The 103069-nt window shown below is 51.9% G+C and carries 99 protein-coding genes and 1 tRNA gene; 67 read left to right on the top strand and 33 right to left on the bottom strand.

Annotated elements, in window-relative coordinates; translation table 11 throughout:
• The first annotated feature begins 135 nt into the window (after positions 1-135).
• Positions 136-212, top strand: a tRNA-Met gene (locus PsAD46_RS27500).
• 81 nt (positions 213-293) lie between these two features.
• Here PsAD46_RS27500 and soxR read toward each other — a convergent pair.
• The gene (gene soxR, locus PsAD46_RS27495) at positions 294-758 is read right to left on the bottom strand and encodes a redox-sensitive transcriptional activator SoxR (protein WP_063291440.1); all 465 of its coding nucleotides are present in this window, start codon (positions 756-758) and stop codon (positions 294-296) included.
• 86 nt (positions 759-844) lie between these two features.
• Between soxR and PsAD46_RS27490 the strand changes: the two genes are divergently transcribed.
• Positions 845-1228: a VOC family protein gene (locus PsAD46_RS27490; protein ID WP_063308359.1), complete on the top strand. Its 384-nt coding sequence runs from the start codon at positions 845-847 to the stop codon at positions 1226-1228.
• A 57-nt stretch (positions 1229-1285) separates the two neighbouring features.
• Here PsAD46_RS27490 and PsAD46_RS27485 read toward each other — a convergent pair whose 3' ends face one another.
• A complete protein-coding gene (locus PsAD46_RS27485) occupies positions 1286-2221 on the bottom strand; it encodes a phytanoyl-CoA dioxygenase family protein (RefSeq protein WP_063308358.1) in 936 nt (311 codons plus the stop codon).
• Between the two features lie 117 nt (positions 2222-2338).
• Here PsAD46_RS27485 and PsAD46_RS27480 point away from each other — a divergent pair, with 117 nt between their 5' ends.
• A complete protein-coding gene (locus PsAD46_RS27480) occupies positions 2339-3199 on the top strand; it encodes an AraC family transcriptional regulator (RefSeq protein WP_063290513.1) in 861 nt (286 codons plus the stop codon).
• Between the two features lie 8 nt (positions 3200-3207).
• Here PsAD46_RS27480 and PsAD46_RS27475 read toward each other — a convergent pair whose 3' ends face one another.
• From PsAD46_RS27475 to PsAD46_RS27460, 4 genes are read right to left on the bottom strand one after another with little or no spacing between them, the layout of a single operon-like run.
• Positions 3208-4731 carry an altronate dehydratase family protein gene (locus PsAD46_RS27475; RefSeq protein WP_063308357.1) on the bottom strand — a complete coding sequence of 508 codons (1524 nt, stop codon included), beginning with the start codon at positions 4729-4731 and terminating at the stop codon, positions 3208-3210.
• A 1-nt stretch (position 4732) separates the two neighbouring features.
• Entirely contained in the window at positions 4733-5578 is an 846-nt protein-coding gene (locus PsAD46_RS27470; RefSeq protein ID WP_063308356.1) for an amidohydrolase family protein, read from the bottom strand.
• The gene (locus tag PsAD46_RS27465; RefSeq protein ID WP_063308355.1) at positions 5571-6611 is read right to left on the bottom strand and encodes an aldo/keto reductase; all 1041 of its coding nucleotides are present in this window, start codon (positions 6609-6611) and stop codon (positions 5571-5573) included. The genes PsAD46_RS27470 and PsAD46_RS27465 overlap by 8 nt, the downstream gene beginning before the upstream one ends.
• A gap of 10 nt (positions 6612-6621) precedes the next feature.
• Complete coding sequence (locus tag PsAD46_RS27460; protein WP_063308354.1) at positions 6622-7419, bottom strand: IclR family transcriptional regulator; 798 nt, start codon at positions 7417-7419, stop codon at positions 6622-6624.
• A gap of 267 nt (positions 7420-7686) precedes the next feature.
• Between PsAD46_RS27460 and PsAD46_RS27455 the strand changes: the two genes are divergently transcribed.
• The 3 genes from PsAD46_RS27455 (at position 7687) to PsAD46_RS27445 (ending at position 9928) form a co-directional block, all read left to right on the top strand.
• On the top strand, positions 7687-8424 hold the full coding sequence (locus tag PsAD46_RS27455; protein WP_063291448.1) for an SDR family oxidoreductase: 738 nt from the start codon (positions 7687-7689) through the stop codon (positions 8422-8424).
• A 15-nt stretch (positions 8425-8439) separates the two neighbouring features.
• Positions 8440-9285, top strand: coding sequence for a fumarylacetoacetate hydrolase family protein (locus tag PsAD46_RS27450; protein WP_063308353.1), 846 nt, complete (start codon positions 8440-8442; stop codon positions 9283-9285).
• 109 nt (positions 9286-9394) lie between these two features.
• Complete coding sequence (locus tag PsAD46_RS27445; protein WP_063308363.1) at positions 9395-9928, top strand: methylated-DNA--[protein]-cysteine S-methyltransferase; 534 nt, start codon at positions 9395-9397, stop codon at positions 9926-9928.
• Positions 9929-9964: 36 nt separating this feature from the next.
• Here PsAD46_RS27445 and PsAD46_RS27440 read toward each other — a convergent pair whose 3' ends face one another.
• The 3 genes from PsAD46_RS27440 to PsAD46_RS27430 all read right to left on the bottom strand — a co-directional run bounded on the left by PsAD46_RS27440 (position 9965) and on the right by PsAD46_RS27430 (position 12474).
• A complete protein-coding gene (locus PsAD46_RS27440; RefSeq protein WP_063308352.1) occupies positions 9965-10351 on the bottom strand; it encodes a hypothetical protein in 387 nt (128 codons plus the stop codon).
• A 242-nt stretch (positions 10352-10593) separates the two neighbouring features.
• Positions 10594-11625, bottom strand: a complete 1032-nt coding sequence (locus PsAD46_RS27435) for a hypothetical protein (RefSeq protein ID WP_063308351.1) — start codon at positions 11623-11625, stop codon at positions 10594-10596.
• Positions 11626-11709: 84 nt separating this feature from the next.
• On the bottom strand, positions 11710-12474 hold the full coding sequence (locus PsAD46_RS27430; RefSeq protein WP_063308350.1) for a sugar phosphate isomerase/epimerase: 765 nt from the start codon (positions 12472-12474) through the stop codon (positions 11710-11712).
• Between the two features lie 779 nt (positions 12475-13253).
• Here PsAD46_RS27430 and PsAD46_RS27425 point away from each other — a divergent pair.
• The 9 genes from PsAD46_RS27425 to PsAD46_RS27385 all read left to right on the top strand — a co-directional run bounded on the left by PsAD46_RS27425 (position 13254) and on the right by PsAD46_RS27385 (position 22581).
• Positions 13254-14336, top strand: coding sequence for an ABC transporter ATP-binding protein (locus PsAD46_RS27425; protein WP_063308349.1), 1083 nt, complete (start codon positions 13254-13256; stop codon positions 14334-14336).
• Positions 14337-14346: 10 nt separating this feature from the next.
• A complete protein-coding gene (locus tag PsAD46_RS27420) occupies positions 14347-15426 on the top strand; it encodes an ABC transporter ATP-binding protein (protein WP_057465482.1) in 1080 nt (359 codons plus the stop codon).
• 3 nt (positions 15427-15429) lie between these two features.
• Positions 15430-16317 carry a sugar ABC transporter permease gene (locus PsAD46_RS27415; protein ID WP_063308348.1) on the top strand — a complete coding sequence of 296 codons (888 nt, stop codon included), beginning with the start codon at positions 15430-15432 and terminating at the stop codon, positions 16315-16317.
• Between the two features lie 149 nt (positions 16318-16466).
• Positions 16467-17219 (top strand): carbohydrate ABC transporter permease, encoded by a 753-nt coding sequence (locus PsAD46_RS27410; protein WP_244271793.1) that lies wholly within the window; start codon positions 16467-16469, stop codon positions 17217-17219.
• Positions 17220-17232: 13 nt separating this feature from the next.
• Positions 17233-17514 carry a DUF2160 family membrane protein gene (locus PsAD46_RS27405; protein WP_057465479.1) on the top strand — a complete coding sequence of 94 codons (282 nt, stop codon included), beginning with the start codon at positions 17233-17235 and terminating at the stop codon, positions 17512-17514.
• Between the two features lie 74 nt (positions 17515-17588).
• Positions 17589-19307: an ABC transporter substrate-binding protein gene (locus tag PsAD46_RS27400; RefSeq protein WP_063308347.1), complete on the top strand. Its 1719-nt coding sequence runs from the start codon at positions 17589-17591 to the stop codon at positions 19305-19307.
• Positions 19308-19531: 224 nt separating this feature from the next.
• Positions 19532-19918, top strand: coding sequence for a hypothetical protein (locus PsAD46_RS27395; protein ID WP_063308346.1), 387 nt, complete (start codon positions 19532-19534; stop codon positions 19916-19918).
• Between the two features lie 148 nt (positions 19919-20066).
• Positions 20067-22220, top strand: coding sequence for a 3-hydroxyacyl-CoA dehydrogenase NAD-binding domain-containing protein (locus PsAD46_RS27390; protein ID WP_063308345.1), 2154 nt, complete (start codon positions 20067-20069; stop codon positions 22218-22220).
• Positions 22221-22374: 154 nt separating this feature from the next.
• On the top strand, positions 22375-22581 hold the full coding sequence (locus PsAD46_RS27385; protein WP_152986835.1) for a hypothetical protein: 207 nt from the start codon (positions 22375-22377) through the stop codon (positions 22579-22581).
• Here PsAD46_RS27385 and PsAD46_RS27380 read toward each other — a convergent pair.
• Positions 22578-22799, bottom strand: coding sequence for a winged helix-turn-helix transcriptional regulator (locus PsAD46_RS27380; RefSeq protein ID WP_084404554.1), 222 nt, complete (start codon positions 22797-22799; stop codon positions 22578-22580). The genes PsAD46_RS27385 and PsAD46_RS27380 overlap by 4 nt on opposite strands.
• 33 nt (positions 22800-22832) lie before the next feature.
• Here PsAD46_RS27380 and PsAD46_RS27375 point away from each other — a divergent pair, with 33 nt between their 5' ends.
• A complete protein-coding gene (locus tag PsAD46_RS27375) occupies positions 22833-23690 on the top strand; it encodes an alpha/beta hydrolase (RefSeq protein ID WP_063308344.1) in 858 nt (285 codons plus the stop codon).
• 71 nt (positions 23691-23761) lie between these two features.
• On the opposite strand, the gene PsAD46_RS27370 is transcribed toward PsAD46_RS27375, so the two are convergent.
• From PsAD46_RS27370 to PsAD46_RS27360, 3 genes are all read right to left on the bottom strand, one after another.
• Positions 23762-24751, bottom strand: coding sequence for a hypothetical protein (locus PsAD46_RS27370; RefSeq protein ID WP_208982072.1), 990 nt, complete (start codon positions 24749-24751; stop codon positions 23762-23764).
• Positions 24752-24976: 225 nt separating this feature from the next.
• Complete coding sequence (locus PsAD46_RS27365) at positions 24977-27199, bottom strand: esterase-like activity of phytase family protein (protein ID WP_063308343.1); 2223 nt, start codon at positions 27197-27199, stop codon at positions 24977-24979.
• A 95-nt stretch (positions 27200-27294) separates the two neighbouring features.
• Complete coding sequence (locus tag PsAD46_RS27360; RefSeq protein WP_063291462.1) at positions 27295-28053, bottom strand: WYL domain-containing protein; 759 nt, start codon at positions 28051-28053, stop codon at positions 27295-27297.
• 69 nt (positions 28054-28122) lie between these two features.
• Here PsAD46_RS27360 and PsAD46_RS27355 point away from each other — a divergent pair, with 69 nt between their 5' ends.
• The 3 genes from PsAD46_RS27355 to PsAD46_RS27345 all read left to right on the top strand — a co-directional run bounded on the left by PsAD46_RS27355 (position 28123) and on the right by PsAD46_RS27345 (position 30535).
• Positions 28123-28455: a hypothetical protein gene (locus tag PsAD46_RS27355; RefSeq protein WP_063308342.1), complete on the top strand. Its 333-nt coding sequence runs from the start codon at positions 28123-28125 to the stop codon at positions 28453-28455.
• Positions 28448-29596, top strand: a complete 1149-nt coding sequence (locus PsAD46_RS27350; RefSeq protein WP_063308341.1) for a DNA alkylation repair protein — start codon at positions 28448-28450, stop codon at positions 29594-29596. The genes PsAD46_RS27355 and PsAD46_RS27350 overlap by 8 nt, the downstream gene beginning before the upstream one ends.
• Positions 29597-29677: 81 nt before the next feature.
• Positions 29678-30535 carry an ABC transporter six-transmembrane domain-containing protein gene (locus tag PsAD46_RS27345; RefSeq protein ID WP_063308340.1) on the top strand — a complete coding sequence of 286 codons (858 nt, stop codon included), beginning with the start codon at positions 29678-29680 and terminating at the stop codon, positions 30533-30535.
• 54 nt (positions 30536-30589) lie between these two features.
• Here the strand turns inward: PsAD46_RS27345 and PsAD46_RS27340 are convergent, their stop codons facing one another.
• Positions 30590-31357, bottom strand: coding sequence for a helix-turn-helix domain-containing protein (locus tag PsAD46_RS27340; RefSeq protein WP_208980871.1), 768 nt, complete (start codon positions 31355-31357; stop codon positions 30590-30592).
• Positions 31358-31630: 273 nt separating this feature from the next.
• Here PsAD46_RS27340 and PsAD46_RS27335 point away from each other — a divergent pair, with 273 nt between their 5' ends.
• From PsAD46_RS27335 to PsAD46_RS27310, 6 genes are all read left to right on the top strand, one after another.
• Entirely contained in the window at positions 31631-32704 is a 1074-nt protein-coding gene (locus PsAD46_RS27335; RefSeq protein ID WP_063290486.1) for a cytochrome c peroxidase, read from the top strand.
• A 12-nt stretch (positions 32705-32716) separates the two neighbouring features.
• On the top strand, positions 32717-33859 hold the full coding sequence (locus tag PsAD46_RS27330) for a cytochrome c peroxidase (protein WP_063290485.1): 1143 nt from the start codon (positions 32717-32719) through the stop codon (positions 33857-33859).
• A gap of 12 nt (positions 33860-33871) precedes the next feature.
• The gene (locus tag PsAD46_RS27325; RefSeq protein WP_193757822.1) at positions 33872-34468 is read left to right on the top strand and encodes an arsenate reductase (azurin) small subunit; all 597 of its coding nucleotides are present in this window, start codon (positions 33872-33874) and stop codon (positions 34466-34468) included.
• A gap of 10 nt (positions 34469-34478) precedes the next feature.
• Complete coding sequence (locus PsAD46_RS27320; protein WP_063290484.1) at positions 34479-37154, top strand: arsenate reductase (azurin) large subunit; 2676 nt, start codon at positions 34479-34481, stop codon at positions 37152-37154.
• A gap of 196 nt (positions 37155-37350) precedes the next feature.
• A complete protein-coding gene (locus PsAD46_RS27315) occupies positions 37351-39717 on the top strand; it encodes a HEAT repeat domain-containing protein (RefSeq protein WP_063291466.1) in 2367 nt (788 codons plus the stop codon).
• Between the two features lie 127 nt (positions 39718-39844).
• Positions 39845-40810: an aldo/keto reductase gene (locus PsAD46_RS27310; protein WP_063308339.1), complete on the top strand. Its 966-nt coding sequence runs from the start codon at positions 39845-39847 to the stop codon at positions 40808-40810.
• Positions 40811-40816: 6 nt separating this feature from the next.
• Here the strand turns inward: PsAD46_RS27310 and PsAD46_RS27305 are convergent, their stop codons facing one another.
• Positions 40817-41839 carry a LacI family DNA-binding transcriptional regulator gene (locus tag PsAD46_RS27305; RefSeq protein ID WP_084404552.1) on the bottom strand — a complete coding sequence of 341 codons (1023 nt, stop codon included), beginning with the start codon at positions 41837-41839 and terminating at the stop codon, positions 40817-40819.
• A 118-nt stretch (positions 41840-41957) separates the two neighbouring features.
• Positions 41958-42902, bottom strand: a complete 945-nt coding sequence (locus PsAD46_RS27300) for a 2-hydroxyacid dehydrogenase (protein WP_063308337.1) — start codon at positions 42900-42902, stop codon at positions 41958-41960.
• A gap of 550 nt (positions 42903-43452) precedes the next feature.
• Here PsAD46_RS27300 and PsAD46_RS27295 point away from each other — a divergent pair.
• A complete protein-coding gene (locus PsAD46_RS27295; RefSeq protein ID WP_063291470.1) occupies positions 43453-44145 on the top strand; it encodes a FadR/GntR family transcriptional regulator in 693 nt (230 codons plus the stop codon).
• 45 nt (positions 44146-44190) lie between these two features.
• On the opposite strand, the gene PsAD46_RS27290 is transcribed toward PsAD46_RS27295, so the two are convergent.
• The gene (locus PsAD46_RS27290; RefSeq protein ID WP_063308336.1) at positions 44191-45126 is read right to left on the bottom strand and encodes a sugar kinase; all 936 of its coding nucleotides are present in this window, start codon (positions 45124-45126) and stop codon (positions 44191-44193) included.
• A gap of 403 nt (positions 45127-45529) precedes the next feature.
• On the opposite strand from PsAD46_RS27290, the gene PsAD46_RS27285 reads away from it, so the two are divergent.
• Positions 45530-46573, top strand: a complete 1044-nt coding sequence (locus PsAD46_RS27285) for a P1 family peptidase (RefSeq protein ID WP_057465456.1) — start codon at positions 45530-45532, stop codon at positions 46571-46573.
• A complete protein-coding gene (locus PsAD46_RS27280; protein ID WP_063308335.1) occupies positions 46566-47519 on the top strand; it encodes an aminoglycoside phosphotransferase family protein in 954 nt (317 codons plus the stop codon). The genes PsAD46_RS27285 and PsAD46_RS27280 overlap by 8 nt, the downstream gene beginning before the upstream one ends.
• 32 nt (positions 47520-47551) lie before the next feature.
• On the opposite strand, the gene PsAD46_RS27275 is transcribed toward PsAD46_RS27280, so the two are convergent.
• Positions 47552-48928, bottom strand: a complete 1377-nt coding sequence (locus tag PsAD46_RS27275; protein WP_063308334.1) for a glutamate decarboxylase — start codon at positions 48926-48928, stop codon at positions 47552-47554.
• Between the two features lie 179 nt (positions 48929-49107).
• Here PsAD46_RS27275 and PsAD46_RS27270 point away from each other — a divergent pair, with 179 nt between their 5' ends.
• The 10 genes from PsAD46_RS27270 to PsAD46_RS27225 all read left to right on the top strand — a co-directional run bounded on the left by PsAD46_RS27270 (position 49108) and on the right by PsAD46_RS27225 (position 59532).
• Positions 49108-50217, top strand: coding sequence for an ATP-dependent RecD-like DNA helicase (locus tag PsAD46_RS27270; RefSeq protein ID WP_057465454.1), 1110 nt, complete (start codon positions 49108-49110; stop codon positions 50215-50217).
• A 46-nt stretch (positions 50218-50263) separates the two neighbouring features.
• Positions 50264-50713, top strand: coding sequence for a ribose 5-phosphate isomerase B (gene rpiB, locus PsAD46_RS27265; protein WP_063291474.1), 450 nt, complete (start codon positions 50264-50266; stop codon positions 50711-50713).
• 146 nt (positions 50714-50859) lie between these two features.
• Positions 50860-53313: a Tex family protein gene (locus PsAD46_RS27260; protein ID WP_063291475.1), complete on the top strand. Its 2454-nt coding sequence runs from the start codon at positions 50860-50862 to the stop codon at positions 53311-53313.
• 295 nt (positions 53314-53608) lie between these two features.
• Positions 53609-54490, top strand: coding sequence for a hypothetical protein (locus PsAD46_RS27255; RefSeq protein ID WP_063308333.1), 882 nt, complete (start codon positions 53609-53611; stop codon positions 54488-54490).
• Positions 54480-54863 (top strand): CesT family type III secretion system chaperone, encoded by a 384-nt coding sequence (locus tag PsAD46_RS27250; RefSeq protein WP_063291477.1) that lies wholly within the window; start codon positions 54480-54482, stop codon positions 54861-54863. The genes PsAD46_RS27255 and PsAD46_RS27250 overlap by 11 nt, the downstream gene beginning before the upstream one ends.
• A 164-nt stretch (positions 54864-55027) precedes the next feature.
• Positions 55028-56347: an amidase gene (locus PsAD46_RS27245; protein ID WP_208982071.1), complete on the top strand. Its 1320-nt coding sequence runs from the start codon at positions 55028-55030 to the stop codon at positions 56345-56347.
• 72 nt (positions 56348-56419) lie between these two features.
• Entirely contained in the window at positions 56420-56896 is a 477-nt protein-coding gene (locus PsAD46_RS27240) for a YaiI/YqxD family protein (protein ID WP_057465450.1), read from the top strand.
• A 121-nt stretch (positions 56897-57017) separates the two neighbouring features.
• Positions 57018-58085, top strand: coding sequence for a hypothetical protein (locus PsAD46_RS27235; RefSeq protein ID WP_063308331.1), 1068 nt, complete (start codon positions 57018-57020; stop codon positions 58083-58085).
• 154 nt (positions 58086-58239) lie between these two features.
• Complete coding sequence (locus PsAD46_RS27230; protein WP_063308330.1) at positions 58240-58641, top strand: hypothetical protein; 402 nt, start codon at positions 58240-58242, stop codon at positions 58639-58641.
• A gap of 564 nt (positions 58642-59205) precedes the next feature.
• A complete protein-coding gene (locus PsAD46_RS27225) occupies positions 59206-59532 on the top strand; it encodes a hypothetical protein (protein ID WP_063308329.1) in 327 nt (108 codons plus the stop codon).
• A gap of 136 nt (positions 59533-59668) precedes the next feature.
• Here the strand turns inward: PsAD46_RS27225 and PsAD46_RS27220 are convergent, their stop codons facing one another.
• Both PsAD46_RS27220 and PsAD46_RS27215 read right to left on the bottom strand, forming a co-directional pair.
• Positions 59669-60259, bottom strand: coding sequence for a GNAT family N-acetyltransferase (locus PsAD46_RS27220; protein WP_244273259.1), 591 nt, complete (start codon positions 60257-60259; stop codon positions 59669-59671).
• Positions 60256-60564 carry a DUF1778 domain-containing protein gene (locus tag PsAD46_RS27215; RefSeq protein ID WP_063308328.1) on the bottom strand — a complete coding sequence of 103 codons (309 nt, stop codon included), beginning with the start codon at positions 60562-60564 and terminating at the stop codon, positions 60256-60258. The genes PsAD46_RS27220 and PsAD46_RS27215 overlap by 4 nt, the downstream gene beginning before the upstream one ends.
• A 778-nt stretch (positions 60565-61342) precedes the next feature.
• Between PsAD46_RS27215 and PsAD46_RS27210 the strand changes: the two genes are divergently transcribed.
• Complete coding sequence (locus PsAD46_RS27210) at positions 61343-62014, top strand: hypothetical protein (RefSeq protein ID WP_063308327.1); 672 nt, start codon at positions 61343-61345, stop codon at positions 62012-62014.
• Positions 62015-62078: 64 nt separating this feature from the next.
• Here the strand turns inward: PsAD46_RS27210 and PsAD46_RS27205 are convergent, their stop codons facing one another.
• The gene (locus PsAD46_RS27205; protein WP_063304489.1) at positions 62079-63923 is read right to left on the bottom strand and encodes a DEAD/DEAH box helicase; all 1845 of its coding nucleotides are present in this window, start codon (positions 63921-63923) and stop codon (positions 62079-62081) included.
• Positions 63924-64359: 436 nt separating this feature from the next.
• Between PsAD46_RS27205 and PsAD46_RS27200 the strand changes: the two genes are divergently transcribed.
• On the top strand, positions 64360-64575 hold the full coding sequence (locus PsAD46_RS27200; protein ID WP_063291484.1) for a hypothetical protein: 216 nt from the start codon (positions 64360-64362) through the stop codon (positions 64573-64575).
• A gap of 96 nt (positions 64576-64671) precedes the next feature.
• Entirely contained in the window at positions 64672-65121 is a 450-nt protein-coding gene (locus PsAD46_RS27195) for a hypothetical protein (protein ID WP_108820489.1), read from the top strand.
• 54 nt (positions 65122-65175) lie between these two features.
• On the opposite strand, the gene nqrM is transcribed toward PsAD46_RS27195, so the two are convergent.
• Together nqrM and PsAD46_RS27185 are read right to left on the bottom strand one after the other, a co-directional pair.
• On the bottom strand, positions 65176-65409 hold the full coding sequence (nqrM, locus tag PsAD46_RS27190) for a (Na+)-NQR maturation NqrM (protein WP_057465444.1): 234 nt from the start codon (positions 65407-65409) through the stop codon (positions 65176-65178).
• 12 nt (positions 65410-65421) lie between these two features.
• Positions 65422-66450, bottom strand: a complete 1029-nt coding sequence (locus PsAD46_RS27185; RefSeq protein WP_063308326.1) for an FAD:protein FMN transferase — start codon at positions 66448-66450, stop codon at positions 65422-65424.
• A gap of 534 nt (positions 66451-66984) precedes the next feature.
• Here PsAD46_RS27185 and PsAD46_RS27180 point away from each other — a divergent pair.
• The 9 genes from PsAD46_RS27180 (at position 66985) to PsAD46_RS27140 (ending at position 74559) form a co-directional block, all read left to right on the top strand.
• Positions 66985-68337 (top strand): Na(+)-translocating NADH-quinone reductase subunit A, encoded by a 1353-nt coding sequence (locus tag PsAD46_RS27180; RefSeq protein ID WP_063308325.1) that lies wholly within the window; start codon positions 66985-66987, stop codon positions 68335-68337.
• A 3-nt stretch (positions 68338-68340) separates the two neighbouring features.
• The gene (locus PsAD46_RS27175) at positions 68341-69549 is read left to right on the top strand and encodes an NADH:ubiquinone reductase (Na(+)-transporting) subunit B (protein WP_063308324.1); all 1209 of its coding nucleotides are present in this window, start codon (positions 68341-68343) and stop codon (positions 69547-69549) included.
• Positions 69542-70363 (top strand): Na(+)-translocating NADH-quinone reductase subunit C, encoded by an 822-nt coding sequence (locus PsAD46_RS27170; protein WP_063308323.1) that lies wholly within the window; start codon positions 69542-69544, stop codon positions 70361-70363. The genes PsAD46_RS27175 and PsAD46_RS27170 overlap by 8 nt, the downstream gene beginning before the upstream one ends.
• Positions 70363-71019, top strand: coding sequence for an NADH:ubiquinone reductase (Na(+)-transporting) subunit D (locus tag PsAD46_RS27165; RefSeq protein WP_057465439.1), 657 nt, complete (start codon positions 70363-70365; stop codon positions 71017-71019). Before PsAD46_RS27170 ends, PsAD46_RS27165 begins: the two co-directional genes overlap by 1 nt.
• A gap of 2 nt (positions 71020-71021) precedes the next feature.
• A complete protein-coding gene (nqrE, locus tag PsAD46_RS27160) occupies positions 71022-71630 on the top strand; it encodes an NADH:ubiquinone reductase (Na(+)-transporting) subunit E (protein ID WP_057465438.1) in 609 nt (202 codons plus the stop codon).
• A 12-nt stretch (positions 71631-71642) separates the two neighbouring features.
• Positions 71643-72866 (top strand): NADH:ubiquinone reductase (Na(+)-transporting) subunit F, encoded by a 1224-nt coding sequence (gene nqrF / locus PsAD46_RS27155; protein ID WP_063290459.1) that lies wholly within the window; start codon positions 71643-71645, stop codon positions 72864-72866.
• A 125-nt stretch (positions 72867-72991) separates the two neighbouring features.
• Entirely contained in the window at positions 72992-73453 is a 462-nt protein-coding gene (locus PsAD46_RS27150) for an ABZJ_00895 family protein (protein WP_063304494.1), read from the top strand.
• A gap of 3 nt (positions 73454-73456) precedes the next feature.
• Positions 73457-73795, top strand: a complete 339-nt coding sequence (locus tag PsAD46_RS27145) for a DUF4440 domain-containing protein (protein ID WP_063308322.1) — start codon at positions 73457-73459, stop codon at positions 73793-73795.
• 206 nt (positions 73796-74001) lie between these two features.
• Positions 74002-74559 carry an isochorismatase family protein gene (locus PsAD46_RS27140; RefSeq protein WP_063308321.1) on the top strand — a complete coding sequence of 186 codons (558 nt, stop codon included), beginning with the start codon at positions 74002-74004 and terminating at the stop codon, positions 74557-74559.
• On the opposite strand, the gene PsAD46_RS27135 is transcribed toward PsAD46_RS27140, so the two are convergent.
• Positions 74556-75491 (bottom strand): GlxA family transcriptional regulator, encoded by a 936-nt coding sequence (locus tag PsAD46_RS27135; RefSeq protein ID WP_063308320.1) that lies wholly within the window; start codon positions 75489-75491, stop codon positions 74556-74558. The genes PsAD46_RS27140 and PsAD46_RS27135 overlap by 4 nt on opposite strands.
• A 100-nt stretch (positions 75492-75591) precedes the next feature.
• Between PsAD46_RS27135 and PsAD46_RS27130 the strand changes: the two genes are divergently transcribed.
• The 4 genes from PsAD46_RS27130 (at position 75592) to PsAD46_RS27115 (ending at position 78148) form a co-directional block, all read left to right on the top strand.
• On the top strand, positions 75592-76140 hold the full coding sequence (locus PsAD46_RS27130) for a cysteine hydrolase family protein (protein ID WP_063308361.1): 549 nt from the start codon (positions 75592-75594) through the stop codon (positions 76138-76140).
• A gap of 158 nt (positions 76141-76298) precedes the next feature.
• Positions 76299-76859 carry a cysteine hydrolase family protein gene (locus PsAD46_RS27125; RefSeq protein ID WP_057465431.1) on the top strand — a complete coding sequence of 187 codons (561 nt, stop codon included), beginning with the start codon at positions 76299-76301 and terminating at the stop codon, positions 76857-76859.
• A 34-nt stretch (positions 76860-76893) separates the two neighbouring features.
• Positions 76894-77442 carry a cysteine hydrolase family protein gene (locus tag PsAD46_RS27120; protein ID WP_057465430.1) on the top strand — a complete coding sequence of 183 codons (549 nt, stop codon included), beginning with the start codon at positions 76894-76896 and terminating at the stop codon, positions 77440-77442.
• 145 nt (positions 77443-77587) lie between these two features.
• Positions 77588-78148, top strand: coding sequence for an isochorismatase family protein (locus PsAD46_RS27115; RefSeq protein ID WP_057465429.1), 561 nt, complete (start codon positions 77588-77590; stop codon positions 78146-78148).
• A gap of 9 nt (positions 78149-78157) precedes the next feature.
• Here PsAD46_RS27115 and PsAD46_RS27110 read toward each other — a convergent pair whose 3' ends face one another.
• The 7 genes from PsAD46_RS27110 to PsAD46_RS27080 form a co-directional block, all read right to left on the bottom strand.
• Positions 78158-79402, bottom strand: coding sequence for an MFS transporter (locus tag PsAD46_RS27110; RefSeq protein ID WP_063308319.1), 1245 nt, complete (start codon positions 79400-79402; stop codon positions 78158-78160).
• 107 nt (positions 79403-79509) lie between these two features.
• On the bottom strand, positions 79510-80295 hold the full coding sequence (locus PsAD46_RS27105; protein ID WP_063308318.1) for an enoyl-CoA hydratase-related protein: 786 nt from the start codon (positions 80293-80295) through the stop codon (positions 79510-79512).
• Complete coding sequence (locus tag PsAD46_RS27100; protein ID WP_063308317.1) at positions 80292-81155, bottom strand: hydroxymethylglutaryl-CoA lyase; 864 nt, start codon at positions 81153-81155, stop codon at positions 80292-80294. Before PsAD46_RS27100 ends, PsAD46_RS27105 begins: the two co-directional genes overlap by 4 nt.
• Before the next feature lie 6 nt (positions 81156-81161).
• Positions 81162-82793, bottom strand: a complete 1632-nt coding sequence (locus tag PsAD46_RS27095) for an acyl-CoA synthetase (protein WP_063308316.1) — start codon at positions 82791-82793, stop codon at positions 81162-81164.
• A gap of 3 nt (positions 82794-82796) precedes the next feature.
• On the bottom strand, positions 82797-84785 hold the full coding sequence (locus tag PsAD46_RS27090; RefSeq protein WP_063308315.1) for an acetyl/propionyl/methylcrotonyl-CoA carboxylase subunit alpha: 1989 nt from the start codon (positions 84783-84785) through the stop codon (positions 82797-82799).
• 10 nt (positions 84786-84795) lie between these two features.
• The gene (locus PsAD46_RS27085) at positions 84796-86403 is read right to left on the bottom strand and encodes a carboxyl transferase domain-containing protein (protein WP_063308314.1); all 1608 of its coding nucleotides are present in this window, start codon (positions 86401-86403) and stop codon (positions 84796-84798) included.
• Positions 86403-87551 (bottom strand): isovaleryl-CoA dehydrogenase, encoded by a 1149-nt coding sequence (locus tag PsAD46_RS27080; RefSeq protein ID WP_193776999.1) that lies wholly within the window; start codon positions 87549-87551, stop codon positions 86403-86405. Before PsAD46_RS27080 ends, PsAD46_RS27085 begins: the two co-directional genes overlap by 1 nt.
• A 248-nt stretch (positions 87552-87799) precedes the next feature.
• Between PsAD46_RS27080 and PsAD46_RS27075 the strand changes: the two genes are divergently transcribed.
• Both PsAD46_RS27075 and plsY read left to right on the top strand, forming a co-directional pair.
• Positions 87800-88390 carry a TetR/AcrR family transcriptional regulator gene (locus PsAD46_RS27075; protein WP_057465420.1) on the top strand — a complete coding sequence of 197 codons (591 nt, stop codon included), beginning with the start codon at positions 87800-87802 and terminating at the stop codon, positions 88388-88390.
• A gap of 11 nt (positions 88391-88401) precedes the next feature.
• On the top strand, positions 88402-89046 hold the full coding sequence (gene plsY, locus PsAD46_RS27070; protein WP_063308313.1) for a glycerol-3-phosphate 1-O-acyltransferase PlsY: 645 nt from the start codon (positions 88402-88404) through the stop codon (positions 89044-89046).
• Here plsY and PsAD46_RS27065 read toward each other — a convergent pair.
• Positions 89038-89481, bottom strand: a complete 444-nt coding sequence (locus PsAD46_RS27065) for an Lrp/AsnC family transcriptional regulator (protein WP_063304506.1) — start codon at positions 89479-89481, stop codon at positions 89038-89040. The two genes, plsY and PsAD46_RS27065, sit on opposite strands and share 9 nt — an antisense overlap.
• A 126-nt stretch (positions 89482-89607) precedes the next feature.
• Between PsAD46_RS27065 and PsAD46_RS27060 the strand changes: the two genes are divergently transcribed.
• Entirely contained in the window at positions 89608-90459 is an 852-nt protein-coding gene (locus PsAD46_RS27060; RefSeq protein WP_063308312.1) for a PhzF family phenazine biosynthesis protein, read from the top strand.
• Positions 90460-90534: 75 nt separating this feature from the next.
• Here the strand turns inward: PsAD46_RS27060 and PsAD46_RS27055 are convergent, their stop codons facing one another.
• A complete protein-coding gene (locus tag PsAD46_RS27055; RefSeq protein ID WP_208982070.1) occupies positions 90535-90933 on the bottom strand; it encodes an OsmC family protein in 399 nt (132 codons plus the stop codon).
• Positions 90934-91180: 247 nt separating this feature from the next.
• Between PsAD46_RS27055 and PsAD46_RS27050 the strand changes: the two genes are divergently transcribed.
• The 10 genes from PsAD46_RS27050 to PsAD46_RS28235 all read left to right on the top strand — a co-directional run bounded on the left by PsAD46_RS27050 (position 91181) and on the right by PsAD46_RS28235 (position 102063).
• The gene (locus PsAD46_RS27050) at positions 91181-91885 is read left to right on the top strand and encodes a response regulator transcription factor (RefSeq protein WP_082827085.1); all 705 of its coding nucleotides are present in this window, start codon (positions 91181-91183) and stop codon (positions 91883-91885) included.
• The gene (locus PsAD46_RS27045; protein ID WP_208982069.1) at positions 91875-93197 is read left to right on the top strand and encodes a HAMP domain-containing sensor histidine kinase; all 1323 of its coding nucleotides are present in this window, start codon (positions 91875-91877) and stop codon (positions 93195-93197) included. Before PsAD46_RS27050 ends, PsAD46_RS27045 begins: the two co-directional genes overlap by 11 nt.
• A gap of 186 nt (positions 93198-93383) precedes the next feature.
• Positions 93384-94529: a helix-turn-helix transcriptional regulator gene (locus tag PsAD46_RS27040; RefSeq protein ID WP_063308310.1), complete on the top strand. Its 1146-nt coding sequence runs from the start codon at positions 93384-93386 to the stop codon at positions 94527-94529.
• A 34-nt stretch (positions 94530-94563) separates the two neighbouring features.
• Positions 94564-94758 (top strand): helix-turn-helix domain-containing protein, encoded by a 195-nt coding sequence (locus PsAD46_RS27035; protein WP_063308309.1) that lies wholly within the window; start codon positions 94564-94566, stop codon positions 94756-94758.
• 235 nt (positions 94759-94993) lie between these two features.
• A complete protein-coding gene (locus PsAD46_RS28490; RefSeq protein ID WP_208982067.1) occupies positions 94994-95305 on the top strand; it encodes a hypothetical protein in 312 nt (103 codons plus the stop codon).
• A gap of 225 nt (positions 95306-95530) precedes the next feature.
• The gene (locus PsAD46_RS27025; RefSeq protein WP_063308308.1) at positions 95531-95914 is read left to right on the top strand and encodes a hypothetical protein; all 384 of its coding nucleotides are present in this window, start codon (positions 95531-95533) and stop codon (positions 95912-95914) included.
• 406 nt (positions 95915-96320) lie between these two features.
• On the top strand, positions 96321-99545 hold the full coding sequence (locus PsAD46_RS27020) for a 2Fe-2S iron-sulfur cluster-binding protein (RefSeq protein ID WP_063291508.1): 3225 nt from the start codon (positions 96321-96323) through the stop codon (positions 99543-99545).
• Between the two features lie 316 nt (positions 99546-99861).
• Positions 99862-100719 carry a crotonase/enoyl-CoA hydratase family protein gene (locus PsAD46_RS27015; RefSeq protein ID WP_063291509.1) on the top strand — a complete coding sequence of 286 codons (858 nt, stop codon included), beginning with the start codon at positions 99862-99864 and terminating at the stop codon, positions 100717-100719.
• 11 nt (positions 100720-100730) lie between these two features.
• The gene (locus PsAD46_RS27010; RefSeq protein WP_063291510.1) at positions 100731-101345 is read left to right on the top strand and encodes a TetR/AcrR family transcriptional regulator; all 615 of its coding nucleotides are present in this window, start codon (positions 100731-100733) and stop codon (positions 101343-101345) included.
• Positions 101346-101892: 547 nt separating this feature from the next.
• On the top strand, positions 101893-102063 hold the full coding sequence (locus PsAD46_RS28235; protein WP_193776998.1) for a hypothetical protein: 171 nt from the start codon (positions 101893-101895) through the stop codon (positions 102061-102063).
• Positions 102064-103069 lie beyond the last annotated feature (1006 nt).

Here is a 103069-nt window from a genome sequence, read left to right as displayed (position 1 = left end):
GAGGGAACTCGGAAGTGAAACGCCCCTGCGCCAATGGTACTTCGTCTTAAGACGCGGGAGAGTAGGGCGCCGCCGGGCATGAATAATACACACCGACAAATCTCTACAAAATAAAACAGAACAAACACTATTTACCGCGGGGTGGAGCAGCCCGGTAGCTCGTCAGGCTCATAACCTGAAGGTCGTAGGTTCAAATCCTACCCCCGCAACCAAAGATACAAACCCGTTATCATTTCGATGACGGGTTTTTTGTTGTCTAAATTTTGAAACACGACAACTCCGGTTACCGCACCCTAGCCTTCATCTTTAAATGACTTGTCGCCGTAGATGAAGCGGGGGCCGCGGCCGTAGCTGGAGGCGGCGTCTCCGGCGTTGTAGAGCTCGCATTTGTCCAGAGATAGGCAGCCGCATCCCATACAGCCTTCCAACTGCGATCTCAAACGCTCCATGCGGGCGATACGCTCATTCAGATGAACTTTGAACTGCTGGCTCAAGCGTTGCCACTCAGCTTTGTTCGGAGCACGGCCCGGGGGAAGTGTCCCGAGTTGATCTGAAATCTCTTTGATGGTGAAGCCAAACTCCTGCGCGACTAACGCAAATGATAAGCGGCGGATGTCTGCACGCATAAAACGGCGCTGACCACCAGAGTTGCGGCTGGCGGTAACAATTCCCTTGGTCTCGTAGAAACGAATAGCGGAAGTGGTGAGGCCGGTACGGTCAGCTAGTTCACCGATTGTCATCACATCTGAGTGCTGCATAATATTCTCAAAAATAGTGCTTGACTTAAACTTAACTTGAACTCCTAAACAGGGTGTCATCAGAAGTCAAAAGAAAGGCTATTGCGATGACAAAGAGTTTTTTAGAGCACGTCAACATCACCGTTTCTGACCCAGTTGCGACCGCGGGCCGTCTTTCAGATTGGTTTGGCTGGAATGTGCGTTGGCAGGGGGCTGCCCGGGCAGGTGGAACAACCGTTCATGTTGGATCGGACGAGAGCTATATCGCGGTTTATTCCCTTGGAAACACCAATGCCACTCAAGAAGACAACTACGTCACTCATGGCAGCCTGAACCACGTTGGCGTAGTGGTTGATGATTTAGATGCGGTTGAGAAGAAAGTTTTGGCGGGCGGATACAAGACCCGAAACCACGCTGACTATGAGCCGGGTCGACGCTTCTACTTTGATGATGATGATGGCATTGAGTTTGAGATCGTCAGCTACGCATAATTCAATAAGTTACGGTGCAAGAGCGTTTCCCCATTATGAGGAAACGCTTTTTTTGTTTTACCAGAGGTCCAGTCCCAGAAGTTTCTTGCCGAGATCGGTCAGTTCTGCCGTTTTGGCGTTTTTCTTTTCCCAGTCTCGAGGGTCGCCGGGGAAGGACGCCCTTTGTGGTGGCTCCCTGTTGCGCCATTGATGGATGCGGTCTTGTCTGAGACCTTCATTGGCCTGCTCAGATGGGAACATGGAGATGTATTGAGCGATGCGCACTTTGTCTTTTGAGTTGTTGGGGCGGATGCCATGGGCGAGGAGGGCGTTGAAAATCATCAGGTCGCCCGGCTCCATTTCAATATTCTCGATCTCAAAGCCAGAGTAGTCCGGGTGTTTGGGGTCGCGGTCTTCTGGTTGGGTCTTGACCCATTCATCGAATTCTTCAAAGAGCTTCGGGATACATTGAAAGCCGCCGGTTTCTTCATCCTGTTTGATTAATGAAAGAACGCCCTGAACGCTGATTGGTTGAGGGCGCAGGGATGTGTCTACGTCCCAATGGATGAACCCGGGTTTGCCGTCGCGGTTTTTCTTGGGCGGATTGAGGTTTGCGCGGTCGATGCTGACCCAGAGGTCCTCCCGGTCCCAGATGTCTACGAAAGCATCGTAGACGCGTTGTTGCATACGGTTGTCCCACAGGTGCTGGTGATTATAGACTTCCAGCATACCCGCGTTGTTCAGCTCTTGCATTTTGTGAGCGCGGCGTTGTGGTGTGTACCAAGTTGACGGATCAGTGGGATCTTTTTCGTCAAACTCCCAAAGTAGATCGACCAGCCTTTTTACATTTTCCTGCGGGACGGCCTGACGTACAATGACATAGCCGCGGTTGATCCAGTGCTGCCAGTCTTCTTCTGATAAGACGCGCAGCGGTAGGGTCTTCTTGATGTCCTTCAACTGGGTGTCGGTTGCGGTTGAGCCCCAGTGATTGTCTGCAAGCAGTTCAGCGTCCATTTGGTCCTCCCAGATCCTTCAATGAACTTGTGAGTTTATTCACTCTGGTATGTGAGAGTTGTTCTAAACTAGCGGATACTGGTACTATTCTGGCGTCTTATTGGTTCAGAGGGTGAAATGCGGTCATATCTGGAGAAAGTGCCGGAGTCTGAAGACGGTTCATTCAAGGTGATGAACCGGCGTCTTCATGACGGCATTCCGTTCTCCTGGCATCACCATCCTGAATATGAGCTGACCTTGACGTTGAACTCTGAAGGGCAACGCTATGTGGGTGATCATGTAGGAGACTACGGGCACTCAGACCTTGTGCTGCTTGGACCTAATCTTCCGCATACGTGGGCGTCTAACAATCGGCCTGACGAGAGTGAACCGCATCAGGCATTGGTTATCTGGTTTGAGCCGGAGTGGATTGAGCGAATTACCAGCGAGATGTCAGAACTGGCTGGTGTTAAGAAGCTGTTTCAGCGGGCACTGGCGGGACTAAGCTTCAGTGATGCTGCGCGGCGGCGTGTGGTGCCCAAGATCGAGAGTTTCTTTGAGGAAGACCCGCTGGAGCGCTTGTTTATCGTTCTCAGGGTTTTGTCGGAACTCTCAGAGGATGAATATGCGATGCAGCTGGCGCATGATCCGGTTGTGCTTTCCAGTGCGGATGGTGGCAATGAGCGCATCGACAGGGTGTTGACGCTCATTCACTCCGAGTATGCGCGTGTGTTGACGCTGGAAGAACTAGCCGAGACGGCGGCGCTGAGTGTCTCCGGAGTGCACCGGCTGTTTCAGCGGCATACGGGACAGACGATCTCAGAGTACCTGAAGCGCATTCGGATTGGGGATGCGTGTGCGCAGCTTTCTGGTGGGGATGCGCCGATTTCGATGATTGCTCATAATGTGGGGTATTCGGCGCTGGCCAACTTTAACAGGCAGTTTCGCGCGGTGAAAGGTATGACCCCGCGCGAATACCGGACTAGGTTCAGAGAGTAGTAATCCCGCTACATCACTGCGCCGATCTGCCATGGGACGAACTCATAGTCGCCCAGTCCTTGCGCCTCTGACTTGCTGTGCTCGCCTGAGGCGACCTTGATCATCAGCTCGAAAAGCTCCGTGCCAACTTCTTCGACGGATCTGCCATCGGAGATGATGGAGCCTGCGTTGAAGTCCATGTCTTCTGGCATATGCTCAAAGAGTGGTGTGTTGCTGGCGACCTTGATTGTGGGGGATGGCTTGCTGCCGAATGCGGAGCCGCGGCCTGTGGTGAAGACGATCAGGTTGCAGCCGCTAGCGATCTGGCCAGTGACGGAGGCAGGATCGTAGCCGGGACTGTCCATGAAGACGAAGCCTTTGGTTTCAATCGGCTCGCCGTATTTGTAGACGCCTTCCAGAGCAGTGGTGCCACCTTTGGCGACTGCGCCGAGCGACTTTTCGAGGATAGTTGTCAGGCCGCCGCGTTTGTTGCCCGGTGAGGGGTTGTTGTCCATGGTGCCGTTGTTACGGGCGGTGTAGTCCTCCCACCAGCGGACGCGTTCCACGAGTTTCTCAGCGATCTTCTGGTTGGCGGCGCGGCTGGTGAGCAGGTGTTCTGCGCCGTAGATCTCTGAGGTTTCTGAAAGGACCGAGGTGCCGCCGTATTTGACGAGCAGGTCGGTGGCGTAGCCAAGAGCTGGGTTGGCTGTGACCCCGGACCAGCCATCAGAGCCGCCGCATTGCAGGCCGACCATGAGTTTGGAGAGTGGCGCTGGCTGACGAGAGGCTTTGTTGGCCTCTGGCAGCATGGCTTTGACTTTTTCTATGCCAGCTTCGATGGTTTTGCGCAGGCCGCCCATACCCTGAATGTTCATGAACTGAAATGTTGGTGACTGCTTCAAGCCGTAGGCATCCAGCAGGAAGTCGATCTGGTTGACTTCGCAACCCAGGCCGACCAGCAGAACGCCGCCGACATTTGGGTTTTTGACGTAGCCCCAGAGGACGCGTTGCAGGTTGGCAAAGCCCTCATTGTCGCCTGCCATGCCGCAGCCTGTGCCGTGAGCGAAGGAGGCGACACCGTCTACATTCTCAAACTGCAACAGGTCTTCATCGCTGAAAGCATCTGCGATGCGGTGAGCTGCGGTGGCGGAGCAGTTTACGCTGGTGAGGACTGCGATGTAGTTGCGGGTGCCGACACTGCCATCTTCGCGGTGATAACCGAGGAAGGTACGCTCTTCCGGGTGCTCGGCGTATTGCGTTGGTTTGTAGTCCTTGCAGAAGCTGTGGTGCACGCCGGGATCGGAAAACTCCATGTTGTGCGAATGCACATGGGCGCCTGCCTGAATGTCCGTTGTTGCGAAGCCGATGGTCTGGCCGAACTTGATCAGCGCTTGTCCCTGCTTGATGTCGTGTTCGGCGATTTTGTGACCTGCGGAGATATTGTCGAGGACCTGAAGATTGCCTGCCTGATCACCCGGCTGCAAAGCTCTTGTGGCGATGATGACGTTGTCCGCTGGCTGAAGTTTGACGCTGGCTGGAATGGGTGCCGACATTTCAGAGAGTTTCCATTGTTTTGGTGAGATAGAACTTTGCAGCGGTGCCACCAAAGATGGCCTCCCAGTCTGCCTGTGGCAGGTCAGCGGTGAGCTGCTCCACCATATCCACCCAGTTTTGATAGGTATTTGCGAGGAGAAGGACAGGCCAGTCGCTGCCGAACATGACGCGCTCCGGTCCAAAGCATTTCAGAATGTGAAAGGCATAGGGCGCGATGTCTTCGATCTCTGCGTTCTCGGAGGCCTCAGTCAGGAGACCTGAGAGTTTGCAGCAGACGTTGGAGGTGCGTGCGATGTCGCCGACGTGTTGGGACCACGTCTCGATGGCCTTGTTGCGGATATCCGGTTTGGCGCCATGGTCGATGACTGCGCGCAGGTCCGGGTAGCGGCTGAGGAAGGTTTTAAGGTGCGGCAGGTGCCGGGGCTGGACCAGCAGGTCGAGTGTCAGGTTGTTGTCGATGAGAGCCTGAATGGCGGGGCGCAGATTGTCCTGCAGCATCCACTCGTCGTCTTCAATGTCCTGTATCATCGGACGAATGCCGACGAGCTTTGGGTTTTGGGAGAGTTCACTGATGACTTCTGGCGCGTTCGCTGCTTCCATGTCTACCCAGCCAACAACGCCGAGGATCCAGTCGTGTGCTGCGGCCAGCTCCAGCATGAAGTGGGTTTCTTCGACTGTGTCTGCTGCCTGAACGAGGATGGTTCCGTCCATCTTGGCTTGGGTCAGCAGGGGTTGGATGTCACTGGTGAGGAAGTCGCGGTACAGGACGTTCAGCTCTGGCGTGAGCCAGCTGTAATCGCCGCGGGAAAGCTTCCAGAAATGGTGGTGGGCATCGATCCTAAGCATGCTTCACCTCTTGTTCGAAGAAGAGATTGCCAGAAGGGACGGGGGCTTCTGCGGGAAGAAGGTCTCGTTCTTTCAGTCGTGCCCAGAAGGCGTCGGGAATGTCGGCAGCGATCCATTTGAGGATGTCTTCCAACTCGCTGCGATTGCGCATTCCGGGAATAACGCTGGCGATTGCTGGGTGTGCGAGTGGGAAGTGCAGGGCAGCAGCTGCCAGATCAACCGAAAACTCCTGACAGCATTCTTTCAGTGCCGTCACATGGGCCAGAATTTCAGGCGGTGCGCTTCCGTAGTTCCAGGTGTTGCCGCCAACGAGGATACCTGAGTTAAACGGGCCGCCGAGAATGATGGAGGTTTGAGCCTTTGTGCAGGCTGGCAGCAAATCCTTGAGAGGGGCCTGCTCCAGCAGGGTGTAACGGCCTGCGAGGAGGAAGGCGTCCCAGTGGGCTTGCTGCATCAGCTCCATGCAAATGGCGGTCTCGTTCACGCCAAGGCCCATTGCTGAAATAGCACCTGAGGACTTGAGCTCCTGAAGGGCCCTGATGCCGCCTTGCAGGTCTTTCATATGGCGGCGGTTTTCTTCCGGGCCATGGGTTGCTGTGCCGATATCATGCACCAATAGGATATCAAGTCGGTCGAGACCGGTGCGGTGCAGACTGGCCTCGTAGGAGCGCATGATGCCGTCATAGGAGTAATCATAGGCCGGATGGAAGGGCAGTGGGTCTGGCCAGCCGAACTGGGCCGGGTTGTCTGCCATGCCCGGTTTCAGCAAGCGGCCAACCTTGGTGGAGAGGATGTAGTCGTGCTTGCGCACGGCATCTCCAATGACACGTTCGGAGCGGCCAAAACCATAGTAAGGGGCGGTGTCAATGTAGGTGAGACCAACCTCTTTGGCGCGATCCAATGTGCTCATAGACTCTTTGCGAGGAGCTGTTGCAAACAGCCCACCAAATGCTGCGCCGCCGATTCCCAATGTCGGCAGTTGCAGATCTGTTCCCCCCAATTGTCGATGAGCCAGCTTCCCTCCCAAGCCCATAGCAATTTCCTTATGTTGGCACTGTGCCGTAAATGCTGGTGATGTCCTTCGCTACCTGAGCGTAGGCTTGTTGAACGTCTTCAATTCCCGGTGCTTTGAAATCGTCAATGCGCTCCATGAATGGACAGCTGAGTGCAGCGACTGCGTTTCCATCTGGTCCCAGAATTGAGAAGGCCAGATTTGTAACGCCGACTGTGCTGGCAGATGGCATGCGTACGAAACCTTGTTCCTGTACTTCATCCAGAATGGCACGGAATTCATCGAGGCTCATCTCCGGTTCTCCGAGTGCGCGCTCATGCTGGTTGTACATGAGCTCTCGGATCTCCGGCTTCTGGAAGGCAGCGATTGCCCGTCCGGTGCCTGTGTTCCAGAGGCCGATGACCGAGCCGGTTTTGAGGACGAAGCTCCAGTTGCCCGGCGCTTCCACGCTGGCGACAACAACGATTTCTCCCTGATGCTCCATACCGATGTGGCTGGACTGGTGAACGTCCTTGGCCGTTTTGCGCATCATGGGCACCGCCGCTTCCAACAACCGCGTGACGGGTGGGTGGCGATGCGACATGGAATACATTTTCAGGCTGAGCTGAAAGCGGTCGCCCTCTATGGAGCGCGATACATACTCGCGGCGCACCAGTGTGGTGAGCATGCGGTAGATCTCATTGGGGGACCGGTCGAGTGCTTTTGCGATCTCTGCCTGAGACAGGCCGGATGCGTACTGGGACAGCAGTTCCAGAATATCTAGTCCCTTCTCCAAAGCAGGAGCGCGGTATTTTTCAGCTTTGTCTTGCGATGTCTGTGTGTCTGCCATGATCAGCTCTGTTTGATGTGAGCATATTTTTTGACGCAAAATTCGACCTTGTCAATTTCTAATTTACATTTGAAAGAAGTTTTTATATTTAAGTTATGCCATTATGTGATTTGGTGAACTGACGGATTTCTGCGGTCTTTGGGAGAGGGCCAACGGGTCACTTGCCTTTTGTTTTGACGATAAGCGGTGCTTCCTCTCTAATAATCCGAGTTTCAGGTCCGTTTGGCCGAGCCTATATTTTGAGAGATTCTGTCCGGGGGAGGACACATGGGACGATTGACTGGCAAGACAGCCCTTATCACCGCTGCAGGGCAGGGAATTGGCCGTTCTACGGTAGAAGCCTATGCTGCTGAAGGGGCGAAGGTTTTTGCAACAGACATTAACGAAGCTGCGCTTACAGAGTTGAATGCGATTGAGGGTGTGACCGGCCTGAGGCTGGATGTGACCAATGCAGATGATGTGCGTGACACTCTGGAAGTTACAGGGCCGTTGGACATTCTGTTCAACTGTGCGGGCTTCGTACACAACGGTACGATTCTCGACTGTGATGAAGATGCGTGGGACTTCTCTTTCAATCTGAATGTGAAGGCGATGTACCGCCTTTGCCGTGCAGCGATTCCTGGCATGCTGGAAAATGGTGGTGGTTCCATCATCAACATGTCGTCTGTGGCGTCGTCGTTGAAGGGTGTGCCAAACCGGTTTGTTTATTGCTCCTCCAAAGCAGCAGTGATTGGCCTGACCAAGGCAATTGCAGCGGATTTTGTGACCAAAGGTGTTCGCTGTAATGCGATTTGTCCGGGAACGGTCGACAGTCCGTCCCTGCATGACCGGCTGAAGGCCACAGGCAATTACGAACAAGCGATGAAAGATTTTATTGCGCGTCAACCTATGGGACGCATTGGCAAGCCAGAAGAGATTGCTGCGCTGGCCGTTTACCTTGGTAGTGATGATAGCGCGTTTACAACAGGTCAGACGCACGCCATTGATGGCGGTTGGTCAGTATAAGAAAATGGGTAGGATATGAAGCTTCTTAGATATGGTGAGCTGAACGCTGAAAAACCGGGTGTTCTGGATGCGGATGGCAACATTCGTGACCTTTCTGGTGTGGTTGGTGACATTGCTGGAGATACGCTCAGCGCGGACGGTCTTGCAAAAATTGCGGCGCTGGACCTGACCAGCCTGCCAGTGGTGGAAGGTAATCCGCGCATTGGTGCCTGTGTCGGCAATGTGGGCAAGTTCATCTGTATTGGCCTTAACTATTCCGACCATGCTGCTGAAGCGGGCATGGAAGTGCCAAAAGAGCCTGTGACCTTCTTCAAGGCGACCTCAGCTATTTGTGGCCCGAACGATGACATCGAAATTCCGCGCGGGTCTGTGAAAACAGACTGGGAAGTGGAACTGGGTGTGGTGATTGGTAAACACACCAAGTATGTGAGCGAAAAGGGCGCGCTGGATCATGTGGCCGGATATTGCGTGGTCAATGATCTGTCTGAGCGTGATTTCCAGCTGCACCGCAGTGGCCAGTGGGTGAAGGGTAAGTCTGCTGACACCTTTGGTCCAATTGGTCCGTGGCTTGTGACCCGTGATGAAGTTGAAGACCCGCAGAACCTTTCCATGTATCTGGAAGTGAACGGCCATCGCTATCAGAACGGTTCTACCAAAACCATGGTGTTTGATGTGGCGAAGGTGATTTCGCATCTGTCTCAGTTCATGAGCTTGCAGCCTGGTGATGTGATCTCCACTGGCACGCCTCCGGGTGTTGGCATGGGGCAGAAGCCAGAGACCTACCTGAAGCCGGGCGACAAGATGGAGCTGGGCATTGAAGGTCTTGGCGTTCAAAAACAGGTTACTTACGCTGCTGATTGAGGAGCGTGAGCTTGCTAAGCTCTGACGCCTTCACTAAGCTTTAAAGAACTCTCCGCTGCTGATCGTGGTGGAGAGTTTTTTTATGCGTTTTCAGGGGGAGAAAACTTTCATGACCAGCGTTTCAGAGCCAATCACATATTGCAGTTATGAAAGCCCGGTTGGGTCTTTGCTGATTGGTGGAGAAGCTGGTGGGCTGGAGTTTCTTCATTTTCCTGAAAGTGCACGCAGGCGGTTTGTTGAAGACGGCTGGGTGGAAGATGCCACGCCTTATGCGGACTTGATTGCGCAGCTTGAGGCTTACTTTGCAGCGGAGCTTAAAGAGTTCTCTTTGAACTGGAAGCTGATTGGTACTGATTTTCAGAAGAGCGTTTGGGAGCAATTGGCTGCAATCCCGTTTGGGGAAACGCGCAGTTATGGCGATGTTGCGAAAGCGCTAGGCAATCCGGGTGCGAGCCGTGCTGTGGGGCTGGCGAACAATGCGAACCCATTGCCGATTGTTATTCCATGCCATCGGGTGATTGGGGCGAATGGTGCTCTGGTTGGATTCGGTGGCGGGCTGGATACAAAAGTCTGGTTGCTGGATCACGAGGGTATTCCGCACGGAGCCGGTGCGAGCAAAGACCAGATGGCATTCCAGTTCTAAAACGGAACCCGCTTTAGAACCGGAGCGCAAAGCAGATCAATCAAATGTAAGCTGGAACTTGTTGTTCAGGATAAATGGCGCGCGGAAATCTTCGTTGATGAAGTAGTAGATGCCCTGCTCTTTATCATGGGTGATGTTGAAGCAGCCATATTCTTCTTTGCTCCAAAGACCGGTCCAGCTGGAGCAATACTGATTGTTCTCGATCTTGTAGCGCGCTTCGGATGGTTTTGCGTCGCCTTCTTTGATCCAGAGGGTGAGGCCAGACTCGGAGAAGTACTGGCGTGTTTCAGCAGCAAAGTGGATGCCTTTGATGGTTGAGCCGGTCAATAACTCAGTAATTTGAGTGTTGTTCAAAGTCACTTCATCAGCCAGTACAGGCGTTGCGCATGCGGCAATAGCAAGGCCTAAAATCACTTTCTTCATATTGTTTCTTTCCAGAGATAAATTGGGGCGATGGTCAGCTGTTTACCTGCCAGTCAGGAATGAGTTTGCCATTCAGTAAAGGTGCCGATTGGGCCAGGCAGGCTTAGATGTGCTTCCTGATCGCTGGTTTTTATCAGTGCAGATTTTTTTCTCAAATCACCTTTTTTTGCTTAAAATTTGCAGGTTTTAAATGGAAAAGGGCGCCCGATTGAGCGCCCTCTTTTTTGCTGATCCTGTTGTACTCAGGATGGTGTTGTTTCGGTTTCATCAAACTGAATGCGCACGATCCTGTCTGTTCCAGATTCTCCGCCCCATGCTTCGCCTTTACGTCCTGCCATCTGGCGAACGTCGGCGTCTGCTTTGTTGCTTGGGAAGCTGGTGAACTCTTCTGTATCCGGATCAAAATGGACGATGGCGTCGGCATCGAAATCTGTGAGCCAGACCTTATCGTTCTCATCGACATAGACCGAGTAGGGCAGTGGATCATTGCCGGGGAGACGCCATGCGCGCCATGTGTCTGCCTTCTGGTCGTATTCGCTGACCTGACCGGAGAGCCATTCACTGACCCAGAGCTTGCCTTCTGAGTTAGACCAGACCCGGCGGGCGCCTTGCTCTTTTGTTGGAGGCGTCACGATGCGGGCGCGTCCGTTGGTTCTGTCAATGTTGGCGATGTGGCTGCCGGCGAGGGACGCGTACCAGACATCACCTTGCGGCGTGACGGTGATGCCATAAGGGCCGGGGCCTTGAGGGCTTGGCCAGACTTCGATCTCTTGTGTGACGGGGTCAACGCGGCCATAGACGCCGTTTTGTCCGGTGAACCAGTAGATGCCGTCGTGGTCGAAGATGCCTGTGTTGAGGTTTGCGTCTGCAAACTCGGCAGGTAGCGGAATGAGGGTGACGGCGTCTGTTGCCGGATCAACGCGGGCGATGGCGTTTTGTCCGCCTTCGGTGACCCACATTGCGTTATCGGGGCCAAGCACCACGCCGTGTGGGGCTGCATTTTCGCCCAGTGAAACCGGGTGGAGTTCTCCATTGTCAGGATCAAGACGTGTGAGTGTGCCATCTGCCTGTCCGCAGTACCAAACCATGCCATCGGAATCGAAGCCAATGTCTCTGGAGCGCGCGCCTGAACGGGCGTCAAAATACGTGACTTTTGCGTTTTTGACAGAGTTTGTTTTTTCGCCTTCAGCGAAAACAGGACCAGCAACGATGCCCATGTAATAGGCGCTGGAAATTGTTAGGGCAGATGCTCCGAGAAACTCTCGTCTGTTCATCCTACCTCTCCCTTATGCCGTCTCCTTGGTGGAGACAATCGACTTGCCTTAATGCAAGGGAAAGGCGTGTCTATGGCAAACTACCTATACACCCTCAAGCATTTTAAGTGAGGTTAAGGAACGGTCAGCGAAGCGGAGAAAATTGTTCGGATCATCGTGTTCGAGAATGTAGATTTTGGTTCGGCTTTTTTCCTGCAAGGCCGTCAGAATATGACCCCACGGAACGGTGCCGAAGCCGACATCTGCCCAGCCATCTTCATCTGTGCCTTCGCCATCTGGAGCGATGTCTTTGATATGGACTGCGGTGATGCGGGTGCCGTGCGCTTCGATCCAGTCCAGCGGGTCCAGACCTGCTTTGATGATCCATGCGGCATCGACCTCCCATTCCACGGTGGGAGCTTCTGAGATGATGAGTTCCATAGGTATGGTGCCGTCCGGGAGTGGTTTGAACTCGAAATCATGGTTGTGCCAGCCGAAGTGGAAGCCCTTATGCTTGAGCGTGTTGGCCATGTGCTCCAAACGGTGGGCGAAGACGGTCCATTCTCTCTTTGTTGTCGGGCGTTGTTCTGGTGTGAGGTAAGGAGCGAAGATGGTGTGCATGCCGAGGAGGACTGCGATCTTGATGCACTGGTCGAGGTTCTCTTCCAGATCCTTGAAGTCGAAGTGGCCGGAGGGCATGTCGAGATCATACTGATCGAGGAGGTCTCGCACTGTCTGAGCGGCTTCCAATGTGGGATAGAGCTCCTCAAAACCTTCTACCTGTGTGTAGCCGAGGAGGGCTGTTTCCTGAAAAACCTCTTTCCAGGGCTGGAAGTTTCGTGCGCTGTAAAGCTGTAGGCAAAAGTCCATGATACAGTTCCCCTCCAAGAGCAACCAAAGCTAGCTGCCCCGGTTTTATCGCTCTGCACGACAATAGGGTTGCATCTACCTGAAGGGCAAGGGGGCTTGCGAAAGAGGGCGAGGAGAGGGGATCCTCTCCGGAAGCGGTTGTCAGAATCGATGTTTGAGCAAGGGAATTTCATGAATTGATCACACCCGGTGGAGAACATCTGAATAGGGAATTTAGGTTCGAATTATTTCGCCGCGAAAATATTAGCTAGCTTACTAAAACAGAGTTTGGCTGAACACCGCAGTCTTTTCAACGTGTTATTGGTGCAGACTGTTAGATGCAAGAATGACAGATCTTCAACATTTTCTGCCGCACTGGGTGCGTTCTCATCCTAATGGATAACAGCTGAGAGTTTCGTTTTGTCAATTTTCGAATTGACGCTTAAGTGGTTTCGCTTATATTTCGAAATTACGCGAATATGCGCGTAATCGACTGTAAACGAAAATTGACGTGTTGGTTAGGACGTAGTTTAATTTTGATCTCTAATGGCACTTTGTAGGGACGGAGCTGCGTAAGAAAGCAGAACTTGAAAGTGTTCGGGGAGGCTCGTGAAAAATTGACAGATGCGTAGCGTTGCAAAACGGCGCAGTTCTTTAAAAGGCTGGGACCTTTACTAAGAGATTCAGCTCGGCCACCGAGTTGTTTTTTGGAATTACAGTCAGGAATATGAAGGTACCGCAGTGCAAGCAGCGCGTACCGCAGGAAGCAGTTGGGTCGCTTTCTGTTCCGGGAGGGCAACATGCTTGAATTAAGGGGCGTCAGCAAGACTGTTGACGGTATGGACCATATTCGCGACGTGTCTTTGCGTCTTGAAAGTGGCTCATTGAACGTATTGTTGGGACCAACACTGTCAGGCAAGACAACGCTTATGCGTTTGATGGCAGGGCTGGACACGCCAACTGCAGGGCAAGTGCTCGTAAATGGACAGGATATGACCGGTGTTTCCGTGCGCAAGCGCGACGTCGCCATGGTCTATCAGCAGTTCATCAACTACCCGGCTCTCACGGTTTATGAAAACATCGCCAGCCCGCTGCGCGTTGCGGGAGTAAAAGGGGCTGATGTTGATAAGCAAGTGCGCAAAGCTGCGGACTTGATGAAGCTCACACCTTATCTGGACAGAACACCGCTGAACCTCTCCGGTGGTCAGCAGCAGCGTACTGCAATTGCACGTGCGCTGGTCAAAGGGGCGCATCTGGTGCTGATGGATGAGCCATTGGCGAACCTAGATTACAAACTGCGCGAAGAACTGCGCGACGAGCTGCCGAAGATCTTCTCTGAAAGCGGTGCTGTATTTGTTTATGCGACAACAGAACCGACAGAAGCTTTGTTGCTGGGCGGGCGTACAGCCACCTTGCATGAGGGGCAGGTTTCGCAGTTTGGTAATACCATTGACGTTTACCGCAATCCTCAGGACATCGTTACCGCGCAGACTTTCTCTGATCCGCCGCTGAACCTGCTGGGTCTGACGAAGAGTGGTGGTGAATTCCGTACATCAAATGGCACGGTTATTCCGGCATCAGAAGAAGAGAAGCGTCTTCCTGATGGACATTACAAAGCAGGTTTCCGGCCACATCACCTTTACCTGCAGCGCCCAAGTGAAGATGCTGTTTGTCTTCCTGCGGTTGTTGATGTCTCCGAGATTACCGGTTCTGAGAGCTACATTCATCTGACATGCCTGAACCACCGCTGGGTGGCGCTGGAACATGGCATTCATAACGTAGACGTGGATGCCAAGATCGACGTGTTTGTGGATGCCAAGAACTTCATGATTTTTGATGATGAGGGCCGCTCTGTTGCGTCTCTCATGCATGAACCGGCTTAAGGAGGCGAGCATGGCACGTATTGATCTCGACCACATTCGCCACTCTTATTTGCCGACCCCAACAAGCCCAAGCGATTACGCTTTGAAGGAAGTTAACCTGACCTTTGAAGACGGCGGTGCTTATGCGCTTCTTGGGTCTTCCGGTTGTGGCAAGACAACCCTTTTGAACATCATCTCCGGTTTGCTGACACCGTCCGAGGGTGAGCTGTTGTTTGATGGCAAGCCGGTGACGGAGCTGTCGACTGAGGCACGTAACATTGCGCAGGTGTTCCAGTTCCCGGTCGTTTACGACACCATGTCTGTGTACGACAATCTGGCGTTTCCGCTTCGCAACCGCGGTGTTCCGGCAGCTGAAGTTGATCAGAAGGTCAACGAGATCCTGCGGATCATTGATTTGGAAAGCAAGGCAAAGCGCAAGGCGCAGGGCCTGACGGCGGATGAGAAGCAGAAGATCTCTCTGGGCCGTGGTCTGGTGCGTTCTGACACCAACGCGATCCTGTTTGACGAACCGCTGACTGTGATCGACCCGCATATGAAGTGGGTTCTGCGCTCGCAGTTGAAGCATCTGCACAAGCAGTTTGGCTTCACCATGGTTTATGTGACCCACGACCAGACCGAGGCTTTGACCTTCGCGGATAAGGTTGTGGTGATGTATGGCGGCGAAGTTGTGCAGATTGGAACGCCTGATGAGCTGTTCCGCAAACCTCAGCACACCTTTGTTGGCTACTTCATCGGGTCTCCGGGCATGAACATTCTGCCGTGTGAGGTGGATGGAACCATGGCGCGTGTTGGTGGGCACAGTGTGCCGCTGCCATGCGGTCTCGACCCGAAGAAGGTTGCCCAGAAAACCGAAGTTGGTATCCGTCCTGAGTTTGTGAAACTCGGTGGTGCCGGAGAAGGTCTGCCGTTGAAAGTCAACGCTGTTGAAGACATTGGCCGCTACCGCATTCTGCGTGGTGAGATGGAAGGTGTTGCGCTGAACGCCATTGTTGGCGAAGGCATGAGCATTCCGGAAAGTCCGACAGCTCTCTTCGACCCAACACAGACGAACCTTTATGCCGACAGCTGGCTCGTAAGCGAGGGGGCCTGATCCATGGAAAAGACCGTAAACAACAAAGCCTGGTTCATGGTTTTACCGGTTCTTTTGCTGGTGGCCTTTACCGCTGTTATTCCATTGATGACTGTTGTGAACTATGCGTTTCAGGATAGCTTTGGAAACAATCAGTTTTTCTGGGTTGGGATTGAATGGTTTCAGGAACTGCTCAGCTCCGAGCGCTTTCATGATGCCTTGGTCCGCAACCTGATTTTCTCCTTCTCCATTCTTGCAATTGAGATCCCGCTGGGTATCGGTATTGCGCTTTGTATGCCTAAAAAAGGCTGGGGCGTTCCGGTTTGTCTGGTGTTGATGGCGCTGCCATTGCTGGTGCCGTGGAACGTGGTTGGTACCATCTGGCAAGTGTTTGGCCGTGCGGACATTGGTCTGCTGGGTTACTTCCTCAACTCTATTGGCATCAACTACAACTACACGCAGGACCCTGTTGCTGCATGGGCTACTGTGATTGTCATGGATGTATGGCACTGGACCAGCCTTGTTGTGCTGCTGTGCTATGCGGGTCTGGTTTCTATTCCCGAGGCTTATTATCAGGCGGCGCGTATTGATGGGGCGTCCCGTTGGGCGGTGTTCCGCTACATCCAGCTGCCAAAGATGCACAGTGTGCTGCTGATTGCGGTTCTGCTGCGCTTCATGGACAGCTTCATGATTTATACCGAGCCGTTTGTTGTGACAGGTGGCGGACCGGGTAACTCCACGACCTTCCTGAGTATCGACCTTGTAAAGATGGCGATTGGTCAGTTTGACCTTGGACCAGCTGCTGCGATGTCACTCGTCTACTTCCTCATCATCCTGCTGTTCTCATGGGTGTTCTACACCGCGATGAACAACATTGGGACTGAGAAGAAACATTACGCAGGCGAGGAGTAAGCACCATGTCGACAACAACTGGAACTGCAGTCATTGATGGTGGTGTTGCTGCTGGTGGACAGGCTCCACGCAGCCGGACCCGCGCAAAGGCACAGAGAACCGGAAGCCGCTATGCTTTCCTCGTTCCAACTTTGTACATCACGTTTTTGATGCTGCCGATCTACTGGCTCTTCAACATGAGCCTGAAGACCAACCAGGAAATTCTGAGCAAGTTCACCTTGTGGCCGGATGAGCCGACGCTCGCCAACTACATGGTGATCTTCACGGACCCAAGCTGGTACAACGGTTACATCAACTCCATCACCTATGTGGCGCTCAATACGGTTATCTCCGTAGCGGTTGCGTTGCCAGCGGCCTATGCGTTTTCGCGCTATAAGTTTCTGGGTGACAAACATCTGTTCTTCTGGCTGCTGACAAACCGTATGGCTCCGCCAGCGGTGTTTGCGCTGCCTTTCTTCCAGCTCTATTCCGCCTTCGGTCTGATCGACACGCACCTTGCAGTGGCTCTGGCGCACTGTCTGTTCAACGTGCCGCTGGCTGTGTGGATTTTGGAAGGCTTTATGTCTGGTGTCCCGAAAGAGATTGACGAGACTGCTTACATCGATGGCTATTCCTTCCCGAAATTCTTCGGCAAGATCTTCATGCCTTTGATTGCAAGCGGTATCGGTGTGGCAGCGTTCTTCTGCTTCATGTTCTCTTGGGTGGAACTGCTGATTGCCCGCACGCTGACGACCACTGCGGCTAAACCGATTGCGGCCACGATGACCCGTACGGTTTCAGCTTCCGGCATGGATTGGGGTGTACTTGCGGCGGCGGGGATTCTGACAATTATTCCGGGTGCGCTGGTGATCTACTTCGTACGTAACTACATCGCTAAGGGCTTTGCCCTGGGTCGCGTTTAACAGGGAGGCGATTATGGATTTTTCTTGGATGGCCTGGACGTCGCCGACTGCGATTTTCTTCATCACCATTGGCCTGCTGATCTCCAGCATGGCGGTTTGGGAGTGGTTTGTGCCGGGGGGAACACCACGGCATGGGATTTTGAAATTTGAGACGACACGCGGCGACCGCTTGTTTGTTTCGCTGCTGGGCAGTGCGTTTATCTGCCTGTTTTGGCTTGGGTTTGTTAGCGCAAACCTTTGGTGGGCTCTGTTGGTCTGTGTGGCATACGCGTTTTGCGTGTTCCGCTGGGTTTAGGATTGAGCTTTTTTCTCCGCACTGATGTTTAGGGGAACTTTCAGTGCAATCAATTATAATCGGGAGGAATATATATGAGACGTCAGCTTTTAGCGTCCGTTGGCTTTGCAGCCATGATTTGCGCATCCAGCTCTGCTTTTGCAGACATGGAAGCCGCGAAGAAGTGGGTGAGCGACGAATTCCAGCCTTCTACTCTTTCTCAGGAAGAGCAGATGAAGGAAATGGACTGGTTCATCAAAGCAGCTGAGCCTTTCAAAGGTATGGAAATCAAAGTGGTTTCCGAAACCATTGCGACCCACGAATACGAAGCGAAGGTTCTTGCAAAAGCATTTACCGAAATCACCGGCATTAAAGTTACTCACGACCTGATCGGTGAAGGTGATGTTGTTGAGAAGCTTCAGACCCAGATGCAGTCTGGCGAGAACATCTATGATGCTTACGTCAACGATTCCGACCTGATCGGTACGCACGCTCGCTACAAGCAGGTTCGTAACCTGACTGACTGGATGGCTGGTACTGGTAAAGCGGTCACGTTGCCAACTTTGGATGTTGAAGACTTCATCGGTCGCTCATTCACAACTGGCCCAGATGGCAAGTTGTACCAGCTTCCAACACAGCAGTTCGCGAACCTTTACTGGTTCCGCTATGACTGGTTCACAAACCCAGACATCAAAGCTCAGTTTAAAGCGAAATACGGCTATGAGCTGGGTGTTCCGGTTAACTGGTCTGCCTATGAGGACATCGCTGAGTTCTTCACCAACGACGTGAAAGAAATCAACGGCGAAAAAGTCTATGGCCACATGGACTACGGTAAGAAAGATCCATCCCTGGGTTGGCGCTTTACCGATGCATGGCTCTCCATGGCAGGTGCTGGCGACAAGGGTATTCCAAACGGTTTGCCAGTTGACGAGTGGGGCATTCGTGTAAACGGTTGTTCCCCAGCTGGTTCTTCCGTTGAGCGCGGTGGTGCAACCGATGGTCCTGCAGCGGTTTATTCCATCACCAAATACATCGAGTGGCTGAAGAAGTACGCTCCGGCTGAAGCACCAGGCATGGTGTTCTCTGAAGCTGGTCCGGTTCCGGCACAGGGTTCTGTTGCTCAGCAGATCTTCTGGTACACCGCGTTCACCGCAGACATGGTGAAAGAAGGTATTCCAGTTGTGAATGCAGACGGCACTCCTAAGTGGCGTATGGCTCCTTCTCCGAAGGGTGCTTACTGGGAAGAAGGCATGAAGCTGGGTTATCAGGACGCTGGTTCCTGGACTCTCATGAAGTCTACCCCGGAAGATCGTGCAAAAGCTGCATGGCTCTACGCGCAGTTCACCGTTGCAAAGACAACTTCTTTGAAGAAGTCTCACGTTGGTCTGACCTTCGTGCGTGACAGTGACGTTCGTGATGCGTCCTTCACCGAGCGTGCACCTAATCTGGGTGGTCTGGTAGAATTCTACCGTTCCCCAGCTCGTGTACAGTGGACTCCAACCGGTACCAACGTTCCTGACTATCCAAAGCTGGCTCAGCTGTGGTGGCAGAACATTGGTGATGCATCCTCAGGCGCGAAAACTCCTCAGGAAGCTATGACCGCTCTTGCTGCTGCTCAGGACAAAGTTCTGAAGCGTCTTGAGCGTGCTGGTGTTCAGGGCGAGTGTGGTCCTAAGCTCAACGAAGTTAAGGATCGTGATTTCTGGCTGAACCAGCCAGGCGCACCGAAAGCCAAACTGGCTAACGAAAAACCAACTCCGATCACCGTTGACTACGACGAGCTGATCAAGAGCTGGGCAGACGCTTCCAAGTAAGCGTCGCTTCTAAAGTGTCCATCATCGCGAACAGAGTTCGTTTTCGATGATGCGCTTCCAAGACTAAACGAGAAACCCGGTGTCGTAAGGCGCCGGGTTTTTTGTTTTGGGTGTTGTGCTGAGTTGGGAAGTGCAGCTGCAACCAAGGTGGTTGTTTCGTCTTCTGGTTGCGGCATGGTAGGTAGATTTTGCGATGTCTTGGTTAGATTGAAGGGGCTGCTGCTGTGAAGTGTCTACGGATTTACGCAACGCCGGATGGGGAGTCGCATTTTGGTGAGGTTGAGATACCGACGCAGAAAGTGTCGGTGCATCCCGAAGCAACTCCGTTTGATGTAAGCGCCAGTTATCCGGCTTCGCGCGTCCGTTTCTCTCACATTCCAGCAGGTATGAGGCAGGTGGAATGGCATAATGTACCTGATCGGGTTTTGACTGTGAGGCTTGATGGTTCTGTTGAGTATGAAACCAGTGACGGGGAAGTTCGAACAGTCGGCGCTGGGGAGTTCGTGCTTATTGAGGACGCGCATGGCAAGGGGCACCTTTCGCGGCATTCACCTGAGGCTCAGACTGTGCTTTGGATCTCCTTGCCAAATGGGTTGGACGAGCCGTCGTAGATGATGAGTGTAACCAAGCCTCTTTCTTACAATTCCGTATATTAGAATTGCATTTTACAACTGGAATTCCTGCCGTGCCCTGCTAAACTACGTGGAATTGCGAGTGATAGTGCGGCGCGGGAGTGCGCTTTGCCTCAGGGAGTTTCGAGTGTCTTCTTCATTTAAGTCATCAGGTCAGGTTTCCTATGAATTGCGCGGTGATGTTGCGGTTATGACCGTGAGCAATGCGCCGGTGAATGCGTTGTCTCTGGCGATCCGGCAGGATCTGGTTAAGCGTATCAAGCAGTTTGAAGAAGACGATGCGGCGAAGGCTGTAGTGATTGTTGGCGCTGGCAAGGTGTTCATCGCGGGGGCGGACATTCGCGAATTTAAGCGTCCTGCCACTGAGCCGCATCTGCCTGATGTGATTGATGGCATTGAGGTCTGCTCCAAGCCTGTGATTGCGGCCATTCATGGTGTTGCGCTGGGCGGCGGGCTTGAGGTTGCGCTGGGTTGTCATTTCCGCGTTGGGGTAAAGGGCGCCAAGGTTGGTTTGCCGGAAGTGCATCTGGGTATCATTCCGGGCGCTGGCGGCACGCAGCGCTTGCCGCGTTTGGCGGGCTACGAGAAAGCGCTGGAGATGATCCCGAGCGGTGCGCAGCTTGGTGCTGATGCTGCCAAAGCAGCTGGCATTCTGGATGAGGTGAGCGAAAAGGCTGATGCGGTTGCAGCAGGCCTCGCGTTCGCGCGGTCTGTGATCGACAACGGAACGCCGCTGTGCCGTTGCTCTGAGTTGGTTGCTGCGGCTGTTGAGCCGAAAGTGTTTGAGGATGCCAAGGCTGCGGTTGCCAAGCGGGCACGTGGTCAGAGGTCGCCAGTGGTATGCGTTGAAGCCATTGAAGTTGCCAGTCAAACCAGCTTTGCAGATGGCATGGCGAAAGAGCGTGAGATGTTTATGGAGCTGAAGAACTCGGCTCAACACCGCGCTTTATCACATGCGTTCTTTGCGGATCGGGCTCTTGGCAAGCTTCCTGAAATTGAAGGCATTGCTCCACGCGAGTTGAAATCTATCGGCGTGATCGGCGGTGGTACTATGGGCGCTGGCATAGCGACCAGTGCGCTGATGAACGGGCTTTCTGTTACCTTGATTGAGCGGGATGATGAGGCTCTAGGCCGCGCGAAAGCGACGATTGCCAAGAATACTGGTGGTGCCGTTAAGAAGGGCAAGCTTTCAGCAGAGCAGGAACAGCGGATCTTTGCTGAAGCCTTGTCTTTGAGCACGGACTATGCCTCGCTCTCTGACGTGGATCTGGTTGTTGAGGCAGTGTTTGAAGACATCACTGTGAAGAAGCAGGTGTTCCAGAAACTAGACGAGGTTTGTAAGGACGGTGCTGTTCTGGCGACCAATACCTCTTATCTGGATGTGAATGCTATTGCCGCTGTTACCAAGCGCCCGCAGGATGTGATTGGGCTGCATTTCTTCTCTCCAGCGCACATCATGAAACTACTGGAAGTGGTGGTTGCGGACAAGACTGCTCCAGATGTGATTGCGACTGGTTTCCAGCTTGGCAAGATCATGCGCAAGGTTGCTGTTCGGGCTGGTGTTTGTGATGGCTTCATCGGCAACCGCATTCTGGCGACTTATCGTGCAGCTGCTGATGCAGTTGTGGTGGATGGATCATCGCCGTTTGAGGTGGACGAGGTGATGCTGGAGTTCGGCTTCCCGATGGGGCCATATGCAGTCGCTGATTTGGCAGGTCTGGATATCGGCTGGGCAACCCGTAAGCGGAAAGCACCAACCCGTGATCCACGTGAACGCTATTTCACATTTGCAGACCGCATGTGTGAGCAAGGCTGGTTTGGGCAGAAAACCAGCAAGGGCTATTACGTTTATGAGGAAGGTGCGCGGAAAGGCACGCCAAACCCTGCTGTTCTCGAGATTTTGACAGAGGAACGCAAAGAAAAACATATCAACGCACAAAACCTTTCAAAAGAGCAGATCCTTGATCGGTACATGGCAGCCATGGTGAATGAGGCTGCAAAGGTGGTTGAGGAAGGCATTGCCTTGCGGCCGCTGGACGTGGATATGACGCTGATCTACGGCTATGGCCTCCCGCGTTGGCGTGGTGGCCCGATGCAGTATGCGGATGAGATTGGGCTTGAGGAAATCCTCAATAATATCAAGGTGTATGCGCAGGAAGATGCTTACTTCTGGCAGCCTGCGAAGCTGCTTGAGGAGCTGGTTGCCTCTGGCAAAACATTTGCTGACCTGAATGCTGAGCGGGGGAATAACCCGGCAGCGAAAAAGCACGAGAACGCTTGATTCTCTTCAGTTGCATCGCCATCTTCTAGTGGTGTACCCTTTGGGTAGCTCTAAAACAGCGCACATAGCAACGGTGCTGTTTTGGATGTTTATTTGCGTATCCTGAACCGAAAACCGGCGCCGGTTTTGGAAGATATGCCCGTTGGAGATGGTGATGCTGAATTTTCTGGAATATATAACCGGGCGGGTGATTGCGATTTTGTTCGCGATGGCTTTACTGGCATTTATCCTCCTCATTATCGGATTTGCCTCCGGCCTGATGCTGGCCGTTATTGCCATCACTATCCCCATTGTGATCCTGAAGATCCTGTTCGGCAAGAACAAGCCCAAGATCACTTATCACTATGAGCGCAAGGATTAAGAGATCGGGAAGTTTTTGACCTCGTTCTCGCCCCAGGTTTCCATTGCCTGAAGGACCGGCTGTAGGGATCTGCCCTTTTCTGAAAGGAAGTATTCCACATGCGGCGGTACAACTTCCATAACTTTACGGTCGACAATTCCATCCTCTTCCAGAGAGCGGAGTTGTGCTGTCAATAAGCGTTGAGAAACACCGGGCAGTTTGCGTTTTAGCTCGTTGATTTAGTTTTTGAATTTGCATTGAGGAATACGTTTGTGAAGCTGCAAGAAGGAACAATAAATCTACCCGGTGACCGCGCCCTTGCATGGAGTGAATGGGGTGATGCTGATGGGCGGCCTGTGATTTTGTGTCAGGGTGCAGGAATGGCCTCTGCCATTTCGTTTGGAGAGCAAATCGCAAAGGATCTGGGTCTGCGTGTTCTCTCGGTTGATCGTCCGGGATTGGGTAAGTCCGGTGCAGATCCTGAGAAAAACTTTGAAAGCTGGGCAGAGGATATCAAAGAACTGCTTGATTTTGTGAAGGCCGATCAGGCGTTTGCGATTGGCTTTTCGCAGGGGGCGCCTTTTGCATTGGCACTGGCAGCTTCTGGTCTTGTTGATGGGGTTGCGGTTGTGTCCGGTCAGGATGAGCTGGCTTTCCCCGGTATGTTTGCCAAGCTTCCTGATGAGTTGAAGGGTATGGTTTCTTTGGCTTGCGATGATCCGGACCGTCTTGAGGCTGACATTGCAGGCATGGCGACAGCAGAATGGTTGTGGCAGATGATTGAGGGGATGAGCGGGGAAGAGGACCGCGCGTTTTATGCCTCAGCATCGTTTGCTCCTCTTTATCGTGATGCGCTGGCCTCGGGCTTCGCTCAGGGAGCGGCCGGCTATGCCCGTGATACGCGACTTGCGATGGGGCGCTGGTCGTTCAGCGTTGAGAACATCAAGCAGGACGTGCAGTTATGGTATGGCCTCAAGGATACGAGCCCGGTGCATTCGCCTGATTTTGGCAGCACCCTTGCCACGCGTCTGAGCTGCTCTGAGCTCCATCAGATTGCAGCGGAGGGGAGTGCGATCCTCTGGACTCAAGCTGATGCTATCCTGAGCAGGCTGGTAAAATGTAAAGGCTAAGCAATAAGCCCGGCCAAGAGTTCTGCTGGGCTTTATGCACTTAGGCTGATCGCTTCTGTAAAGCTGTAGGTTCAGACCGGAATAAATATCTGCCGCACATCAGAGCTTCTGGCCACTGGTGCATCGTCTGTGTGGAGTGTCTGGTATCTATGGGCATCTTCTGAGTAGGCTTTTCCCGCGCCGTGATAACCGGCAACTTCCGGGCTTTCAAAGCCAGCACTCTTGAGTTCATTCGCTAAGGACTGCGCAAAAGGGAAAACTTTGGTCCCGTCGAGTTCTGGATCCTCTGGTGCATCTATGAAGCCAGGTTCGGAGGAAAGTTTCAGTTCTTCCGGGTCAAATGACTCTGGTGCGGTTGCATCTGCGCTGTAACAGCTTTCGACGCGTATATCGATGAAAGATTTATCCAGACCGCCTTTTGAGAGTTGCTCAGCCAGCCCTTTTGAGGAAACTGTTTCATAGCCTTCCTCACTGGCGCTTCGTTTGCTGGAGATTTCGTTAGAGCCGTTAGCGCCGTGGCCGAGTACGTAGATTTTGTTCTCACCGTTTTTCAGCGTGCCCAGAATGCCGGTTTTCTCATTGCTGATAATGTTTGCCTGCTGCAGAACATCTGCTTCAAAGGAATAGTTTTGTGCCAGCTTCAGCATGTCTGTGTAGGCATCTGATGATACAAAATCCAGAAGCTCAAATCCCTCAAGGTTCAGCTCCGAGATGACTGCATTTGCCTTTTCGCGAATGTCACTGGCCTGAGCCTGGTTCTTTTCTACCAGCTGCTGCTTGAGCGTTTCCAGTTTGGTTTTAGCAGCATCATTTGCCACGATAATATGGCGTGGTTCCTTACCAGCCGTGTTGCGGGCTTGATTGGTGCCTGCTGCGAAAAGTAAGACATCCTCAGATGCGAAGGGTGCGTAGTAGAAGCCTGTTTTGTGTTCCGGTTCTGCCTCTAAGGCGGAATCATTCAAGCTTGAGGATTGTGTGCTTTTAGTATTAACTTGCGCGAGGCTTGCGTTGTTTTCAATTTGAACAGTTGTTTGTGTTGTATTTACATTAGATATGGGCATGAGGCCACCGTGTTTATTGAGAATCAATAGTAATTGGTGGTTGTATTGTTGTGATTTAGTTTGGTTGATGGCTGTATTGTTTGATACAGCACGCATAGATTGTTTGTAGGTAGTAATATCTACTGGCTCTGAGTAGGTTCGTCGGCTTTGCGTTGTTGCCTTGAGACAGCACAAAGCCCGGCAGATTGCTCGACCGGGCTTTGTTGTCTCTTAAATTTCAATCGGCTAGTTCAGCTGAGTTGCATCACCCATGGAGAAGAAGAGGGTTTCGCCGTTTGCATCGTCCACGCCATCATTGTCGGTGGAGATGAGGATGCGACCATCTTTGGTGATTGCCAGACCTTCAACCTTGTCCGGTGTCCAGCCGTTGGTTGCGGACATGGCTGGGAGAAGATCGAGAGTAACCTTCTTGGTCAGCACTGGCAGCTCAACGCCATGCGGGGCAGGGGTGACACCTTCCAGAGAGATCACAGTAACCTGCTTGATGGCTGCTTCCTTGCCGCCTTTGTTGTCACGCTCTACGACTGCGAACTTGCCGTTGCCAAGAGATGTGATTTCGGAAAGACCGACCCAGCCACCGGCTGCGCTACGTGGTGCATCCAGCGGGTAGTGCACAAAGCCCCAGCTCTCATCAGCAGGGTTGTAGATGCCGATCTTGGTCATGCCCTTTGGATCGTCGTTCCACTCACGCTGTACAGCAACGGCCACGAGAGTTTTGCCGTTCATCTCAAACTCAGTTACGCCTTCCAGAGAGAAGCGTTTTGCCTGTGCGATGAGGCTCTCTGGTAGTTTGATCTCTTTTTCGATGATGCCATGCGCAGAGGCTTGAAGCAGGAAGTGCTCCATTTCCTTCTTCGCGTTGCCTTCTGATGCCAGCCAGAAGCCGCCGTCTTTGCGCAGGGCAATGCCTTCGAGGTCGTACTTCTTGGCGGTGCCGCCGGTCAGATCCATGTGGCCTGTGATTTCAACGGGCTGTTTGGAAACATCCAGCGTGAAGATGCGGGCGTTGTCGTAGAAGCTGTCTGAGACGGCATAGAGTTTGTTGGCATCGGTTTTGTCTGCGACCATGCCGGAGATCGCGCCCCAGCCGATTGGTGCGTTGGTTTCCGGGTCGATGTTGGAGACCAGCTGCGGGTACTCAGCAGAGGTCGCGCCAAACTCATAAAGACCGACATGGGCGCGGACTTTGTCCTTCACGTTATCCTTCTCGTTGGCAACAACGAAGAGATTGCGGGATGGGATCGCCAGCAGGCCTTCCGGGCCGATGTGCGTTGGCAGGAACTGAACGAACTCAGGTTCGGTGCCGGTGTCGCGGTACACTGCTACGAAGTTTCCGCGTTCGGAGTTCACGAAAATCAAGGTCTCGCCGCCGAACTTACCAACGGTTACACCCTCTGGCTCAGTGCCCTTCTTGTGCGCACGCTTGGCCGGGTAATGCCCGTGTGACATGCCCAGATGTTCCATCTGGTTGCCACTGTCAAACTCGATGGTGCCGTCTTTGTTCCAGATGGTGAACCCACGAGACCCGCCTTTGTAATCCCCCTCATTTGCCGTCACAAAGCGATTATTATCAATCCAGGCCACAGCATCCGGTTCACGGGGAATATCTACCTTTGATCCAGACGCATCAGAGGCGCGAGCTTTCTTGACCGGTACGTTTTGTGCTGTCGCGGTACCAGCAGAGAAGTGATTGGTGATCTTGCCGGAAGCGAGGTCAACGATTGCGAGGTGGTTGTTTTCCTGAAGGGTAACAACGGCTTGGTTGTTGCCGTTGATGGAAACAAACTCTGGTTCCGGATCATCTCCGCTTTCAGCTGCAAGGCCTGTCATTTCCACGATACGCACGGCATCGCAGTTTTTCGGCATGCCGTTTTGGTCCAGATCGAAGATGGTGAGGAAACCTGCAGGCATCTGCGGCAGAGCACCATCGTTCAGCTCTTCGTCGCGCTCATTTTCAATGGCGATCGCAAGGAACTTGCCGTCCTTGGACACTGCAACGGAGTCTGGTTGACCTTTGACATCACACTTCGCAACAATCTGTTTTGTTGTGGTGTTGATAACGGCCACATAGCCAGAAGGTGCGATGTAACTCTCAGAAGTGTTGACGCCTGCGAATGTGTAATTGCCTGAGATTGCAACAGAAGTTGGCTCACCGCCCAGAGCTGTGCGCCCTGCTGGCTTTGGCTGTGTTGGGTTGGTTGCATCAAGGAAGACGATTGCTTCCTGAGGGCCATCGGTGAAAGCAAGGGTTTTTCCGTCTTCAGATGCAGCAATGATTTCTGCGACGGTTTCGGATTTGCGGTCTACGCCTTCCGCCAGTGTTTCGTAAACCGGCATGGTCGCGATGCGTTTAAAGAACTTTGCTTCAGATGCATTTGCAGTAGAAAAACCAGCTGCCAACATAGCAACGGAAATGCCGCCCAAGAGTGAAGTGCGAAGAACGCGCATGAAAAATCCCCTGTCAGAATAGTTTTGCGGTTAAGTGCTTTCTGGTTAGGGGCACCGCATGGCAGGCCTATGAATGTTTGTTGAAGCTTTGATGACTAAGGCGTTGCGGGTTCGATGCCGTCGATGGCGTCTATGAAGGGCTTTTTGGGCTTTAGGGCGAAGCCTTTGTCGTGCATCTGGGCGGATTTTATGCGGTCGAGACGGAAGGTGCGGACGGCGCTGCGAAGGTGATCCCAAGCCATAATGTACCAAACCGGGTAACTCAGAAAAAGGTAGTGTGGCTCGATGGTTCGGTGAGAAAGGTTGCCGTTCTGATCGCTGTATTGGATATGGATGCACTTGCTCATCAAGAAGGCTTCGTTGACAGGGCTTATTGCTTCGCTGTCAAATTCTTCAAAAGATCCATAGACATGAAGAGAAGCCGTTTCGCCAATCCAGATGCGGGACTTCAATGTGTCGACACGGGAGCGGAGCTCTGGAGAGAAGGACGCAATCAACTTGCGGCGGATCGGTTTGAGGTTAGCCAGCAGCAGAGGGGAGCGCATGTTTTCTGCGATGGCGAGGCTGATGAGGAGGTCGATCGCTTCCTTGTATTCCAGTTTGAGGCGGCCAACACCCCAGCGGGATTGAAGGCGGATGCCGCCTCCGCGACCTTTATCTGCCTCAATGGGCAAGCCACGCTCGCGGAGCAGTTCCAGATCCCGGAACAAAGTTCTTTGGGAAATGCCGAGCTCATTTGCCAGATCATGCGTTGTGGGACACTCACCAGATTTGAGCAGTGCTTCTATCTGCTCAAGCCTATCAAGGCGTTTTAGGGCTGTCGCTCTGGTTGCTCGGCTTGTTTCATTGCTCATCAAAGAAATGTGTCATTAAATGACATATATGTCCATACAAACAGGTCATCCGAATATTGAAGGAAAATAATGATGACCAACCAAGTGATTGAGTTTGCACCCTTTCATCTTGCTGAGGGCAAGAGTGAAAGTGATCTTGTTGCTGCTTCTGAGCAGTTCCAGGCGGAGTTTTTGAATGAGCATAAAGGGTTTGTTCGCCGTTCATTGGTGAAGCATGAAGATGGTGCTTATGCTGATATTGTTGTTTGGGCGGATAGCAGTGCAAGTGAGAAGGCTTTTGCCGCCGCTGGTCAACATGAAGCCGGGCAGGCGTATTTTTCTTTGATTGATATGAGCCGTGAGCATCAGCCGCGTAAAGCTGGTGCAATGGAATTCTTTAGTGTGGTGGGTACATATGGCTGAGCCTTTTAAAGAGGTTTTCAATCAAGCATCTATTGAACGGATGGCCTCTGCTTTGGCAGGGGTTCATCCCTCATTTCTTGCTTCTGGTTTCACAACTGAAGCTCTAGATGGTTTGAGTGAGCTGGAGCTGAAAGAGCGTTCGCTCCATCTGGCGCGTTGCTTGCGCCGTTATCTCCCTGAGGATTATAGCGAAGCGCTGCGGATTATGATGGCGACGCTCTCGGCTCCGTTGGCTATGGAGGATGAGCCAGTCTGGGAGAATGATGGAAGCGGGCTTTCTGGCTTCATAACAATGGCGTTCTCTGATTACGTGCTGCTTTATGGCCTGGAGAAGTTTGAGCTTTCCATGGCTGCTATGAAAGAGATGACGCGTCGCTTTTCAGCTGAGTTTGCTATTCGTCCGTTTATTGAACGCTATGAAGAGGAGGCAATGACGCTTCTTGCTGAGTGGGCTGAGGATGAATGTGCGCATGTGCGGCGGCTTGTTTCTGAGGGAACACGGCCAAGGTTGCCATGGGGACAGCGATTGAAGGGCTTTATTGAAGCCCCAGATAAGTGCCTGCCATTGTTGGAGAAGCTTAAAGATGATGAGACGGAGTATGTGCGCCGGTCTGTTGCCAATCATCTGAATGATATTTCCAAGGATCACCCTGATTTAACTGCGGGGGTTTGTGGGCGCTGGCTCGAGCAACCAACCGAGCGTAGATTGCGGTTGGTGCGGCATGCGTTGCGGAGCAATGTGAAGGCGGCCCATCTGCCGAGCCTCGCCGTGCTTGGATATGATGCAGAACATACGCGTGTGGTGCGCAGTGCGTTGGATACTGATCGGGTGGTCTATGGGTCAGGACTGACCTTTTCTGCGGAGATAAGCAATGCCTCTGAGAAGGCAGTTCCATTTATGCTGGACTTTGTCATCTACCATCGCAAAGCGAACGGGACACAGGCCCCAAAGGTGTTCAAGTGGCGGAGAGGCGAGTTGAGCGCTGGGCAGACGCTGCGTGTTTCAGGCAAACACAGTATTCGGCCAATCACAACACGTCGGTATTACGAGGGAGAACATCGGCTGGCAGTGTTGCTGAACGGAGTTGAGACGCCGATTGGGTCCTTTGAATTGGTTGGTGTTGAAGAGGTGGTTGCTTAACTGCCGAATGAGCAGGCCTTGACACCGTGCGACAATAGATTATCTAAAATGACAATCTATTGTTTGTGTGTTGAGGGCATCATGCGTTTAGAAGGACATCTTGGACTTTCTACCCTTGTGAAGACATTTCCTTATCGGATTTGTCTTACATGGGCAGGTGTTCTTGCAGAGAATTTTTTGATGGCACTGATCCCGTTGCTCATCGGATTTGCCATTGATGACCTGCTTCAAGGGGTGTTCGACAATGTCATTATAATGGGCGGTGTTCTTGTTGGGCTGACGGTGATCGCGGTTGCACGCCGGATTTATGATACCCGCGCCTATGGCACAATCCGGCTCCATTTAGGGGCGGAACTGGATCAGAGGCATCAGAATAAGCCGGTTTCGAAACGAGCAGCGCGTCTGAACATGAGCAGAGAGCTGGTGGACTATCTGGAAGGGGAAGTACCTGAAGTACTTTCAGCTGTTATCCAGATTATTGTCGCTCTGGTGGTGCTTGCTGGCTTCCATTTGTGGCTGTCAGCGTCGGCGTTTACTGTCGTCGTTCTGATGCTGCTTACTTACTCGGCGTTTAACAGCCGGTTTTATTTACTCAATTCCGCCCTGAATGCAGAGACAGAGAACCAGGTGCATGTGCTTGAGAGAGGGAGTCGGCGTGGTGTCTGGAGACATCTGCGTGCGCTAAGGATGCATGAAGTTCGTCTTTCTGACACGGAAGCCATTGTTTATGGCGTGATTTTCCTGTTTCAGATTGCGTTTATTGTGAGCAATCTGATCCTAGCGGCTGGGCTACCCGACATGAGTACAGGCATGATCTTTTCTATCGTGGCTTACTCGTGGGAGTTCGTGGAGGCGGCTATTATGCTGCCTATGACGATGCAAAGCCTGACACGCCTGAATGAGATCACTACGCGAATAAACAATGTAGAAGAAGAGTAAGCTGAGGCAAGAAGAGCTGGCGCGATGACCAGCCCTTACAATCGTGTGATCAGATCAACGATGGTTTGACAGGCGCGGACGTGCGCCATTTGCTATTTTGCGCAGGCCTTTGAAGTCCAGAACGGCAATCTTGTGCTTGCCGATGAGCTTTACAGCGCCTTCCTTCTCCAAGCTCTTCAGAACACGGCTTACAGTCTCAGCGCGCAGGCCAAGATAGTCAGCAATGGATTGCCTGGAGATTGGCAGAGTGAACTCTTCCACAAAGCGTGGAATGCTCATGCGGTTGCGTAGCTCAAAGATAAAGGAGGCCATGCGCTCTGTTGGGGTTTTTTTGCCCAGATCAGAGGAATGGTCGAACTGCTGGTGCATGATGTCCGTCGCGCGGCGCCAGTAGATGCGGCGCAGGTTGGAATCCAGCAGCAGCAATTCTTCGAAGACATTGCGTGGAACCAGCTTCACTAAAGTTGGTGCAAGCGCGACCACTTCACCAGACGCGTGACGGTCTGCACGGTTCATGTCCAGATACTCACCCGGGAAGCGAAGCGTGAGTAGGGATCGGCGTCCGTCACTTAAGTGGCTCTCAACGGCGATCACACCATTGAGAACTGCGAAAACAACAGGTTCCGGAAAGTCTTCTGGCGCCAGTTGATCACCTTCGTTCAGCTCGATGGTTCTGGCGGCACGTAATTCTGCTTTTTCGAAATGATGATGCATCGGGCGACAGAGGCATTCCTCGCCCTTAAAACCGCAGGATTCCTGAACACATTCAAACGAAAGATGGTCAGGTGATGACGCTATCTTTGGAGGGGTTGTCCCCGACATGCGTTAAGCTCCCCGCTTATTACGTGATTTGGCGTAAAGTCCCCTGTAGTCAAGGACATTGATATAAATCAATATTCTAAGGATTACTTTTATTCAACATTTTGTTACCGGATGAGAGTGAAAAAATATCATTCTTTAGAACTCCTAAATCCAACTACTGATTGCAATCAATGAAAACAGTTCAGCTCCATGCAGAAATACTGCGTATTCGGGGATCGATGCTGCCTGACAACGAATCTTGTTAGTATCATCCCAGCCAAACTGGGGGTAACAATGCGCCTTCTCGTCAGTATGTCGATTGCTTTGATGACAAGCACTGCGGCATTCGCAACAGATTTAGGGCCTGTTGCAAAGATAGAGCAGAAACCTGCTCTTGTAGAACTGGGAAAACGCTTATTTTATGATAGCCGTTTGTCTGGTGACACCAACCTTAGCTGTTCAACATGTCATGATCCAGCTAAGGGGTTCACAGACGGCGAAAAGCTTTCTACTGCATATACAGGTACAGAAGGTTTCCGTAATACGCCAACACTGGCGAATGTCGGACACCGGGCAGCCTGGATGCATGATGGCCGTTTAGGTACAAACCTGAACGATGTCTCTCGTGGTATGATCACAGAGACCTACATCATGAACATGGATATGCGCATCATGCAGGAACGCATGAAGCAAGATCCTGTTTACGTTGAAATGTTTAAAGCTGCGGGTAAGGGTGAACCATCTAACGGTGGTGCTCGCGGTGCTTTAGAAGCATTCCTTAAATCCATTACATCTCAAGGTTCCGCGTTTGACCGTGGTGAGCTGACCGTTTCTGAACGACGCGGTTATGAACTCTTCATGGGCAAAGCAGGGTGTTCTTCCTGTCACACCGGCAACCGCTTCACAGATGATCAGCCACACAATATCGGTGTTCCTAACAACCCTGATATCTGGTCTGATCCACTGCGTCACATCACCTATGTGACTTACGCGAAGTTCATGGGCGTTAACAACTACATGAACCTGCGTGAAGACCAGGGTGCATTCATCCGGGATCATAAAGAAGAGAACAAGCGTTCCTTCCTGACCCCAACTCTTCGTGAGCTGACATACACTGCGCCTTACATGCACAACGGCATGTTGGCGACACTTGAAGACGTTGTAGAATTCTACAACCAAGGTGGCGGTGATGATGTCAACAAAGACTCACGTCTGAAGCCTCTCAATCTGAAGAACAGCGAAAAGGCCAATCTGGTCGCGTTCCTGAAGACCTTGTCTGGCGACAGCTTCGATACTCCTGAATATGTTTGGACAGCCGACGACTACTCTTACGAGTTGATCGAAGACTGGAAAAACAAGAAGAACTAGGGGGCTGCTAAAATGACAACATTCAAAAAAACCATTAGTGTGATTGCACTTGCTGGTGTTTCCATTGTTGCAGTTGCAGCTGGTGTTCAAGCGGCTGAAAAACGCCCGGCAGAACTGGCTCCTTTGGGTGAGCCTCCTTCTCCACCAGATAACCCAATGACACCTGAAAAGGTTGAGCTGGGCAAGCTCCTGTTCTTCGATCCACGTCTGTCCGGTAACGGTGCGATGCCATGTTCGGCATGTCACTTGCCAGAGCTTGGCTGGGATTTCCCTGACAAGATCTCTCTGGGCTATCCGGGTACAGTTCACTGGCGTAACTCACCAACAATCGTGAACACTGCATACTACGGTAACTTGTTCTGGACTGGTGTTTCCAAATCTTTGGAAGCAGAAGCTCGTACAGCTGCTCGTGGTGGTGTTGCCGGTAACGGTGAAGACGACATGATGGAAGCGCGCCTTGCGTTTATTCCTGAGTATCGTGAGCGCTTCAACGATGTGTTCGGTACCGAATACCCTCTGATGCGTGACGCTTATATGGCGATTGCTGCATTTGAGCGGTCAATTGTTCAGCGTGATACTCCGTTTGATCTGTACATGCTCGGCGATGATGATGCTCTGAGTGATCAGCAGAAGCGCGGTATGGAACTGTTCACCGGTAAGGCTGGTTGTTCTACCTGTCATGATGGTGCTCTGATCTCCAACCAGAAGTACTACAATCTCGGCGTTCCAGCTTATGACGGTTGGGAAGACGATGAGCTTGCGCAAATCACCTTCCGCTTCGAGCTTTTTGCAAAAGGCTCCACGGAAGAGAAATACCGCAAGTGGAAGGACGATCCGGGCCTTTACTTCGTGACCAAGCAGAATGCTGATCTCGGCAAGTTCCGTGTGCCTTCTCTGCGTTACACCAAGTACACCGCTCCTTACATGCACAACGGCATGTTGGAAACTCTGGAAGACGTCGTAGAATTCTACAACCAGGGTGGTGGCACTAACGACTGGGCTGCAACGAAAACCGACCTGATTAAGCCTCTCGGTCTGACCGACAAAGAGAAAGCTGATCTGGTGGCCTTCGTAGAAAGCTTCACTGGCGAGCGTCTTCTCATGGAAACACCTGATCTTCCTGAGTATGAACCGCTTCCGGCTGTAACGAATTAAGAGGAGATGGAGATGACACATCAACCTAAGTCCGTCTCTCCTGAGATGATTGAGGTCGTGAACGGCCCTGAGGAAATTGCAAAAACTGGCAAGCGTTGTGTAATGACACGCCGTCAGTTCCTGCTGACTTCCGGTATTTCTACCTTCACCGTTATGGTGGCTCTCAAGTCTGGTCCTTCCTCTGCGAAGGTGCCTGCGATGGTCTCCACTTATGAGCGCAAGTTCATTTGTAAGCTTTCTGAGCTGAAAGAAGACGAACCGCTCGACTTTAACTATCCGGACGAAGGCGCTTATTGCGAGTCCATGATTGTTAAGTTGGGCAAGGAAGCTGGTGGCGGTATTGGCTCTGACAAGGACATTGTAGCGTTCAACTATACCTGTACTCACCAGGGTGGTCCGCTGCAGGGTACCTATCAGAAAGGTGATAAGGCTCTGGGTCCATGCCCACTGCACCTGACCACCTTTGACCTAACCCGTCATGGTATCTTCATCTCCGGCCAGGCTTACCAGAGCTTGCCTCAGGTTCTTCTCGAGCTGGACGGCGACGATGTTTACGCTGTTGGTATGTTCGGGCTGATCTATGGCCGCTACGACAATCTCAAAGGGTGAGGAGTAAATCATGTCAACTCCCTACTACATTCCTGGAACAAACATTCCGCTGCCTCCGGTAGATGCTGATGTTCTTTCCACTGCTTGTGATTATTGCATCGTAGCGTGTGGTTATAAGATCTATCGCTGGCCTGTTAAGGCTGGAAAAGTAGGTGGTGAAAAAGCCGCTGAAAACGCCTTTGGCGTCGACTTCCCGGTTGATCCGCTGGGCCCATGGGTTGCTCCGAACCAGTACAACGTTGTGCTGCACAAGGGCGAACCTCACCATGTGATCATCATTCCGGATAAAGATACCAAGCATGTAAACATCAATGGTAACTCTTCTATCCGTGGTGGTGCGCTGGCGAAGAAGGTTTACAACCCTCAGACCCCAACTCGTGATCGTCTGAAGTCACCTATGATCCGCATGTTCGGCACGTTGATGCCGGTCACCTGGGATCTGGCTCTGGAAATTGCTGCGGAAGTTGGTAAGCACGTTATCAAGAAGCACGGCGAGAACGCTTTCTGCGTGAAAACATTCTCCTACGGCTACATGGAAAACACCTACGCGATTTCCAAGTATGCTCTGCGCTCTGTTAGCACTGCGAACTTCACATTCCACGACACTCCGTCTGATGTGACGTCCACTCCGGGCTTCCGTGATGCCGGTTTCGACAATTTCGGTCCTTCTTATCAGGACTGGAAAGATGCCGAGACTCTGATGATCTGCGGTACCGACCCATACGAGTCCAAGACCATTCTGTTCACTGACTGGATCATGCCAGCCATCCAGAACGGTCAAAAGACAATCTTCATGATCCCGCGCCGTACTGCTGGTGTGGCTTATGCGGAGAAGAATGGTGGTCTGTGGCTCGACATCCAGCCAGGTACTGACCTTCTTGTTGTGAACGCGATTGCTCGTGTGATCATCGAAAACGGTTGGCAAGACGCTGAATGGATCCGCGATTGGGTCAACAACAAGTGGGAGAGCTCCTCAGGCTTCGGTCAGGGTACTCGTAACACTCCATGGCAGTGGCGTACGACCTGGGGCAAATTCCAGACCAAAGGCTACGACGACTTCGTTAAGTGGCTGATGGCTCAGGATGAGTTTGAACCAACAGCTGCTGCTGAAACTGCTCAGATCGATGTAGAGAAAATCTACAAGGCTGCTGAGTGGATGGCTAAGCCTCGTGATGATGGATCCCGTCCTAAGACCTCCATCATGATCGAGAAAGGCTTCTACTGGTCCAATAACACCGGTAACACCAATGCGATTTCGTCTCTTGGTATTATCACTGGTTGTGGTGGTCGTCCGGGTCAGGTCATTGGCCGTGCTGGTGGTCACCAGCGTGGTGGCTTGAAGGGTGGGTCTTACCCACGCAACAAGTCTCCTGAGAAACTGCCAGGCCGTCGTCGCCGCGCAATGGATACCGACCGGTATCTGATGAGTGGTCACACCCGCTTTGCTCACGTGATTGGCAACACCTGGATTCAGTCCATGTGTGGTTCCCAGTCTCTTGCTGCAAAGTTTGAGGAACTGACTGTTCAGAACCCAAATCAGGTGCGCTCTTACGATAAGCAGACCATCATCGACACACTCAAGAAGCGTGTAGATAGCGGTGGTATGGTTGTTGTGAACCAGGACATCTACCTCGTAGATCCGATTGGTGCACGTTTCGCAGACATCGTCTTCCCAGCTGCTGGTTGGGGTGAAGACACATTCACCCGTGCAAACGGTGAGCGTCGTCTGCGTCTGTATCCAAAATTCTACGATGCACCGGGTGAAGCAAAACCTGACTGGTGGATTGTTGCGAACCTCGCGAAGAAAATGGGCTTCAAGGGCTACGATTGGAAAGACTCCAACGAAGTGCTTGAAGAAGCAGCCCGCTTCTCACGTGGCAGCCGTAAAGACTTCTTTATGCTGAAGGTTGCTGCTCAGAAGGAAGGCAAGACTCTTCACGAGAAGTTTGCTGAGTTCGGTACTGATGGTATTCAGGGCCCAGTTGTTATGCTTGAAGACGGAACCCTGCAGGGTACCCAGCGCTTGCATGACACAACCCGTGAACTGTCAGCGACTGGTCCAACCGGTTCCAACCGCTACAACAAGAAGCTCACTCACTTCAACTCTCAGACTGGTAAGTGTAACATCCAGAAGAGCCCATGGAGCCTGTTCTCCGATTACTGGGCATGGATGAAGCCGAAGGATGATGAGCTTTGGGTGACTTCCGGTCGTATCAACGAGCGTTGGCAGTCTGGTTATGATGACCGTCGTCGTCCTTACATCGTGCAGCGCTGGCCTGAAAACTGGGTTGAAATCCACCCAGATGATGCGAAAGAGCGCGGTATCGAGAACGGTGACTACGTGATGCTCTTCTCTGACCGTATTCCGGTTCAGACAGACACCACAGTGGGCATTGAAGGCGATGACTTCACCTTTACAAAACTGATGGATGAAGGCCATATCGAGCTGACTGAAGGCGCTATTACTGCGGTAGCAATTGTTACCCCAGCGCTGAAGAAGGGCATGCTTTACATGGACTTCCTGCACACCGCACAGCCAGCGAACGCTCTGTCTGGCCGCGTGGTGGACTGGATCAGCGGTAACTACAACTACAAGATGGGTGTTGGTCGCATCAAAAAGATCGGCACAAGCCCATACAAGGATAGTTTCCGGTCTATGTCTTTCGCACGTCGCGATATTGCATAGGAAATCAGGAGCTGGCGGGGCTATCCCGCCAGTTCTTTTTCCGCTTGTGCCAAGGGGCTCGCGCACTTGAGCCGTTTTGCAGAAGTGGGCCTTAAGTCAGTTTGTTTTCAACCTGCTTTAAGTTTTTGTTTTGCGTATTCTTGCCCGAACACCGGAGTCCACTACTCGGGAATACGCTTGAGGAGAAAAGCCAATCATGACGGTTTCCATCAGGCATTTAGATCAGGATTTTGCAGTGGAGCAGACCGAAGCTACTGATAAGCTCGTGAAAATCTTGTGTGAGTTGCTTGCAAACGGCGAAGAGCGCGAAAAGTGTTTGTCCGCTCAAATTCTTGGAAAATTTGGCACTTCGACTGCTCATGCTGCGCTTGCTGAAGCGCTGCGAGATGAAGATGAAGACGTCCGCAGTGATGCGGTTGAAGCTCTGATCAGCGCAGGCAAAGGCTTGGATGCTGATGTTCTGCTGTGGAGTTTGCAAAACGATCCAGTGTTGGAAGTGAAGCTTTCTGCCATTGACGGACTTGCAATTGTTGGCGGGACAGTTGCGGACGAATGGCTGACAAAGCTGGCTAAAGACCGTTGCGAAGATGATGTTGCATGGGACGGTTACGGTGCTGAATGGGATGATTGGCTGGATGTGCAGCGCAAGTCCATTCTGGCGCTGGGCACGTTGAAATGTGAAGCATCTGCTGCTGCTTTGTTGGAAGCTGCCCGCGATCCATTCGGTCAGGAAGTTTGGCCGGAAGTGACCATGGCGCTTTCTGAGATGGGCGTTGCCGGGTTGCTTGAACTGGCCTCACTGGCGACGGATGCGTCTGCTCGTGTGCGTGAGCATACGGCGCGTGCGCTCTCCTCTGCGAATGATGAGCGGGTTGGTGAGATCCTGCGTGTGCTGTTTGCAGATGCTGACCCTGATGTGCGGGTTGCTGCGGCTGAAGTGCTGATGGCTCGTGGTGAGGAAGCAGATCTGGCTGTATTGTTGGCTGATAGTGAACCGCAAATGCGTCGTCTGGCACTGAAAGCATCTGGTAAACTCTCCTACTTAAAGCTTGAAAAGGTTGCTTTTGAAGACGAGGAGGAGACCCTGCGTATTATGGCGCTTGGTCGGATGGCTTCTTCTGAAATCACCAAGCCGGATGCGCTGATCGAGCGGATTGAACGCTCTTTGCGTAGTGCTAGTGATGCTTTTGTTGCCGCGCTTGTACCTGTCCTTGCGAAGGTTGAGAGTGAAGCTGCGACGGCTCTGTTGAGTGAGATTGCTGTCCACCGTCAGGAGGAAGCAGTGTTGAAAGCGTTTATCGTGCTTCACGGTGAGAAGCCGAGCGTTGATGGACTTGCTGTTTTGCAGGAGCAGGTGACAAGTGCAGAACAGGAAATCCGTCTTGCTGCCCTGAACTCTCTGGCCAAGCTGGCTGAAGGTGAGGGCGATTTTGCGGACAATGCTGCTGTACAGCTGGTTTGGGCGGTTTCAGGTAAGCTGATGCCTGAAGCGCATGATCAGGATATTCTCGACGGCGCAAAAGAAAAAGATCCGTCTGATCTGGGTAGCAATGGCAAGGGTGACGGCAAGCAGCCGCGCATTCAGATTGATCGTGAAGGCAATGTGATTGAGCCTCAGGCGCCAAATGAAGTGGTCGCTGAGGAAGAGGTTGTTGCCGAAGAGTCTTCTGCTGAAGAGCTGGTTGCGAAGGTCACTGCCGGTGCTGATCCTGTAGTTGCTGAAGACGTGCCAGAGGGCGCTATTGAGAGTGTGGAAGACCTGCCTGACAATGTTGTTGCCTTCCCGGGCTCAACACTCGGTGCGATCCTGAACACTGAAGACGAGATTGAGAAGCTGGCTGAAGAGCCTGTCGATCTTGGCAAGAAAGACATGCACTTCCTTGAGCTTGCGAATGAGCTGATTGAGAAGAAGCGTGTTGTGCCAGGTCGTCCGGATGATCCTGCCTTGGATATTCGCTTGCTGGCTTTGCGCATTTGTGGTGATGCGAAGCGTCCTGAACTGATTGATGCGCTGGTGTCTGCTTTGTCTGATCGCCAGATGCAGGTTCGGTTCGCGGCTAGTCAGAGCCTCGTTCATCTGGTTGAGAATGGGCTTGAGCTTTCTGAGGAAGCCATCGAGCGTATCCTTGCTTTGCCACCAGAGAATGATGTGGCTGTGCGTGCAATGCGTGTTGAACTTCTTGGCACCTCCTCAAATCCAGAAGCTGAGAAGGTTGTGACGGCCGGGCTGAAGGACAAAGCCGACGCTGTTTCTGCTTCAGCGCTGAAAGTTTTGGCCGGAAAACCTGACACTAACATTGATGTGCGTAGCTATCTCAAAAGCCCTCGTCGTCGCCTGCGAGTGACTGCGCTGGAGCTTGTGAGTGCAAACTCAGATACTAGTAATCTGGATGAGATTTTCGAAGCTGCGCAGATGGAAAATGGAGTTCTTATTCCCGGAGCTGCAACGTGTTTGCGTTGCTATGCTCAGGAGAGTGTTCTTGGTGCTATGGAGCAGTGGCTGGATGGAGATCTTTCCCGCAAGCTGGCGGCTCTTGAAGTGCTGAACAAATACGTGGCTTGAGGTTTCTGCTCTCAAATGAGGCGAAACCAAATCTCGTGATGGGCATCGGTATTTATCTGGTGCGGAATACGTTGTAAGGAAACCTGCTGGCGTTCGCTGGCAGGTTTTCTTTTTTGGAGGGGGCATCATGCGATCCAAGACACTTTCTACCGGTTACAAGATGCCAATGCTGGGCCTTGGTACGGTGAACTTTGGAGAGGGTAAAACCTATCCTGCACTTCGTGCGGCGTTGACTGCTGGGTATCGCCACATCGATTGTGCGATGATGTACGACAATGAAGCTGAGATTGGGCAGGCGATTGCTGATGCCATGAAGGAAGAGGGCATCAAGCGCAGCGAACTCTTTATCACCTCCAAGCTATGGAACAGCTTTCATAAGCCTGAAGATGTGAGAGGCGCGCTGGAAAAGACTCTAGCGGACCTTCAGCTGGACTACCTTGATCTTTACCTCATGCACTGGCCTGTGGCGCTGAAGACGGGCGTGAAGAAGCCTACCAGCTCAGAAGACTATTATTCGCTTGAAGATGTGCCGCTGATGGATACATGGCGGGCGCTGGAAGAGTGCTTTGATGATGGTCTGGCGAACACGATCGGTGTTTCCAACTTCAGCCCTCAAAAGCTGGAAGATTTGATCATGGAAACGCGGGTTGTTCCGGCTGTTAATCAGGTGGAGTTGCATCCTTTCCTTCAGCAGAATGACCTTCGCTCTTATTGCCTGCACAATAACATTGCGCTGACCGCATACTCTCCGCTTGGGCGTGGTGTTCCAGCGGATCTGACGGACGCGCAGAAGCAGGATGTTGTTCTCGCTCATCCTGTCATTGAAGAGATTGCCGAGAAGCATGGCGCGACGACATCTCAGGTGGTGCTTAAATGGGCGATCCAGAACGATGTTATCGTTGTGCCAAAGTCAGGTAATCCTGAACGTCTGGCGCAGAACCTGGCAGCGCTTGAGTGCGATCTTGATGAGCATGACATGTCCCGCATCGCGCATCTGGACAAGAACCATCGCTTTATTCCAGGCGATGAGTACTTCTTGTCCGGCAGCCCGTACACCTGGGAAAACCTTTGGGACGAGCCGCGTCCTGAATAAGGGGTCTTAGATCTTAAAACTGGAGGAGTCGCGTACCAATAAATGCGGCTCTACCCGTTCTGTGGTGGTTGGTGTCGGTTCTCCATCCAGACGTTTGATGAGTAAGTTGGCGACGTCCTTGCCGATGGTGCGCGGGTAGCTTTCAACCGAGGTCAGTGCTGGAGTCCATGCTTCACCTTCTGGCAGGTTGTCGAAGCCAACTACGGCCAGGTCTTCGCCTATATTGCGGCCTGCTTTCTTGAGTTCTGCTGCTGCGCCGACTGAGACAAGATCATTGTGGCAGAGCAGGGCGGTGAACTCAGCCTTGTTTGAGACAAGCTGCTGCGCTTTTATACGCCCGCATTCACGATCAAAGCCGCATACTTCAACATGGATGTCAGATTCAGGAATGCCCGCTGCTTTTAAGGCGTCGTAGAAGCCACGTTTGCGTTCTCGACCCGGCATGGTTTCCTGCAGGCCTGCAATCATTGCGAATTTGCGATGGCCTTGCTCAAGCAGATGCTTCGTGGCCAGCTGGGCAGCCTGATAATTGTTGGAGCCAATGTAGTCCATCGCCAGACCCTCAATTTCCCGGCAGAAGGTGACCACGGGAATTCTGCGCGTGTTGGCGATCTCGAAGTCACTTCTTTTCGTGCCTGCGCTCGGGCTGATTGCGATGCCTGCGACGCCGTGGCCGATGACTTCTTCAAGCATGGTTTGCTGGCGCCTGGTGTCTTCGCCGACATTGGCGATAACGGGCAGGTAGCCGTGCTCTGAGAGAGCGGCTTCCAATGACGTGCAGAACTCAGCGTAAAATGGAATTGAAATATCCGGCACGAGAACGCCGACCAGTCGCGAACGGCCTGACCGGAGTTTGGCGGCGTTGTAATCTCTGACAAACCCCAGCTCTTGCATAGCTTTCTTTACGCGAGCTTTGGTTTCATCGGTCATTCGACCTGTGTCATTTATGGTATTCGAGACAGTCGCAACGGATACTCCCGCTGCTTTCGCAATATCGGACACAGTAACTTTGGATTTTCTTAAAGGCATGAATTTGCTTTATTTATAAAGTAAGTTGAATTATCAGGCGACAATAACACCTGAATCGTGTGCGTGTGAGCTATATTTTTGTTTTTTCTATGTAAATGTTATTTGGGTTACATATAGGTTAGAAAATTAGCCGGTTAAATACTTCTCCATTTTTCCTGTAAGATGAAATATTTTCAATCACTTGGTGCCCCATTTCTCGTCTGGTTTCGAGTGTGGCACTCGCGAGGTGAGGGGTCAGGGTTGTGTAGGGGGACGCGATCAGCTCATTAGGAACATTGGGCTCATCCGGAAATACATCCAAGGCTGCGGCCCCGAGTGTTCTGTTCTCAAGTGCAGTGATCAAATGTTGAGTGTTTACTAATGAACCACGGGCGATATTGATCAAAAGCCCGCTCGGGCCCAGAGCTTCTAATATATTAATATCTATAATATTTTTTGTGTCAGGGCTACCAGATGCAGCAATGACAAGCACGTCGGATTCGCTTGCCAATTCCAACGGAGAGGACCGGCATTGTTTATCTTGTTTCGGGTCTGCGTTGCGATCACAGTACAAAATTTGCATACCAAATGTGCCGCCTAAAATTTTGGCAGCTTTTCTGCCAATGCGTCCATATCCAAAGATGCCGAGTGTTTTTCCTCGCAGGCTGTAGCCGATACCTAATTTGCCGTTGAGCCAGTCGCCATTGCGGATAAAGCGGTCTCCCTCTGCAATTCGGCGAGAGGATGCCAGAGCAAGGGCCACGACATGATCGGCCACGGCTTCGGTCAAGGCGTCTGGTGTGGTTGTGATGATGATGTTTCGGTCGCGGGCCTGTTTCAGGTCAACTTTGTCGTAACCTGCGCCATAGATCGCAATAAGCTCAAGGTTGGGCATTTCTGCCATCAGCTCACTGGAGAGGCCAACATCACCCTTGGTTGCGACGATGCGGATGTTCGGCAAGGTCCGAGCTCTCAGCTCTTCGTCTTGTTGAAGTTCCCAATAGCGAGCAAGCGGGGCGCATTTTTCCAGCTCCTCGTTGATTTCATTGGGCGCATAAGGGCTTAGTTGAAGAACATCGATCATAAGACAGTCATCTGAAGATTACTTGAGCATCAAAGTCAAGAATGCATCAAGTTGCAGACGTTCGCCAGTGGGGAGTGTCGACTGCCCCACAGATGCCTGCGTTTCAACGTGTCAGGAAACCCGCCGGACTCATGTGAACGTGAAAATCAGATAGAGAATGCCTACCAGAATACTCGTTACAGCGACGGTGCCACAGAAGTCAGTTGCCGCACACCGAACAGTCTTAAAAGGAAGTCGACGCATAATAACACCCCCAACCTTGGAGAGACCCCACAATCCCTCTCAGATATATTAGGAAGATGCGCTGTAAATAAGTAGACTACATAATGTCGCAGTCTGGTTAGAGAACATGGTTGTTCGCTTATAGGGTGGCCTTTAGAATTCTTCTATCTATCTGATTTTGTTATCTATTTTATTTGGTTTGAGAGGCTTTGCGTCAAAGGGGTCGGTTTAGGGTAGCAAGCTTGTTAGCTTAGGGCAGCTGTTGTAAATTAATAAACTTCCAAGGCTGCAAACAGCTTAAAAAACAAGAATAATTGGAGTGTGAGTGGTGGCCCGTCCAGCAAACCTCTCGAATGCGGTTTACGACAAGATGAAAGATGCTGTCGACTCCGGGGAATTTCCGGAAGGTCTTAAGCTTCCGACAGAAAATGCGCTGTGTGAGCGGTATGGCGTTTCACGTCCTGTTGTACGCGGTGCGATGGAGCGCCTGCGTAAAGAGGGCTACATCAAGACTGTGCGTGGCTCTGGCAGCTTTGTCATCAAGGAGCACGTCACTCCAACGCCTTTTGCGCCCACACTCGGAGAATTTGCGATTTCCGGCATTGGTGATGTTATTCAATGCCAGGAAACCCGAATGGCCTTTGAAGGCGAGATGGCGGCGTTGGCTGCTGAGCGCTGGACAGATGAAGAGATGGCAGAGCTGGATGCAGCACTGGCGCAGATCCACAGCGATGGGCTGGACTCTGTCGGCACCATTGATGGTGACATGCGTTTTCATGCTGCAGTGGTGAAAGCTGCCAAGAATGAATATGCAGCGGCTGTTTATGAAGTCATGAAGCCGCAAATCCTAGTTGGTATGAACATGAGCAAGGGGCTGTACCCGTTGCTGCCCGAGTTCGCACGCCGGCACGGGATCGAAGAGCATAAGGCTATTCTGGACGCGATCAGAGCGCGTGATGTTGAAGGTGCACGTCGTGAGATGCGAAATCACATTGGTTTCTTTGGGGATCAGTTCAAATAGAAAAGGCTCGCTTCATTTGTTGCGAGCCCTCTCACAATCTCACTATCAAATACTGCGGTCTTGCATGAAGGCTTCGACCTGATCGCGTGTCGGGATTGGGGCGACTGCTCCATAGCCTTGCGTTGTGAGCGCTGCTGCTGCGTTGGCGTATTTGAGGCTGTCTTCCAGCGACTTGCCAGCCACCACATTGGTGAAGAAAGAGCCGGAGAAGCAGTCACCAGCACCAGTGGCATCAACTGCTTCTACCGGATTGCCTGCAACGCGCTTTCTCTCAGAGGCTGTTGCGTACATCGCGCCCTCTTTGCCAAGCTTGAGAATGACGTTCTTTGACCCCAGATTGAGGTAGAAGTCGCAGATTTTGTCCGGATCGGAGAGACCGGTCAGCACTTCAGCTTCATCGACGCTTGGCATGATGAAGTCAACGAGGCGTGCGGTTTCGTGAATGATGCCGCGAGCGCGGTTCAGATCCCAGAGTTTCAGGCGCAGGTTGGTGTCAAATGAGGTGAGTGTGTCACCCTCTTTGGCGATCTCGATGCCTTTGAAAACACTGTCGCATGAGCTGGTGGAAATGGCCTGTGTGATGGCTGTGACGTGGAAGAGTTTGGCCGCACGAATGGCATCAGCTGGCAGCTGGTCTGGTGTGACTTGCGAGGCTGCAGAGCCTTTGCGGGCGAAACTGAAATGATGGCCTTGCTCGTCGTGGGAGATGAAATAGATGCCTGTCGGAGCAATCGGGTTGCGCTCGACAAGGTGTGTTTTAACGCCTTCTTTCTCCCATAGATCGATGAATTTGTTGCCGAAGACATCATCGCCCAGATGGGTCAGGATGGCGACGTTTGCACCCTGACGTGCCGCACAACATGCGAAGTTGGAGGCATCGCCCCCGAAGCCTGACAGGTAATCCGGTCCTTCACCGCTATACTCTTTAACCTGATTGAACTCGAACAATGGCTCCCCAAAGCTGATGATTTCTGCGGTCATTTTGTCCTCATTGTTCAAAGTGTATCAGGCAGCATGCGTCACTATTGGCCAGTCCTTTCAGTTTCCTGCGAGCGGAGCGATTGCTATGATGCAGGAAAGATTCTGACGCTGGGAGTTTTGTGGCAGCTAATTGGTAGACCATTTTCCGATATTTCAGGGTATTTTGCAATTAGCTGCTTACACTTATTTGCTTTGATTTTATTGAAATTCTTGATGAACTAAATATGGAAAATCATTCAAGTCATAAAAGGAAAGGGCATCGGTGGTGAAATTGGTCAGCCAATTGCGAGTGAGCGCTTTCCTGATTTTGGCTGGGAAAGCGGCTGGTAGCGTTGTTTGCTGATTAGCTATGAAATAGGACTGGTAACACTTGAATGCTCTACGATTTGTGCCAGAGGTTGGAATGTTTCAGAAAATCAATATTGGGTCTTTGCCAAAGGGGCAGCGGAATACAATTTGTGATGTTCCGGGTGTCAAAGTCGGACATGTGACGCTGACTGATGGTGACTGCCAGACTGGTGTGACCGCGATTACCACGCATGGTGAGAATGCATTTAACCTGAGAACGCGCGCGGCTTCTCATGTGTTTAACGGGTTTGGCAAGAGTGTTGGGCTGGTACAGGTTGAAGAGCTGGGAGAGCTGGAGACGCCGATCCTTTTGACGAACACACTAAGCGTTGGTGCGGTGAGCGAAGGTCTGATCCAGCATACCTTGGCAGAAACGCCGGATATTGACTTCGTGATGGGCACGATCAATCCAGTGGTGTTTGAATGTAATGATGCTTTCCTGAACAAGATCAGTGCGTTGTATGTCCGCCCACAGCATGCTCTGGACGCGATTAAAGCGGTTTCTGAAGAGTTTGAGCAAGGTGCGGTTGGTGCGGGGCGTGGGATGTCCTGTTACGGCCTGAAGGGGGGCATCGGAAGTGCTTCTCGTCAGGTGAAGCTTGGTAACAAAGAGTACCATGTGGGTGCGCTTGTGCTTTCCAATATGGGCCGGATGCCGGACTTTACGTTAGCTGGCCAGCATTTAGGGCCACAGATTGAAGAAAAGCTGGCACGTGATGAGAGCGGACCTGAAAAAGGGTCTATCATCATGATCATCGGAACGGACTTGCCGCTCAGCGAACGCCAGTTGAAGCGGGTTGCCAAGAGAACTTCTGTAGGACTTGCACGAACTGGTTCATTTCTTGGTCATGGAAGTGGCGATATAGCTTTAGCATTCACAACTGCGGATCCAGTGGACACAAAGAGCAGAAAACGCACGCATTCGGTGGAACAAGTGGATGAGCGGCGAATTGACAGGGTGTTTAGAGCGACTGCAGAAGTTACAGAGGAAGCTATCGTCAATTCAATGTTGAATGCAGAACGAGTAACGGGCCGTGATGGCAATACGCGCTATGCATTGGGAGATTTTGGCGAGTTAATGGGGGAAGCAAATGAATAAGCAGGAAATCAAGCTCCTTGATGAAGCTTTTGCCTTGCCGGAAAATACCAGGTGGTCCTCATTTGGAGAGGGCCATGCCAATGAAACCTGGTTGGGAGAAATAGACGGGGAGGAGCCTGTTGTTCTTCGTCGTCACAATCCAAACAGAACTGAAGAGCAGATCCTTTCAGAGTTCAAATGTCTGGACCTGCTGCAGGATTTGATTGGATACGAGGTTCCGAAGGCGCTTTATGGCGTTAATCAGGAGCGTTTGACCGAGGTTGAGGGTGCTTACTATTCTGTCTTTGAGCTGATCGAAGGTGAGACACCACCACTGGATAAAATTGAGACCTGCAGCCAGAGTGGTCAGGCCTTGGCAAATCTGCACATCAAGCTTTGGGAGGAGCGAGATGCGTTTCGATTTGCGGAACAAGAACGTCCGGGTGTTAGCAAAGAGACGTTGAAGTCAGGAACTGCCTTGTTGGCAGCGCTTTCTGAGTTGGAAGCTTCCAAGAACATCGATGCCAAGTATCTGAGCTCTGCTTATTGGGCAGATGTGGAGAAGGCGCTTGATGAAGCGCTGGGTAAACTTGGAAGCCTGAATGAGACAAAACACCTGATCCATGGTGATTTTGGACCGCCCAACACGCTCATCAGCGAGAATTCTGGCGAGTTGGTCGGTGTGCTTGACTGGGATGAATGCCGCTGGGACCTGCCGGTCTATGATGTTGCTGGCGTTTATCCATTCCTGTGCGAGATCGATAAATCTCTCGGTGAGGCGTTTGTTGATGCTTATTTCGCAGGATTAAAAGGCTCATCTCACCCGCTTGCAACGCGCGAAAGCGAAATACGAGCTCTCATGGCAGCTGTACAATATGTGGCTACCTACAAAGAGTTTGAGTTGATGGTTGAGAACCATCTGGATGAACCTGAGTATCTGGCGCAGCTGCTTGAGCAGCTGGCCTGATCTTTAGGCGGTTTCTCTCACGGTAGTATGTTCTACCCGTGAGAGAAGCTTGGTCCTGCCTCTGACCATTTGATGTTGTTTTTGTCCAGATAGTTCAGAGCCTTACGGATATCCAGAAAGAGTTGGTCTACTGCATCATGAGAGACGCCGTGGCGTACCATGATACGCTGGACGACCGTATCGTGCATGTCTGCTGGCAGTGGGTAGGAGGCGATTTGCCATCCACTCATGCGCACCCGTTCTGAAAGGTCGTAGAGCGAGTAGTGGGCCTTTTCCGGGTGTTTGAGGCGATAGCACACACAGGGTAGGGCGCCATTGCCGTCATACAGAATATCGAGCTCCGGTAGCCCCGCCAGTTTTTCGGCGAGATATTGAGCGTTTTCAGCGCAGGCTGACTGGATGTCTCTGTAGCCTACCCAGCCTAGTCTCATGAAGTTGTAATACTGGATGACGATCTGACCGCCGGGGCGGGAGAAGTTCAGCGCGAAGGTGGGCATGTTGCCGCCTAGATAGTCGACGTTGAACACCAGATCAGACGGTAGCTCTTTCTTATCGCGCCAGATCACCCAGCCAACACCAAGTGGTGCGAGACCGAACTTGTGGCCGGAGGCGTTGATGGACTTTACGCGGTCGAGGCGGAAATCCCACAGCAGCTCCGGATGGAGAAAAGGAGCAACGAACCCGCCGGATGCGGCGTCTACGTGAACCGGAACGTCCAGACCTGTCTGAGCCTGGATCTTGTCCAGCTCCTCGCAAACTTCCCTCACGGGTTCATAAACACCGGTGAAAGTGACGCCGAGGGTTGGGACGACGCAGATTGTGTTTTCGTCCACGTAGTCCTTCAGCTGCTCAGGCCTCATATGGAGAGACCCTTCGCTGAGGGGGATCTGGCGGAGCTCCACATCAAAGTATTTGGCGAACTTGTGCCAGCAGACCTGAACCGGACCGCAAACCATATTGGGTTTGTCGTAGGGTTTGCCCTCTTTCTTGCGTCGATCTCTCCATGCCCATTTGAGGGCGAGGCCGCCCAGCATAGCGGCTTCAGAAGAGCCTGTGGTTGAGCAGCCGATTGTTTCTTCCGCTTCCGGGGAGTTCCAGAGGCTGGCGATGATATGAACACAGCGGGCTTCAATCTCTGCCGTTTGCGGATATTCATCCTTATCGATCATGTTCTTGTCGATGCAATCGGCCATGAGTTTGTGAACTTCGTCTTCCACCCATGTGGTGCAGAAAGTGGCGAGGTTCTGCCGTGCATTGCCGTCCAGATAGAGCTCGTCGCGGACAAGGTTGTAGGCCTCTTCCGGGCTCATTCCGGTTTCTGGAATGTGCTCTTTGGCAAGTCCTTCAACTGCGCGGGCCGTGGCGTAAATGTCTGGACTTTCGCTGGCACTTGTCTTCCACAATGGCATGAGGTTGCTCCGAAAATGATTAGCTGATGCAACCCTAGCGTCAGTGCCTGAAGGCCGCGTAAGTTTCACAGGTTCAATTTGGAGTGTCCTGTTGACCTTTTTAAGAAAACGAGGGCGTTTCAGGTCAGCTTCGTTTATTACTCATTCTGGTTTGAGAAAGTTATTACAGGTGGTCTGGAATGGATTGGTCTCCGCAACAAGATGATGCACTTACTGAAGTGGCGCGCTGGTCCCGTTCGCACGGGCCGCAGGTGTTTCGCTTGTTCGGGTATGCCGGTACCGGTAAGACCACTCTGGCTCGCCATCTGGCTGAAGGGCTGGATGGAGAGGTGGCCTTTGGCGCCTTCACCGGTAAGGCCGCGCATGTGCTGCGCCAAAAGGGCTGTGCAGATGCTTCGACCATCCATTCATTGATCTACCGTCCAAAGGGTACCAAGAAGGATGATGAGGACGAGGATGAGAGCCCTCAGTTTGCCATCAACCGTGATAGCCCTGCCGCGAAAGTGGACCTGATCATCATTGATGAGTGCTCCATGGTGGATGAGGAACTCGGGCGCGATCTGCTTTCCTTTGGCAAAAAGGTGCTGGTGCTGGGTGATCCTGCACAGCTGCCGCCGGTGCGAGGTGGAGGTTATTTCACCGAGACCGAGCCGGATATCATGCTCACTGAGGTTCATCGTCAAGCGAAAGACAATCCGATTGTGCGCATGTCCATGGATATTCGTGATGGGCAAGAGCTGGACTTTGGCCAATATGGCGACAGTTCTGTGATCTCCCGTAGGGACATCGACAAAGAACGGATCCTTGCCTCTGATCAGGTTCTGGTGGGGACCAACAAGACGCGCAGGCTTTATAACGGCCGGATTCGGGACCTGAAAGGTATCACGACACAGATGCCGTCCGTGGGTGACAAACTGGTGTGCCTGCGTAACGACAAGACCAAAGGCTTGCTGAATGGTGGCCTCTGGGAAGTCTCCCGTCTGCGTCCGCCACGCGGTAACACGCTGCGCTTTGATGTTACATCAGAGGATGACATCTCCAAGAAGGCGATCAGGGTGAAAGTGCTGCCTGCGATGTTTGAGGAAGGCAGCGAACAACTCCCCTACGCCATCCGTCGTCGCGCCGACGAGTTCGACTACGGCTACGCCCTGACCGTGCACAAATCCCAGGGTTCTCAGTGGGATGATGTGGTGCTGTTTGACGAGAGCTGGGCTTTCCGCGAACACAAGACGCGCTGGCTGTATACGGCCGTGACCCGTGCAGCGCAGAAGATTACGGTGGTGCGGTAACCACCCTTTGCCGTCAAAGTGCCTTGCTAAACGGGAAAGCTATTTCATGACGACCAACAAACGCATCGTTCTTTCAAGCGACCACTCAGGTATTCCGCTTCGGCAAGTTGTGGCGGCTCATATCGCTGCGAAGGGATGGGAGGTTGTCGACATCGGACCGACAACGCCTGAAAGCACACCCTATCCAAAGCATGGTGAAGCGGCTGCGCAACTTGTTGCTTCTGGTGATTGCAGGTTCGGGATTGTGTTGTGCGGTACCGGCCAAGGGATCATGATGGCGGCGAATAAGGTTAAAGGCATCCGTTGCGGGGTTTGTAGCGACACATTCTCTGCTCGTATGATCCGCGAGCACAACAATGCCAACATGCTTTCTATGGGTGTCCGCGTGATTGGCGAAGGAGTTGCACTCGATATCGTGGATGCATTCCTTTCCGCTCAGTTTGAGGGTGGGCGACATGCGATGCGAGTGGAGATGATTGAAGCGTTGGAAGTTTAGCGCTGATTGAGTGACCGAAGAGAGGGACGTTAATTTAAATAAAACTACATCTCCTTTCTCTGTTCATATTCCCTTCTCGCACCTAGTTTTGCCCGCATTGGGGACCTAGGGTGGGCATCTGTTTTTAATAAGCCTGCGAGATTTGAATGTCTGATCTGACGTCTGTTGCTTCTTCCTCTCCTGCCAAAGCGGGTAAGCTTTCTGCTGATATTGCTTTGCGGATTTCTCAGCGTATTTCGGGTGAAATTGGCTGTGCGCCGGGGCAGGTGAATTCTGCGGTGCAGTTGTTGGATGAAGGGTCTACGGTTCCGTTTATTGCGCGTTACCGTAAAGAGGCGACAGGTGGATTGGATGATACGCAGCTGCGTACGTTGGAAGAGCGCCTGATTTATATGCGTGAGATGGAAGATCGCCGCAAAGCGATTGTGAAATCCATCGAAGAGCAGGGCAAACTCACCGACGAGCTGGCAAAACAGATTGCAGGTGCAGACAACAAAGCTACTCTGGAAGACCTTTACCTCCCTTACAAAAAGAAGCGCCGCACTAAAGCGCAGATCGCCCGTGAGGCTGGCATTGAGCCGCTGGCAGATCTGCTGCTGAGTGATCCGAACAAGACCCCCGAGAGTGAGGCAGGCAGCTTTGTTGATGCGGAGAAGGGCTTTGCGGACACCAAGGCGGTGCTGGATGGGGCTCGGCAAATCCTGATGGAGCGTTTTTCTGAGAACGCTCAGCTGGTTGGTAAACTGCGTAATTATGTGGCGCGTCAGGGTGCTGTGAAGGCAGAAGTTGTTGCTGGCAAAGAGCAGGAAGGCGCAAAGTTTTCTGACTACTTTGGTTACTCTGAGAATTGGAAGAGTATTCCGAGCCACCGGGCACTAGCGCTTTTGCGTGGTCGCAATGAGGGCATTCTGGCGCTGGACCTGAAGGTGGATGAGGATGATGTTTCCGCTGTGAAGCCAGTGGAGCAGATGATTGCTGATGCGGCGGGCATCGTGAACAACGGCCGCCCTGCTGATAAGTGGCTTTCTGATGTGTGTCGCTGGACGTGGAAGGTGAAGATTGGCCTTCATGTTGAGCTGGACCTGATGAGCGAGCTGCGCGACAAGGCGGAAGAAGAAGCGATCAAGGTTTTTGCTCGTAACCTGAAAGACTTGTTGTTGGCAGCGCCCGCTGGACCGCGTGCGACGCTGGGGCTTGATCCCGGTATTCGGACCGGGGTGAAGGTGGCTGTTGTTGATGCAACAGGCAAATTGATTGATACCGCCACGATCTACCCGTTCCAGCCACGCAATGACATTCAGGGCTCACTTGCCACCTTACGGGCATTGGTTGCCAAGCATGGCGTGAGCCTGATTGCGATTGGTAACGGGACTGCCAGCCGTGAGACAGATCGTTTGGCTGCAGATTTGTTGAAGGATATTCCAGCAGAACATCGCCCAACCAAGGTGATGGTGAACGAGGCAGGGGCTTCGGTTTATTCCGCCTCTGCTTTGGCTGCGAAAGAGATGCCGGATGTGGATGTGTCTTTGCGCGGAGCGGCTTCTATTGGTCGCCGTTTGCAGGACCCGCTTGCGGAACTGGTGAAGATTGAGCCGAAGTCCATTGGTGTCGGGCAGTATCAGCATGATGTGAACCAGACCAAGCTTGCCCGCTCGCTGGATGGCGTGGTTGAGGATGCGGTGAACGCGGTTGGGGTTGACCTCAACACGGCATCTGCTCCGCTGTTGGCGCATATCTCCGGCCTGACAGAGGGCCTTGCGAAGGCGGTGGTTGAGTATCGTGATACGGTTGGCACCTTTAAAAACCGCAGGCAGTTGTTGAAGGTTGCACGGCTTGGGCCAAAGGCGTTTGAGCAGTGTGCGGGCTTCCTGCGGATTGCGGATGGCGAGAACCCGCTGGATGCGTCCTCTGTTCACCCAGAAGCGTATCCACTTGCGCAGAAGATTATCAAAGCATGTGGTCGCGATATTCGTGAGATCATGGGCTCCAACCTGCTGAGCAATCTGGACCCAAAAGAGTTTACGGACGAGAAGTTCGGTCTGCCGACTGTAAAGGACATTTTTGCAGAGTTGGAAAAGCCGGGACGTGATCCGCGGCCTGAGTTTAAGACAGCGTCGTTCCAAGATGGTGTTGAGACCATGCAGGACTTGAAGCCGGGTATGATGCTGGAAGGAACGGTTACCAATGTGACGAACTTTGGTGCCTTTGTTGATATCGGCGTGCATCAGGACGGGTTGGTGCATGTGTCTCAGCTGGCGGACCGGTTCGTGGATGATCCGCATACGGTTGTGAAGGCGGGCGATATTGTGAAGGTGCGTGTTGTTGAGGTGGACGTTGCCCGCAAACGCATCGGCCTGACCATGCGCAAGGACAGTGCGGATGCTCGTGAGAATGCGCGGGAACGACAGGCTGACCGGGGTGGTAACCGTAACCAGGGTGGAGGTCGTCCGGGCGGCGGTAGTCGTCCGAATGGCGGCAACCGTGGTGGGGGACCGCGCGGGGGTGATCGTGGTGGCAATAAGCCAGCTGATACGAGCGGCGGTAGCAACAATGCCATGGCAGCGGCTCTGGCAGCGGCGTTTAACAAGCCTAAACGGTAAGTCTGCTTCCAATCAGTTTTTCGGGGAGTCCGCTGGTTCTGCTGGCGGGCTCCTTTTTTGTTAGGAGTTCTGTATTTTAAATAATTTTTATTTTTATGCCTGATCGACCAGAGGTGTAGAATTGGCAAAGCTTTTTAAAATCATGATGTTGTAGTAATTATATTTTTCCTCCTGGTGTTTCTTCAAGTTAATGTAATCGATCCCTGTGCTGAATCTCACAGTTAGAATTTCTCTCATTGTTACTGTTGATCTTGAGATGTGTGTTCTATCTTAGGTTGTGTAATGGGAGAATTTAGTGCCGTCCTTTGCCTCGCTTGTTCATTGTCTTCGTTCTAATACTGCTGAGACGCCTGATGCTGTTAACTTCACAACTGTAAAGAAAGCGCAGAAGTATCTAGGGGATTTTCAGGGGAAGGAGGTTCGCGTTTCCGCGCAGACCTTTGAGGGCCTGAAAGTTGCACAAAAAGTCATTTGGCAGACCAAGCAGTTGCTTCCATTTGGTGCAGGTAATTTGACGCCGGAGGTGTTCGCTTCGCGTGGTGAGAGTTATCTGCGTGCCAATTATGGGCTGGCGAAAGCCCCGCAGCATGGTGGGTTGGCTGAAAGCTCAGTCCGTGTGCAGGCCGGCAACTGTTCCGGGCATGCCGAGGTTAGTTACAAGCTTCTGGCGGCATCAGAAACAGACCGCCCAGTGGCTCGTGTTTCCTCTTCAATGGTTGATCATGCATTTTGCATGATTGGTGATCCCAGAGACCCTACGCAAGAGGCTGTTGTTGTTGATGCATGGCCGACGTTTCCGGGGGCCTTTCGTCTTGAGGACGGGAAACAGAGTATCATGGGTGAAGCGCCAACCGTGGTGTCGTGGACGCGTGCCGGGCCAAAGCCTGCTTTATCTCTGGATATTGAGGGGCTAAAGCCAGTGCCCTTTGAGGAAATTCAGGGCTTCTTTAAATCGCTGGATGTTCCTAGTGCGCCGGGTAAGAAGCTTGAGCGTTTTATTGTTGAGCAGAATTCCAGGTCTCAATTTATGTTTTCAAGCCTCAGTACCACGGAAAATCCTGCGACTACCTACGTGACTGATTGGACTACAGAGACTGTTCAAGCGGATGAGATTCCTGCGAAATACTTCCATGAGAAGTTTGAGGGGCTGAAGGCTGGGAAAAAGCATGGCTTCTAACAATGTGAACTTCCATCACCTGATGAAAGACCTCATGAGGCAGTACCTGATCAACGAGTATGATGAGAATGAGGTCTATCAGGTAGATGTTGATGGTGCGCGCAGCATGTACTTTGTGGGCAATGAGCCAGACTATATTAAACTGCTGGTGCGGGTTGAGCGTGAGGCCATTCATGAGGGGTTGAGTGAAAGCAGCATGCTGAAACTGAACCTGCCTGACCTTTTGGGCCATCCGATTATCGTCGGGCAGGGGGATGATGACTCTGTGGTGTTGTGGTCTCGTATTGCGCTGAGTGGATTGTCTTTGCCAGATTTGCTGGAGAGCGTTGAGGCGCTTGGTTCTGCTGCTTCATCCCTCACTGCCCAGAACTAAAGCAGTTCGCATTTTTCGGCGATACACTGTAGTTTTGCTGCGCTTCGCAGTGACAGATTAATAGACTGGTATCTCTTTTGTTTGGAGATGATTGAACTGACGAGGAAAACAGGCGACAACCATCAAAGTGCGATAAATATGCATGCGTGATGAGTGGAGATAACTTGTCGACAGATCCTCGTATACATTTCAGAGCGGTAGATGTCGCGCGCCGATATATTGATCGGGCAATGGACCTGCCTGATGGATGTGTAGAGCGTGTGTTTCTGGAGTTTGATGCAGAGAGAATTATGCGCGCTGCTGAAGCTGCGGATCAGCGGCAGAAAGAAGCGCATGACTCGTTGCCTTTGCATGGCGTGGCCGTTTCTCTCAAAGACCTGTTTGATGAAACTGGCATTGTCACCAGTGCTGGCTCGCCGTTCCTGCGCAAGCGGGCTCCGGCTTGTGAAGATGCTAAGGTGGTCTCTGCCCTGAAAGCTGCAGGAGCGTTTACCTGTGGCCGTACCAATATGAGTGAGTTGGGTTTTACGGGGCTTGGGCTTAATCCCTGTTTTGGATCCCCTGCAAATGTGATTGATCCTGCACGCATTCCCGGGGGTTCATCCTCGGGGGCTGTTGCAAGTGTGGGGCTGGGGCTGTGTGATGCGGCTCTGGGAACGGATACTGGCGGGTCTGTGCGAATTCCGGCAGCGCTTAATGGGCTTTACGGGTTTAAGCCGACGCGGGCGGCGATTTCGACCAAGGGTCTTTTCTCTGTTTGTCCTTCCTTTGATACGGTCGGCTTTATTGCGCGATCAATACATATGTGTACCCGTTTGCATGCTGTGCTTTCGGGGCAGTGTCTTGCTCCGCGCAGGATAAAGAGCCTTGATGGATTGCATGTGGGGCTTGTGGCTTCGCCGTTGGCTGAGGGACTGGATACGCAAGTGAGTGCTGATTTTGATCGCTCGATGCAGGCGATCCGGGATGCGGGTGCTATCATCGCGCCGGTTTCTGAGCCTGTCTTGTGTCATAGCGCGACTTTTCTTGGGACGATTTGCAGTTACGAGACCACTGCTTTGGTTGGCGGGTATCTGGAAGGTCTCAAAGAGACTGGTGATCCTTATGTGGTTCAGCGGATTCTCAAGTCGACTGAGGTGACGAGCAAAGAGATGGAAGAGGCGCGCTCGAAGCGGGTGGAAGCTATCCGCGCCTTTAAAGAGATGGCAGGCAAGTTTGATATTCTGATTGCGCCGACGGTACCGATTGTTGCACCGCTGCTTGAGGATGTTGACAGCAACCCGGAAAAATTTGGCTCTCAGCTTTCGCAGAACACGCGTGCTGTGAACTGGGTTGATGGGTGTGCTGCGACTATTCCCATGAACCTGCATGGCATGCCCGGGACGGGTTTGATGTTGATTGAACGGGCTGGACGTGACTGGCATGTGCTTGAAATGGCAAGTTTGATTGACAAAGTGATCGCTCCTGCGCGACTAAAGGGCTGATTTGAGCGTGTTCCTCTCCGAAAACCGGAACCACTTTTCGGGAATACGCTGCGATGCAGGAGAAGAGCTGCTGTGACCAGCGCTAAAAAGATACTTATTTATATTGATGCGGATGCATGCCCCGTCAAAGACGAGATTTACAAGGTTGCTGACCGGTATCGTCTGAAGGTGTTTGTTGTTGCTAACAGTTTCATCAACACGCCTCGTGACATGGATGTGGAACGGGTGATCGTGCCTGATGGGCCTGATGTTGCGGATGACTGGATTGCTGAGCGGGCCGTTCCGGGTGATATTGTTGTGACGCAGGATATTCCGCTGGCTGACCGTGTGGTGAAGGCTGGTGCGCTTGCGCTTTCCCCAAAAGGAAAAGTGTTTGATGAAGCTTCCATTGGCATGGCGCTGGCGACACGTAATCTGATGGAAGATCTGCGCAGCTTTGGGGAACAGACAGGCGGGCCGCGCCCGTTCTCGCCGAAAGACCGATCTCAGTTTTTGCAGAAGATCGATCAGATCATTCAGCAGCTGAAGCGTCAGGGGTTTTCGGTATAGCAGGCAATGTTTGCCATTAAGCTCTGTGAAAACTGGCGATGATGTGCTGTAGGCCTCTTTGTCGACAAAGTTGAGCGCTTTTCTGGGGCTCTACTCTCGATAGACGTCAGGTCGTTTCCCTATGCCAGTTATCAGCGTGCGCAAATCAGTTGCCTTAGGCCTTGTTGCGCTTTTTTCTTTTTCGTCTCCATCTGCATTTGCCAAGTGGAAGAACCCTGCAGATCGGTATGCAGAGGCTTACAAAGAGTATTTGGGTGCTGCTTGCCCCATTGCTCCGGATAGCATCAAACACTTTGTTTATTTCGCTAGAGACCGCGAAGCGATTGAGGAGCATCCGTTTTTGGAGAGCTCCCGGTTTGCGGGCGCGCAGATCATGTATCCGTGGCGTGCGCTTGAAACTTCCGAGGGAACCTATGATTTCTCTCTGATTGAAGCGGATCTGGCGTATCTGGGGTCCAAAGGCAAGAGGCTGTTCGTCCAGCTTCAGGATGCTTCGTTTAATCCAGACTATGTCCCTGTTCCTGACTACATTCTTTCTGATGAGTATGCAGGCGGTGCTGTTTATCAGTTTAACGATAACAACGAGCCAGAAGGTTGGGTTGCAAAGCGGTGGAACAGCAAGGTGCAGGAGCGGTTTGCCAAGCTTCTTCAGGCGCTGGGGCAAGCCTTTGACGGGCGGATTGAGGGTATCAATCTGCAAGAGTCTGCCATTGGGGTGTCTGCTGAGGATGATGAGCAGTTCAGTCCGGCCAGATATTCTGAAGCGCTGAAGGGCAATATGTCCGCGATGAAGGCTGCGTTTCCGACATCGGTTACGATGCAGTATGCGAATTTTATGCCGGGTGAGTGGCTTCCCTTCGAAGATGAGGGTTATCTGAACTCAATCTATGAATATGGCGAAAGCATTGGTGTTGGTTTGGGTGCGCCGGATCTTATGGTCAAGCGGCGTGGTCAGCTGAACCATACCATCGCGATGATGCATGAGCGGACGTACTCCGCGCCTCTCGGGATTGCTATTCAAGATGGCAATTATACGGGGCGGACGGGCACAACTGAAGTGATTGAAAATGATCAGAATATCGTGCCGCTACTCCATGCTTTTGCGCAGGATTTTATGAAGGTGGACTACATGTTCTGGGTCAATCAGGAACCGTATTTTGAGAGAGATGTTCTGAGCTGTTTTGAATAGTGGTTCGACGTAGAGTTCTGGATTCCGCAGCAAATGCGAGATGACGGTAGAAGGAGATACTTGGAGAAAACATTCGTTCGCGTATAAACTTATCTCAACTTAATCGGTTAACCCAGAACCTTTGAAAAGCTCATTTGAGACAGCGTAGTACATTATGGAAAACTATCAGATTGCTGAGTTGAGAGAGTTCTTTGGGGAGCTTGCAGCAAAGCCGTTTTTGCTAAAGCACTTTGGAATTCGGAGTGAACGTGAAGCACGAGAGTTCCTTCATTCTCACCAAGAAGAAGAGTATATCTACGAGCCGCTTCTATTTGGCCTTATCAACCAGAGTGACTACTACCCTACTGATCCAAACAAATGGATCAGAATGGCTCGTTACTGCAACTTTGATCATCCGTCTATTTTGGAGGGTAGCTTTCAAATACCAGAAGGCGGGCCAATCAATGACTGCTATATTTTCTCAAAGCTATTGAAATGGCTTGTCAATAATGATCCAGAAGGGGGTAAGCTGCGTCTCACACCTCAGGACAAAGCCTTTTTAAAGCTCAACATTTGAATGCATCCTTACTCCTGAATGATGGGATTGTTAGTGGTGGGATAAGATTGATGTCTTGCTTCTGGTACCTCTGCCGTCATGCCGGACGGAGTGCAGCGGAGATCGGGTATCTAGTCTTTGAGTGCTGGTGTTGGTGGGTGTGGCTCTGGATCCCGCATTAAATGGGGGAAGACGAAGGAGGGGAGGCGATTGATGCCTTGCCTCCGATGCTACTGCCGTTATGCCAGACAGGGGGAGCTTTGGCTGAGCGTATCCTTAGGGCAACAGGTGCGGGGTTGTTGCAACTTTTCGTTGACAGGTGGGCGGTTCCATTCCACATTCATATGTGAGGCGTAGAAACCTCTCAACGCGGTACCCGCTCCCGTAACTGGCGGATTTTTTGTGCCTTTTTTCTGAAGGTGCAAACCCTTTGTTATGAGCGGGAGGGCGGTGAATACAACACCTCCTTCGGGGGGGAATAAACCCGCCTGTCGTTGTCAGGTTTCTACCCTCCCGCTCGCCAGTGGGCAGTAGAAAGCTCATTTGTCGTGCGGTCCTTCAACAGCCAACAACGAGGCTTTGAATATGGACGACACTGCATGCGCCTGTGGCGCCACAAATACTCTTCAGAATGAATTTGATGACGTGAACGTTGCTGTTTCTGATCTTCAAAACCTTGCTTATATGCAGCATCTGGTGCTGAGCGAGCGGATGAAGAACAGTTGTGAACGTGACGTTTTATTCACTTTGCACTACGCTTTATGTAACCGCCTAGAGGCACTTGATAAGACCTGCGGAATTTTAACCGATGCGTTGTCCGGCACGTCCTTCCCTAAAGGATTTTCCGGTCACGCGACATGCAGCGTCGCCTCTCCACCACCGGTCGAAACCAATATTGTGTCTCTTGATTAGATCACTGTGAACGGCACTCCAAGGGCTGCCTCAACTACCCTTGCACAGCCCTTCATGAGTGTCCTGCTGGTCTGCGGCCGGGCGAAGTGTGCCCGCAGGCCAGCTTCTTCGTGTGGCTGTTTTCCAGTGATACGCTTTAGGTACCAAATTCTTGGCGGAGGATATCTGCAGTTTTCATGGGCATGAACATGCGCAGGGGGTTAGATGGGAGGCTTTGAAACTGAAGTCTCTCATAGATTGCTTTTCTGCTGGCGACCTTCTCCGGGTTTCCGCAGTCGAGTACATCAAGCATGATTACAGCAGCAGCATAGCCAGATTGCGATGCGCGAGAAGCACGGCATAGGGCATCGATCAGAAGGTCTTCTCCAATCTTTTGCCCCCGGTAGCGAATGTCTCTGCCGATCATGGAGATATACACGGCAGGAATTGAACCATGGCGCGGCGCTGTCCGTTTGTATTTGCCCGGAAGGTCCTGATAATGGACTGCATGGGCATTCATGGCATAGAAACCTGCAGTGTCTCCATTGGAGCTGACCATCACGTAGATTGACGTGTTGCCCGCAGTCCTGAGTTTGTTGGCTGTCTTCTTAAAATAATTATCGACCTGTTCAACGCCACAAGAAAAGCTCGCTCTGTCATGCTTCTCAGGATCGAAAGCTTCAATGAAAAACTGCGGTTCAGCCCCATCCGCAGATGATGACTTTTCCTGAACGCTTACGTCCGTCAACGGCTGGTCACTCGTGTCTTGTAGCGTTTTGCTGCGGTGACGAGTGCTTCATTTGGATCTGATGGTGTTTCCAGAGCAGCAGTGAAGGCAGCATGATCGACGGCTTCGAGGCGGGTGTGCTCATGCGCTTCAATCACGCGTTCTGCTTCTCGCAGGGCGGCGGTCATCGTAAAGGTGGAGTCGTCCACGCCCGACAATGCTGCAGCATGCTGTATAGCCGCCTTTATGGGGGCCTTGGTGCGGAAGTTCATCCGCTCCGTGTTGCGGCCCTTGATCTCTTCGGTTTCATCGTTGAATCCAAGCATCGCGTACCTCCTTTGGCCTGTGTCGCCTTTGTATTTTTGTACGTCATATGTGCGTACGAATCAAGAAAGGTGCACTTTATGGCTGGAGGCTGTGGTTGAGCAAAAACTTATTCCCCTTGCTGTTTCTGGATTTATCTTAGTTTTGTGCCCACGCAATCGGGCAGGAGTGGACCGTCCATTCCGCGGCGTGGGTGGGGTTGGGCTGCCGGCATGAGGTAACGTATCGTGTCGGGAGGTCCGGTGAAGCGCCATACCCTTTTGAGGCCACAGTGGTATAGGGAGTTTGGGGTCGTTCCGGAGGGCGTCCGGTGGTGGCAGGAAACTGCCAATGACAGGGAAACCTGTCAGTGACATGGGAACGTGTCATTGACACGGGGACGTGTCAGTCACGTCTGTCCGAGAGGGAGCCCGCGTGTTCATGATAAAAGGCCCGGGCGAGGCGAGTAGCTGATGCCGAAGAAACTAATTTAACAAGTAGCGCAGGCAACGCCTGCTCGCCTTGCTCCACCCGTTTCACGGGGACCAAAGCTTCACCACTGCATGGATGGCCATGTGGTGCTATTGGTGTTTGTGGGGAGAGGTAGCTCTGGTTTTGTGCCATAGGTTCCGCTCAATGAGTTTTCTTCCATAGAGGTGGCTTAAAGCCTCCGTCATCAGACAGAAAAGAAAACCTAAAAGCGCGCCAGAGGCGCACAATTAAATAAAGACAACTTCAGTTATCTCTTTTGATCCCACCTACTTTAGTGGGTGGGTGTTCAATCACCAAAATGCAGGGATATTGATCAAGGCAGCAATCAAATATGATGCTGTTATGATTGGAGTTCTAAAGAATATGGCAAAGACTATCGAGGTCTCGGATACAACATTTAGTCAGCTTGAGAAGTTAGCAACAGGCTTTGATAGGCCTGATAATGTCATACAAAGATTGCTTCTACAGACTTCCGCAATGCCAGAGAAAAAACCGAAGCTTATATTTGATCCGCGTGATGAAGACGAATTTAAGAAGCGATTGCTTCAAAATAGGTATGTTGAAGTAACGTTAAACAAGGTGGATGGAAGTAGGGAAATTCATATTTGGAATGCTGATCGTTTTCGAGACGATTCTAGCTTGAGAGGTAATCTTTGGTCAGGGTATCTACGAGGCTGGAAAAAAAGATCGATTATAAGTGCTGAACTCGTCGTCTTGCCAGAAAAGACAGAGGCCCTTATCCGTGAATTGCGTTTTGCTAAGGCTTTGGGTCTCACATTAGCAGAGTTCAGGGTAGCCAGAGCATACGAAGAGCCGAAACCTAATGTCTGGTGTGACAGCCAGCAAGTGGCCAACTATCAATACGAATTTAGGCACGATTGCTCGCCTGATATACTGAAGCGAGTTGTTGGCCTTAAAGATGGGCACTATGTGCGAATAGATGCAAGTTTGATTGATGAGCAAAGTCCGACGCTGATTTAGTAGTATCATGCAGGCATAAAAAAACGGACCCGAAGGCCCGTTTTCAAATCTTGGAATATGAGGCTTATTCGCCGCCGCGGTTATCGCGGAAGCTTTTGCCGCCACCTGGCTTGCCTTCGCCACGACCACGGCCTTCACCACCACGGCCACGACCTTCGCCACCACGGTAGCCACCGCCACCGCCGCCTTCACGACGACCACGACCACGGCCTTCACCGCCGCGTCCGCCTTCACCACGGTAACCGCCGCCACCACCGCCACCGCGGTTGTTGCGATTGCCACCTGGGCGACCACTGCTGCTGCGCTCTGGATTGCCTTCGATACGGGTGATGGTGATTGATTTTTCACCAGTGCCGTTTTCTTTGACAGTTTCCAGGAACTTGTCAGCAAGTTTTGCGTCGAGTTCGAAACGGGCGTCTGCATCAAAGATGCGGATGGAGCCGATGTCTTTTTTGGTGATGTGACCTGCGCGGCAGATCATTGGCAGCAACCAACGCGGTTCAGCGTTGTGTTTGCGACCGACGTTGAGGCGGAACCAAACACCGTTGTCGAAGTCTTTGCGTGGCTTGCGCTCACGCTCACTATCGAAATTGGTGCTTGTTGCCAGCAGTTCTTCTGGTGCAGGCAGACCCTGATGGATCTGGCGCATGTAAGCAGCTGCGATTTGCTCAGCGGTGAACTTCTCAAGAAGTTCCTTCACCATTGGCAGATCTTCTTCGCTCGGTGCTTCCTGCAGATCGGAGGACGCAAGGATGCGCTCACGGTCTTTGTTGCGAATTTCATCGGCTGTTGGCGCTGGAGCCCATTCCGCTTTCACTTTTGCAAAGCCGAGAAGGCGTGTTGCTGTGCGACGGCGGGTGTGTGGGACAACCAGAGTACAAACGCCCTTACGGCCTGCACGACCAGTACGGCCAGAGCGGTGCAACAGGGTGTCTGCGTTGTTTGGCAGGTCTGCGTGGATCACGAGATCCAGGTTTGGCAAGTCAATGCCGCGTGCAGCAACATCGGTTGCCACACAAACGCGGGCCCGGCCATTACGCATAGCGCCAAGAGCGTGGTTACGCTCAGCCTGGCTCAGCTCACCGGAGAGAGCAACAACTGCGAAGCCACGGTTGCCGAGGCGTGCAGACAGGTGCTTCACCATTTCGCGGGTGCCGCAGAAGATGATGGTGTTCTGAGCTTCGTAGAAACGCAGGACGTTGATGATCGCGTTTTCACGGTCGTTTGGTGCGACCTGCATTGCGCGATATTCAATATCAGCGTGCTGTTCGCGGTTGCTTACTGTTGAAATGCGCTGTGCATCACGCTGGAAGCGTTTTGCGAGGCTTTCAATCTGCTGAGGAACAGTTGCGGAGAACAGCAGAGTGCGGCGTTCTTGTGGTGCAGCGCCAAGAATGAATTCGAGGTCTTCACGGAAGCCAAGGTCCAGCATTTCATCTGCTTCGTCCAGTACAACTGTGCGAAGTGAGGAAGTATCAAAGGAACCACGTTCAATATGGTCACGCAGGCGGCCTGGGGTGCCGACTACGATGTGTGCGCCTGCAGAAAGATTGCGGCGTTCACGGCGCATATCCATACCACCAACACAAGTGGTGATACGAGCACCGGCTTCGCCGTAGAGCCATTCCAGTTCTTTAGAAACCTGGATAGCCAGCTCACGGGTTGGCGCAACACACAATGCAAGAGGTTCGTTCGCACGGCCCATACGCTCTTCATCACCCAGCAGTTCCGGCGCAATAGCGATGCCGAATGCAACTGTTTTACCAGAGCCTGTCTGAGCAGAAACCAAAAGGTCTTTGCCTTTCAGTTTTTCATCAAGAACGGCTGTCTGGACCGGGGTTAGAGACGTGTATTCGCGCTTTTCTAGTGCGGTAGAAAGCGCTGGGGCAACCCCTTCAGGTATCGTCATTTAGTATTTCTTTCGAGGAGGGTCATTATCTATAAAGCAAGAGCTTTGTTGCCCTACCCATCGCTTCCGCTCACTCATGAAACCATAAAGGGGACCATGAGGCGGCAAATGGCAAGCGAGCTCTTTTCTTCGTGGGCCTTGTAGTCTGACTTCGTGAAAAGGTCAATGAGATATAAAAAATAGATATGAAAGGTACATGTAAGTTTGCCGTGGTTCGGAGGTCCTAAGCTTCGAGAAAATGGCTAGAATTAAGGGTCCAAGAGAGCAGTATCACGGGTGATTGTGATAGATAAATCGGGTGTTTGCCACCTAAGTGCTGTTGAGGAATTGGGTGCTTTGATTTTTGAACTGAACGGTGATTTCAGCTTTACGCTAAGACTATTTGCCTTTTTCATGGGGCAGAACTAAAGAGGGGCGATTAACAGACGGAGGCGAAATGGATCAGCTCTCAAACTTCTTTGGTGCAATGCCCTCATGGGTTGGAGTGGTCCTGCTTGTTGTGTTCATTCTGAGTGGCCGTCTGTTCAGAGACGCCTGGAAGCTTCAAGGCGCCAGATGGAAATTGCGGTGCTGGGTTTTCGGGTTGCTTGCCTTGTCCAGCTTTCTGCTGCTGGTGTTCGGCGTTTTTGATTTTGGCTGGGCGAGCAGATAACTTTCTGGTTGCAGAAAACTAGTTTTAAGAGCCTTGGTATATGATAGCTCTCAAATGGCAGAGGTCTGTCGCGAGAAACCTATAGGAGCCAAGAGCATGTTTTCGAAGCCATCATTGATCAGACGCGGTATTACAGCCAAGTTGTTTGGCCTGGCTTTTGGGCTCCTGTGCCTCTACCTTATCGCGTTGCTTAACCTGAATGTCTCGTTTGTGGTTCAGTTCGGCCTGATCCTGTGGTGCATTACGCTTGGTGGCCTGGTGGCGTTGATTGGGGTCATCAACTATCTGCCCTTGCTGAAGTCGATCATGCCGAGCTGGTTCTCTGGCGGTTTCATTTGTGGATGGATGAACTTGCTGCTCTGGCTCATTGGCGGGGATAGTCTGACGTCGATCGGGCAGGGGCTGTTTCCGACGCTGGGTAGTCTGTTTCTTGGTATTGGCTTTGTCGCCATTGGTGTCGGCTTCGGGATTGTTGCCGGGTTCTTTGCCAAGCTGATTGGCGGTGAAGGGCCGGACGTTGCGCGAGATTATACCGACAGCAAATAGCAGGCATGCAAAAGGGGCCTTTCGGCCCCTCGAACGTTTTGAAATGGATGGTGATTAAGCTGCGCTCTGCTCTTCCATCGCTTGCTTGCGCTTACACGGTTGCAGCTTTTCACGAAGCGGGCTGTTTGGGTCAACTTCACGCTTGCAGACGATGCAGTGGTCCGCGCCTTCAATGGCGTTCAAGCCGCCGCAGCTGCCAGTGATCGGTTTGTTTCTGAAAACGGCGCCAATAGCCATTCCTGCTACGACCAGGACCAGCACGATAAACGCGATGATGAAAGTTGCCATTTCGATATTCCGTTATTTCTCTGCAGACTGCTCGAATTTTCTGAACGCGCTGGAAGACCGGGTGATAAAGTGGTCGCCTTCGCGAACGATGAAGAATGCGGCAATCCCTTCACGCTCTGCCAGAGCCATGCCGCGCTTGTCTCCCATTGCAAGGAGGGCTGTTGCCAGACCATCAGCGCGCATCGCATTGTCAGCAATTACGGTTACTGATGCAAGTTTATGCGTTACCGGACGCCCGGATGCAGCATCAATAATGTGTGAGAAGCGTTTGCCATTCACTTCCTTGTATATGCGATAATCGCCAGATGTCGCCATGCCTTTGTTGCTCACTCGTACGATTTGCTGAACCGTACGCGTTGCTGAGTCCGGCTTTTCGATGCCGACGACCCATGGCTCGTCTTTTGAGTTTTTGCCTTTGGTGACCAGATCGCCGCCGATTTCGACAAGGTATTCGTCAATGCCGTTTTGCTCCAGAACAGAAGCAACTTTGTCGATGCCAAAGCCTTTTGCGATTGCGGAGAGATTGACTGTGGTATCCGTGTTGACTTTACGCAGTGCCGGAGGATCGGTCTCAAACTCCAGCATGGTGCTCATGCCAACTGACTCAAGAGCGTTGCGGATTTGGAGTGGGCTTGGCTGGGGAGGAGTGTCCTGCTTGGTACCAAAGCCCCACAGCTCAATAAGTGGTGCCAGCGTCACGTCAAAATAACCGGCTGTCAGATTATGAATGCGCAGCGACTCCTGCATCACGATGCTGAAATCGCGAGAGATTGGCGTCCATTCAGTGCTGGTGGAGCGGTTAAAGCGGCTGATCTCGGAGTTTTTGTCCCAGTTGGACATGGCCTTGTTGACGCCAACCAGAGCCTCGTCAACCTGCTGTTGCAGTTCCTGTTTGGTTACAGAAGACGACCCTTTGATGGCTTTGACGTTGAATGTAGTGCCCATGGTTTTGCCGTGAAGTATGATTTCTTCGCGACTTTTGTCATTGGGTACACATGCTGTGACAAAGATGAGTACGAGAGCTGTAATGAGGAAGCGCATTTAGGCCTCAGAGTTTGTTAATTTCCCCGCGTAATCGGCTTATTCTGGTTTTCTGTCAAGTTAAATAGGGTTTGATACTGCTGTCGCAAAGATCAGCAATAGATGATGGTGAAGAAATTGGTAGGTGGTACTACGTGCATGTGAAAACATAGGGGAAAACTTATTTGAGATAAAATTTTCGCGAAACAGCCTTGTTGCCGTTACGTCAATATCACGAATCCCTATTGAAATTTGCGGTATATCAGGGTATTGGCCCGCATAAATCCGTAGGAATAGCTGACCGCAACGCACTTTAATGGTATGCGGGCGGTTACTCCTAACCGGAGCCATGGATGAGTGACGTTCAGCAATGCTCGGGCTTTGTTGCTGAAATTGCGGTCCGTGGGGGGGATTTATCTCGGTTCGACTTGTCAAAGTCAATAATCCGCATGCGCGGCATTTTGTAACTCGCAGAATGACTTAGCATCATTTACCCGTAGATACTCCCGTGAACATCTAGTGGTTTGCCCTATAAGAAGCCTGACAGGGTAAGGGATGAAGATTACAAAAGGATTGGATCTGCCGATCACCGGTGCTCCGAACCAAGAGATCCACAAGGGTCCGAAGGTTCGCCGTGTTGCAGTGAATGGCGGGGATTACAACGGGTTGAAGCCGCGTATGTTGGTTGCTGAAGGCGATCGCGTCGTAAAGGGTCAGCCTCTTTTCAATGACAAACGCTCTCCTGAAATCAACTATGTTGCTCCGGGTGCTGGCGTTATTGAAGCAGTCAATCGTGGTGCACGTCGCGTTCTGGAAACCATCGTCATCAAACTGGATGATGGTAACGAAGAACAGATCGCTTTCTCAAAGTTTGAAAACAGTGCTTTGGCAACTCTGGACGCATCTGTCTTTCGTGAGCAACTCGCCAAGTCTGGTCTTTGGACAAGCTTCCGTACCCGCCCATACTCCAAGGTTCCGGTTTTTGAAACGCAGCCGCGTTCCATTTTCGTAACTGCGATGGACACCAACCCGCTTGCTGCGGATGCTGGTGTTATCATCAATGCGAATGCTGGCGCGTTTGAAGCTGGGCTTCAGGTTGTCTCTAAACTAACCGATGGCCGCACATTCGTATGCCACAGCCCGAAGGATAACCTTCCGGGTGCAAGCGTTGCTGGTGTGCAGATGCAAAGTTTTGAAGGTAAGCACCCAGCAGGTAATGCGGGTACTCACATTCACTTCCTCGATCCGGTTAATGAAAACAAGACAGTCTGGACCATCGGTTATCAGGATGTCATCGCAATCGGTAACCTGTTCCTGACAGGTGAACTGGATGTTTCCCGTGTTGTTTCTGTTGCAGGTCCGCTGGCTTCCAAGCCGCGCCTCGTAACAACTCGCATTGGTGCGGATCTGAATGATCTGCTGGCTGGTGAAACACTGCCGGGTATTCCAGCTCGTGTCGTTTCCGGGTCCGTCCTTTCCGGCACTATCGCCGCCGACCAGTTTGCCTTCCTTGGCCGTTACCACACTCAGGTGACGCTGATGGAAGAAGACCACAAACAAGACGTTGTTGGCTGGGTTCGCCCATTCATGACGAAGTGGTCCAACCTTAATGTGCATCCTTCCGGGTTCTTCCGCACCAAGCTGCAGTTCCCATTTGGTACAAACAAGAACGGTTCCATCCGCGCAATCGTTCCATTGGGTACCTATGAGAAGGTCATGCCGCTCGACGTTCTTCCAACTCAGCTGCTCCGCTCCTTGATGGTGCTGGACACTGACATGGCGCAAAAACTTGGCGCTTTGGAGTTGGACGAAGAAGATTTGGCGCTATGCACCTTCATCTGCCATTCCAAGAATGAATACGGAGCTGCGCTGCGTGCAAATCTTGATAAAATCGAGAAAGAGGGCTAACCCGTGAGTTTGCGCGATAAGTTTGATCGTATTGCGCCGCTCTTTGAAAAGGGTGGCAAGTACGAGAAGTTTTACGCCGTCTATGAGATGGTGGATACCTTCATCTACACTCCAAAAACAGTGACCAGCGTTGCGCCGCACGCTCGTGACCACGCTGATCTGAAGCGTGTCATGACGTATGTTGTGCTGGCGACGATCCCTGCGATCCTGTTTGGCATGTACAACACTGGCCTGCAGACAAACTCTGCACTGGCCGCAATGGGTATTACTGAGCCTGCTGGCTGGAGAGCGTTTATTCTCTCTCTGCTGGGTATCGGTTTTAACCCGGACAGCATCTTCGCCAACATGGCGCATGGTGCGCTGTACTTCTTGCCGATTTACATCGTAACGCTCGGTGTTGGCGGCATCTTCGAAGTGCTGTTTGCCACTGTGCGCGGGCACGAAGTGAACGAGGGTTTCTTTGTTTCTTCCATGCTCTACACGCTGATCCTTCCAGCTTCTACGCCACTTTGGCAGGTTGGTCTTGGTATCGCGTTTGGTGTGGTGATCGGCAAGGAAGTGTTTGGTGGTACAGGCAAGAACTTCCTGAACCCGGCGCTTGTTGGCCGTGCATTCCTCTACTTTGCTTATCCGGCAGCTATGTCTGGTGATGCGGTGTGGACGCCAGTTGATGGCTTCTCTGGTGCGACTGCACTGGGTGTTGCTGCCTCTGACGGCATGCAGGGACTGGCAGCAAACGGCATCACGTGGATGAGCTCTTTCGTCGGTACCATTCAGGGTTCCTTCGGTGAAACCTCCACGATTGCTATTGCTCTTGGCGGTGTGTTCCTCGTGACCACAGGTATCGCAAACTACCGTCTCATTCTTGGTTGTCTGGCGGGCATGATTGGTTTCAGTCTGTTGCTGAACCTGATTGGCTCTGAGACCAACCCGATGTTTGCAATGCCTTGGTACTGGCACCTTGTCACTGGCGGCTTCATGTTTGGCCTCGTGTTCATGGTGACTGAGCCTGTGACTGCTGCGATGACAAATCCGGGCCGTTACATCTACGCTGCCCTGATTGGCGTGATGTGTATCCTGATCCGTGTCATCAACCCGGCCTTCCCAGAAGGCATGATGTTGGCAATCCTGTTCGGCAATATCTTTTCTCCGCTGATCGACTACTTCGTTGTGAAGGCGAACATCACACGGAGGATGAAGCGCCATGCCTAATGCTGAAAACACAACAGCTCCTACAGGTCTTTGGGCGCGCTTCAACGCGATGCCTCTGGACTCAGCTCCGCGTACGATTACCGTTGCTGTAGTTCTGTGTCTGATCTGTTCGATGATTGTTTCCGGTGCTGCGGTGCTGCTTAAGCCTCAGCAGGAAATCAACAAAACGCTGGATAAGAAAACCAACATCCTCAAGGTTGCTGGTCTTTTCGAAGCTGGTGTCGACGTTGAGAAGGCATTTGGTGCCTTTGAACCGCGGCTTGTTGATGTTGCAACTGGCAAGTTCTCTGACGCGGCAGACGTTGCGACCTATGACCAGCGCGCTGCTGCGAAAGATCCGGTTCTTTCCGTTGCTTTGGATAATGATCCGGCATCCATCAAACGTCAGGCTAAACTGGCTTCGGTTTATCTGCTGCGTGATGATGCAGGCAAGATTGAGCGTATCATTCTGCCAGTGCATGGCTACGGTCTATGGTCCACGCTTTATGGTTTCATCGCACTGAATGCTGATGGCAATGAAGTGTATGGTCTGCGTTTTTACTCCCACGGTGAGACCCCGGGTCTTGGTGCGGAAGTAGACAATCCAAAATGGATGGCACAATGGCCGGGCAAGCTGGTTTATGGCGATAACGGGTCCGTGGACATCGGTGTCGGCAAATCTGCTCCAGCGGGTATTGATGGCTCCAAACACCACATTGATGCGATTGCAGGTGCAACGCTGACATCCCGTGGTGTCGACAACCTCGTCAAATTCTGGATGGGCGAGCAGGGCTTCAAGACCTTCCTCGACAATCTGAAAAAAGGAGAGGCGTAATGGCTGGCAAAGACTTGTCCATGCTCAAGGACCCGATGGTCGATAACAATCCGATCACGCTTCAGGTTCTTGGCATCTGTTCCGCGCTTGCGGTAACCTCTTCCCTGAAAGTTGCGCTGGTGATGGCGATTGCGGTGACGCTTGTGACAGCGTTCTCCAACTTCTTCATCTCTCTTTTGCGTAACCAGATCCCATCTTCTATCCGCATTATCGTGCAGATGGTGATTATTGCGTCTCTCGTTATTCTGGTTGATCAGGTTCTGAAGGCGTATCTCTACGAGATCTCCAAGACACTCTCCGTGTTTGTTGGTCTGATCATCACCAACTGTATCGTTATGGGCCGCGCGGAAGCGTACGCTATGAAGAACCCGCCAATCCCATCTTTCCTTGATGGTATCGGTAACGGTCTGGGTTACTCCCTGATCCTGTTGCTGGTTGGTGTTGTTCGTGAGCTGCTTGGCTCAGGTTCCCTGTTTGGTGTGCAGATCCTTGAGACCGTGAACAACGGTGGCTGGTATGTGCCAAACGGCCTGCTGCTGCTGCCTCCGTCCGCGTTCTTCGTGATCGGTCTGCTGATCTGGGGTTTCCGTACCTGGAAGCCTGCGCAGGTTGAGAAGCGCGACTATAAAATCATGGAAACTGAGGGAGCTCACTGATTATGGAAGGGCTTCTTTCCCTCGCCGTCAAGGCGATCTTTATCGAGAACCTCGCGCTCTCCTTCTTCCTTGGAATGTGTACATTCCTTGCGGTTTCCAAGAAGGTTGAGACTGCGCTGGGTCTGGGTATCTCCGTTGTTGTTGTGCAGGCGCTGACTGTGCCAATCAACAACGTGCTTTACACCACGCTGCTTAATGACAATGCGTTGGCATGGGCTGGGCTTGAAGGCACTGATCTGCGCTTTCTGGGCCTGATCTCCTACATCGGCGTTATCGCTGCTGTGGTGCAGATCCTCGAGATGTTCCTCGATCGCTACGTTCCTGCGCTTTACAACGCGCTGGGTATCTTCCTACCGCTGATCACAGTGAACTGCGCGATTATGGGTGGTTCTTTGTTCATGGTGGAGCGTGACTACAATCTGGGTGAAGCATCCGTTTACGGTGTGTCCTCCGGTATCGGTTGGGCGCTGGCGATTACTGCAATGGCTGGTGTGCGTGAAAAGCTGAAATACTCTGATGTTCCTGATGGACTGCAGGGTCTTGGCATCACCTTCATCACTGCTGGTCTGATGGCTATGGGTTTCATGGCTTTCTCAGGCGTGAAGCTGTAAGGGGACGAGTAGATGCAAGACTTTACCTGGGGCATTACGCTCTTCACTCTGATCGTGCTTGCGCTGGTGATCGTCATTTTGATGGCGCGCAGCAAGTTGGTTGCATCCGGTGATGTTCAGATCAGTATCAATGGTGAGAAGACACTGTCCGTTCCTGCGGGTGGCAAGCTACTCAATGTTCTGGCAGATCAGAAAATCTTCGTTCCTTCCGCCTGTGGTGGCGGTGGAACCTGTGCCCAGTGCCGCGTGAAAGTGCACGAGGGTGGCGGTTCTATTCTGGCGACTGAAGAAAGCCATATCACTAAGCGTGAAGCACGCTGTGGTGACCGTCTTTCCTGTCAGGTTGCTGTGAAGCAGGACATGAAGATCGAAGTGCCTGAAGAAGTGTTCGGCGTGAAAAAGTGGGAGTGTACTGTTCGCTCCAACGAGAACGTTGCAACCTTCATTAAGTCGCTGGTTCTGGACCTGCCTGAAGGCGAAGACGTGAACTTCCGTGCTGGTGGTTACATTCAGATTGAAGCCCCTGCGCACAAGCTGAAGTACACTGACTTCCATATCGAAGAGCAGTACCGCGGAGACTGGGATAAGTTCAATCTCTGGCAGTATGAGTCCATCGTGGACGAGCCAGTTGAACGCGCTTACTCCATGGCAAACTACCCGGACGAAAAAGGCATGATCATGCTGAACGTTCGGGTGGCGTCGCCTCCTCCGGGCACTCAGGGTATTCCTGCCGGTAAGATGTCCTCCTTCATCTTCAACCTGAAGCCGGGTGACAAGGTGACGATTTCCGGTCCGTTTGGTGAGTTCTTTGCTCGCGAAACCGACAAGGAAATGGTGTTCATCGGTGGTGGTGCTGGTATGGCGCCTATGCGCTCGCACATCTTCGATCAGTTGAAGCGTCTTGAGAACCGCGATCGTAAGATCACTTTCTGGTACGGTGCACGTTCCAAGAAAGAGATGTTCTTTGTTGAGGACTTCGACCAGCTGGCGAAAGAGTTCCCGAACTTCACATGGCATGTGGCGCTTTCTGATCCTCAGCCAGATGATGACTGGGACGGTTACACCGGGTTCATTCACAACGTGCTCTACAACGAGTACCTGAAGGACCACGCTGCGCCAGAAGACTGTGAGTACTACATGTGTGGTCCTCCAATCATGAACCAGTCCGTGATCAACATGCTGGTTGATATGGGCGTGGAACGTGAAGACATCATGCTGGACGACTTCGGCGGTTAACTGCTGAGAGCATTGCAAGAATTGAGAGACCCGGTGTCGAGAGGCGCCGGGTTTTTTTATTGTCCTTGGGATGGTTTAAGTCATAATGAATATAGTTTCTGATAGAAGGTATTTGACTAGTGATTATGGATGGTTCCCAAATTAGCTTGTTGAAACATGCTGGTCGGTTTACGGCTCTTTTGACGCTGCTAAAAATCGGCCTCCTCGTTCTAGGGGTATTGAGTAATACTATCTTGGGAGTAGAGCTTTCGATTGGGTTTACCTCCTACATGATGGGCATGTTTGCGGGTTATTGGGTAGGTAAAACTATCTATAACCGGCACGATGTATATCTTGAAGGATTTATCTTACTCAAACTTACTGGACTATGCTTAGTTGGAGCGCTCATTTTAGAGGGAGTTATTACAACTATCATTGTGTTTGGAGATCCTAGCAAAGGGCAAATCTTAAATGACGTGAATACGCTATTTTTTGCGGTGTTATTTTTTGCTTTCTTCAAGTTTGGGACAATTTGGTTAGGGCTTAAACTTGGATGCAAAAGAGCTGAGAAGAAGGCGTACAAAAGAGCACTTAAAGCTATTGGATAACCTATGCAGGAACAACTTCTTTTCCTAGAGCAACAGCTTTTGAGGCCTGCTACTCGAGGAGATAAGAGACAACTTGAGTTGTTACTTCACGCAGACTTCATTGAGATTGGTGCGAGTGGTCGGATGTATGATCATGCGCAGGCCCTCGCTGAGCTTCCGAGCGAGGCGGCGGATTATCCGGTCAGAACAATTGAGAGTTTTCGCTTGCGTAAGTTGAATGAGGAACTCGTTCAGGTGTTTTATAGCATTGCCGAGAATGAGACGCAGCGGACTTCCATCTGGAAACTTGAAGGTGGGCAGTGGTCCATGATTTATCATCAAGGCACACGCAGAGCGTCGTAGCTAGTCGTTTACCCTCCGAGTTTTCTAAAATCCGACTGTTTGTGTGCGCGTCACCTAAATACTTTGGCTCCTAGTATGCAGCTGGCAAATTTTTCCTAGAGTCTGCTCTGTTCAAGAGTTCCTACGCAGCAGACTCTCACGCTTGTTAGGCGTTTCCCATGTGAAGCTGAACCAGTCCAGCAGGGATGCGCTGTAGAGGGTTGGGTATGACGCATAACACTGCTTTGCTCATCATCGCGTGCCAGAACGATCATTTTCCAGGTGGCAAGTTTGAATTGCCTAAGCAAATGGAAGCTGCCGGGAATATTGTTGAGCTTTTGAAAGACGCCAGAGAGCACCACGAGTTCGTAATACACATCAAGCATGTCTACAAAGATCCAAAATCGCCTTACATGGCAGAAGGGTCTTTTGGTGCTGAGATCAACAAGATGGTCTGGCCGAAAGCTGATGAGGCGGTCGTAACCAAGTACAATTTCAATGCTCTGGAGGGGACAAACCTGCGAGCGTTGCTGACAGACCATAAGATAGATGATCTGGTGATCTGCGGTTCCATGACCCAGTACTGTATTGTTGAAACAGCACGGGCAACCTTAGACCTCGGATATCCGGTAACTGTTGTGTACGATGCCTGCGCTGCGAGCTGTATGGAGTTCCGTGGGCGTGAGGTGTCCGTGGATGATGTGCAGGCCTCTATCATGGCCTCTCTCATCTTTTCCAACGCGGCGGTTGTTTCGACGGATGAGTTTTTGACCCAGCCGCATTAAGCTGCTGAGCTTTGATATCCGAATTTTTGGCGGTACTGACCAGGGCTGAGGCCTGTGGTTTTGATGAACACACGGCGGCAAGCTGTTGGGTCCTCATAGCCGACTTCCCATGCGATCTCGTTGAAAGACCGTTTGGTTTGCTCCAACTGCTGGCGTGCTTCGGTTATGCGGAGTTGCTGTAAATAGGTGTTTGGTGTGTGCCCTGTGGCGACTTCAAACCGTCTTTGGAAGGTTCGTCCTGTCAGTCCTGCTTTTTCTGCCATTTCGGGTACTGTCAGTTTTTTCTTATAGGTGGTCTGAAGCCAATGTTGGGCTTTGAGAATAGCCTGATCACCGTGTGAGAAATTGGGATAGAAACGGCTGTAGTTTTTCTGTTCTCGCCCCGCCGGGTCAATGAGAAATCTGCGGGAGACTTCGAGCATGGTTGTGTGATCGATGAAGTGGTCAATCAGCCTGAGGCCCAGATCGGTCCATGCCATGATGCCGCCTGCGGTGATGATGTCGCCTTCGTCGACGATCATTTTATCAGTATCGAGCTGTACCAAAGGGTATTTCTTCGCAAAATCCTCGGTGATTGCCCAATGGGTTGTGGCAGGCCTGTTGTCGAGGATGCCTGTTTCGGCGAGCAGCATTGCGCCGACGCAGATTGAGCAGAGAATGGCGCCATGCTCATGCTGGTGTTTGAGCCATTGGACGAGTGCTGGTGAGACGGTCGGGTGATCATCGACCAGACAGGGAGGCAGGATTATCGCCGAGAAGGTAGTGGCTCCGATTGAGCTGATCTGATCTTCGTGAAGCACGGTTGCTTCGATGCTGCTGGCATTGCTTTTGCTGGCAGCGTGGAACATATCGATTAGCCCATAAACCGCTGAGAGTTGTGCGCCGGTGTAGGACAGGATGCCGATAGGATGATGTGTCTCTGATCTGATCATATGGCAATTATAGCATGTTTTATGTCGTATATGCCAATCGAGCTGATGAGAGGTGTTGATTAAGTTTGTTGCTGACAAGAGCAAATCTATGGAGGCACAAATGTCTAAATCCGCACTGGTTATTGTTGACGTTCAGAACGACTATTTCCCTGGTGGCGCTTGGGAGCTGGATGGGCAGGTTGAAGCTGCTCAGAATGTAAAGCGCCTGTTGGAAGACAGCCGCAGCAAGAAAACGCCGATCATTCACATTCAGCATGTGGTTGAAGCAGGTAATGCGCCGTTCTTCAACGCAGGGACTGAAGGCGTTAAGATTCACGATGATGTGGTGCCGCAGGATGGTGAGCCACTCGTGACCAAGCAGTTTGCAAATAGCTTTTTGGAAACCAACCTGAAAGAACTGCTGGATGAGCAGGGCATTGAGCATCTGGTCGTCGTTGGCTCTATGTCTCACAACTGCATTGATGCGACAGTTCGTGCCGCGGTTGATCTGGGATACACAGCAACCATTATTGGTGATGCTTGTGCGACATTGGATATGGAACACAACGGCGAGACTATTCCTGCGAAATACGTACATGGTGCGTTCATGGCATCCCTGGCTTTTGCGTATGGCAAAGTTGTCAGCACAGATGAGTATCTGGCTGCATAACTCAGGCTTTGACTGCTTTCAGAAGCCGGCTCCTGAGGCCGGCTTCTGATTAGGGATAGCTCGGGATTTTATAAAATCTGCTTTTTAAAATCCGGCATGCTTAAACGTGTTGGCCTTATTGTTTGCTCAAATAAGACCAATAGGACTGAGGTGTGCTTATGCCTAAAAGGGCCCTGATCATTATCGACTGCCAGAACGATTATTTTCCTGGTGGTAGCTGTCCTTTAGCAGGGCAGGTGGAAGCAGGAAAAAATATTGCCCGTCTTCTTGAGATGGTGCGAGACAACGACGAAAACGTCATCCACCTTCAACACATGTACAAAGATAAAACAGAGCCTTATCTGGTTGAGGGATCGCCAGGGGTGGAGATTAACGAGTGTGCGAGACCCGTGAACGGGGAGCCCGTTGTCGTTAAAAACTACATGAATGGCTATAAGGACACCAACCTGCAGCAGATCCTTGTTGAGGCTGGTATTGATGAGATCGTCATGTGTGGTTCTATGAGTCAGAACTGCGTGAATGCGACTGCACGTCAGACCCTTGATCTGGGTTACCCGCTGACCATCATCTACGATGCGTGCGCCACAGAGGATCTTGAGTTCAATGGCGTAACCGTCCCAGCTGATCATGTTCACACTGCTATGATGGCGTCTTTAAGATTTGCGCATAGCAACGTGATTTCTACCGATGAATTCCTGCATTCGTTGAATGGAGCATAATCGACGTTTTGGATGAGCAACCTCCTGAGGGGATATGGCCAAAAAAGCCCTAATCATCATTGATTGTCAGAACGACTTCTTCCCGGGGGGGAAGTGTGAACTTGAGGGCCAGGTTGAATCTGCTGCGAACATTCAGCGTTTGCTTAAGAGCGCTCGCGATAACGACGATTGCATTGTCCATATCCAGCATTTCTTTAAAGATAAGTATGCTCCGTTCCTTGTTGAGGGAACCATCGGGGCAGAGCTGCATGATAGTTGCAGCCCCGCTGAGGGGGAGCATGTGGTGGTCAAGTATTCTGCCAACAGTTACCTGAACACGAACCTTCAGCAGATTTTAGAGGATGTGGGTGTTGAGGAAATCGTGATCTGCGGGGGCATGTCTCATATGTGCATTGATGCGGCGGCGCGTGCGACTGTTGATCTTGGTTATCCCATCACTGTTATCTACGATGCCTGTGCGACCTGTGATCTTGAGTTTGAAGGGGAAATCGTTCCAGCAAAATATGTTCAAGGGGCGATTATGGCAGCGCTTTCGTTCGCCTATGGCAAGGTTATTTCGACTGAGGAATATCTGGGTCACTGAGCAGGTTTTCTGTGCGGGCTTTATCAGGTCTGGTGTTTACTCCTAGGTTTTATGAAAAATGCGGGTTTTTCTAGCTGAGTTCCGTCAATCGATATCTATTAGACTATTACGCAGTTGGTCTGTCACGTGAGGTGTTGAGCGTAAGATGACGAGAACGGCGTTGCTGATAATTGACTGTCAGAACGACTTCTTTCCCGGTGGGAAATGTGAGTTGGAAGGGCAGTTCGAGGCTGCGGGGAACATTCAGATGTTGCTGACAAATGCGCGCGTTCAGGATCAAACCATCGTTCACATCCAACATCATTTTAAAGAGAAAGATGCGCCGTTTACGGTTGAAGGCACGATTGGTGCTGAAATCCACGATATGGCGAAACCGTTGCCGCATGAGCCAATCGTGACGAAGTACACCTCTAACATCTTCCTCAACAATAACCTCAAGCAGATCCTGGATGATGAGAATGTCGAGGAGCTGGTTATCTGTGGGTCGATGAGTAAGGATTGCATTGCAGCTGCAGCGCATGCGACGACAGAACTTGGATATCCGATTACGATTATTTACGATGCCTGCGCGACGCGGGAGCCGGGGTCCTGTGATACGTCTTCTCAGCAAGAGTTTGTGCAAGCAGCGATTATGGCTTCGCTGTCGTTCATTTGCAGCAATATTGTTTCCACAAATGAATATCTGCAGAGGCACTCTCCGGCGTAAGGTTTGTGATCAGCCGCTGATACTGATCTTTCTCAGGCCAACCCAGAAGGGACCAATGGCAAGCAGCATGAATGATGCGGCCAGCAGGAATGGTGCGCCCGGATAGTAAAGCTCTGCACTGTCTGCTGTGAAGCTGGTGAACAGCTGTGTCATCATCAAGGTGGAAAGCACAAGCGTGAGTCCGATGATGCTTGTCAGCGCACCTTGCAGACGGCCCTGCTTGTCTTGTGAGACGTGATGGCTCATCAGGGCGATCATAGCAGGTGGGATCATCGCGCCAAGCGCTGCTGGTGGCAGGAGCAGAATGACCGTGAGTGTGTTTGGCGCAAATGCGAAGCCTAGCAATGCGATTACAGCGAAGAAGAAGCCGTAAAGCACGGTTTTCGCTTCGCCCTTGCGCGGAATAATCCAGCGGATAAGACCGCCTTTGACACTGGAGAAACCAATACCGACGATGGCGAGTGAGAGACCTACTTGAGCTGTGGTCCAGTGGAAGGCTTCAATTGTGTAGTACGGCCAAATTGCCGGATACACAAAGTTTGCCATTTCAAACAGGAAGAGCGCAATGAAGAGCCACACCAGAACAGGGGACTGGGCAATATCCATGGCTGCGCCAACAGGGTTTGCTCTGCGCCAGCGAATAGCCTTTCTCGCCGATTTTGGTAGGGTTTCCGGCATGTAGAACAAGCCGTAAGCGAAGGTCATCGCAATCAGAACTGCGGAAATGTAAAAGGGTACACGAACGCCGAAGAGGGCAAGTGTTCCACCCATAACCGGACCGATGACAAAGCCAAACCCGATTGCCGCGCCAACCATGCCGAAGCGGGTGGCGCGTTTGCCATTATGCGATATGTCGGAGACTGCTGCATAAGCGGTGGCGTAGGTTGCGCTGGCAACTCCGGCTAAGAGCCTGCCAATGAACAGAACCCAGAGCGAACCTGCGAAGGTCATGATCAGGTAGTCGACTGTCAGGACTGCAAGGGAGATCAAGAGGATTGGGCGTCGGCCAAAACGGTCAGATATCGCCCCGACAGCAGGGCCGAAGAGGAACTGCATAGCAGCGTAACTTGCTGCGATGTAGCCGCCCCAGAGAGCTGCGTCTGCGATGGTGGTTTGGCTGAGTTCTGCGACCAGTGCCGGGGTCACCGGAATGATCAATCCGGCACCAATCGCGTTCAGCAAAACAGTCCCTGCAATGAAGACAAGGGTGTGAAAGTCCTGTTTTGACCTGATGGATTGTAGTGCCAGCAGCATTCTTTTCTCGTTTTTCGCTAAATGCTATGTAACAAAGCGATCCAACAAGTAAAGAAAAAACTCAGCATTTGTGCATATGCCGCAGGTCAAAAAAACAGGGTGAAGATCTATTTACGCCACGGCGGTGTTTCTTTTGCGAAGAATGCAGAAATGCCGGCCTGTGCTTCAGTGGTTTCCCATCTGTCCGCTAGGGCATTTGCTGTGTAGGCAATCTGATCTTCTGCAGGCATACGCGCTAAATTCTGACAAAGAGCTTTTGCGTCAGCTACGGCACCCGGTGCGCAATTCAAATAAGCTTCTGCTTCTTTCTGCGTTACTGCGTGCAGGTCCTCTGGTGTTGTCACCAATGAGACAAGACCGAGGTAATGGGCTCTTTGCGCACCAAACGGGCGGGCATTCATGAAGACCTGACGGGCATGACCTTCACCCAGGCGACGCACAACATAAGTGCCGATGGTTGCCGGGATCAGACCGAGGCGCGTTTCAGTCAGAGCGAATTTGGTGTTGTCAGCAGCAACCACCAGATCGCAGACGCTGAGAATGCCAACTCCGCCGCCATAAGCAGGGCCATGAACACGAGCGATCAATGGCTTCTTCATACTGTCGAGGCGTTTGAGCATGCCTGCCAGACGATTGGCTTCCTGCATTTTGCCGATGCGGTCTTTCTCTGCCTGCGCCTGCATCCACTTGAGATCGCCGCCAGCACAGAAGGTTTCGCCGTCCGCTGCCAGAATGGTTGCGCGGGTCTGCTCACAGTTGTCCAGCTCTTCAGCTGCAGCAACCAGTTCATCCATCATCTGCGCGTTCATAGCATTGTGCTTTTCAGCGCGTGCCAGCAAGAGTGTGGTGATGCCATTGTCCGCTTTTTCGATGCGAAGGTTCTGATAGGTCATGCCGCCGCCGCCTCTTTGATGGAGAGAATAAACTCTTGCGTTTGTTCCAGCTTCTCAATGTCGAGGCCGGTGTTGTAGTCCAGCAATTTTGCCATTTTTGCAACAGCCAGTGTGCTGACGTTGCCTTTGGCTCCTGGTGCATATGGACAACCGCCGAGACCACCGATGGCTGAATCGAACGTGCGCAGGCCCATTTTGATGCTGGACATGATGTTAGCCAGAGCCAGGTCTTTGGTGTCGTGGAAATGGCCGGCGAGTTGCTCAGCCGGGATGACGCTCAGGACTGCATCCAGCATTGCTTCCGTGGTTTCCGGAGTTGCCGCGCCAATGGTGTCGCCGAGGGAAACCTCGTAGCAGCCCATCTGCAGCAGACGTTCTGAGACCATTGCTACGTTTTGGACTGGAGTTGGGCCATCGTATGGGCACTCAACGATGCAGGAGACGTAGCCGCGGACCGGAATGCCGTCAGCTTTTGCAGCTTCCACGATTGGAGCGAAGCGTTCGAAGCTCTCTTCAATGGAACAGTTGATGTTCTTTTGAGAGAAGCCTTCTGATGCGGACGCGAAAATTGCAACTTCATCCGCGCCGGATGCTTTGGCGCGCTCGTAGCCTTTGATGTTTGGCGTCAGCGCGGTGTAGCGAACGCCGGGTTTGCGCGTGATGCCTGCAAAGACCTCCGCAGCATCTGCCATTTGTGGTACCCATTTGGGGGAGACAAAGCTGGATGTTTCGATCTTATCAAACCCGCACTCGGAAAGGCGGTTGATCAGTTCGATCTTGTTTGCTGTTGGGATCAGCGTTTTTTCATTTTGCAGGCCGTCGCGTGGGCCCATCTCAAAAATGTTCAGTTTCTTGCTCATCGCTTATCAAACCTCCTCGTCGATAGCGCGGGCACGAAGTTCTCTGCGGATAACCTTTCCGGTTGTTGTCATTGGCAGGGCTTCGACAAATTCCAGTTCACGTGGATATTCATGCGCAGCTAATCGCTGTTTCACAAAATCAGAAAGTTCCTTGGCCAGTTCATCGGATGGTTCAACACCTTCCTTCAGCACAATGTAGGCTTTGACGATCTCAGTGCGCAGCTTGTCTGGCTTGCCGATGACACCTGCCATGGCAACTGTATCGTGTTTCAGCAGGCAGTCTTCAATCTCGCCGGGGCCGATGCGGTAGCCAGATGAAGTGATGACGTCATCATCGCGGCCAACAAACTGGATCCAGCCGTCCTTATCCATCACGCCTTTGTCGCCGGTGATGAGGAAGTCGCCAGAGAATTTCTTTTTCGTGGCTTCCGGATTGTTCCAGTATTGGAGGAACATGACAGGGTTTGGTGCACGAACGCCGATGTTGCCAAGTTGACCAGCTTCGAGAACGGTGCCTTTGTCGTCTACGATTTGCACATCAAAGCCCGGAACAGCTTTGCCGGTGACGCCGGGACGGGTTTCCATCAGTTCTGCGCAGGTGGAGACAACGAGGTTGCACTCGGTCTGGCCGTAGAACTCGCTGATTGTCAGGTCGAACGTGTCCTGGCCCCATTGGATCAGCTCTGCGCCAAGGGCTTCGCCACCACTGCCGAGGGAGCGGAGGGAATAGTTCCAGCGATCCTTGGGGTTCTCTACCTGCCGCATCATTTTCAGCGCGGTTGGCGGGATGAAGGCGTTGCGGATTTTCAGGTCTTGCATCAGCTGGAAGGCTGCTTCGCCGCTGAACTTCTTGAAACGGCAAGCAACGACAGGAATGCCGTGATGTAGGCTTGGTAGAAGAACGTCAATCAGACCGCCGATCCATGCCCAGTCTGCAGGTGTCCAGAAGCGGTCACCTTCTTTCGGGAACATGTTGTGCGGCATCTCTACGCCGGGTAGGTGGCCGAGCAGCGTGCGGTGCGCGTGCAGTGCACCTTTGGGCTGGCCGGTGGTGCCGGAGGTGTAGATGATGATGGCGGGGTCTTCGGCTTTGGTCTTCACTGGTGTGAAGTCTTCGCTCTGCCCTGCCATTTCAGCATGGAGTGAGCGGGTGCCGAAGTCTGTGCCTTCGATGTTCAGGATCAGTTCAAGATCTGGCAGACTGTCGCGGATCTCTTCAAGCTTCTCAGCACCTGCATTGTTGGTGATGAGAGCTTTCGCACCAGAGTTCTCTAGCCGATATTCCAGTGCTTCTTCGCCAAACAAGGAGAAGAGCGGAATAGAGATGCCACCGAGCTTGTGAATTGCAATATGGGAGAAGGCTGTTTCAGGGGCCTGTGGCAGTAGGATGCCGACGCGATCACCTTGGCTGATGCCTTGAGATAGGAGCAGATTGGCCAGCTGGTTACTCAGCTTTTTCAAGTCACCAAACGTGTAGGTGGTTGTCGGCCCGTCTTCTTCAGCGAAGATGAGTGCTTCGCGGGCGGCGTCTTTGTCCGCCCACTTGTCACAGATATCTACGCCAATGTTGAAGAATTCCGGGATGTCCCACTGAAACTTTTCTCGGAGCTCCTCGTAAGATTTCGCTGATGGCAACAACGGTTATTCCTCCTCCTCAAGCGTGAGGAGTATAACGCCTTCTTCCACCTGGTCACCTGCAGATGTCATCACTTCAGCCACAACGCCGTCACGCGGTGCTTTGAGAGAGTGTTCCATCTTCATGGCTTCGGTCACGATCAACGTATCGCCTTCAGAAACCTCGTCACCCGGCTTACAGTTTACTGCTCTCACAAGGCCCGGCATTGGCGATGTGATGGCGTTGCCTGAGGCCGCACTGTCATCCTGCTCTGCCAGATGATCCGGCAGATCGAAACGCCATGTGACACCGTCGGAGAAGAGGGTGAGACTGGTGTCTTCTGCGAAGAAATCAGCTGAGGTGATTTGACCGGAGAAATCCACACGCATGTGGTTGCTGTCTACGGAGAGGATCTGCAAATTGAAGGTTTCATCTTCAATGGCAATGGTCAGGCTACCATCATGATGGCGGTTTGCTACAACTTCGGTGACTTCGTCACGCCATGACAGATGCGCAATTTGCTGTGCTGCTGTCCAATGACGCCAGCCTGTGAGGCTCACCCACGGATCGTTTTGGACCAATGCAGTTTCAGCTGCAAAGCCGAGCTCGATGAGAGCAGCCATTGCGAAAGCGTGCTTGGTTGGAGCTGTCGGCTTGGTGAGAGCTTCCAGTTCACGGTCGATAAGGCCCGTGTCCATCTCACCCTTTGCAAAGCCTTTGTGGTTACACAGGCGATGCAGGAATGTGATGTTGGTGGTGCAGCCAACTGCCTGGCTTTTTTCCAAAGCCAGAGACAGTTTCGCCAAAGCAGCTTCACGGGTTTCACCGTGGCAGATCACCTTTGCGATCATTGGATCGTAGTAAGGGGTGATCGTATCGCCTTTGCGTACGCCGCTGTCGATGCGGGCGAACAATTCCGGCAGTTTCAACTCGTTCAGCGTTCCGGTTGCTGGCAGGAAGCCTGCTTCAGCATCCTCAGCGTAGATACGCGCTTCGAACGCATGACCGAAGATGGTGAGTTCGTCCTGCATCAGAGGCAATTCACCACCCGCAGCGACGGAGAGCTGCCAGTTGACCAGATCCTGACCAGTGATGGCTTCTGTGACTGGATGCTCCACCTGAAGACGCGTGTTCATTTCCATGAACCAGAAGCGGTCAGAGCGGAGGCCTTCTGAGCCATCAACAATGAACTCAACCGTACCAGCGCCTTCATACCCCACAGCCTGAGCTGCTTTGACGGCAGCATTGCCCATGGCGTTGCGCATCTCTTCGGTCATGCCGGGGGCAGGGGCTTCTTCGATCACCTTTTGGTGGCGGCGCTGCAGGGAGCAGTCGCGCTCAAACAGATGAACTGCGTTGCCATGCCCATCACAGAAGATCTGAACCTCGATGTGGCGCGGTGACAAGATGTACTTCTCGATGAGCACGTGTGGGTCGCCGAAACTCGACTGACCTTCGCGCTGAGCTCCTTCCAGAGCTTCAAGGAAGTCTGCGGGATCATCAACGCGGCGCATGCCTTTGCCACCGCCGCCTGCGCGGGCTTTGATGAGGACCGGATAGCCGATCTTATCGGATTCAGCTTTTAGGAACTCAGCGTCCTGGTTGCTGCCATGATAGCCCGGCACGACTGGAACGCCGGACTCTTCCATGAGTTTTTTGGCGGCATCCTTCAGGCCCATGGCGCGAATTGCATCCGCAGGTGGGCCGATGAAGACAAGGCCAGCTGCTTCAACCGCTTCCACGAACTCTGGGTTTTCTGAAAGGAAACCGTAGCCCGGATGGATGGCGTCTGCGCCGCTGGTTTTGGCAGCGTTGAGCAACTCAGGAATGTTGAGGTAGCTCTCTGCCACTGGTGCTGGGCCAAGGCGGTAAGCCTCATCAGCCATTTGCACGTGACGGGCATCGCGGTCAGCGTCTGAATAGACTGCAACAACCTTGATGCCGAGGGCTTTGGCGGATTTTGCAACACGGCAAGCAATCTCACCACGGTTCGCAATAAGGATTTTCTTGAACATACCGAGCCCCTTACATGCGGAAGACGCCGAAGGGCGTTTCTTCGATTGGTGCGTTGAGGCTTGCTGCGATGGACAGTGCCAGGACGTCACGGGTTTTGCGCGGGTCGACGATGCCGTCATCCCAGAGGCGTGCGGAGGCGTAGAGCGGGTGCCCTTGCTCTTCAAACTGATCAATGATCGGCTGTTTGAAGGTTGCTTCCTCTTCTGCAGACCAAGTTCCGCCTTTGCGCTCAATGCCATCCCGGCGCACTGTTGCCAGCACACCTGCTGCCTGAGGGCCGCCCATGACGGAAATGCGGGAGCTTGGCCATGTCCAGAGCATGCGTGGTGAGTAGGCGCGGCCACACATGCCGTAGTTGCCAGCGCCGAAGGAGCCGCCAATGAGCATGGTGATTTTTGGAACTTTTGCGCATGCCACGGCTGTTACCAGTTTAGCGCCGTCTTTTGCGATGCCGCCTGCTTCATACTTTTGCCCGACCATGAAACCGGTGATGTTTTGCAGGAAGACCAGCGGGATTTTACGCTGGCAGCACAGCTCCACAAAGTGGGCGCCTTTCAGCGCAGCTTCTGAGAACAAGATGCCGTTGTTGGCGATGATGCCGACAGGCATGCCGTGGATGTGGGCAAAGCCAGTGACAAGGGTGGTGCCATAGCGGGCTTTGAATTCGTCAAAGCGAGAGCCGTCCACCACACGGGCGATGACTTCGCGCACATCATATGGTGTTTTCAGGTCTGCCGGGACAACGCCGAGGATTTCTTCCGGATCGTAAAGCGGATCTTCCGGCGATTGCAGCAGAAGCTGGTCTGGCTTGCGGCGGTTGAGATTGGACACGGCCTGACGGGCCAGAGCCAACGCATGAGCGTCGTCACGGGCCAAGTGGTCTGCCACACCGGAGAGGCGGGTGTGAACATCCCCACCGCCCAAGTCTTCAGCAGAAACCACTTCGCCCGTGGCGGCTTTCACCAGTGGAGGACCGGCGAGGAAAATGGTGCCTTGCTCTTTCACGATGATGGTCTCATCGCACATGGCTGGCACGTATGCGCCGCCAGCGGTACAGGAGCCCATGACCACCGCGATTTGCGGAATGCCCTTTGCGGACATGTTGGCTTGATTGTAGAAGATGCGGCCAAAGTGTTCTTTGTCCGGGAACACCTCATCCTGCTGAGGCAGGTTAGCGCCGCCGGAATCCACCAAGTAAATGCATGTGAGATTGTTCTCCATGGCAATTTCTTGGGCGCGGAGGTGCTTCTTGACCGTCAGCGGATAATAAGTGCCGCCTTTTACCGTGGCATCGTTGGCCACGATCATACATTCGATGCCGTTGACCCGACCGATGCCGGTGACAATGCCTGCTGAAGGCGAGGCGCCCTCATACATGTTGTGGGCAGCGAACTGACCGACTTCCAGAAACGGAGAGCCCGGATCGATCAGACGAGCAACGCGCTCACGCGGGAGGATTTTCCCACGGGACACGTGCCGTTCGCGAGGGCCTTCGCCCCCGCCCAACAGAGCTTGCTGGCTTGCGGCGCGGACCTCATCCATTGCGGCGAGGTGCAAGGTGCGGTTGTTCTTATAGCTTTCCGAACCCGTTGCAGCCTGAGACTTGATGACAGCCATTACTTGGTTTCCTGGAAGAGCTCACGACCAATCAGCATGCGGCGGATTTCTGAAGTGCCTGCGCCGATTTCATAGAGTTTTGCATCACGCAGCAGGCGACCGGTTGGGTACTCGTTGATGTAACCATTGCCGCCGAGGGACTGGATAGCTTCCAGTGCCAGTTTAGTTGCGTTTTCAGCGGAATAGAGGATGCAGCCTGCGGAATCCTTACGGGTGGTTTCACCGCGGTCACACGCATTTGCGACGGCGTACACGTAGGAACGGGAGGCGTTCATCAGGGTGTACATGTCTGCGAGTTTGCCCTGCATCAACTGGAATTCACCGATGGCTTTGCCGAACTGTTTGCGCTCGTGGATGTAAGGCACGACGATGTCCATGGCTGCTGCCATGATGCCGAGTGGACCACCGGAAAGGACAACGCGCTCGTAGTCCAGACCGGACATCAGCACGTTTACACCGCGACCTTCTTCACCAAGGACGTTCTCATATGGGACTTCGCAGTCTTCAAACACCAGCTCACACGTGTTGGAGCCGCGCATGCCGAGCTTGTCCAGCTTTTGCGCCGTGGAGAAGCCCTTCATGCCTTTTTCGATGATGAAAGCGGTCATGCCTTTGGGGCCAGCATCCGGATCAGTCTTTGCGTAGACCACCAGAGTGGAGGCGTCAGGGCCGTTTGTGATCCACATTTTGTTGCCGTTGAGCACGTAGCGGTCATTGCGCTTTTCAGCGCGCAGTTTCATGGAAACAACGTCGGAGCCTGCACCGGGCTCGGACATGGCCAGAGAGCCGACATGCTCGCCAGAGCAAAGCTTTGGCAGGTACTTTGCTTTTTGCTCAACAGTACCATGACGGTTGATCTGGTTTACGCAGAGGTTGGAATGCGCACCGTAAGACAGGCCAACAGATGCGGAGGCGCGGGAGATTTCCTCAACCGCAACAACGTGGGCGAGATAGCCCATGCCGGTGCCGCCGTATTCCGGGTCGGCTGTCATGCCAAGTACACCAAGGTTCCCCATCTCTTTCCAGAGATCATTGGGGAACTCGTTGGTCTCGTCGATCTCAGCGGCGCGCGGCGCTAGCTTGTCTTGTGCCCAACGGCGAATGGTTTCGCGCAGAGCGTCAATATCTTCACCAAGACCAAAATTCATTACAGCGTCAAACACGGCGCTTCCTCCTGCTACCGAAGCTCTGCGATCCACGCTCTTTATCGAGCTTCCCAGTGGATCGTAAATTAATTAAACGAACGTTCGTTTGATTAATAGCAGGGGCTCAGCTACTATGCAATAACCCTTAGGGCGCATTTCCTGTTGCGTATTCTTTCCCGAAAACTGCTAGGCATCGCTCGGGCATGCGCTGAAACATTGCGTCTCCTGATTGATTGGAAAAGGTTTAGACCGTGGCACGAACCAAAGGCTCCGTTGGTGCAGATACAAAAACTGCGATTTACGCAGCAGCGAAAAAGCTGATTGAAGCCAAGGGCTTTGAGGCGATGACGCTTCGCCAGCTTGCTGCTGAGGTGGGCGTACAGCCGGGGTCTGTCTATCGCTATGTTGAGAGCAAGGACGAGCTGCTTCAGGCGCTGATGAACCAGCATATGATCAGCCTGATTGAGAACTGGGAGAAGCTGGAGGGCAAGGGCGATGATCCCGTTTCCCGTCTCAAGGCGTTTGTTGCGTTTCACATTCGCTATCATATTGAGCGCCGTGCAGACGTTGTGATTGCGAATCTGGAGTTGCGTTCACTTGGTGAGGACTATCGGGCTGATGTGGTGACCAAGCGCAGCCAGTACGAGGCCAATCTGCGGCGCATTCTGTCCGATGGTGTAAAGGCGGGTGTGTTTCCCTCTGTGGATTTGGAAGTTGCCGCCTTTGCTATCATCGCCATGCTGACCGGCGTTTGCTTCTGGTATCGCCCTGACGGACGCCTTAGTATCGATGAGATTATCGAGGTGCACCAGAAGATGGTGCTGCAAGGCGTTGTGGGCTAAGGGCTATTCTTGTGATTGATCTGGTTAAGCTTTTTGCAGCTCTTGGAGCTGGCTATCTGCTGGGCAGTATCAGCACGGCAGTGCTGGCTGGGAAGATGTACGGCAAGGACATACGGGAGTATGGCAGCAAATCTGCCGGGCTCACCAATGCACTGCGCGTGCTTGGCAAACCCGCTGCACTGCTTGTTCTTGTCGGAGATATCCTGAAAGGCGTTGCTGCTTGTCTGGTTGGCCTGTATCTGGGTGTTTATGCAGGTTCAGGCGTGGCGATAGACAGTATGAGCATGCTGCTTGCTGGGGCAGGTGCCATTGTTGGGCACAATTGGCCGGTGTTTTTTGGTTTCAGAGGTGGTAAAGGCGTGCTGACTGCAGCTGCCGTGCTTTTCATGCTGGATCCGATTATAGCACTAAGCTGCCTAAGCTCTTTCGTAGTTATTGTTGCCGCGACCCGCTTTGTCTCTCTGGGCTCAATCTGCGCGGCGCTGCTGTTCGTTGTGCTTTCTTTCATTCCGGTGTTTGGTCACACACTCTACTTCCAGGCCTTCGCAATGGTGATGGCGTTTATCGTGGTTGCCAAGCACCGTGCGAATATTGGTAGACTGCTCTCCGGTACTGAGAATAAGCTGCGTTTTAAGAGTGGTAAGCCCTCATCGTAGCGGAACCATCCTGTTCTTGATCGGGGAAGCCTTTACTATCGAAGTATTGGTCATTGCTTTTTCGTGGAGGGGGTCGAGCAGGTCGTCTAGTTCGCTGATGTCTTTTAGGTAGATGCGGGTGACGAAGCAGTCTTCTCCGGTGACCTTGTCGCAGGAGGTGAAGCGGGGCTCGTTGAGGATGAGTTGCTCCACGACGTGCAGATTGCCGGGGCTTGGTTGGATACGGACGATTGCTTCCAGACTATAGCCGAGTGCCTTTGGGTTTATCTCCACCGTAAAGCCTGTGATGATGCCGTCCTGCTCCAGCTTGCGAACACGCTCTGTGGTGCTGGGGGCGGAGAGGCCGATGCGGCTGGCCAGTTCACTGATAGAGATTCTGCCGTCTTGCTCCAGGATCTCAAGGATTTTGCAGGCAGTTTCATCCAGCTGTTTCATCTCATTAGGTGCTTTCGTCTGATCGCTTTATATTATGAAGGCAGAAAGTGTAATTTGCCTTTCTTTTTCTATATTGCATAGAGCTGTTGCTGGTTATTTTTTTAATCCTGACGATTGGAGGTTCTTATGCAGACAGATCTTTTAGCGCTTCAACATATCTCGGCGTTTTCTCATGGAGAGGAAGGTGGTAATCCTGCTGGCGTGCTGGTGGGGGATGTGATGCTTCCTGATGCGCAGATGCAGTCTATTGCGGCTGATCTCGGCTATTCTGAAACTGTGTTTGCGGTGCCTCTGGCCAACGAAGAGGGGTATCGCGTGCGGTACTTCTCTCCAGAGAATGAAGTGCCATTTTGCGGGCACGCAACGATTGCGCTGGGCGCGGTTCTGGCTCAGCAGCATGGCCGGAAAGTCCATCGCCTTGCGTTGAATGAAACTATGATTTCAGTGGAGAGCTGGCAGGAGAACGGGCAGTTGCAAGCAGCTCTGCAATCTCCGCAGACCAAGAGCGCCGCATTGGAAAATGACGTGAAAGTCCAGCTGCTTGATCTGCTTGGTTTGAGTGAAGGCGATCTGGATCTTCGCATTCCACCTGCGCGTATTCATGGTGGTGCGGATCATCTGGTGCTGGCATTGACTGACAGAGCCAAGTTGGCGGGCATGGCTTATGATCTGGAAGCCATGAAGCAGTTTATGCTTGGACAAGGGCTGGTGACGATCATGCTGGTTCATGTTCGCAGGCTGCAAGAGTTTGACGTGCGCAATGCGTTTGCGTCAGCTGGCGTGTTTGAAGACCCGGCCACGGGTGCTGCTGCTGCAGCGTTTTCTGGTTACCTGCGGGATATTGGCTGGGCACATGGTGGTGAAATCCGGATTGTGCAGGGAGAAGATATGGGAGCGAAGTCACTCATTTCGGCAGAAATTCCTGCTGAAGTTGGTAGCTCTATCCGCATTGCTGGCAGTGCACGGCGAATGATCTAACGCGTTCTCTTGGTACGGTGGAACTTTTAGCCCGAGGCAGCCTGCCTTGGGCTTTTTGCTGTGGCGAAGGCTTCCTTAGATGAGTGAGAGGCGGATTTCTGCGTTTAGTGTGTTGGAAACCGTACATATTTCTTTGGCGGCTTTGATCAGGATCTCTGCTTTCTCGCGGTTCTCAAACTCAGGGAGAGCAAATTCCAAGTGGAAGCTGCTAAAGCGGTGAGGCAGCGTGGATGCTTTTTCAGCCTTTACGGTGATGTAGACATTTCCGAGTGAGATCTTCTGTTGCCTGGCAACCATCTCCAAAGAGATTGCCATGCACGACCCAAGGGCAGACATGATTAGGTCTGAAGGGGTAGAGAACTCATCGGAGTCTCCGTAGCCTGCCGAGTATTGATGACCGAACTCATTGGTCACCCAGAACTGTCCATACTCATGCGATGCGACCGTCAGCGGACCATAAGACTTGGGTTTCATTTTTATCGGCATACTAATGTCTCAGGAGTTCTCGGAGTTTGCAGTTGGTCTGGCATGTATACGAGTAACTCGCGGCTTACGTAAATATGCAGCATGGGTGAAAAATACAGCAGCGTTCACTCGTTGGTTATTGGGCTTGCTCTACAGGAATATGTTGTAAACACAATGTGGCTGGGTGTGAGGCACATACTGCTACAGTATGGATGTGTTCAATTGGCAGAATTGATTGGCGAGTTTGGCAGGTAAAATGATGGCAACGAATGAGACTGAAAACCTGCTTGCACTGCTGGTTGAAGATGACCTGGATTTGGCTGGAACGATTGCTGATGTGTTGAAAATCCACGGCATTAGTTGCGATCACGCTTACAATGGTGAGGCGGGTCTTGAGTTTGCGCGGCAGGGTTATTTTGACGTTATCATTCTTGATCTGACGTTGCCTAAGATGGATGGTCTTACAGTTTGTGAAACGCTGCGGCGGGAAGGTATTGATCGCCCAGTTCTGATGCTGACTGCGCGTGATGAACTTTCTGACAAGTTGGCTGGATTTGAAGCCGGGACGGATGACTATCTGGTCAAACCCTTTGCGTTTGAGGAACTGGTTGTGAGGCTGCGAGCGCTTTCCGGACGGCGGAGCGCGAAGGCGAAGCTGTTTGAGGTTGCTGATCTGCAGGTGGATTTTGCCCGAAATATTGCAAAGCGTGGAGATCGTGTTCTGCGCCTTTCTCCGACGGCCTGGAAGATCCTGGGTATTTTGAGCAAACATAGCCCAGCCTCGGTGAGCCGAGAACAATTGGAGCGTGGATTGTGGGGTGATGAGCCGCCAGAGAGCAACAGCCTTAATGTGCATTTGTACAAACTTCGCCAGCAAATCCAACGCCCTGCCGAATCTGAAATTATCTGCCGAGATGCAAACGGGGGGTATAGCCTGAGGGAGAAAGTGGATGGTGAGTAAGAAAGCAGCCAGAGTGCGCGGACGCAGCATATTTCGTGAACTTGGTATCGCTTTCTTTCTGGGCGTTATTCTGCTGTTGCTGGTCTACACGTTTTTACTGCCAATCTTCTTTGTAGCTGGCTCAGATGAGAGCATCATCTACCTACTTGAGGATCTGGGCGAAAGTTACGAGGAGGCCGTAAAGGCAAATCCTGATGCTCCGCTGCCTGAGACCTACCTTATTCAGAGTGCCTTTTCGCTTGAAGCGTTGCCTGCTGAAATGTCTCGTCGTTTCAAAGAGGAGCCATTGGAGCCGCTGGAGCTGTATTACGATGATGAAGATCGAGGTTGTGATGCTGAGGGCAATTGCAAGGAGACCTATTATCTCTATCTGTACATCTATCCGCTGGAAGATGGCCGCAACCTTTACATCACACTTGAGAGTACAGAAGAATATCTGGAGGGCTCCGAAGAGGATCAGGTGGTCCTTCTTGCCTTTGCAATTATAGGGATCGTCAACCTACTCGCCACCTTTGTGAGTGCGCGCATTTTATCTAAGCGGTTGATCCGGCCGATCCAGAATCTGGAAAACTGGGCTCAGTCATTGAATGCTGAGAATGTAGGGGAGACACCGCCCAACTTCAGGTTTCGCGAATTGAATAATCTCGCTGTGAAGCTCACATACACTGTTTCCCGTATTTCTGAATTTGTTGAACGTGAGCAAACATTCCTGCGTTATGCGAGCCATGAGTTGCGGACGCCGATTACGGTGATTGCCGGCAATATTGCGCTTCTGAAGAGCCAGGAAAGTGGTTCTGAGGATACTGTGCCCGTGGAGCGTATTCAGCGGGCTAATCTGAACATGCGCATCATTGTAGAGACTTTGCTTTGGCTGGGCAGGGAAAGCTCTGCACCGCCGCGAGTTGAAAAGCTCGTGCCAGCAAAGCTAATTGTAGGGTGCATTGAAGAACTGTCTTATCTGAAGGGCAATAAACCGCTCACAGAAGTGCTGGATTTGAGTGAGGATGAGGCCGAGCTGCCTAAAGCACCTTTGCTGATCCTGTTTGGCAATCTGATCCGTAACGCGTTTCAACATGCCCAAAAGGGTGAGATCAAAATTAGTTATCAAAATGGGGTCTTTGAGATTGAAAACCCCGTTTCAGCTGGCACCAAAGCGGATGCTACCTCTGTTTATGAGGAAAGCTTTGGCTTCGGCCTTTCACTTTGCGAACGCATAGCACGACGGATGGGCTGGGATTTTACTCTTGAAGAACAACAGGATGCCATCATCACACGTCTGGTTTTGAGACCTACTGATACTGGTAAAGAGTAGTTTCAATTATTTGTATTTGTCATGAATAACTGAGATTCCCCATGATATTACAAGGGTATTTCTAGTTTGAATCTTCCATTTATGGCGGTTCAAAGAAAATATTCTTCAATTTTATTGATATCTGAAAATTTTACTATTTAATTTACGTAGAGACAGAAGGGGTGTTTGTCCGATTCGGGTGGGGTGATGCAAAGCGTACACGATGAAATGGTCCAGCGGCTTTATGCCAATATCGCTCTTGGTGAGGATATTGGGCAGGCGTTTGAGCCTATGGCATCGTCCTTTCGTGAGACCATGCTCTGTTACAAGATCGTCTCACTCAGCTCGCTTGAATATCATCACATGACTTTCCTCAATACAAAAGAGGACATGGAAGCAAAAATACTTGCTGCGGGCCAGAGCAATCCATTGCCCCGATTTGCTAAATTTGCCCCATTGAATGCCTTAATTCATACCGAGGATTTCATCAGCCAAGATGAAATTCGGGATACTGATTTCTTTGATCTGGTCTTCAGCGATTATGGAGTGTTTGATCGTGTTCGCGGTTTTATGATCCACCGTCAGGGGATGGATGCGGCAATGGTTTCTGTAGCGGTGCAATCTGATTTTGATGGTCCTGATGCAATGCAGCTTGAGAAAACTCTTGAAACTGTCAGACCTCATTTTCAGAATGCGTTTTCGGTTGCGTTGCATCTTGAGCAAAGACGTGGTTTGACTGACGCCTACTCCTTCTGGTTGGATCGTATTCCAAGTGCGGCGTTTATTTTGGATCAAGGGCATCACGTTGCTTTTGCTAACAAGCAGGCAGAGGTATTTTTCAGTTCCAGCCAGAGCTTCTTTATTGATCGTCGTGGAGAGATTTCCTCACGCCATAATGAACATCGAAAGTTGTTTGAGGATGCGATTTTACGGTGTCGGACTTCTGGTAAGCCTCTGGGGCCATTGGTCCTGAATGGTGAGGCGGCGCCCAATCCGTTCTTTGTTGTGATGCCTATCAATGTGCTTTCAGAGACGCCTGCTTATCTGGCGCCCTTTGTACGCGGGCCGCAGCCACTCCTTTGCATGATAATGGATCCGGGTGACCAGCCCTTGGCGGAGTTGGACAACCTTCAACGTTATTTTGGGGTTTCCAAACGTGAGGCTGAGTTGCTCCAGTATCTGGTTCGTGGGGCATCTGTGGGGGAGACCTCTCACGCTCTGGAGATCAGCTACAACACTGCACGCAATCATATGGCGCGAATTGCCGACAAGGTTTCTGTAAATTCTCAAAGTGAGTTGGTTCGACTTGCAAGTGACCTGGCTGCAAGGGTGCCGCGACAGAACGTGAGATGACAGTTCCTGAGGATTTGATTGGTGTTCAGATGTAGTGTTTCCTGAACTGTGTCTTGTTGTTGACTTGTCTATGCGGGAGACAGCTGACAAAATGCATGTCAGCTACAATACTGCGCGTAATCATATGGCACAAATAACGGAAAAGGCTGGCTTTGAGTCTCAAAGCGAGCTTGTTCGCATTGCCAGTGATCTTGCTGCGCGAGTTCCATCCTCATTGTCTAAGCAATAAAGGTTCTTGCATTGCATAAACGTATTTATGTCTTCGGAGCTTCATGCGCAGGTTCAACTACGCTTGGCCATCGACTTGCTCATGCTCTGTCAGTTCCTCATGTGGATTCTGATGATTACTTTTGGGAGCAAACAGAACCACCCTTCGCAGTAAAACGATCTGAAGAAGTGCGTGCTGCTCTCATGAAACCAGCGATGGGCGAAGGTGGTTGGATTTTGAGTGGAGCTTGTGAGGGTTGGCGAAGGAGCTTGTCTCTCAAAGCTCGCTTGTTGTTTTCATCAGTGTGCCGCAGGACGAGCGCTTGCAGCGATTGAAAAAACGAGAAATGGAACGTTTTGGGGATCGCATTCTTGAAGGCGGTGACATATTTGAGACGCACGAGGCTTTCTTTCAGTGGGCATCGCAGTATGAGCAACTCGATTTTTCTGGCAGGAGCCGGCATAGGCATGAAGCCTGGCTGAAAGAATGCAAAATGCCTGTATTGCGTCTTGATGGAAGATTAGAGCGTGATGATTTGGTTGCAAAAGTACTGCAAATATCTGCATGAGCATTGCATAATCAATAGTTTATGGTCTTTTGTAGATAAAAGTAGATTTTATATTCTAAAACATCACTGCGATTATTTGAGTGAATGTAGATTTACGTAAAGGACAGGTGTGAAATTAAAGAGTAGATCTACTTGTGTGTTCAATATGAATATTACATGTGTTTGATTGTGCTTTGTCGATTCTCTAGTTTATATAATTTTGATTTAAATTTATGGAGAATTGCGATGAAATACATTTGTGCCTTCCTGTTTGTGGTGTTTTCATTCAGTGCAAATGCTGAGTTGATCAGGTCTCAGGTTGCAGCAAACCGTACTGCAAAACTTAACGTTTATAGCTATTACGTTCCTGAAACATGCAGCTCTGCGGCCTTACCAAAAGTCTCTTTTGTTAAGAAGCCGGAACATGGTGTTGTTCGCTTTGTGCAGTCCCGATCTGCACTGCCAAAGACAGCTGGTAAATGTGCGGGTAAACAAACGAACGATCTGATCATGTACTATTCGCCGGATAAAGACTTTCGGGGCACAGATAAGGTCGTGACCAAATTTCGGATGTATTCGGCAGGACGTGTCATATCTGGTGGGAACACATATGAGATCGAAATTAAGTAGCAGTCCGTCTTACTGTCGCATGAGCAACCGTTCGGTTCATCATTACGGAGCGGTTTTTTATGGGTTCAAGCTGTCGTTATGACTGCGTACGCGGATGAATTTCATTGAGGCTGATTTGTCTGTCGGAGTGGTTTAGATAGCTGGCAGTATATCCTCATATTCTGGGTGTTTTGAGTGAAAAACTCAATTGTGATCATCTTGATGGCAATTATATTGTCGTCTGGCTGCGTGTTTTCTTTCAAGTCGTAGTGATGAAGGTGCTTAATGTTGACATGAGCTCAGCAATGCCTAAGAGTTAATTGATGAATTTTCGTAGTGGTTTGGTCGGGGAGGACTGAGCCGCTGCAAGAACTAATAAGCCGGGACATAATAGTATCGTCAAACTAGCCGGCCGGGGGAGAGTAATATGCGTCTGTTTTCCTACAAAAACAGAAAGGTTCATCTTGGACCATATCCTTCTGAACGATTGAAGCGGACGCATGAGGTGGTTGATCTGAGGCTTGTGCCCGAGGTGATGCCAACGGTTTTCTCACAGGCCGATAATCCAGAGATCCTGAGCAACTCGATGGCATCCTTCAGCGCGATCATGGATGCGATCCGCGATGGGGCACACAACGCCAAGCCCTCAGAGATCCCGGATGATCCGCAGGAGAGGGCTAATCACCTCAAAGCTGCTGGTTATTTCTTCGATGCCACTATGATGGGTACGTGTGATCTGGTTCCTGATCATTTTCTTGAACGATCGCTGCGTAATCCTGATCTGGATAAGCTCGCAAAAGATCTTCAGACCTTTCAGCCCAAGACTCTGGCAGCTGGCATTGACGTGACCATGGCTGATGTCCGCGACAGCGCCGCATCCACCCCCGGACCTGTGACACATCATGGCTCTGCGCTGGTGGTGCTAATGGAGCATCCGCGTGAGCCGAGAGCTGATGAGCCAGGTGGTGATTGGATTGTGGGTACCTGCGAGCACCGTTCTGCTATCCGCGCGGCTGAAGTGGCTGTGGTTCTGGCCAACTACCTGCGCTTGTTGGGTGTCGAGGCGCGTGCGCATACCACGAGCAGTGCTGATGTGGACCTGAACCGGTTGGCGGTTTCTGCCGGATTGGTGGAGGTGCTTGAGAAAGACGGTGAAACAGTCGTTTCCAATCCATATGTTGGCCGCGAGTTTACACTGGCGGCTGTGACGACCACGCTTGAACTGACACCTGATCAGCCGCTTGCACCACGGAAACTGGCGGATATCTGGAGTTCTCACGGCCCTGCATGGCAGCTGGGCATAGGGACATTCAAGAATGCCTTTAATCGCAAACCGTTTGAGAGCCGCGATTACCACATGGGGGCGTTCCCGTTTGAGAAGATCAAGCGGGTTGACGAGACAACGACCTTTATTGATGAGCCGCGCGTGCCGCGTGTCCCTAAACGGACGGATATGTTTGCGCGTGCTCTTTTCGGCGATATGGGTAAGCCCCTTCAGGAAGCTGCTAAAAATGGGGGGTATCTCGCCAAAAACCCGATGGGGTACTGCGCCCGCCGTGCGCTTGCCGCGCTGATCTTGCTGCAAGATGGTGAGACCGCCTCTGAAGTTTCGCCGAGTGCGGTAGACCCGGATAAAAACGCGGCCAACGTAAAGTCGGCACTCTATTTCCTTGGTGCTGATGCTGTTGGCCTATCCCGCTGCCCAGATCACGCCTACTATTCTCATGATGCACGCGGTGAGCCAATTACGCCTTACCATAAAAATGCGATCTCCATTCTGGTGGATCAAGGGCATGAGACGATGGAGGGCGCAAGCGGAGATGATTGGATCTCCGGCGCACAGTCGATGCGAGCGTATCTGCGAACCTCCATTATTGGCGGTATCGTTGCCGAACAAATCCGCCGCCTAGGGTATCCGGCCCGCTGTCACTCTGTCGTTGATGGTGAAGTTCTTCAGCCACCGCTGTTACTGCTTTCTGGTCTTGGGGAAGTGAGCCGTATTGGCGAGGTTATTCTGAACCCTTACCTTGGCCCGCGCTTAAAATCTGGCGTGGTGACGACGGATATGCCGTTCACCTGCGACAAGCCAATCGATTTTGGCCTGCAACGCTTTTGCGAAAGTTGCAATAAATGTGCGCGTGAGTGTCCATCTGGGGCGATCACAGCTGGGCCGAAACGTATGTTCAATGGCTACGAGATCTGGAAGTCAGACTCTGAGAAGTGCGCGCGTTATCGTGTGTCCCAGCCAGCGGGATCCTTGTGTGGTCGCTGCATGAAAACATGTCCGTGGAATCTTGAAGGATTGTTCAGCGAAGCTCCGTTCCGCTGGACAGCAATGAAGCTGCCATCTTCTGCCAAAGTTCTTGCCAAGCTGGATGACAAGCTTGGCAATGGATCCATAAACCCTGTCAAAAAGTGGTGGTGGGATCTGGTTGCGAGCGGTGATGGTAATTATGTGATTGCTGAAGAGACCAATGCGCGCGAATTGCAGCTCGACCTTGATCTTAAATATGAAGATCAGACGCTGGCGGTGTATCCAGCCAATCTTGCGCCGCATCCATGGCCATTTCCGTTCATGATGGACCGGGAAGCAGGGATCAAGGCCTATCAGGATATGATTTCAGCTGAGGAATACAAAGCCCGCCTTGCTGTTGGGTCGAATGACCTGGCTCCTGTTTATGAGGTCAGTGCGAGTTCGTCTCCGGTCTTAGCAGTTCGCCTGTCTAAGGTGGATGTGGAAGCGGAAGGTGTATCGCGCTACGAGTTCATGTTGGATGATGGCTCGCCGTTGCCTGTGTTTGAAGCTGGAGCGCATATCGATGTTGTTGTGGCTCCTGAGTTTTTGCGCCAGTACTCACTGGCGGGCGATCCGGCAGACAGCAGTAAATATGTGATTGGTGTTTTGGAAGAGAAAGAGGGGCGCGGCGGTTCAGCGCTCATGCACCGGATCTTCGATGAAGGACGCCGGGTTTTCATTTCCAAACCGATCAATCATTTTCCGTTGCATGAAGATGCAAAGAAAACCCTACTCTTTGGCGGTGGAATTGGTGTGACACCAATGATTGCAATGGCGCATCGTTTGCATGTGCTTGGGAAGCCTTTTGAGTTGCACTACTGTTTCCGTCATCGCCACAAGGCTGGGTTCATCGATGAAATTCAGCGAGCACCTTGGGCGGATAAGGCTTTCATTCATTGTTCCAGTGAAGGAACACGGGCAGATTTGAGCACAATTCTGGCTGACTTTGAAGACGGGTATCATGTTTACACGTGTGGTCCGGATGTCTTCATGGATGGAGTGCTGGAGACTGCTGCTGCTCAAGGCTGGTCTGAGGAGAGCTTGCATAAAGAGTATTTCTCGGTTCCGGATCAGGGTGATTATGTCAACACAAGCTTCTTTGTGAAACTGGCGTCAACGGGTGAGCGTATTGAGATCCCGGAGGACAAGAGCGCAGCTGATGTCCTGAACGAGAAGGGAATTTCAGTGCCAACCAAATGCTCGGATGGCATTTGCGGGGTCTGCACGGCCAAATATCAAGGTGCCGAAGTGGAGCATCGTGACTTTGTGCTGAGTGGGAAAGAAAAAGAAGACACTCTGGTTCTGTGCTGTTCCCGAGCGAAGAATGAGGGCGCCGAGCTTCGACTTGAGCTCTAGACGAATTTTTCATGATGTGGTTTTGACGTTTTGAGGCGGGAGCTGTTGTTTCCGCCTCTTATAACTTTCTAGTGCTCTCCTGTAGCTAAGTTAGAATGCGCGCTGTTTGTCGAGATTCCTGAATTGCGAGAGCATATATTCATCCAGATCGGTGGATTACGCCCGTATTGCTGTTGGGCCGTAATGCTCAACCGAACTTAGAGCAACTTTAAGGGCTGAAAATTCCAGAGGTTGATTGGGCTGCTGGGTTCTCCCATTGGCCAATTTCCTCAAGTATAACGGTGTTATATTTTTATTGAGTCGTTATGGGGGAACTATGACTAAGGTACTTTATGAAAAAGATGGCCGTATCGCACGCATCACACTGAACAGGCCTGAGGTGATGAATGCTATTGATATGGATATTCCGCAAGAGCTGGCGGCTTGTGTGGCACGGGCGAACTCAGATGACGGTGTTCATGTCATTGTGCTTGGCGGTAATGGGCCTGCGTTTTGTGCGGGATATGACCTGACGGCTTATGCTGAAACGGAGGGAAGTAATCCGGGTGTTCAGGAAATGCCTTGGGATCCTATGAAGGATTATGCCTTCATGAAACAAAACACAGATCTATTCATGTCGTTGTGGCGCAGTTATCGGCCTGTCATTGCAAAAGTGCATGGCCACGCCGTTGCAGGTGGTTCCGACATTGCACTGTGTTCTGACATGATTGTTATGGCAGAGGATGCGCATATTGGTTACATGCCGGTCCGAGTGTGGGGATGTCCTACAACTGCAATGTGGGTTTATCGGCTTGGCCCGGAACGTGCAAAACGCATGCTGTTGACTGGCGACAAAATTGATGGTCGAGAGGCAGAGCGAATTGGTCTGATCCATAAAGCTGTGCCCTTAGATCAAATTGATGAGGAAGTTGAAATGCTTGCTGAGCGGATGGCTGGTATTCCGGTGAACCAGCTGATGATGCAAAAACTCATGATCAACCAAGCGATTGAGTCCATGGGGCTTTACCAGACGCAAATGATAGCGACGCTCTTTGATGGTATTACGCGCCATAGCCCTGAAGGCATGAATTTTAAACAGCGGGCGGAAGACGTGTCTTGGAAACAGGCTGTTCGCGAGCGTGATCAGGGCACATTTGATTGGACCGCTAATCGCCCGATTAATGCGCCTCTTTAATGTGAGAAACGATGCCTGATTTACATGATCAAGAAAGCACCAAGGTTGATGCCCGCCAAATGCGGGCAGACCATCTGAGAGGGACACGCCGGTCGCTCATTGTGAATGCTGCACGTGATGTTTTCACAAAAGAAGGTCTCGACGGGGCTTCGATGCGCTCCATTGCCCGAACTGCCGGATGTACAACCGGTGCAATCTACCCTTATTTTCATGGCAAAGAAGAGCTTTACTGTGCTGTTTTACAAGAAGCACTAGAGCAGCTGCATTTCAATGTCACTGAGGCCATTAAAACCTGCTTATCTATAGAAGAGAAGGCTCAGGCTGGTGTACTTGCATTCTTTGATTTCTATAATGAACGCCCGGATGATCTTGCTTTGGGTTTGTATGTGTTCAGTGGATTGAAGCGGGTTGGATTGGGGCGTGAGCTTGATGGTGTTCTTAACGTGCAAGTTAGTAGGGTGATTGCATTGATTGAGGGGTGCGCTCGTGCTGGAGGTCGGTCTCCGGAATGGCCGGCTGGTGCGATTGCGCATTGCATGGGGTTGTTGGTGATGGGACATACAGGTCGGTTGTCTCACTGGGACTATGACGGGCGCTACCTGTTGGAGCAGTTTTTACGTCGGTGATTGGCCTTTGCCTCCTTTCTAGGTGTAAGCCGGATGGTGCATTCTAGCTTGGTGAAGTATAAGTTAGCCAGTAGCAGGGAACGATCTACTCAATAAGTTCATTATTCGATTATCAAAGAACTCGGGTTTTACCGATAGTCGGGTTGTCTGGTGTTGGCTTTGATAGTGTAGCTTGTTTTGATCTTGGTCTATTCCTGTAATGTTCTCCTTGAGTCTTTGTTGGTGGTGATTGGGTTGCCGAGATTGGGTTGATATTTGGAATTGGTTTGATTTGAAGGCTTGAAGTAGTTTGAGTTTGGCCGTTTGCTTCGGGTGCTAATGTTGTTTGTGCTTGTCGCATGTTGGACAGGAGTATTTGCGGTGAAGTGCTAGGCTTATGTGAATGCGCTTTTGTCGTGGTGCGTGCAGTATCGGGCTAAAACGGAACCTTCTTGTTGTGATGGGTGCGGTGCCGGGTTGAATTGAGCGTTCTCTTGGACCTGGGGGTGCTGAGTTAAATGAGCTGTAGTGCTTTTGCTGACTTGATTTAAAGTGCTGGCTTTGTGGTTTGTCCGATGCCGATGCCGATGCCGATGCCGATGCCGATGCCGATGCCGATGCCGATGCCGATGTTGTCGTGCTGAGTACGGGGATATGTTTTTCTGGAGCGGGAATAGATGTTGGCAGATGGGGAATAAGTCTGCTGCTGAATCTTGCTCTTAGTTGTTTTTTGGACTGACTTGGTGCGAGGTCTTTTGTGGCCTTACTCTGCTGTTTGACCTGCTGGTTTTACATAGCAATGTAACATTGCAGGTTTGAACGCAAAAAAACGCAAAGCCTCTCAAATCTGGCGTTGTGGTGTTTTTTGGCTGCTGAAGGTGTTTTTTTGTTGTTGCGCTTTGTGTGTTGGTTTGGCTTTTCGGCTCACGGCTCACGGCTCACGGCTCACGGCTCACGGCTCACGGCTCACGGCTCACGGCTGTAACACTGACCGGTCAACTATCGCGCACTTTATATGCATCTGGTCTTTCTCTAGTGTCTGTCCTTTAAGAGTTGCCTCTGATTGGTGACGCTGATCTCTTTGGCTCCAACCTTGGCTTGTTCAGCACTCTGACGCTAGCTGTAAGAGGAGGTGGTGTGGGATGTTTGATGCCAGGGTCTCTGTCTGCGCTTCGTCATGTTCTCTTGTGTGTCTCCATCTCTCATTGTTGCTCTTGGAGTTCTGTGCTGTTCGGTGAGGTTCTTTGTTAGCCAGGTTTTGTGTGTTTTGGGGTGGTCTTGATTGGTGTGTGTTTTTTCCCAGTGTCTGTGCAAATTTTGGTTTTGTTAATTTTTGGTGTTTTGGCTGGTTGTTATTGGCTTGTTTCTGGGGTTTTTGTGGTGTTGGTGGTGGTGTGTGGGTTGATATATGAAGTTATTGAATTGTTTGAATTTTAGTTTTTGCCCGATTGTTTTGTTTTTTTGGAGTTTGCGTGTTGACGGGTCGGTCTGGTATCCCTATAACCCGCTTCACGCCACCGGGGCGGGCCACTGAGGCGCGGTTCTGGAGGCACAAAAACAGAAGGATTTACGGGGTTTTTAAGAGGTCTTGTAAGTCTGGATATTGAGGCGAAAGTCTCTGTTCATTGACAATTGAATACGGAAGAAGAAAGAGAAACGTGGACGGCGGTTATTCGCGAGTGTCTTGGTAACAAGACGCTGTTACGGAATAGCTGACTTAGTTTACGTTTTTCAGAGCACCAAAG

It is taken from the genome of Pseudovibrio sp. Ad46 (assembly GCF_001623065.1).
In the GTDB taxonomy this organism is placed as follows: Bacteria; Pseudomonadota; Alphaproteobacteria; order Rhizobiales; family Stappiaceae; genus Pseudovibrio.
The sequence above is the reverse complement of the archived record's forward strand: the minus strand, read 5'-3'. Positions and strand labels throughout refer to the sequence as shown.

Coding starts and splice junctions, on each gene's coding strand:
- PsAD46_RS27085 (WP_063308314.1), bottom strand. CDS start 86,403: ATGGCTGTCATCAAGTCTCAGGCTGCAACGGGTTCGGAAAGCTATAAG.
- PsAD46_RS27270 (WP_057465454.1), top strand. CDS start 49,108: ATGGATTGGTCTCCGCAACAAGATGATGCACTTACTGAAGTGGCGCGC.
- PsAD46_RS27200 (WP_063291484.1), top strand. CDS start 64,360: ATGGATCAGCTCTCAAACTTCTTTGGTGCAATGCCCTCATGGGTTGGA.
- PsAD46_RS27360 (WP_063291462.1), bottom strand. CDS start 28,053: ATGAGCAATGAAACAAGCCGAGCAACCAGAGCGACAGCCCTAAAACGC.
- PsAD46_RS27015 (WP_063291509.1), top strand. CDS start 99,862: ATGACTAAGGTACTTTATGAAAAAGATGGCCGTATCGCACGCATCACA.
- PsAD46_RS27060 (WP_063308312.1), top strand. CDS start 89,608: ATGCAGACAGATCTTTTAGCGCTTCAACATATCTCGGCGTTTTCTCAT.
- PsAD46_RS27215 (WP_063308328.1), bottom strand. CDS start 60,564: ATGCTTGGATTCAACGATGAAACCGAAGAGATCAAGGGCCGCAACACG.
- PsAD46_RS27100 (WP_063308317.1), bottom strand. CDS start 81,155: ATGAGCAAGAAACTGAACATTTTTGAGATGGGCCCACGCGACGGCCTG.
- PsAD46_RS27490 (WP_063308359.1), top strand. CDS start 845: ATGACAAAGAGTTTTTTAGAGCACGTCAACATCACCGTTTCTGACCCA.
- PsAD46_RS27315 (WP_063291466.1), top strand. CDS start 37,351: ATGACGGTTTCCATCAGGCATTTAGATCAGGATTTTGCAGTGGAGCAG.
- PsAD46_RS27305 (WP_084404552.1), bottom strand. CDS start 41,839: ATGCCTTTAAGAAAATCCAAAGTTACTGTGTCCGATATTGCGAAAGCA.
- PsAD46_RS27045 (WP_208982069.1), top strand. CDS start 91,875: ATGGTGAGTAAGAAAGCAGCCAGAGTGCGCGGACGCAGCATATTTCGT.
- PsAD46_RS27080 (WP_193776999.1), bottom strand. CDS start 87,551: ATGAATTTTGGTCTTGGTGAAGATATTGACGCTCTGCGCGAAACCATT.
- PsAD46_RS27405 (WP_057465479.1), top strand. CDS start 17,233: ATGGATTTTTCTTGGATGGCCTGGACGTCGCCGACTGCGATTTTCTTC.
- PsAD46_RS27185 (WP_063308326.1), bottom strand. CDS start 66,450: ATGCGCTTCCTCATTACAGCTCTCGTACTCATCTTTGTCACAGCATGT.
- PsAD46_RS27115 (WP_057465429.1), top strand. CDS start 77,588: ATGACGAGAACGGCGTTGCTGATAATTGACTGTCAGAACGACTTCTTT.
- PsAD46_RS27125 (WP_057465431.1), top strand. CDS start 76,299: ATGCCTAAAAGGGCCCTGATCATTATCGACTGCCAGAACGATTATTTT.
- PsAD46_RS27330 (WP_063290485.1), top strand. CDS start 32,717: ATGACAACATTCAAAAAAACCATTAGTGTGATTGCACTTGCTGGTGTT.
- PsAD46_RS27150 (WP_063304494.1), top strand. CDS start 72,992: ATGGATGGTTCCCAAATTAGCTTGTTGAAACATGCTGGTCGGTTTACG.
- PsAD46_RS27230 (WP_063308330.1), top strand. CDS start 58,240: ATGGAAAACTATCAGATTGCTGAGTTGAGAGAGTTCTTTGGGGAGCTT.
- PsAD46_RS27445 (WP_063308363.1), top strand. CDS start 9,395: ATGACCAGCGTTTCAGAGCCAATCACATATTGCAGTTATGAAAGCCCG.
- PsAD46_RS27010 (WP_063291510.1), top strand. CDS start 100,731: ATGCCTGATTTACATGATCAAGAAAGCACCAAGGTTGATGCCCGCCAA.
- PsAD46_RS27250 (WP_063291477.1), top strand. CDS start 54,480: ATGGCTTCTAACAATGTGAACTTCCATCACCTGATGAAAGACCTCATG.
- soxR (WP_063291440.1), bottom strand. CDS start 758: ATGCAGCACTCAGATGTGATGACAATCGGTGAACTAGCTGACCGTACC.
- PsAD46_RS27340 (WP_208980871.1), bottom strand. CDS start 31,357: ATGTCGGGGACAACCCCTCCAAAGATAGCGTCATCACCTGACCATCTT.
- PsAD46_RS27410 (WP_244271793.1), top strand. CDS start 16,467: ATGCTGCCGATCTACTGGCTCTTCAACATGAGCCTGAAGACCAACCAG.
- PsAD46_RS27420 (WP_057465482.1), top strand. CDS start 14,347: ATGGCACGTATTGATCTCGACCACATTCGCCACTCTTATTTGCCGACC.
- PsAD46_RS27280 (WP_063308335.1), top strand. CDS start 46,566: ATGAATAAGCAGGAAATCAAGCTCCTTGATGAAGCTTTTGCCTTGCCG.
- PsAD46_RS27050 (WP_082827085.1), top strand. CDS start 91,181: ATGATGGCAACGAATGAGACTGAAAACCTGCTTGCACTGCTGGTTGAA.
- PsAD46_RS27275 (WP_063308334.1), bottom strand. CDS start 48,928: ATGCCATTGTGGAAGACAAGTGCCAGCGAAAGTCCAGACATTTACGCC.
- PsAD46_RS27025 (WP_063308308.1), top strand. CDS start 95,531: ATGAAATACATTTGTGCCTTCCTGTTTGTGGTGTTTTCATTCAGTGCA.
- PsAD46_RS27365 (WP_063308343.1), bottom strand. CDS start 27,199: ATGCGCGTTCTTCGCACTTCACTCTTGGGCGGCATTTCCGTTGCTATG.
- nqrE (WP_057465438.1), top strand. CDS start 71,022: ATGGAAGGGCTTCTTTCCCTCGCCGTCAAGGCGATCTTTATCGAGAAC.
- PsAD46_RS27345 (WP_063308340.1), top strand. CDS start 29,678: ATGCGTTTAGAAGGACATCTTGGACTTTCTACCCTTGTGAAGACATTT.
- PsAD46_RS27105 (WP_063308318.1), bottom strand. CDS start 80,295: ATGACCTATCAGAACCTTCGCATCGAAAAAGCGGACAATGGCATCACC.
- PsAD46_RS27460 (WP_063308354.1), bottom strand. CDS start 7,419: ATGGCAGACACACAGACATCGCAAGACAAAGCTGAAAAATACCGCGCT.
- PsAD46_RS27320 (WP_063290484.1), top strand. CDS start 34,479: ATGTCAACTCCCTACTACATTCCTGGAACAAACATTCCGCTGCCTCCG.
- PsAD46_RS27090 (WP_063308315.1), bottom strand. CDS start 84,785: ATGTTCAAGAAAATCCTTATTGCGAACCGTGGTGAGATTGCTTGCCGT.
- PsAD46_RS27205 (WP_063304489.1), bottom strand. CDS start 63,923: ATGACGATACCTGAAGGGGTTGCCCCAGCGCTTTCTACCGCACTAGAA.
- PsAD46_RS27485 (WP_063308358.1), bottom strand. CDS start 2,221: ATGGACGCTGAACTGCTTGCAGACAATCACTGGGGCTCAACCGCAACC.
- rpiB (WP_063291474.1), top strand. CDS start 50,264: ATGACGACCAACAAACGCATCGTTCTTTCAAGCGACCACTCAGGTATT.
- PsAD46_RS27350 (WP_063308341.1), top strand. CDS start 28,448: ATGGCTGAGCCTTTTAAAGAGGTTTTCAATCAAGCATCTATTGAACGG.
- PsAD46_RS27110 (WP_063308319.1), bottom strand. CDS start 79,402: ATGCTGCTGGCACTACAATCCATCAGGTCAAAACAGGACTTTCACACC.
- PsAD46_RS27370 (WP_208982072.1), bottom strand. CDS start 24,751: ATGCCCATATCTAATGTAAATACAACACAAACAACTGTTCAAATTGAA.
- PsAD46_RS27165 (WP_057465439.1), top strand. CDS start 70,363: ATGGCTGGCAAAGACTTGTCCATGCTCAAGGACCCGATGGTCGATAAC.
- PsAD46_RS27430 (WP_063308350.1), bottom strand. CDS start 12,474: ATGGACTTTTGCCTACAGCTTTACAGCGCACGAAACTTCCAGCCCTGG.
- PsAD46_RS27020 (WP_063291508.1), top strand. CDS start 96,321: ATGCGTCTGTTTTCCTACAAAAACAGAAAGGTTCATCTTGGACCATAT.
- PsAD46_RS27470 (WP_063308356.1), bottom strand. CDS start 5,578: ATGCTTAGGATCGATGCCCACCACCATTTCTGGAAGCTTTCCCGCGGC.
- PsAD46_RS27145 (WP_063308322.1), top strand. CDS start 73,457: ATGCAGGAACAACTTCTTTTCCTAGAGCAACAGCTTTTGAGGCCTGCT.
- nqrM (WP_057465444.1), bottom strand. CDS start 65,409: ATGGCAACTTTCATCATCGCGTTTATCGTGCTGGTCCTGGTCGTAGCA.
- PsAD46_RS27195 (WP_108820489.1), top strand. CDS start 64,672: ATGTTTTCGAAGCCATCATTGATCAGACGCGGTATTACAGCCAAGTTG.
- PsAD46_RS27385 (WP_152986835.1), top strand. CDS start 22,375: ATGCTGAATTTTCTGGAATATATAACCGGGCGGGTGATTGCGATTTTG.
- PsAD46_RS27435 (WP_063308351.1), bottom strand. CDS start 11,625: ATGAACAGACGAGAGTTTCTCGGAGCATCTGCCCTAACAATTTCCAGC.
- PsAD46_RS27425 (WP_063308349.1), top strand. CDS start 13,254: ATGCTTGAATTAAGGGGCGTCAGCAAGACTGTTGACGGTATGGACCAT.
- PsAD46_RS27465 (WP_063308355.1), bottom strand. CDS start 6,611: ATGGGCTTGGGAGGGAAGCTGGCTCATCGACAATTGGGGGGAACAGAT.
- PsAD46_RS27225 (WP_063308329.1), top strand. CDS start 59,206: ATGGACGACACTGCATGCGCCTGTGGCGCCACAAATACTCTTCAGAAT.
- PsAD46_RS27055 (WP_208982070.1), bottom strand. CDS start 90,933: ATGAAACCCAAGTCTTATGGTCCGCTGACGGTCGCATCGCATGAGTAT.
- PsAD46_RS27140 (WP_063308321.1), top strand. CDS start 74,002: ATGACGCATAACACTGCTTTGCTCATCATCGCGTGCCAGAACGATCAT.
- PsAD46_RS27450 (WP_063308353.1), top strand. CDS start 8,440: ATGAAGCTTCTTAGATATGGTGAGCTGAACGCTGAAAAACCGGGTGTT.
- PsAD46_RS27120 (WP_057465430.1), top strand. CDS start 76,894: ATGGCCAAAAAAGCCCTAATCATCATTGATTGTCAGAACGACTTCTTC.
- PsAD46_RS27130 (WP_063308361.1), top strand. CDS start 75,592: ATGTCTAAATCCGCACTGGTTATTGTTGACGTTCAGAACGACTATTTC.
- PsAD46_RS27440 (WP_063308352.1), bottom strand. CDS start 10,351: ATGAAGAAAGTGATTTTAGGCCTTGCTATTGCCGCATGCGCAACGCCT.
- PsAD46_RS27065 (WP_063304506.1), bottom strand. CDS start 89,481: ATGAAACAGCTGGATGAAACTGCCTGCAAAATCCTTGAGATCCTGGAG.
- PsAD46_RS27480 (WP_063290513.1), top strand. CDS start 2,339: ATGCGGTCATATCTGGAGAAAGTGCCGGAGTCTGAAGACGGTTCATTC.
- PsAD46_RS27170 (WP_063308323.1), top strand. CDS start 69,542: ATGCCTAATGCTGAAAACACAACAGCTCCTACAGGTCTTTGGGCGCGC.
- PsAD46_RS27400 (WP_063308347.1), top strand. CDS start 17,589: ATGAGACGTCAGCTTTTAGCGTCCGTTGGCTTTGCAGCCATGATTTGC.
- PsAD46_RS27260 (WP_063291475.1), top strand. CDS start 50,860: ATGTCTGATCTGACGTCTGTTGCTTCTTCCTCTCCTGCCAAAGCGGGT.
- PsAD46_RS27475 (WP_063308357.1), bottom strand. CDS start 4,731: ATGTCGGCACCCATTCCAGCCAGCGTCAAACTTCAGCCAGCGGACAAC.
- PsAD46_RS27235 (WP_063308331.1), top strand. CDS start 57,018: ATGCCAGTTATCAGCGTGCGCAAATCAGTTGCCTTAGGCCTTGTTGCG.
- PsAD46_RS27415 (WP_063308348.1), top strand. CDS start 15,430: ATGGAAAAGACCGTAAACAACAAAGCCTGGTTCATGGTTTTACCGGTT.
- PsAD46_RS27455 (WP_063291448.1), top strand. CDS start 7,687: ATGGGACGATTGACTGGCAAGACAGCCCTTATCACCGCTGCAGGGCAG.
- PsAD46_RS27335 (WP_063290486.1), top strand. CDS start 31,631: ATGCGCCTTCTCGTCAGTATGTCGATTGCTTTGATGACAAGCACTGCG.
- PsAD46_RS27040 (WP_063308310.1), top strand. CDS start 93,384: ATGCAAAGCGTACACGATGAAATGGTCCAGCGGCTTTATGCCAATATC.
- PsAD46_RS27135 (WP_063308320.1), bottom strand. CDS start 75,491: ATGATCAGATCAGAGACACATCATCCTATCGGCATCCTGTCCTACACC.
- PsAD46_RS27325 (WP_193757822.1), top strand. CDS start 33,872: ATGACACATCAACCTAAGTCCGTCTCTCCTGAGATGATTGAGGTCGTG.
- PsAD46_RS27300 (WP_063308337.1), bottom strand. CDS start 42,902: ATGATCGATGTTCTTCAACTAAGCCCTTATGCGCCCAATGAAATCAAC.
- PsAD46_RS27310 (WP_063308339.1), top strand. CDS start 39,845: ATGCGATCCAAGACACTTTCTACCGGTTACAAGATGCCAATGCTGGGC.
- PsAD46_RS27290 (WP_063308336.1), bottom strand. CDS start 45,126: ATGACCGCAGAAATCATCAGCTTTGGGGAGCCATTGTTCGAGTTCAAT.
- PsAD46_RS27355 (WP_063308342.1), top strand. CDS start 28,123: ATGATGACCAACCAAGTGATTGAGTTTGCACCCTTTCATCTTGCTGAG.
- PsAD46_RS27285 (WP_057465456.1), top strand. CDS start 45,530: ATGTTTCAGAAAATCAATATTGGGTCTTTGCCAAAGGGGCAGCGGAAT.
- nqrF (WP_063290459.1), top strand. CDS start 71,643: ATGCAAGACTTTACCTGGGGCATTACGCTCTTCACTCTGATCGTGCTT.
- PsAD46_RS27180 (WP_063308325.1), top strand. CDS start 66,985: ATGAAGATTACAAAAGGATTGGATCTGCCGATCACCGGTGCTCCGAAC.